This is a genomic window from Stenotrophomonas sp. YJH_SMC_32 (assembly GCF_059369975.1).
The window spans coordinates 1-111,865 of record NZ_JCAFTE010000006.1 but is presented as its reverse complement, the minus strand read 5'-3'; the positions used below and the strand labels follow the sequence as shown (position 1 = coordinate 111,865).

Sequence of the window (111,865 nt, the reverse complement as noted above, 5' to 3'; positions counted from 1 at the left end):
CAGGGTCAGATCGTCCTGTGCCTGGTAGTTCAGGCTCATGTTGTACGTGGTGTACGAGCCCCACTTGCCGGCCTTGGCGCCGGAGGAGTGGACGTAGTCGTAGCTGCGGCCGGTGTAGGCCAGGTAGTTCGGGGTGCTGCCGACGTAGTTCGCGTACACGGTGGTGGTGAACTTGGAGATGGCCCAGCCCACCGACACGTCGCCGCGTACCTTGGCGAAGTTGTCGTAGTACCACATGTTGTACGGATCGCTCAGCAGGTCCAGCTTCTGCGCACCCGGCAGGGCCACCACTTCACGCTTGAGCATGTTGGTGTAGTTGCCGGAGAACATCAGCGAACCGAAGCGGCCCAGGTCCTGCTGGTACTTGGCACCGACGGTCACCGCTTCCAGGTTCTGGCTGGCCACGTTGAGCTTCGGGGTGTACACGCGGGTCAGGTTGCCACCGGCGTCGCGGGTCACCCAGTCGGTCACGTTCTGGCAGCTGGCCGAGGTGTTGTTCGGCAGGCCGTTGTGGCACTGGTACTCGGCCAGCAGCAGCTGGTCGGTGCTCAGGGTCTTGACCTCGTTCTTGATCTTCCAGTTGTAGTAGTCGACCGACAGCGAGAAGTTGCTCACCGGGGCCCACACCACGCCTGCGCTCCACACGTCGGCGGTGATCGGCTTCAGGTCCGGGTTGCCGGACTTTTCGCTGTACACCGAGGTGGTCTTGTAGAACGAGCAGGCTTCGTCACGCAGCGCGTAACCCATCTGGCTGCAGCGGTAGTAGTCGTTCTGGCCGGAGGCGAACGAGCCGCTCATGCCCTGGAAGGCATCGGACAGGGTCGGCGCGCGGAACGCGGTGCCGTACTTGCCGCGCAGCAGCAGGCTTTCCACCGGACGGTATTCCAGGCCGATGCTGTAGGTGGCCTTGTCGACGGTCTTGTCGGCGATCTTGAAGGCGTCATAGCGGCCCGAGGCGCTGATGGTCAGCGACTCGAACACCGGCATGCGCAGTTCGCTGGTCACCGCGTAGTTGCTGCGGTGGCCGGCACCGGCCACGGCGCTGGCGCCCCACGCGTTGCCATCGACGAAGGCCTGGTCGGGCGAGTAATCCCAACCCTCGCTGCCGCCTTCCAGCACGACGGCCAGGCCGGCGTCGCCGCCCGGCAGGGAGAACAGCGAACCGTTGGTCACCTGCACGCGACCGAGGTTCTGCCAGGTCTTGCTGCGGTGGGTGCCATAGCCGGTGAAGCTGGCGAACTGGTCCGGGGTGATCGGCGAGTAGAAGGCGGTGTAGTTCGGGTTGTAGATGCCGAAGCCATCAGCGGTGGTGCCCAGGCGCGGGCCCAGCACGGTGTCGCCGAAGAAGCCTTCGATCTTGTCCTTCCAGCGCGCGAAGCGGTTCTGGTCCAGACGGTATTCGCCGCGGGTGAAGCTGGCGCTGTAGTCCCAGTCGCCGACCATGCCCTTGCCGCCCAGGGTGACCTGGTAGGAACGGCTCTCATCGGAGTTCAGGATGTTGTTGTAGTGGCCCGGGCCGATTTCTTCCGGCGCGAAGGCGCGCTGCAGGTTCACGACCTTGCCCAGGCCCTGGTCGTAGAAGCCGCCCATCACCGACTTGGTGCCCCACCACAGGGCGCTGGAGCCGGAGGTGAATTCGGTCTTTTCCTTGCTGTACAGCACGTCGGCGAACAGCTGGAAGTTGTCGTTCACCTCGAAGGTCATCGACGAGTAGAACTGGCCGCTGTTCTTGCCGTTCTTCAGGGTCTTGTAGCCGGCGCTGTACACCGAGCCGCACGATTCGCCCGATGCACGCTTGCCGACGGTGGTGGTGCCGTCGTACAGGCCTGCCACGTTGGCGCAGCGGGTCGGGTCCATCATGTACAGCTTGTTGTCGGCGTTGCCGATGACAGCAAAGTCGTTCGACGGCAGCTGCGCGGTGTAACCGACAGGGTTGTTCTGCTTGGTGATGTCACGCTGGTAGCCCCAGATCGGGCTGCCGTTTTCGATCTGCACGTTGACCAGGGCGTGGAAGCGGTCGTCGAACGCGTTGAAGCCCTTGGCGGCGCTGAAGCGGATGTTGCTGCCACCACCTTCGGTGTAGGTACCGCCACGGATCGACATCGTGCCGCCGTCCATGCGTTCCTTCAGGATGATGTTGACCACGCCGGCGATCGCGTCCGAGCCATACAGCGACGACTGGCCGCCCGGCAGGACTTCGATGCGCTCGACGATGTCGATCGGAATGCCGCTGATGTTGTTGAACGACTCGCTGCCGTTGTACAGCGCCGGATACGAGAGCATCGGGCGGCCGTTGATCAGGTACTTGGTGTAGCCCGGATTCAGGCCGAACATGCCGGCGGCTTCGGCGCCTTGGGTGAACGCACCCGAGGTCTGGCCACCCTGCAGGCCGCCGGTGGTCAGCGATGACTGCTGCAGCACTTCAGCCACACTGCTGAAGCCGCGGGTCTGGATGTCTTCGGCGGTGATGGACATCACCGGGGTCTGGGTTTCGACCTGGGTCTGCGGGATCAGCGAACCGGTGACGGTGATCTTGTCCAGGTTGGTCGCCTTGTCCTGGGCCATTGCCGGGGCGGCGGCCATCAGAGCGGAAATCAGGGCGACGGCGAGCGTGTTGCGACGTGCGGTATTGCTGACGTGTTTCATGTAGTTCCAATGGAGAGCAAAAAACAAAAACGGCACTGCGCATGCGCCATCGCGCGGGCCGGAACAGCGGGCTCCGCAGCTCAAAACAGTGCTGATCGAACGTAACATGAACTTAACAATCTGTGCACGAATCCGTCGCAATCCTGAATTTCAGTCAGGTTACGTCCAGCTTGTATGATGTTGGGTTATCCCCCTGACTCCGCCGGTGCTCGTTGTGAACAGTTCTCCCCGCCGTCCCCATGCCAGCCAGGTCCAGAAGGGACTTACGCCGCATGCCCGCATCCGCAATGTCATCGCGGTCGGTTCGGGCAAGGGCGGCGTCGGCAAGTCCACCACCTCGGTGAACCTGGCCGTGGCGCTGCAGCAGCTCGGTGCGCGGGTGGGCGTGCTCGACGCCGACATCTACGGCCCCAGCGTGCCGGCCATGCTGGGGCTGTCCGGCCGCCCGGAAAGCCCGGACAACAAGAGCATCGAGCCGCTGCGTGCGTTCGGCGTGGACACCATGTCGATCGGCTACCTGATCGAAGAAGACACCCCGATGATCTGGCGCGGCCCGATGGCCACCTCGGCGATGACCCAGCTGTTCAACGATACCCTGTGGGACGACCTGGATTTCCTGCTGATCGACCTGCCGCCCGGCACGGGTGACATCCAGCTGACCCTGACCCAGAAGATTCCGCTGGCCGGTGCAGTGATCGTCACCACGCCGCAGGACATCGCCACGCTGGATGCGAAGAAGGCGCTGAAGATGTTCGAGAAGGTCGAGGTGCCGGTGCTGGGCATCGTCGAGAACATGGCGGTGCACACGTGCAGCAGCTGCGGGCACATCGAGCACCTGTTCGGCGAGGGTGGCGGCGAGCGCATGGCCGCGCAGTACGGCGTGCCGCTGCTGGGGTCGCTGCCGCTGCAGATCGGCATCCGCGAGCAGGGCGATGCAGGCACGCCGATCACCGTGGCCCAGCCGGATTCGGCACCGGCCCAGGCCTACCGCCATGCCGCGCAGCGCCTGATCGAGGAAGTCGGCAAGCGCCCGCGGGCCTCGATCCCGATCCTGTCCTCGCTGCTGTAAGTGCCGGGGCAGGGGCCGCCGGCGCAGGCCGGCCCCCTGCTAGAATCCTCGCGCCCCCTCGTACCCCCAGGACAAAGCATGAGCATCAAGAGTGACCGTTGGATCCGCCGCATGTCCGAGCAGCACGGCATGATCGAGCCGTTCGAGGCCGGGCAGGTCAAGCAGGCCAACGGCCAGCGCATCGTCAGCTATGGCACGTCCAGCTATGGCTATGACGTGCGCTGCTCGCGCGAGTTCAAGGTGTTCACCAACATCAACTCGACGATCGTCGATCCCAAGCACTTCGATCCGGGCAGCTTCGTGGATATCGTCGGCGATGAGTGCATCATCCCGCCGAACAGCTTCGCGCTGGCGCGTACCGTGGAATACTTCCGCATTCCGCGCGATACCCTGGTGGTGTGCCTGGGCAAGAGCACCTACGCGCGCTGCGGCATCATCGTCAACGTGACGCCGCTGGAGCCGGAATGGGAAGGCCACGTCACCCTGGAATTCAGCAACACCACGCCGCTGCCGGCGCGCATCTACGCCAACGAAGGCGTGGCGCAGATGCTGTTCTTCCAGGCGGCCGCCGATGACATCTGCGAGACGTCGTACCGCGACCGTGGCGGCAAGTACCAGGGCCAGACCGGCGTGACCCTGCCGCGGACCTGAAGATTGCAGGCGATCTGTAGAGCCGAGCCCTGCTCGGCTTCAAGGCAGGGCAGCCGAGCATGGCCCGGCTCTACATGAAGGAGGGCGGCACAATGCGCCGCCTTCCTTATTTGCCGCGACCGAACAGCATCGCGATGCCGACACCCACCAGGGCCACCGGCCACCAGGTCAGCAGCAGCTTGGACAGGTTCAGGTGCGTCCAGCCGAGATTGCTGGCGAGCATGAACAGGCCGATCAGGATCAGCAGGACGGCGGCAACGAGGTTGAATCGCATCGGGTCGGCGAAGGCTCAGGACAGGGCCGGATATCCTAGCCGTTCCTTCCAGTAGGCGACATGCTGGTCCAGCGCCGCCGGCTCGTAGCGGTGCGCCGGGCCGCTGCCCCAGACCGGGCCCGGCCAGGCCGGATCACCGTCATGGCGGCCGATCACATGGAAGTGCAGCTGGCGCACGATATTGCCCAGCGCCCCGATGTTGATCTTTTCCACCCCGTCGGAGCCCTTCAGGGCCTTGCAGGCGCGGTTGAGCTCGGTGCGCAGCTTGTCCTGCTGCTCGCCGTCCAGCTCGATCCACTCGGTGACCCCGGCCAGGCGCGGTACCAGCACCAGCCAGGGGAATCGTTCGTCGTTCATCAGTCGCACTTGCGACAACGGTCCTTCCGCCACCAGCACGCTATCGGCGGCCAGGCGTGAATCGAGTTCGAATTCGCTCATCCAAGATGCTCCGAGAAGAAGTCCAGGGTGCGTTGCAGCGCCAGGGCGGCGCTGTCTGGATCATACGCATGTCCGACCTCCCGGTTGAAGGCGTGATCGGCCGGATAGACGTAGGTCGCCATCTGCGGCAGCTTCTCGCGGTGGGCCTGCACGGCTTCTGGCGGGATGCTGCGGTCCTGGGCGCCGAAGTGGAAGATCACCGGGGCCTTGGGCGCCTCGTCGAGGAACTGCACGTTGCGCGCACCGTAGTAGCTGACCGACGGCAGCCCCAGGCGCAGTGCGGACAGCATCGCCACCGTGCCGCCCCAGCAGTAACCGACGGTGCCGACCTTGCCGTAGGGCGCCAGCCGGGTGGCCGCCGCGCGCACGACCTCCAGCGCCCGTTCCATGCCCAGCGCGCCGACCCGTTCCAAGCCCTGCTTCACGCCTTCGGCGTCGTAGGGCAGCGCGTCCGGATCGGCGTCGGGGCCATCGAGCAGGTCAAAGAACGAGGGCGCCAGCACCGCATAGCCTTCCGCCGCGAAGCGTTCGGCCACGCTGCGAATATGCGGATTGGCGCCGAAGATTTCCTGCACCACCACCAGGCCGCCGCGCGCGGTACCCTCCGGCAGGGCCTGCCAGGCCCGTACCGGGCCGTGATGCGTATCCAGGGTGATCCACTCGGCCATCGTTTCCATCTCGTTGTGGGGAACAGAACGGCATTGTCGGTGCTGCATGGGTTAGCGCGATGTCAGCGGCTGTGCGGGATCGGGCGGCTGGCCATTCAGAGCGCGGCCGCCAACCCCGGTATACTGGCGCCCTTTCAGGCCCCGGCCCCCAGGAACCCCTGCCACGACGGCAGGGGCCCAGGCCCCCAGAGTCCCGCGATTCCATGTCCCAGCTGAACCCCAAAGTCGGCTTCGTCAGCCTTGGCTGCCCGAAGGCCCTCGTCGATTCCGAGCGCATCCTCACCCAGCTCCGTTCGGAAGGCTACGACATCGTCCCGTCCTACGATTCGGCCGACGTGGTGGTGGTCAACACCTGCGGCTTCATCGATTCTGCGGTGACCGAGTCGCTGGACGCGATTGGCGAAGCGATGAACCAGAACGGCAAGGTCATCGTCACCGGCTGCCTGGGCAAGCGCCCGGAGCAGATCCGCGAGGCGTACCCCAACGTGCTGGCGGTGTCCGGCCCGCAGGATTACCAGAGCGTGATGGAAGCGGTGCATGAAGCACTGCCGCCCAAGCACGATCCGTTCGTGGACCTGGTGCCCGACTACGGTATCAAGCTGACCCCGCGCCACTACGCGTACCTGAAGATTTCCGAAGGCTGCAACCACAAATGCAGCTTCTGCATCATTCCGTCGATGCGCGGCAAGCTGGTTTCGCGCCCGGTGGACGAGGTGCTGCGTGAAGCCGAGCGCCTGGTGCGTGGCGGCGTGCGTGAGCTGCTGGTGGTGTCGCAGGACACCTCGGCCTATGGCGTGGACGTGAAGTACGCCGAAAAGATGTGGCGCGACAAGGCCTACCAGACCCGTTTGAAGGCGCTGTGCGAAGGCCTGTCGGAGCTGGATGCATGGGTGCGCATGCACTACGTGTACCCGTATCCGCACGTGGACGAGGTGGTGCCGCTGATGGCCGAAAACCGCATCCTGCCGTACCTGGACATTCCGTTCCAGCACGCCAGCCCGCGCATCCTGCGCCTGATGAAGCGCCCCGGCGCGGTGGAGAAGACCCTGGAGCGCGTGCAGAACTGGCGCCGTATCGCGCCGGACATCACTGTGCGTTCGACCTTCATCGTCGGCTTCCCCGGCGAGACCGAAGCCGAGTTCGAGGAACTGCTGTCGTTCCTTGACGAAGCGCAGCTGGATCGCGTGGGTGCGTTCGCCTATTCGCCGGTTGAAGGGGCGACCGCCAACGATCTGCCCGATGCTGTGCCGGAGGAAGTGAAGCAGGAGCGTCTGGCCCGCTTCATGGAGAAGCAGGCGCAGATTTCCGCTGCACGCCTTGAGGCCAAGATCGGCACCGTGCAGCAGTGCCTGGTCGACGCCATCGAAGGCGACATCGCCGTGGCCCGTTCCAAGGCCGATGCCCCGGAGATCGACGGCCTGGTGCACATCCAGAATGCCGACCAGGTGCCGCTGCGCGTGGGCGAATTCGTCGAGGTGGAGATCACCGAGAGCGACGAGCACGACCTGTATGGTGACGCGCTGACGGCCGCCCCCCGTCCGGCGTTCGACCTCAAGGTGCTGTGACCGCAGCGACGGCCGCCACCGGCAACGGCGGCGGTTCACGACGCTTCGTACCGCCGCCACGTGCGGCGGTAGCTGCACGGCAGTTCGAGCATCCGCTGTTTGCCGGACTTCAGGACTTCCGTGACCTGCTGGACGGCACCGCGTGGCCGTCCATCGCGGCGCTCGATGCACGTCTGGCCGTGCCTGGCAAGCGCCTGGTTGAACAGGACGCCGCGTTGCTGGCCGATGGCCTGCATTATGAGGCGCGTATCGCGCAGGGACGCATCGCCACCCGTGCCGGCAACTGGCACGACCTGTTCAATGCGCTGGTGTGGGCCTCACAGCCGCAGCTGAAGCGCGCGCTCAACGTGCGGCAGTGCCTGCATATCGAGGCGATGCCACCCGGCCAGCGCAACCGCGCGCAGGCCGCCTTGACCCAGTTCGACGAAACCGGCGTGATCGTGCGTGTGCGCGATGACTCACTGCTGGCTGCCTGGGATGCACACGACTGGCCCGCGTTGTTTGAGCCGGTGAACTGGCAGACCGGTGACATCGCCATCACTGTGGTATTCGGGCATGCGCTGATGGAACAGGCACTGCTGCCGGGGCGATTGCTGGTCGGCAAGTGCGTGGTGGTGCAGGGCGATGTCGAAGCCGCCTGTATCGACGTGGTGAGCGCTGCCATTGCCGAGGGCAGGGCGGTGACCGATCCGCTGCAGCTGCGTCCGCTGCCGTTGGCTGGAATCCCAGGCTGGCACGACGTGCAGGATTCTACCTTCTACCGCAATGCCGACTATTTCCGCCCGCTGCGTGCAGGGCGCACGTACCCGCCACCGTTGTAGAGCCGAGCCCATGCTCGGCTGCGTTGCCCATCAGCCGAGCATGGGCTCGGCTCTACAACGGCGGCGAGGTCGGGCATGGCTCGACGCTACACAGGCTCGTACTCCACGCCGATCACTGCAAAGGTGAACTGCCCGCCGGGCAGCTCCACCGAGAACTCATCATCCAGCCGCTTCTTCAGCAGCGCACGCGCCAGGGGGGAATCGATGCTGATCCAGCCCAGGCCCGCATCGGTCTCATCCGGGCCGACAATGCGATAGCGGCTGGTGTCGCCGCTGTCCACGTTCTCCAGTTCCACCCACGCGCCGAAGAACACTGCGAGCGGATCGGTTGGCGTCGTATCGACCACGCGCAGCGATTCCAACCGCTTGGTCAGGTAGCGCACGCGGCGGTCGATCTCGCCCAGTTGCTTCTTGCGGTAGGTGTACTCGGCGTTTTCGGAACGGTCGCCTTCTGCTGCAGCGGCGGCGAGCGCTTTCACCACTTCCGGGCGGCGCACGCGCCATAGCTCATCCAGCTCGGCCTTCAGTCGCGCATGCCCGGAAGCGGTGATCAGGGCGGTGCTTTTTTCTGCGGGGGGACGCCAACGGGACATGCAATACGACTTCTTTTCTGGATGACGAATGAGAGAGCAGGGTCAGATCCCTTTCCAGCGGAAAGGGCTCTGACCCCAGCAGGGGCAGCTAGCGCTTGCCGCCGAAGATGCCACCGAGGATGCCGCGCACGATCTGGTTGCCCAGTTTGGTGCCGACAGTGCGCGTGGTCTGCTTGGCCATGGTTTCGATCATGCCCTGGCGGCGCTTGGTGCCGAAGATCGCGTCCTTGATGGCCTGGCCGAAACCCCCTTCCTGAGCTTCGTCCTGCTCGCGGCTGCGCGCGGCCGGCGCCTGTGCCTGCTCGATGCTCTTCTGCGCGCGCTGGGCCAGCAGTTCGGCGGCCGATTCGCGGTTGATCGCGGTGTCGTAGCGGCTGCCGACCGGGCTGCCGGCGCGTACCTGTGCACGCTCGGCCTCGGTGATCGGTCCCATCCGGCAGCGCGGCGGCGCGATCAACGTCTGCTGCACGGGCGTCGGCACGCCCTTGTCCTGCAGCGTGGATACCAGTGCCTCGCCGGTGCCGAGCTGGCTCAGCACCTTGGCCACGTCCAGCTTCGGATTCGGCACGAACGTCTCGGCCGCGGTTTTCACCGCCTTCTGGTCGCGCGGGGTGAACGCACGCAGTGCGTGCTGAACGCGATTGCCCAGCTGGCCGAGAATGTTGCCCGGCACGTCGTCGGGGAACTGCGAGCAGAAGTACACGCCCACGCCCTTGGAGCGGATCAGGCGCACCACCTGCTCGATGCGCTGCACCAGCGACGGCGGTGCATCATCGAACAGCAGGTGCGCTTCGTCGAAGATGAAGACCAGCTTCGGCTTGTCCAGGTCGCCCACTTCCGGCAGCTGCTCGAACAGTTCCGACAGCAGCCACAGCAGGAAAGTGGAATAGAGCTTGGGCTTGAGCACCAGCTGGTCGGCGGCGAGGATGCCGATCATGCCGCGGCCGTCGTGGTTGACCCGCATGATGTCGGCCAGTTCAAGTGCCGGTTCGCCGAAGAAATTCTCGCCACCGTCCTGCGCCAGGCGCAGCACCGAACGCTGGATCGCCGCGATCGACTGCGCACTGACCAGGCCGTACTCGGTGGAAATGTCCTTGCGCTCCTCGGCAACCAGGCCGAGCAGGGCGCGCAGGTCGTCCATGTCCAGCAGCAGCAGGCCGCGGTCGTCGGCCAGCTTGAATACGATGTCGAGTACCCCGGCCTGGGTGTCGTTCAATTCGAGGATGCGCGACAGCAGGGTCGGGCCCATCTCGCTGACCGTGGTGCGCACCGGGTGGCCCAGTTTGCCGTACAGGTCCCAGAAGATGGTGGGGCTGGCGGCCGGCGCATAGTCGGCCAAGCCGATCTCGGCGGCACGCTGGAGCAGGTTTTCTGCACCGGTGCCGGGCACGGCCAGGCCGGAGACATCGCCCTTCACATCGGCCAGGAACACCGGCACGCCCCGTCGCGAGAAGCCCTCGGCCAGGGTCATCAGGGTCACGGTCTTGCCGGTACCGGTGGCGCCGGCCACCAGGCCGTGGCGGTTGCCGAGTTTCGGCAGCAGGGTGACGGCAACATCGTCGGTAATGCCTTTGCCGAGCAGAATCGGATCCATGGTCCAGCCCTTGTGATGAATAGCCCAATGTTAACCGCCGGCAGTGACGGTCCGAAGGTCGGCTTGCCCGGACCTTGGCGGCGCCGCTACTCTGCCTGCCTGTTTCGCACACAGTGCCATCAATGCCCGTTCCTGTCCTGATTTCCCGCGGTTGGCCGCTGCTGGCCCTGGCCGGCCTGGTTTCCCTGGCGCCCGACGCCCACGCACAGCGGGTTTCGGCCCGGGACAAGGTGAAGGTGGATGCGCTGCAGCAGCGCATGACCGCCGCCGAAAAGCGCTACGGCGATGCCCTGCTGCTGGTCGCCAACGCCGATCCCAAGGGCAGCAACGAAGCCGATGCCGCGCTGGAGGACATGGAAGATGTCCTCAACGACTGCGTCAAGCAGAAGGGCTGCCAGATGGGGACCCTGCTGGCCAGCTACAAGCGCCTGCTCAAGCACGACGCCGATGCCGCCGCCAGCGATGACGTGGCCGATGAGGGCGGTGACCGTCTGGAAGCCGACCCGGACCACATCGGCCCCCTCACCGCCGACGTGCCCGAGGCCGCGCGCGCTGCCGCGCTGTTGAACGACAAGCGGCACGCCTTCGACAGCATGGTCGAGTACAACCCGGCGGTGCAGGCCGGCATCCGTCGCTGGCTGACCGACATGCGCCCGGCGCTGCTGACCAGCTACGAGAATTACCAGAACCTGCGCGCGGTGATGTGGCCGGAGTGGGAAAAGCGCGGCCTGCCCGAGGCGCTGCTGTTCGGGATCATGGCCAAGGAATCCAACGGCCGTGTGCATGCTTCCTCGCGCGCCGGCGCCGCCGGCCTGATGCAGTTCATGCCGGCCACCGGCCGCCGTTTCGGCCTGGGCCCGGACGGCACCGGCTTCGATACCCGCTTCGACGCGCGCAGCGCCGCTGAAGCCAGCGCCAGCTACCTCAACGAGCGCCTGCGCGAACTGAACAACAACGTGGAAATGTCGGTGGCCGCCTACAACGGTGGCGAAGGCCGTGCCGCGCGCGTGTTCAAGCAGAGCGCCGGCCAGAGCTTCTGGACCGACAGTGTCTACAACCAGTTCCCGGGCGAGACCAAGGACTACGTGCCGATGGTGATTGCCGCGGCCTGGATCTTCCTGCACCCGCAGCAGTACGGCGTGGAGTTCCCGAAGATCAGCGCGCAGCCGGCCACGCTGCGGCTGGCAAAGTCCACCACCATCTATGAATTGACCATCTGCCTGGGCAGCCACGGTACCCGCGATGGCTACATGCGTGCGCTGCGCAACCTCAACCCGCGCTATGAGGCCGATGGCTGGATTCCGGCCGGTACGCTGATCAACGCCACCACCCGCATCGCCGGCCTGTACCAGCGCAACTGTGTCAGTGGTCCGCGTGCCGACCTCGCCCGCACGCTGATCACCGCTGATCTCAACGCGGCGATCAAGCGCCCGACCGCGGCGAGCTATACCGGCAGCGTGGCGGTGGGTGGTGTGGTGCCGGTGGCCGACGCGGCTGCATCCACCAGCGTGCCGACCGCACCGGTGGCTGCAGTGGCGGCACCGCGCCCGGCGCCGGCCGCCCGGCCGAAGCCGGCGCGCAGCCACAAGGTGGGTCGGGGGGAGACCCTGGGCGCCATCGCCGCGAAGTTCCAGTGCGACCTGCCGACCCTGGCCCGCGCCAACGGCCTGAAGGCGCCGGCCTACAGCCTGCGCCAGGGCCAGACGCTGAAGCTGCAGGGCTGCGACAAGTAATTCCCAAGACCACTGGAATCCGTATGGACCTCGAAGCCACCCGCAACCTGTTCGCCAACCTCCGCGAGAACACCGACTGGGACATCAACGGCCCGTTGCTGTGGGGGTATTTCTTCGTCCACGCCAGTGCCGAGCCGCTGCAGGCGCTGGCCCAGCACCTGCAGGCACAGGGCTACACCTTCGTGGAACTCTTCGAGCAGGAACCGGAAGAGGGCGACGCGCCGTTCCACGTGCTGCACGTGGAGCGCGTGGAAATCCACGACGAAGCCTCGCTGGACCGCCGCAACCAGGAATTCGCGGCGCTGGCCGCGGAGCACGGCGTGGAAGACTACGACGGCATGGACGTCGGCCCAGCACCGGTCCTGCAGTAATCCGCTTCTGACTGTAGAGCCGAGCCCGTGCTCGGCTCTACAGACCCGGTAGTGCCGGCCGCTGGCCGGCATTCCGTTGAATCCATCCACGCGTCGCGTGGATCTACGGTCAGCGCAGCTTTGCCAGGGCCTGGCCCAGCTGCACAGGGCTTTCGGCGCCCAGCTGCGGGGCGAATTCGGCTACGCCCGGCGGCAGCAGCACCACCACGGTCGAGCCGTAATTGAAGCGTGCCATCTCGGCGAAACGCTCCAGCTTGATGCCCTGGCCGCGGTAGTCCTTGCGGGTGATGCGATCGCCGTAGGCCGGGATCTCCTCGCCGCTCCACACGGTTTCCACGCCGGATACCAGCAGCGCGCCGACCATCACGCTGACCATCGGGCCGAAGCTGGTGTCGAAGTGGCAGACCAGGCGCTCGTTGCGGGCGAACAGGCGCGGCACCCCGTTGACGGCCGCAGGACCGACACTGAACAGGCGTCCTGGCACGTGCACGGTTTCACGCAGGGTGCCGGTCCACGGCATGTGCACGCGGTGGTAGTCGCGCGGTGACAGGTACACGGTGGCGTACAGACCGTCGTTGTACGGCTTGGCATCCTCGTCGCTGCCCAGCAGCTCGGCGGCGGTGAACGACTGGCCCTTGGCCTGGAAGATGCGGCCGGCCTCGATCTTCCCCAGCTGGCTGATGCGGCCGTCGGCCGGCATCACCAGGCTGCGCGGATCGGCATCGGCCACGCGCGCGCCCGGCTTCAGCGCGCGGGTGAAGAACTGGTTGAAGGTCGCATAGCTGCGCGGGTCCGGGTTGGCCGCTTCGTCCAGGTTGACGTTGAACTTGCGGGTGACGGTGTCGATCAGCCAGCGCGACACGCGCGGATCGTCCGAGTACGCCAGCGAGCGTGCCATCGAGGACAGCAGGCGATGGGGCAGGGCGTACGTCAGGGCGGTGGTGAGGCTCATGGGGCGGTTTTCTCGGTCAGCTTCTGCAGGTCGCGGGCGATCGCCGGCGCATTGAACGGGGGGCGCACCAGGCCGGCAAGGCGGCCCTGCGGGTCGAGCACGGCCAGGCTGGCCGAATGCTCGACGGTGTAATCCTCGGGGTTTTCGTCGAAATGCTTGCCCGGCACTTTCTGGAACACGAAACCCAGCGAGGTGGCGAAGCGCTCCAGCGAGGGGATATCGGCGGTGGCGGCCAGGGTGCCCTTATGGAAGCCGTGCACGTACTCGCCCAGGCGGGTGGCGCTGTCGCGGTCCGGGTCGACCGAGATGAACAGCACGCGCGGGCGCAGGCCATCGGGCAGGGCCTCCCACTGGTTCTGCGCGCCGGCCAGCTCGGCCAGGGTGGTCGGGCAGACGTCCGGGCAGAAGGTGAAGCCCAGGAACACCAGGGTCCAGTGGCCCTTCAGTTCGCCCGGGATCAGGCGGGTGCCGTCGGACTGGGCCAGGTTGAAGTCGGGCAGTTCACGCGGCTGCGGGTACAGGGTGATCGCTTCGGTGGCCGGGGCGTTGGCCGGCGGCTTCGGCGCGAACACCTGCTGGGCGGCGAGCAGGCCAAGCCCCGCCGCCAGGGCGATCAGCAGGATGATGCCGGCATTGCGATTGAACATGGGGGCTCCCACGCGAAATGGGCTCCATCATACCGGCTGTGGCCCGATCGTTTCCGCCGCAACGGATGCCGCCGCGGGCGCCAGCCCCTATAATCGGGGGCCACTTTGCCCGCAGTACCGCCATGACCGCTGAAACGGCCGCCGAACTCCATACGATCATCGATCTGATCCGCTACGGCACCAGCCGTTTCAACGAAGCCGGGCTGACCTTCGGGCACAGCTACGACAATGCGCTGGACGAGGCCACCCAACTGGTGCTGCACAGCCTGCACCTGCCGCACGACCTCGGCCCGGCCTACGGCCAGGCACGCCTGCTGCAGGCCGAAAAGCTGCGCGTGCTGGAACTGTTCCAGCGTCGCATCGACGAACGCATCCCCGCTGCCTACCTGACCGGTGAGGCCTGGTTCGCCGGCCTGAGCTTCAAGAGTGACACGCGCGCGCTGGTGCCGCGCTCGCCGATCGCCGAACTGATCGAATGTGGTTTCGAACCGTGGCTGGCCGGCCGCGATGTCAGCCGCGCGCTGGATCTTTGCACCGGTTCGGGCTGCATCGCCATCGCCATGGGCCACTACTACCCGAACTGGGAAGTGGACGGCGTCGACCTGAGTGACGACGCACTGTCGCTGGCCGAGGAGAACAAGGAGCGCCTGCAGGCGCACAACGTCACCCTGATCAAGTCGGACCTGTTCAATGGTCTGACCGGCCGCCACTACGACCTGATCGTCACCAACCCGCCGTACGTCACCAACGACGAGACTGATGCCCTGCCGCAGGAATATTCCTACGAGCCGGAAATGGGCCTGCGTGCCGGTGACGATGGCCTGGACCTGGTGCTGAAGATCCTGCGCGATGCCCCGCTGCACCTGAGCGAAGACGGTCTGCTGATCTGTGAAGTGGGTGAGTCCGAACAGCATCTGGTCAAGCTGCTGCCGGAAGTCGATTTTTCCTGGATCGAGTTCAAGGTCGGCCAGATGGGCATCTTCGCGGTCGAATGCCGCGAGCTGATCGCCCACAGCGCACGCATCACCGAACTGGCGGCGCAGCGCCCGTGAGCTCCAATTCGTTCGGCAAGCTGTTCACCGTCACCACGTTCGGCGAGTCGCACGGGCCGGCCATCGGCTGCGTGATTGATGGCTGCCCTCCGGGGCTGGCGCTGGACGCGACCGAATTCGCCCACGACCTGCAGCGCCGTGCGACTGGCAAGAGCCGGCACACTTCCGCGCGGCGCGAGGCCGACGAGGTCGAGATCCTGTCCGGCGTATACGAGGGCCTGACCACCGGCACCCCGATCGCGCTGCTGATCCGCAACACCGACCAGCGCAGCAAGGATTACGCCAATATCGGCCAGCAGTTCCGCCCGGGCCATGCTGACTACAGTTACTGGCACAAGTACGGCATCCGCGATCCGCGTGGCGGTGGCCGTTCCTCGGCACGCGAGACCACCATGCGCGTGGCCGCCGGCGTGGTCGCCAAGAAGTGGCTGGCCGAGCGTTTCGGCGTTACCGTGCGTGGCTACCTGTCGCAGCTGGGCGACATCACCCCGGCCGGTTTCGACTGGTCGGCGGTGGAAGACAATCCGTTCTTCTGGCCGCACGCCGCACAGGTGCCGGAGCTGGAGGCGTACATGGATGCGCTGCGCAAGTCTGGCGACTCGGTCGGTGCGCGCGTGGACGTGGTCGCCGACAACGTGCCGCCGGGCTGGGGCGAGCCGATCTACGGCAAGCTTGACGGCGAACTGGCCGCTGCGCTGATGAGCATCAATGCGGTGAAGGGCGTGGAGATCGGCGACGGATTCGCCAGCGCCGCGCAGAAGGGCACCGAGCACCGTGACCTGCTGACGCCGCAGGGCTTCGCCAGCAACCATGCCGGCGGCATCCTCGGTGGCATCTCCACCGGTCAGCCGGTCGTCGCGTCGATCGCCCTGAAGCCGACGTCCAGCCTGCGCCTGCCGGGCCCGTCGCTGGATACGGCCGGCAACGTGGTCGAGGTGGTCACCATCGGCCGCCACGATCCCTGCGTCGGCATCCGCGCCACGCCCATCGCCGAGGCGATGGTGGCGCTGGTGCTGATGGACCAGGCGCTGCGTCATCGCGCGCAGTGCGGCGATGTCGGCACGATCACCCCGCGCATTCCCGGGCAGATCGATGGCTGACACGCGGCCGACCGTGTGGGTGAGCCAGCCGCTGATCGAGGCGGCCATCGCGCCGCTGCGCGATCGCGTGCAGCTGCGCAGCACCGACACCGTCACCGCCTGGTCGCCGGACCAGATCGCCGCACAGCTGGCCAGCTCCGACGGCGCGATCATCACCCTCAACGAGCGCATCGGTGCGGCGCAGGTGGCCGATGCCACGCAGCTGCAGGTGATCGCCAATGTCGGCGTCGGCTACAACAACCTGGATGTCGACGCGCTCAGCGCGGCCGGCATCCTGGCCAGCAACACGCCGGACGTGTTGACCGAAACCACCGCCGATCTCGGTTTCGCGCTGCTGATGGCAACCGCGCGCCGGATCACCGAGTCCGAGCGCTGGCTGCGTGAAGGGCAGTGGCAGCAGTGGTCGTTCCAGACCATGCTGGGCGCGGATGTCCATGGCAGCACGCTGGGCATCCTTGGCATGGGCCGCATCGGCCAGGGCATCGCCCGCCGCGGCGCGCACGGTTTCGGCATGAAGGTGCTGTACCACAACCGTTCACGGTTGCCGGCCGACACCGAGGCGTCGCTCCGCGCGACCTACGTGGACCTGGATACACTGCTGGCACAGTCCGACCATCTGGTAACGGTGCTGCCCTACACGCCGGCCTCGCATCACATCATCGACGCAGCTGCGCTGGCGAAGATGAAGCCGACGGCAACCCTGGTGAACATCGCCCGCGGCGGCATCGTCGACGAACTGGCGCTGGCCGACGCACTGGCCAACGGCCACCTGGCGGCCGCTGGCCTGGATGTGTACGAGGGCGAGCCGAAGGTGCGCCCGGAGCTGCTGGCGCTGCGCAACGTGGTGCTCACGCCGCATATCGGCAGCGCCTCGCTGGCCACGCGCACGGCGATGGTACAGCTGGCCGTGGATAATCTGGCTGCCGGGCTCGGCCTGGACGGCGGCCCGTCGCGCATGCCGAGCTCGATCAACGCTGACGCGGCGATGGCCGCGCGCGTGATGCTGGGCAAAAAAACCGGGAAACGATAGGGAACCTCCGCGCGCCCCGCTTGAGGAGGTTCCCCGAACCCAGCTGTCGTGCGTGTTTTCCCCCATTCCCGTTTTCGTGAGAGTTCCCCATGAGCAATGCACAGCGCAGTTTCCACGTCGCCGTCGTCGGTGCCACCGGCGCCGTTGGCGAGACCATGTTGTCGATCCTGGCCGAGCGTGATTTCCCGGTCGGCACCCTGAGCGTCCTCGCCTCCGAGCGTTCGGCTGGTGGCGAGATTGAATTCAACGGCCAGAAGGTCAAGGTCCAGGACCTGGCCACCTTCGATCCGACCGGTGTCGAGATCGCGCTGTTCTCGGCTGGCGGCAGCGTGTCCAAGGAATACGCACCGAGGTTCGCCGCCGCCGGTGCGGTGGTGATCGACAACTCCTCGGCGTTCCGTTACGACGATGACGTGCCGCTGGTGGTGTCCGAGGTCAACCCGGAACAGGTCGCCAACCGTCCGCGCGGCATCATCGCCAACCCGAACTGCTCGACCATGCAGATGCTGGTGGCGCTGGCGCCGCTGCACCGCAAGTACGGCATCGAGCGCATCAATGTGTCCACCTACCAGTCGGTGTCCGGCGGTGGCCGCTCGGCGATGGAGGAACTGGGCAAGCAGACCGGCCAGCTGCTCAGCTTCCAGGAGATCGATCCGCAGCGCTTCCCGGTGCAGATCGCCTTCAACCTGATCCCGCACATCGATGACTTCCAGGACAATGGCTTCACCAAGGAAGAGATGAAGCTGATCTGGGAGACCCGCAAGATCCTCGGTGACGACAGCATCCTGGTGAACCCGACCGCGGTGCGCGTGCCGGTGTTCTACGGCCACTCCGAGTCGGTGGCGATCGAGACCCGCGACAAGGTCACCGTCGCTGAAGCGCGCGCGCTGCTGGAGCAGTCGCCGGGCATCGAAGTGGTGGATCGTCACGAGGCCGGTGGTTACCCAACCCCGGTCACCCACGCCTCGGGCACGGACGCGGTGTACGTCGGCCGCATCCGCGAGGACCTGTCGCACCCGCGTGGCCTGAACCTGTGGATCGTGTCGGACAACGTGCGCAAGGGCGCTGCCCTGAACGCCGTGCAGCTGGCCGAGCTGGTCGCCGCCGAACAGCGTTGATCACCGTGGTTGCCTGACCGGTAGTGCCGGCCGCTGGCCGGCATTGCCGTGATGGGCATGTGGTGCTGCCGGCCAGTGGCCGGCGCTACCGAAGGTCCCCTCGGTGGGTGCGGACCCCGGTGCGCACGCTTTATAGTGTCGCCCATGAATAAACGGGCCAGGGGCGCAAAGCGCCCGCTCCTCTATCTTTCCACCGCGCTGCTGGCCCTGGCCAGCAGTTCGGCGCTTGCCCTGGGCTTGGGTGACATCCGTGTCCTGTCCAAGCCAGGCCAGCCCCTGCTGGCCGAAATCCCGGTAGTCTCGGCCGATCCATCCGAACTGGAGAACCTGCGCGTCGCGCTGGCCTCTGCGGTCACCTTCGAACGCGTTGGCCTGCAGCGGCCGGCCGGGCTGGTCAGCGAGCTGCAGTTCGAACTGACCCGCAATGCGCAGGGCAGGGCGGTGGTGCGGGTGACCTCGCAGACGCCGGTCGAAACCCCGTCGCTGAGCTTCCTGATCGAGGCCGACTGGGGCCAGGGCCGCCTGGTGCGCGAATACTCGGCGCTGGTCGATGCGCCCTCCAGCGCACTGGCGGTGGCCGAACCGGAAATCGTCGCGCCGGCCGGTACCCTCTCCAACACCATCGTGCGAGACGTTGCACCGGCGCCGGCCGCTGCGGAGAGCGCAAGCGCACCTGCGCCGTCCACTGCGGCAGCGCCGGCACCTGCATCGGCTCGCCCGCGTGCAGGGGATGCACCCGCTGCCGCGCAGGCAGCCGATGGCAGCGTCATCGTCCAGCGTGGGCAGACCCTGTCGCAGATCGCCAGCGCGGTGGCCCGCGGCAACCAGGTCAGCCGCGACCGCGCGATGATCGCCCTGCTGCGGGCCAACCCGGAGGCCTTCATCCGCGGCAACGTCAACCTGCTCAAGCAAGGCGCCGTACTGCGCATGCCCGGCAGCGATGCACTGGCGGCGGTCGATGCCGCCGAGGCCGCAGCGCTGGTGCGCGAGCATGCAGCGCAGTGGCGGCAGGCGCGCACCGTGCCGCAACCGGCGGGTACCGTCGCCCCGGTGGCCGCGGCGGCAACCACGAACGCTTCTTCCCCGGCCGCGGCCAATGGGGCACGACTTGAAATCGCCCCGGCGCTGGCTTCCGACGCCGCGCGCGCGGGCACAACCACCGGCACTGGAGCCGGCAGCGAGGGTGACATGCTGGGCAACGAACAACTGCGCCAGGCACGCGAGGACATCGCGACCCGCGATGCCGAGATTGGCGAGCTGAAGCAGCGCGTCGCCGACCTGGAAAAACTCAAGGAACAGCAGCAGTCGCTGATCGCGATGAAGGACAACGACCTGGCCGCCGCGCAGCAGCGCCTGGCACAGGTACCGGATACCCGCGATGCGGCAACGCCGTGGTACTGGCTGGGGCTGCCGGTGCTGCTGCTGGCGGCCGGTGCAGCCTGGCTGCTGCGTCGTCGCAAGCCATCGCCGCTGCCGCCGCTGCGCGACGAAGACGATGCCGCCGGTCTGACCGCTGCGGTACCGGCGGGCGCGGCGCTGGATACCCTGGCCGAGCAGTCCTCGTGGTCGTCGGTGGTGCCCGAAGCGGGCCGCCAGGAGCCGGCGATGCCGGCTTGGGCGAGCGAAACCGGGGGGCAGGATGACGTGGCTGCCGAACCGGTCGCCGACGTCGCCGCCCAGGCTGACTGGCAGGCGCAGACGCTGCGCGATGACGAAGTAGTGGAGCTGCCCGAGGCAGTGACCGACCTGCCGCGCTGGGACGAGCCGGTGCCCACGCAGGAGGATCCCACGCCGGCCGCCGCAGCGCAGGATGAGCCGCTCGCGCAGGCGGCCCCCGGCGAGGTGGCAGTGCCGGACTACGCGCTGCATGCCGAACAGCAGCCGCAGTTCCGCGGCGTGTTCGACCTGCCGGCCGAGCACCCTGACGGCGAGGCTTCAGGCGCAGCGCCGCACGACGCGCTGGCCGCAGCGCCGCATGAAGACGGTACTGCGGCGCCGGCCGGCGATGCCGGCTGGGCGCCGCGCGCCGGGCAGGAGCGCCTTGAGCTGGCCATCGCCTACCTCGACCTGGGCGATGCCCAGACCGCGCGAACGTTGCTGCAGGAAGTGGCCGAGGGCGGCGACCTGCACTGCCAGGCCCAGGCCCGCGAACTGCTGGCCCGCCTGCCGTGATCGACCCTGCCGACAAGGACCCCGTCATGAGCCGCGAGCGCCGCATCGACTACGTTGAATTCGCTTCCACGGATCCTGCGGCCAGCCGCGCCTTCTTCGAGAAGGCGTTCGGCTGGTCGTTCGTAGACTATGGCAGCGACTACACCGCGTTCGACGACGGCCGCCTGCAGGGCGGCTTCTTCCGCGGCCAGCCGCTGCGGGCCAGCGATGCCGGTGCGCCACTGCTGGTGCTGTACGCTGACCAGCTGGCACCGATCGAAACGGCGGTGCTTGACGCTGGCGGTGAGATCGTGCGGCCGGTGTTTTCCTTCCCCGGCGGCAGCCGTTTCCAGTTCGTCGAGCCCGGCGGCAACGAACTGGCGGTGTGGTCCGAACGCGATCCGGCCTGAGCGCCGCCCCTCCCGCAATATCTGAGGTAGCACATGCGTTACGCGCTTGGCGTCGAGTACGACGGCAGCGATTTCAGGGGCTGGCAGAACCTGGGCGAGGGCGGCCCGAGCGTGCAGGCCAGCCTTGAGCAGGCCCTGTCGTCGGTGGCCGATTCGCCGCTGCAGGTGGTCTGTGCCGGCCGCACCGATGCCGGCGTGCACGGCCAGTGCCAGGTCGTGCATTTCGATACCGACGTGGTGCGCGATCCGCGCGCGTGGATGCTGGGCACTACCACCCGCCTGCCGCGCTCGATCGCAGTGCGCTGGTGCGTGCCGGTGGCCGGGGATTTCCACGCGCGTTTCTCCGCGCGCGCACGTCGCTACCGCTACCGCCTGCTCAACCGCGAAGTGCGGCCCGCGCTGGACCGGCAGACCTTGAGCTGGGAGCGCCGCGCGCTGGACGAGACCCTGATGCACGCCGCCGGGCAGGCCCTGCTCGGTGAGAACGACTTCAGTGCGTTCCGTTCGGTGCAGTGCCAGGCGCTGCACGCCCGGCGTGAGCTGCAGTCACTGCAGGTCAGCCGCCAGGGCGAGGTGATCGAGGTTGCCGTGCAGGGCAATGCATTCCTTCATCACATGGTCCGCAATATCGTCGGATCGCTGATCCTGGTGGGCAGTGGCGAGAAGCCGGTGGAATGGATCGCCGAACTGCTGGCCGGGCGCGATCGCACCGTAGCCGGTCCCACCGCACCGCCGCAGGGCCTGGTGTTCCTTGGGCCCCTGTACCCCGACAACTGGCACCTGCCCGCCGAGGTCACGCTATGAGCCGCTCCTACTACCGCACACGCATCAAGTTCTGTGGCATGACCCGGGCCGGCGACGTCCGCCTGGCCGGTGAGCTGGGCGTGGACGCGGTGGGTTTCATCTTTGCCCGTGAAAGCAGCCGCCGGGTCGCTCCGGCCGAAGCGCGCGCGATGCGCCAGGCGATCGCGCCCATGGTCGACGTGGTGGCGCTGTTCCGCAACAACAGCAAGGAAGAGGTGCGCGAGGTGCTGCGCACGGTACGACCGACCCTGCTGCAGTTCCACGGCGAGGAAGACGAGGGCTTCTGCCGCAGCTTCAACATGCCCTACCTGAAGGCGATCGCCATGGGCGGGCGTGAAGAGATCAACGCCCGCACCCTGCAGCTGCGCTATCCCAGCGCCGCCGGTTTCCTGTTCGACAGCCATGCCCCGGGCGGCGGTGGCGGCACCGGCGTGGCCTTCGACTGGGGCCGGATCCCGACCGGCCTGCATCGCCCGTTCCTGCTCGCCGGCGGCCTGAACCCGGAAAACGTCTACGACGCGGTGCTGGCCACCCTGCCGTGGGGCGTGGATGTCTCCAGCGGCATCGAACTGGAGCCGGGCATCAAGGACGGCTACAGGATGCGTACTTTCGTCGAGGAAGTGCGCCGCGCCGATTGCACGGTTCTTGAGTGATTGTCGTCACTATTTGCCGTGATCTGGACCTGGATTTGAGCCTGCACGCATTCTTCACATAGGATGGACCCAAGCGCGCCTGCCATGAGGGCCGGCGCGGGGATCGACGGGACGTGCATGGCGCGCCCCGAACGGGCGGCCGCCGCCCACAGCCCAGGAAGGCAAGCGATGCAGGAGTTCCTCACCGTCGTGTTCGGTTTCCCGACCCTGCCGTACAGCATCGTGCTGGCGGTGGCGGTGCTGTATTGGGCACTGGCGGCCTTCGGCCTGGTCGACGACGGGTTTGGCGATGCCGGCGCCGATGGGGCGCTGCATGGCGACCCACATGAGCTGCAGGGACTGTCCGCGCTGCTGGCGCGCTGGGGCCTGGGTGGGGTTCCCCTCATGCTTGTGGTGACGCTGCTGGGTTTCTTCGCCTGGATCGTCACCTATTTCGTCCATCTGTTCGTGCTGTTGCCGCTGCCGGACCTGCTGCGCTGGGCGATCGGTGCGGTCGTGGCCCTTCTGGCGCCGTTGCCGGCGGTGCCGTTCACCGCGCTGCTGCTGCGCCCCGTCCGCAGGTTCCTGCTGCGCCTGCGCCCGGTGGCGCAGGCCTCGCTGCTGGGGCGTACCGGCGTGGTTGCCTCGCCGAAGGTGGATGCCCGCAGCGGCCACGCCACCTTCGACGATGGCGGCGCCGGACTGGTGCTGCAGGTGCGCAGCGAGATCGAACTGCAGCGTGGCGAGCGCATCGTGCTGGTCGAACACGTGGCTGATCAACACCATTACCGGGTGGTCCGCGCCGACGCGGTCGCCCTCGACTTCCAGGACAACCTGCTTCCGGGCAACAAGGAGAATCACTGATGACGTTGGCAACCATGGCCCCCTTCCTGATCGGCGTAGCCGTGCTGCTGGTCGCACTGCTCGGCCTGGCCGGCCTGTTCAAGGCCTTCTACCGCAAGGTCGACCAGGGCGTGGCCCTGATCGTCAACGACATGAGCTCCACGCCCAAGGTGCACTTCACCGGTGCGCTGATCATCCCGGTGCTGTACCGCGCCGAGCTGATGCGGATCAGCCTGATCACGCTGCAGATCGACCGCCGCGGCAAGGAAGGCCTGATCTGCCGCGACAACATGCGTGCCGATATCGCCGTGGCGTTCTACCTGCGGGTCAACGAGACCCAGGCCGACGTGCTGCGGGTGGCCAAGGCCATCGGTGCCGACCGTGCATCGGACAAGCATGCCGTCGACGAGCTGTTCAACGCCAAGTTCTCCGAAGCGCTGAAGACGGTCGGCAAGAAGTTCGACTTCACCGAACTGTTCGAGAAGCGCCAGGAGTTCCGCGACGAGATCATCGCGGTGATCGGCAATGATCTGAACGGCTACGTCCTTGAGGACGTGGCGATTGACTACCTGGAGCAGACCCCGAAATCGCTGCTGGACCAGTTCAACATTCTCGATGCGCAGGGCATCCGCAAGATCACCGAATTGACCGCCGCGCAGAACGTGGTGACTAACGAGCTGGAGCAGAACGAGAAGCTCGCCATCACCAAGAAGAACGTGGAAGCGCGCGAAGCGCTGCTGGCCCTGGAACGCCAGCAGGCCGAAGCCGAAGCGCGGCAGAAGCGTGAGATCGAGACCATCCGTGCACGCGAGGAGGCCGAGACCGCCAAGGTGCAGGAGGAGCAGCGCCAGCTGTCCGAGAACGCCCGCATCGAAGCGCAGCAGCTGATCGAGATCCGCGACCAGAACCGCCTGCGCGAAGTGGAAGTGGCCGAGCAGAACCGCCAGCGTGCCGTGGCCATCGAGGCCGAGCGCGTGGAGCGCGCACGCCAGCTGGAGCAGGTCACCACCGATCGTGAAGTGCAGCTGCAGGGCGTGGAGCGTGACAAGGTGGTCGAGCAGGGCAAGATGGACGTGGCCAACATCACCCGTGAACGCATCTCCATCGACAAGACCGTGGCGCAGGAAGAGGAGCGCATCAAGGAAGTGCGCGAAGTCTCCGAGGCCGACCGCCAGAAGCAGGTGCTGATCCTGGAAGCCGAGGCCAAGGCGCAGGAAGCGCTGGTGCGCGAAGTCAAGGAAGCGCAGGCGCGCGAGACCGCTTCAAAGCATCGCGCGGTGGAACTGACCACGCTGGCCCAGGCCGAGCATGAAGCGGCCGGCAAGCAGGCCGAAGCCAAGCGCCTGTTGGCCGATGCCCTGCGTGCCGAACAGGCAGCGCCGGGCCTGGCCGAAGCGCAGGTGCGTGAAGCTTCGGCGCTGGCCATCGAGAAGGTCGGCATTGCCGAGGCCCGCGTGATCGAAGCCAAGGCCGAAGCCAGCCTGAAGCAGGGCAGCAACGAAGCCCGCGTGCTGGCCGAGACCCTGCAGGCGCAGGCACAGGGCGAGGAAAAGATGGGCCTGGCCCGTGCCACCGCCACCGAGTCGCTGGGCAATGCCGAAGCCGGCGTGGTGCAGAAGAAGCTGCTGGCCGAGGCCGAGGGCCTGGTGCGCAAGTTCGAAGCCATCGCCTCGCTGAGTGACCAGGCACGTGGCCATGAAGAGTTCCGCATGATGCTGGACAACAGCCTGAAGCAGGCGCTGGCCTCGATCGAAGCCGGCAAGGAAGTCTCGCGCGAGAACGCCAATGTCATCGCCAGCGCGCTGCGCAACGCCGATATCGACCTGGTCGGTGGCGACGGCGGCATGTTCGAGAACCTGGTCAAGGCGGTGTCGCTGGGCAAGTCGATCGAAGGCTTCGCCGGCAAGAGCCCGATCGTGCAGGAGCTGATGCAGCGCTACCTGGGCGTGGCCGTGGCCGAACCGGCGCCGCGCCAGATCGCCGAGGATGCCGAAGCGGTACCGACCGTGTCGGCTACCGTGGTCGATAGCGCCCGTTGATGCATCGGGCGATGGCCGCCGCCATCGCCCGCCCGCGCCGGCCGCAACCGCGGCCGTCCGCCCGTGAGCCGGAAACCTGCTGATGTCTGAAACCCATCCGTCCGCCGAATCCACTGCGCCGGAGGCCGGCGGTAGCACCGTCGACCAGGCTGTCGCCCAGGGCGGCGCCTACGAAGTCCTGCGCCGCCGCCTGGCCGAGCAGGGCCAGCGCCTGCAGGGCCTGGCCGAAACGCTCAACCGCCAGCGCCTGGCCGAGTTCGGCGACAGCCGCCTGGAGGTGGTCGGGCGCTTCCGCATCCGCAGCGACAACAACTGCGTCGGCCGTGACATCGTGCAGGTGGGCCCGGACCGCCTGCTGTTCGGCTACAACGTGTTCATCGGGTTGAAGACCCAGACCCGCATCGAAGATGTGTTCGGCCTGTACCGGCTGGTGCAGGGCAACGACGGCTACGACGTCGCTGCGCTCGAGCTGAAGGGCAGCTTCCTCGACCAGCCCGGCTTCGTGCACGATTTCAACGAGCTGTATGCCTACTACAAGCACGCGCGCCTGCTGCAGCTGATCGTGGTCGGCGACAAGCTGCTGGCCTCGTTCCAGATCGGCGAGCGCAGCAGCGACGTGCGCGTGTTCCGCTGGGCGCTGTCGCGCGAGGGCGAGCTGACTTACCTGGATGCGCGCGGTGAGCGCGATATCGCACTGCCGCCGCCGTTCGACTTCGAATGGACCCGGGCGACCCGCGACCTCGCGGTCAACGGCCGCCACTCGCACCTGAACATCCTCGACACCCTGTTCGTTGAGACCACCGGTGGCGACCTCACCATCAAGGTCGAAAACAACACCGAAACCGGACAGGGCATCTACAGTGAACCCGTGGAGGACAGCACGCAGTCGCTGGACGACGCCCAGTTCGAGTTCGCCCGGGTCGGCTCGCTGGTATTGCTGAAGGTGCTGCCGTACCGCGAGACCGAATGGCGCGGCCTGATCTACAACACGCTGACCGGCGGCATCGTGCGCAATGATGCGATCGTGCAGGCCTGCGTGCAGCTGCCCGAAGACCATGGCGTGATCTTCCCGGGTGGCTATTACCTGCAGGGCGGCGAGCACAAGGCATTTGATGCCTCGATGGCCGGCATGCAGTTCAAGCGCAGCATCCGTTCGCCAAACGGCGAGGACGTGCTGTACATCTTCTACGAGCGCGAAGGCGGGCGCTCGGCGCTGTTCGTCTACAACACCATCCAGCGCGTGCTGCAGAACCCGGTGTTCGGCCATGGCTACGCCTTGATGCAGGACGGGCGCATGGTGCTGTTCCATGCCGAGGGCAGCGAACCGACCCGCATCCATCCGATGCAGGTCTGGCAGACGCCGTTCAGCAGTGACGAGTTCGCCGCCAACCGGCCGCCAGGCAATACGTTCATGGGCCGCATCGGCAACGCCGAGCTGGTGCGCGGCATTTCCAACCTGTTCAACCTGGCGCGCGAGATCGATGGCCAGGACGTGTCGGTACAGCGCTACCAGCGCCTGGTGGCCGATACGCGGCGCCTGTTCGATGCGCACCACTGGCTGGGTGACGCGGCCTGCGATGGCGCCGAGGCGCTGCTGCGGCAGATCAGCGCGACCGGCGAATCGGTGCTGGACGAGTACGAGAAGGTGCAGTCGATCCGTCAGCAATCGGCGCAGGCGATGCTGGAGGCCGAGGCCGCGCACAAGGCGCTACTGGGCCGGCTGCAACCGCAGAACTGGAGCGAGGTGCAGGCCTTCGTCGAGGCCCTCAACGCGATCACCGCATTGCGCGGGCGGCTGCTGACCCTCCGCGAGCTGCGCTACATCGACACCGCGCGCATCGAGACGATGACCGTCGAACTGGTGGAGGCACAGGACCGTGTTGGCGCCGCCACCGGTGACTTCCTCGCCGGCGAGGAGGCGCTGGCGCCGCTGGCCACGCGCCTGCAGGCGCTGGACGATGCCGCGCAGCAGGCACAGACGGCGCGCCAGCTGGACGAGCAGTTGGAAGGCCTGCTTGGCATGGCGTCCGACCTGGACATGCTGTCCGAGCTGATGGCCGGCCTGAAGGTGGACGATGCCACTGCCCGCACCCGCGTGGTCGAGTCGATCTCGGTGCTGTACGGTCGCCTCAACCAGGCGCGCGCGCGTGCTGACCAGCGCCGCAGGTCACTCGGTTCGGCCGAGGCCGTGGCGCAGTTCGCCGCCCAGTTCGCGCTGTTCTCGCAGTCGATCACCAGCGCGCTGGCGCTGGCCACCGACCCCGAACGTGCCGACGAGCAGTTGTCGCGCCTGCTGGTCCAGCTGGAAGAACTGGAGAGCCAGTTCGGCGAACACGAGCAGTTCCTCGGCGACATCCTGAGCAAGCGCGAAGAGCTGGTCGAGGCCTTCGAAACGCACAAGCAGGCCTTGCTGGATGACCGCCAGCGCAAGGCGCGTTCGGTACTGGATGCGGCCAATCGGATCCTCGACGGCCTGGCCAGGCGCACCGAGCGCTTCGCCAACGCCGATGAGCTCAACGCGTTCTTTGCCGGCGATCCGCTGATCCTCAAGCTGCGTGAGCTGGCCGAGCGCCTGCGCACGCTGCACGACAACGTCAAGGCCGACGACATCGAGGCGCGGCTGAAGGGAGTGCGTGACCAGGCGGTGCGCCAGCTGCGCGACCGCAGTGACCTGTACGAAGCCGGCGGCAACGTGGTGCGGCTGGGCCCGCGCCATCGCTTCAGCGTCAATACGCAGGCACTGGACCTGACCCTGTTGCCGCGTGGCGATACGTTGGCCATCCATCTGACCGGCACCGACTTCCTGGAGACCCTGCACGACCCGGAGCTGGACGCACTCAAGCCGTTCTGGCCGGTCACCCTGGACTCGGAATCGCCCACGCTGTATCGCGGCGAGTACCTGGCCGGCAGCCTGCTGCTGGCCGCGCAGGAGGCGCGCGACGGCCTCGATCTGGCTGCGCTGCAGCACGACGTCGCGAACCCGGAAGCGCTGGATCAGCGCGTGCGTGCGTTTGCCGCACCACGCTATCGCGAAGGCTACGAGCGCGGCATCCATGACCACGATGCGGCACTGATCCTGCGTGCGCTACTGCCTTTGCAGCAGGCGGCCGGCAGCCTGCGCCATGCACCGCGGGTGCGTGCGCTGGCGTTGCTGTTCTGGGCCGCCGAGCAGCGGCGCGAAGCGGTGGCGCAATGGCCGGCGCGGCAGGTGGGCGCCGAGGCGCTGGCACGCCTGCTGGGGTCCGACGAAGGGCGTCTGGCGTTGCGCACAGAAATGGCCGAGACGCTGCTGGCGTATGCGCAGTCCCACGCGTTGCCGTTCGATGCCGATGCCGCGGAGGCTGCATCCGCCTATCTGGGCGAAGAACTGGCGGCGGGCGATCCGGTGTTCAGCAGCAGCCGCCACGCGGTGGCGCTGCTGGAGGCATTGGCCCAGCAGCTGGAGCAGGCGGGGCAGCGTGAGGCGGTCGAGCGTGCCCTGCAGCGCGGCCAGGATCCACTGGCTACGCGTTGGTCATTGGCTGGGCAGTGGCTGCGCGCAGTGGCGCGGATGCCGGCGCATGCCCAGCATGCCGGCTATGTCGACGAAGCCGCCGCGTTGCTGCTGGTGCAGCGCCAGTTGCGCACCCGTACCAGCGATGCCGCACTGCAGGCGGAGGTCAATGGCCTGCTGGGTGAACACGCACGCATCAGCAATGGCACGCTGGTGGTATCGCTGGATGATTTCCTGGCGCGCCTGCAGCAGCACCTGCGTCATTTCGTGCCAGCGTTCCATGCCTACCAGGCGCTGCGCCAGGGCATCATCGGTCGCGAGCGCGAGACCCTGCGGCTTTCCGAGTTCAAGGCGCGGCCGCTGTCCTCGTTCGTACGCAACAAGCTGATCAACGATGTCTACCTGGGCGTGATCGGTGACAACCTGGCCAAGCAGATGGGCACGGTCGGCGAGAACAAGCGCAGCGATCTGATGGGCCTGCTGATGATGATTTCGCCCCCGGGCTATGGCAAGACCACGCTGATGGAATACGTGGCGCACCGGCTGGGCCTGGTCTTCATGAAGATCAACGGCCCGGCGCTGGGCCACGAGGTGCGCTCGCTGGACCCGGCCCAGGCACCGGACGCGACCTCGCGGCAGGAGCTGGAGAAGCTCAACCTGGCGCTGGAAATGGGCAACAACACCATGCTGTATGTGGACGACATCCAGCACACCCATCCCGAGTTCCTGCAGAAGTTCATCTCGCTGTGCGATGGCACCCGCCGTATCGAGGGTGTGTGGCGCGGTCGCACACGCACCTACGACATGCGCGGCAAGAAGTTCTGCGTGGTGATGGCCGGCAACCCGTACACCGAGTCCGGCGAGGTGTTCAAGATTCCGGACATGCTGGCCAACCGTGCCGACATCTACAACCTCGGTGACGTGCTCGGTGGCATGGAGGCCGCCTTCACCCTCAGCTACATCGAGAACAGCCTGACCTCCAATCCGGTGCTGGCGCCGCTGGCCACGCGCGACATGGCCGACCTGTATGTGCTGGTCGACCGCGCGATGGGCAAGGAGGTCTCGACCAACAGCCTCAGCCACGCCTACAGCAGCGCGGAGATCAACGAGATCACCGCCACCCTGCAGCGCATGCTGCGTGTGCGCGACGTGGTCTACCGGGTCAACCAGCAGTACATCGCCAGCGCCGCACAGGACGACCGCTACCGCACCGAGCCGCCGTTCCGGCTGCAGGGCAGCTACCGCAACATGAACAAGCTGGCCGAGAAGATCTCCCCGGTGATGAACGAGGACGAACTGCAGCAGTTGATCTCCGACCACTACCTGGGCGAGGCGCAGCTGCTGACCACCGGCGCCGAAGAGAACCTGTTGAAGCTGGCCGAACTGCGCGGCGTACTGGATGACACGCAGGCGCAGCGCTGGGCGCAGATCAAGCGCGACTTCCTGCGCAACAAGGCCATGGGTGCCGACGACAGCGATGTCGGCGGGCGCGTGGTGGCGCAGCTGGCCGATATCGCCACCGCGCTGCAGCTGCCATCGCCCGCGCCGGAAGCGATCCCCGTTGCGGACCCGGCGCCGTGGCCGGCGCTGCTGGAGGCCCTGCATCGCCTTTCAGAGGCGCGTCCCGCCGCCGCGCCGGCGCCGGTCGTGGCAGCCCCCAGCGTGCCGGCCACGGCCCTGGCCGAAGACCTGCAGGCGGGCCTGGCGCCGCTGGTGGAGCTGCTGGCGGCATCGCAGGCGCAGCAGGTGCAGGTGTCGCAGACCCTGGCCGCGTTCGCCGGCTGGGCGCGACAGCAGGTCGAGCGGGGCACGCCGAGCGCTGTGGTGGCGCAGCGCGCGCGCGTGCGCCGCGCCGCGACGCCGGAGGAGCGGGCGCTGGATGAGGCGCTGATGCGCCACTTCTACGGCGAGTCATTGCCACCGGAAGACGGCGATGGCATGCCGGCATCCACGCCGAAGCCGCCGCCGCTGCCGTGACCACGCGCGTGCCACTGCCGCCACCGATGCTGCCGGATACGGTCGATGTCGCTGCGCTGGCCGACTATGGTGCGCCGTTGCTGCAGGCGCTGGCGCGGCGCGAAACGCCGTTGCCACCGGATGCGGGCGAGCGCCTGGTGGCTGCGCTTGCGCGCATCGCGCTGGCCCTGCAGGCCGGCAACCCGGCGCAGATCCGGCAGCAGGAAGGCTGGTGGGGACGGCTGCTGGGGCGCGATGTCGCTCGCGAAGCAGAAGGGCACGCGCTGCAGTCGCAGCTGGGCGTACTGGCCCTGCAGGCGCGTGAGCAGGCCCAGCACCTGCAGCAGCACATGCAGCTGCGGGCCATGGCCATCGTTGAGCATTCCGCGGCGGCCGCGGCGCTGGACGGCTGGGCCGAACTGGCTGCGTCGCGGCTGACGACGCTGGATAGCGCCGGTCAGGCCGCGCTGTCGCATCGGCTGGACCATCTTCGCCGGCTGGCCTCGCTGCGCCGCCTGGAAGCCGGTCAATGGCAGCTGCTGCAGGACCAGGACAACATGCTGCTGCAACGCTTCGCGCGCATCCATGACGTGCTGCTGCCGGCCTGGCGGCAGGCTGTACTGGCGGGCCAGGCCGCTGCGGGCGCTGCGTTGGCTGGCAAGGATGCCACGTTGCACGCACAGATCGATGACGAGGTGGCCGCGGCTCAGGCTAGACTGCCTTGAGCCGGCCGCCGCTGCCGCTTACCCAACTGCAAGGAGACTGCCCGATGACCCAGGACAGCCAGACCCCCGGTGCCCTCGTACCCGGCACGACCACCGCCACTGCGCTCGATGAAGGTGCGCTGCAGGCGCTGGGACTGGTACGCGAGGATCTGCCGCGCATCGCCGAGATCCGTCTGGAACTGGACGATCTGCGCCCGGGCAACCTGCAGGTGTTCGGCCGCGAAGCGGCCACGCGCACCGCAGCGTTCTCCAGCCAGTTGCTGGACCAGGTGCGCAATCGTGACCTGGATGCCAGCGGCGAGAAGCTGGGCGAAGTGGTGCGCATCGCGCGCAGCCTGAAGCTGGATGGCTTCGCGCAGCGATCGAAGGTGCCGGTGATCGGTGGCCTGATTGATCGCATGCGCGCCTCCAAGGGCGAGCTGGTGCAGAAGTTCAGCGACACCAATGCGCAGATCGAACAGCTGCTGGCCGACGTCGGCGTGCAGCAGGCGTTGATGGGAAAGCGCGTGGGGGAGTTCGACCGCATGCACGATATCGTCCGCGAAGAACGTCGTGCGCTCGGACTGTATGCGGCAGCGGGCAAGCAGCGGCTGGCCGAACTGCAGGCCGAACAGCTGGCCGGGCAGGGCAGTGAGGACCCCCAGCAGCGCATCCGCCAGGGCGAGATCGACAATGCGATCCGGTTGATCGAGAAGCGCGTGTCCGACCTGCAGCTGATGCAGCACGCCGCCGACCAGTCGCTGCCGATGATCCGCCTGATCCAGGCCAACGCACTGCAGCTGATCGAGAAGTTCAACACCGTCCGCGACATCACCATTCCGTCGTGGAAGCGCCAGTTCGCCATCCAACTCTCGCTGGGCGAACAGAAGGCTGCGGTCGAACTGTCCACGGCCATCGATGACGCCACCAACGAACTGATGCGTCGCAATGCCGACCTGCTGCGTCAGGCCTCGGTGGATACCGCGCGCAGCAACCAGCGCGGCGTGATCGACGTGGCCACGCTGCGCCATGTGCACGACCAGCTGATCGCCACGGTGGAAGAAGTGCGCAGCATCCATCGCGAAGGGATGCAGCAGCGGCAGCAGGCCGAAGTCGAGCTGTCGCGCCTGCGCGAAGACCTGCAGCAGCGCCTGGCCACACCGACCGCCAGCTGAAAAACGGGGACGGAGGGAATTAAGTCGCAAGTGGCACAAACGACTTAATTCCCTCCGTCCCCTTTTTGTTGTCAGCGGAGTTGCTGGCCCAGCCAGTCGGCGAGCGCATCCACGCGCGCATCAGGTGGTCCGTCCGGTCGCGCCAGCACCCAGAAACCACCGGTGGCGGCAAACCCCCACGGCGCGACCAGTCGCCCGGCGGCCAGGTCCTCGGCCACCAGTGGCTCGGGTGCGATCGCCGGGCCCAGCCCGGCCACCGCTGCCTCCAGCAGGTAGTACAGATGCTCGAAGGCCGTACCCAGCTGCAGCTTCGCGGGGTCCAGAGCGTGCGCCTGCGCCCACGCCGGCCACGCCTGCGGCCGTGAGCTGGTGTGCAGCAGCGTTTCCTGCAGCAGCGCCGAGGGCGGTACATGCCGCAGTCGCTGCGCGGCCGGATGCGAGGGGGCCACCACCACGCCGACCCGTTCCGGGGCCAGCTCACGCACCTGCCAGCCGCGGGGCCACGGCCCCTGCGCCAGCAGCAATACCGCATCCAGTGCCGCCTGTGCCTCGGTGAAGCTGCCATCCAGCGCCGACCATTGCAGGCGCACGCCGGGCAGGGCGGCCTGCAGCGCAGGCAGGCGCGGGATCATCCAGCGCGCCAGCACGCTGCCGCTACAGCCCAGTACCAGCGCCGGGGCCGCCGCCGGCCGCCGCAGTTCGCGCACGCAGTCTTCGATGCCGCCGAAGGCCTCGCTGCACGCTGCCTGCAGCCGCGTGCCCGCAGCGGTCAGGCGTAGGCCGCGACCGGCACGCTGGAACAGCGCCAGGCCGAGATGGTCTTCCAGCAGCTTCAGCTGGCGGCTGACCGCACCGTGGGTGACATGCAGGTCGTGTGCGGCGCGGCCCACGCCGCCGAGACGGGCGGTGGCCTCGAACGCACGCAGCGCATTGAGCGGCGGCAGCAGGGAACGGCTCATGTGAGATTTCCTGACGATATGCGCCAGATAATATCCATTTTCCGGTCAAGAACCGTGCGCTAGAGTATCCACCTGTCTCGAACCAGCGGTCGCTTCCATGTCTGCCTCCCCCATTGCCGACTACCACGCCTTCCCGGATGCCCAGGGCCATTTCGGCCGCTACGGCGGCAGCTTCGTTGCCGAAACCCTGGTGGGTCCGCTGCAGGAACTGGCCCAGGCCTATGACCAGGCCCGTCAGGACCCGGCATTCCAGGCTGCCTACGACCGCGACCTGGCCCATTACGTGGGCCGGCCGAGCCCGATCTACCACGCCCAGCGCCTGAGCGACCATGTCGGCGGCGCGCAGATCCTGCTCAAGCGCGAAGACCTGAACCACACCGGCGCGCACAAGATCAACAACACCATCGGCCAGGCGCTGCTGGCCGCGCGGATGGGCAAGAAGCGCATCATCGCCGAGACCGGTGCCGGCCAGCACGGTGTTGCCAGTGCCACCGTTGCCGCCCGCCTGGGCCTGGAATGCGTGGTGTACATGGGCGCCACCGACATCGAGCGGCAGAAGATCAACGTCTACCGCATGAAGCTGCTGGGCGCGACGGTGGTGCCGGTCACTTCCGGCTCGGCCACCCTGAAGGACGCGCTCAACGAAGCGATGCGCGACTGGGTGACCAACGTGCAGGACACCTTCTACATCATCGGCACCGTGGCCGGCCCGGATCCGTATCCGCGCATGGTCCGTGACTTCAACGCCATCGTTGGCCGCGAGGCGCGCGAGCAGATGCTGGCCGAGTATGGCCGCCTGCCCGATGCGATCACCGCCTGCGTCGGCGGCGGCAGCAACGCCATCGGCCTGTTCCACGCCTTCCTCAACGATCGCCAGGTCGAGATCGTCGGCGCCGAAGCCGCCGGCGACGGCATCGGCACCGGCCGCCACGCCGCATCGATCGCCGCCGGTCGGCCGGGCGTGCTGCATGGCAACCGCACCTATGTGCTGTGCGACGACGACGGCCAGATCATCGAGACCCACTCGGTGTCGGCCGGCCTGGACTATCCGGGCGTCGGCCCGGAGCATGCTTTCCTGGCCGATACCGGCCGTGCGCGCTACCTCGGCATCACCGATGAAGAAGCGCTGCAGGCCTTCCACCTGCTGGCGCATACCGAGGGCATCCTGCCGGCACTGGAGTCCAGCCACGCACTGGCACAGGCGATCAAGCTGGCGCGTGAGCGTCCGCGTGACCAGATCGTGCTGTGCAACCTGTCCGGCCGTGGCGACAAGGACGTGCACACCATCGCCGCGCGCGAAGGGCTTGTGCTGTGAGCGCGCTGCTGCGGAACAGCGGAGTGCTTCTGCTGGTGCTGGGCCTGGCCGCGTGCCAGCCGCCGGAACCGCCAGTGCTTGCGCCGGCTGCCAAAGCCACCGCGCAGCCCGCACAGCAGCCGGCTGCCAACGATGACCTCGACCCGATGGCGCGTACGCCGATCGTCGATCCGCCGTCTGCGGAAGAGAGCAACGGCGACAACGCCCCCGCCGTCGCCTCGGTGGCACTGGACCATGCCGGCGAAGTGCTGGTCGGCCAGCACATGGGGGACCTGAAGTCACTGGGGCCCTGGAAGGCACAGGGCGCGAAAGAGTTCTTCGAAGGCGACTGCGAGTACTACGACGGCAGGGGGTTGCCGCCGGGCGTGTCGATGATGACCGACGACGACCGCGTGGTCCGTTTTGATCTGAAGCCGGGCGACGACCCGGAGCTGCCGGTTGAACAGCCCGGTCCATTCGGCCTGCGCATCGGCATGACCCGTGCCCAGGCCATGGCGCAGTTCCCGAAGCCGCCGGTATCCAGCCCGCATGCCTACGACGGTGACCAGGGCGAGTACCTCACCTGGCAGGACCCGGGTTCGGACCTGGGTATCCGCCTGGAACTGTTTGAAGGGAAGGTCACCCGGATGTACTGGGGAACCAGCGATGCGATTGAACTGATTGAAGGATGTGCCTGAAATGCCCGTATCCCGACTCGATGCCTGTTTCCTGCGTCTGCGCGAACAGCAGCGCAAGGCGCTGATTCCCTTCGTCACCGCCGGTGATCCCTCGCTGGAGGCGACCGTGCCGGTCATGCACGCACTGGTCGAGGCCGGCGCCGACGTGATCGAACTGGGCGTGCCGTTTTCCGACCCGATGGCCGATGGCCCGACCATCCAGCGCAGCTCCGAGCGCGCGCTGGCGCGCGGCGCCGGCAGCCGCTACGTCCTGCAGGCCGTGGCGCAGTTCCGCGAACGCGATGCGCAGACCCCCGTGGTGCTGATGGGCTACCTCAACCCGGTGGAGATCCATGGCTACGCGGCCTTCGCCAAGGCCGCCGTCGACGCCGGCGTGGACGGCGTGCTGCTGGTCGACCTGCCGCCGGAAGAAGCGGGCGACGCCCAGCAGGCGTTCGACGCAGCCGGCCTTGCGCTGGTCCTGCTGGCGTCGCCGACCACCAGCGAGGCGCGAGCCGACAAGCTGCTGGCGCTGGCCCGTGGCTATCTCTACTACGTCAGCTTTGCCGGTGTCACCGGCGCGTCCGAGCGCCTGGACAGCGATGCCGCCAGTACCCGACTGCAGGCGTTGCGCGCGCGCGCATCGGTGCCGGTGGTGGCGGGCTTCGGTATCAAGGATGCCGCCAGTGCCGCGGCCATGGCCCGCCAGGCCGATGGCGTGGTGGTCGGAAGCGCGCTGGTGGCGGCGCTGGCAGAAGCGGGCTCGGCGGAAGACGCGGTGCAGCGCGCCCGGGCCTTCCTCGCCCCGCTGCGGCAGGCGCTGGACGCGTAACAGGACTGCCGGCCGCTGGCCGGCCTCCTCCTGATGGCTCGCGTGCAAGGGCTGCCGGCCAGCGGCGGGTACCGCCCAGCACCTAAACGTACGTCCCAGCATGGTTTTTTCCGGCTGCCCCGCGGCTGGAAAGGGGGTGCACGGGCGGGGAAAGCGGAGCTAGACTGTCCGCCTTTGCGGCCCCTGGGCCGCCCTGAACGGAAGTGTCCTCCCGCATGAGTTGGCTCAGCAAGTTGATGCCGTCCGGCATCCGCACCGACAACACCCCCAGCAAGAAGCGCAGTGTCCCCGAGGGCCTGTGGGAAAAGTGCAGCAACTGCGGCAGCGCGTTGTACCGTCCGGAACTGGAAGAGAACCTGGAAGTCTGCCCGAAGTGCGGCCATCACATGGCGATCCGCGCGCGCGCGCGCCTGGCCGCCCTGTTCGACGCCGACAGCACCACCGAGATCGGTGCGCGCCTGGGGCCGACCGACCTGCTCAAGTTCAAGGACCAGAAGAAGTACAGCGAGCGCATCAAGATCGCGCAGAAGAACACCGGCGAGTACGACGCGCTGATCGCCATGCGCGGCCTGCTCAAGGGCCGTGCGCTGGTGGCATCGTCCTTCGACTTCGCCTTCATGGGCGGCTCGATGGGCTCGGTGGTCGGCGAGCGTTTCGCACTGGCCGCAGAAACCGCGGTCGAGATCGGTGCGCCCTACGTGTGCTTCTCGCAGAGCGGTGGCGCCCGCATGCAGGAAGGCCTGTTCTCGCTGATGCAGATGGCCAAGACCTCGGCCGCGCTGGGCAAGCTGCGTGAAGCCGGGCTGCCGTACATCTCGGTGCTGACCCATCCGACCACCGGTGGTGTCTCGGCCTCCTTTGCGATGCTGGGCGACATCAACATCGCCGAACCGCAGGCGCTGATCGGCTTCGCCGGCCCGCGCGTGATCGAGCAGACCGTGCGCGAGAAGCTGCCGGAAGGCTTCCAGCGCTCGGAGTTCCTGCTGGAGCACGGTGCCATCGACCAGATCTGCGACCGCCGCGAGCTGCGTGACCGCCTGTCCGACCTGCTGGCGATGCTGGGCCGTCAGCCGGCGCCGGAGGTGGCTTGATGGGAGGCCGCAAGTACTTCGGTACTGATGGCATCCGTGGCCGGGTCGGCCAGGGCGTGATCTCGGCCGACTTCGTGCTGCGCCTGGGCAACGCCCTGGGCCGTGTACTGGTCGCCCAGCGCGGCCAGGACGGGCGCCGGCCGATCGTGGTGATCGGCAAGGACACCCGCATTTCCGGCTACATGTTCGAGGCGGCACTGGAAGCCGGCCTGGTCGCCGCCGGTGCCGACGTGCAGCTGCTGGGGCCGATGCCGACTCCGGCGGTGGCGTTCCTGACCCGTACGCTTGGCGTGGACGCTGGCATCGTCATCAGCGCCTCGCACAACCCGCACTACGACAACGGCATCAAGTTCTTCTCCGCCCAGGGCGAGAAGCTCGACGATGCCACCGAGCTGGCCCTGGAAGCGGCGCTGGACGTTCCTTTCACCACCGCCGAATCGGAGAAGCTGGGCAAGGCATCGCGTGGCCGCGAGGCGGTCGGCCGCTACATCGAGTTCTGCAAGGCCAGCGTGCCGCGCGCGTTCGACCTGCGTGGCGCGCGCCTGGTACTGGACTGCGCGCACGGCGCCACCTACCAGATCGCGCCGCTGCTGTTCCGTGAACTGGGCGCCGAGGTGATCGGCATTGGTGCCGAGCCCAACGGCGTCAACATCAACGCCGGCGTGGGTTCCACCCACATCGACAACCTGGCGGCCAAGGTCCGCGAAACCCGCGCTGATCTCGGCATTGCCTTCGATGGGGATGGCGACCGCGTGCTGATGGCCGACGACCAGGGCAACCCGGTCGACGGCGATGACCTGCTTTACATCCTGGCCCGCGCATGGAAAACCGAAGGCCGCCTGCGCGGCCCGGTGGTCGGCACGCTGATGAGCAACTACGGCGTGGAGAAGGCCTTCGCCGACCTGCAGATTCCGTTCGTGCGCAGCAATGTCGGCGATCGCTACGTGCACCAGGCGCTGATCGAAGGCGGTGGGGTGCTCGGCGGCGAAGCCTCCGGCCACCTGCTGTGCCTGGATCGGGCCACCACCGGCGACGGCATCGTCAGCGCCCTGCAGGTGCTGGTGGCATTGCGCAACAGCGGGCAGACCCTGCGCCAGGCGCTGAAAGGACTGGTGCGGGTGCCGCAGAAGACGGTCAACGTGCGGCTGGGCAATGTCTCGGCCAAGGCCACCGTGCAGGCCGGCAGCGTGCAGGCCGCGCTGGCTGTCGCGCAGCAGTCGGTGGCCGGCCGTGGCCGTGCGTTCCTGCGCCCGTCCGGTACCGAGCCGGTGGTGCGTGTCACGGTCGAGGCCGATGATGCAACGCTGATGCAGGACACGCTGGATCGACTGTCCGCGGCGGTACGTGAAGCCGCCGCCTGAGGCCGCTGCACATCCGCCCAACGAAAACGCCCCGGAATGCCGGGGCGTTTTCGTTGAAGGGGCAGGGCGTTGGGCTGCCTACGGCCCCGGCACCATCTTCTTCTGGCGTGCCTTGAAGCCATTGAACAGCGGTGCGATCAGCGGGTTGTAGCTCTGTGCGATGCGTTTTCGCAGCCAGCTGGCCGGGCGGTTGCGGATCGCGAAGCGGTAGATGCGTTCCGGATCGCCGCCGACCACGTTGCGGCCGAACGGGTGGGTGGTGTGCAGGTAGCGGAAGCCGTGCTCGCGCGCCACCTCGATGTGGTCCTGGTCGAAATCGCCGTAAGGCCAGCACAGCGTATCGGACACCTCGCCGAGCTTGTCCCGCAGGACTTCGCGCGAGACTGCCAGATCGTGGCTCAGGCCCGCACGGCGCTGTGCGCGGTCCAGGTCGTCGCGGCGCAGCCAGCGGGTGTGGGTATGGGTGTGGCAATGCACTTCGAAGGTGCCGGCGGCGATGGCCGCGCGCGCTTCGCTCCAGCGCATCATCACGTCGTCGCTGCGGTTCTGCTCGTAGATCGCCGCTTCGCAGCCGCGATGGTCCGGCGTGGCAGGCAGCACTGCCCCGGCAAGCCCCGCATGGGGCCGCTCCGGGCCTTCGCCCATCCAGCCGGTGACCACGAACACCACTGCGTGCATGCCGTACTTCTGCAGGATCGGGTGCGCATACACCCAGTTGTCCAGGTAGCCATCGTCGAAGGTGATCACGATCGACTTGCGCGGCACCGGCCTGCCGGCCAGGAAGCCGGCGTACTGGTCCAGTGTCAGCGAAGTCCAGCCGTTGCCGGCCAACCAGGCGATCTGGCTTTCGAAATTCTCCGGTGACACGGTGATCATGCCCGGCGACGGACTGACGTGGTGGTGCATGAGTACCGGTACGGTTCGGGCATCAGCCATGTCCCAGCTCCTTCAGCCACTGGCGGTAGTAGTGTTCGGTGGTCTCACCGTGGCCATCGGGGGTGAACCGGTGCGCGCCGTGCATCCAGTCCCAGCCGGCGCGGCCCATCTGCCGCCGCCGTTCCGGATCGTCCACCAGCAGGCGCAGGGCGCCTGTCAGGGCTGCATTGTCGCCCAATCGGGTGAGGATGGCATTGCTGCCATCGACCACCATTTCCGGCACGCCACCCACGCGCGTGGCCACGATCGGCACCCCGACATAGGCGGCCTCCAGGAACACGGTACCGGCCGCTTCCTTGTGCGAAGCCAGCGCGAAGATGTCGAAGCCGGCCATCAGCCGGCACGCGCCGTCACGATAGCCGAGCAGGTGGACCTGCTGCTGCAGCCCGTGCTCGTCGCGCAGCGCCTGCAGTCGATCCATGACCGGCTGGCCATCGCCGACCACCACCAGGTGCAGGTTCGGGTGCGTCCTGCACAGCGGCACCATCGCCTGCAGCAGGTCGGCGTGGCCCTTGGGTTCGCGCAGCACCGCCACGCAACCGACCACGATGTCCTGTTCGCCGAAGCCGAGCTCGGCGCGCACTTCCGCGCGTACCTCCTGCAGGCATTGCCAGGGGTCGTCCTTGCGGATCTCGCTCCAGCGCGGCGGGACCGCGATGGGCGGCACGATACCGATGTGTTCGGCCGGAATGCCGCGCTCGGCCAGCAACTGCTTGACGAAGCTGCTGACGGTCAGCACCCGGTGCGGCAGGCCGGTATAGGTCAGCCGCGAGTTGACCGGGCTCATCAGGTGGCGCGAGCGCACCACCAGCGGCGTGCCGCCCAGGCGTGCGCCGGCGGCGGCGATCAGCGCGTCACGGCGGCTGGTGGTGTTGACCACGTCATAGCGTTCGCGGCGCACCAGGCGCGAGACCGACCAGATGCCGCGCAGCAGGCGCAGCAGGCCGCCCATGCGCAGGGTGTGCACGGTGAAACCGTCGTCGCGTGCCAGCTTGGCCAGTCGCGCTTCGGGCTGGCACAGCAGCGCCACCTCATGGCCACGCGCGCGCATCACCTGCATGTGGCGGAAGATGTAGATCTCCTGTCCGCCCATTCCCTTGGCGGCTTCGGTGTGCAGGATGCGCAGCGGACGGTTCATGCAGGATCGATCCTTGAGGGTCAGCGGTTGCGGAAGCGGGTCAGCGCTTCCCATGCAGTGCGTACGGCGGCCGCGTCGGGCGCCTGCTGTGACAGCGGCCGGTAGCGCAGGTCCAGAGCGGTGGCGTTGCCGAACTTGTCGAACACGTAGATGGCATCGCCATGGCGTATCGCGCGCTGCGACCAGCTTTCGACCACCAGCGCACGCGGGCCCTGCGGTTCGGCCAGCAGGTCCTGGCCGGTGCTGTAATCGCTCAGCGCGTTCTCGCAACCCAGCGCGTGGCGCATCAGTGTCGGCACCCAGTCCTCGTGCGAGCTGGTGCGTGCGTCGTGGCCAGCGGCCTTGCCCGGCCAATGCAGCACGAACGGGACCTGCAGCTGGTAGTCGGAGAAGTTGCCGTTGTGGCCCCAATAGTTCAGCTTGAGGTCGTTGAACTCTTCGGCATGGTCGCCGGTGACCAGCACGATGGTGTCCTCGGCCAGGCCCTGTGCGCGAAGGTCGTCCAGCAGCGAGCCGATCAGGCTGTCTGCGTAGTGCACGGCGGTGCGGTAGCGGTTGAGTTCCGGCGTCGGGTCATGCTCCGGGCCGAATTTGAGGAAGTCGATGTCCGCAGCCATCGGCGTCGCCACGGGCGGGTAACCATCGGGCATGTGGTAGGGCGCGTGGGTGGAGTCGAGGAACACGAAGCCGAACCACGGGCGCTGCGCCGCCTGGCTGGCGCGGATGTCCTGCTGCAGTGCACTGATGATCGCGCGGTCGCGGCCGTCGGACTTCAGTGCCGATGGACCCTGGTGCAGCTGGTCGCGCACATCGGCGAAAGCCGTGCGATCGAATTCCGGGCTGTACAACGGCGCACTGCCGTACAGGTGCAGGTCGTAGCCCTGCTGGCCCAGCACCTGGAACAGCTGCGAGCCGCGCTGCTCGTCGAGCATGCTTGGCCAGTAGCCACCGGGCAGGCCGTACAGCAGCCCGAACAGGCCGTAGCGGGTGGCATTGCCGGTGCTGAAGTGCTGGTCGAACACGCGCGCGTCCTGCGCCAGCGCCGACGTGTTGGGCATCAGCTGCGGTGTCAGCACGTCCTGGCGCAGCGATTCCAGCACCACCATCAGCACATTGGGGCGATGCGGGTTCTGGCAGCGCAGCGGGTGCAGTGGGTACTGCAGCTGCGCATGGCGCGGGTCGGGCAGGCCGGCCTGCTGCTGGCTGACCACGCCCAGGCGCCGCATGAAGCTCTTGGCGGTGATCGGTTGCGCCCACGGCAGGTAGTTCCACTGCGCGATCACATCGCGGTCGCCACGGGCGTCGTAGTAGGCGGTGGCGACCTGGCCGCCGGCCATCAGAAGCGCGACCGCTGCCCACGCCTGCAGCACCCGTCGCCGGCGCGGCGCTGCCGGCAACAGCTTCCAGCACGCCCAGGCCAGCAGGCCTTCGGCGGCGAAGACCGCGGCGACCAGCAGCGCGACCTGCAGCCAGGTCTTCCAGGACAGGGCGACCTGGTCCTGCAGGGCGCCGCCGAACACCATGTTCACGACCATGGCGTTGAGGTGGAAGCGGTACAGGGTGAACACCTTGGCGTCGACCAGCAGCAGGCACAGCCACAGGCCCTGCAGGAGAACGGCACTGATGCTCAGCGTACGGGCAGTGCGTGGCCACAGCCCCAGCAGCAACGGCAGCAGGCCGGCCAGCGCACCGAACGCGAGCAGGTGGCCGGGCAGGGCGATGGCGAGGTAGGCCAGGCCCGCGCTGCCGCCTGGATTGTCCCGCAGCGGCACGTTGCCCAGTGCGATCGCCGCAGCCAGGGCCGCATTGCCGGCGACGAACAGCGACCACCAGGCCAGCCGGCGCCAACGCCGGGTGGAACCTTCAAGGGCGGGTGCGGCAGGGGCGGCTGCGGACATGGCGGTGCGGATTCAGGGAGCGGCAAAGGGGCGGGCCCAACGTGACGGAAGCGTTAATCCGCGCGCGGGTCGCGCATTGTATCGGTTTGTTTCTTCGTATCGAGTGGCGTCCCCCGGGCGATCTGTCACAATGTTCAGGCGGGCCATGAATGCGCTGGCCCCCCAGACCCAATGACAAGCCAGGAACCGCTGTGAGCCAGATCCCCACCCTCGACATCACCCGTTTCGACAGCGACCGCGAGGCCTTCGTGGCCGAGCTGGGCGCGGCCTATCGCCAATGGGGATTCGCGGGCATCCGCAACCACGGCATCCCGCAGGCCGACATCGACGCGGCCTACGATGCCTTCAAGGCCTTCTTCGCCCTGCCGGAAGAGGTCAAGCGCAAGTACCACGTGCCTGGCAGCGGCGGCGCCCGTGGCTATACCCCCTTCGGCGTGGAGACCGCCAAGGGCTCCAAGCACTTCGACCTGAAGGAGTTCTGGCACATTGGCCGCGAGATCGCCGACGACTCCAAGTACCGTGACGTGATGGCGCCGAATCTATGGCCGACCGAAGTCGAGGGCTTCCGCGAGCGGGGGTACGGCCTGTACCAGGCGCTGGACAACCTGGGGTCGCGCGTGCTGTCGGCGCTCGCCCTGCACATCGGCCTGCCGGAGAATTTCTTCGCCGACAAGACCAACTTCGGCAATTCGATCCTGCGCCCGATCCACTACCCGCCGATCACCACCGACGACATCCCGAACGTTCGTGCCGGTGCCCATGGCGACATCAACTTCATCACCCTGCTGGTGGGTGCCAGTGCCGCGGGCCTGGAAGTGCAGTCGCACGACGGTGAGTGGGTGCCGTTCACCTCGGACGCGGACACGATCGTGGTCAACATCGGCGACATGCTGCAGCGCCTGACCAACCATGTTTATCCGTCGACCATCCACCGCGTGGTCAATCCTCCGGGCGAGCTGGCGCGCCAGCCGCGCTACTCGGTGCCGTTCTTCCTGCACCCGAACCCGGACTTCCTGATCGACGTGCTGCCCTCGTGCATCACCCCGGAGAACCCGAGCCGGTACCCGGAGCCGATCACCGCCCACGGCTTCCTCGAGGAGCGCCTGCGCGAGATCAAGCTGAAGTAAAGAAAAGTGAGGCCGCCGAAAGGCGGCCTTTTTCTTTGCAGGGCTGCGCCCTGCACCCGCGGTAGTGCCGGCCGCTGGCCGGCAAGCCCAAAGCCAAGGCGGCTCGGGATTCGTGCCGGTTGAGCGGGGCGGTGTGGGTTGGCAGGACACGCCGAGAACCCCCAGACCGGCCCAGCCGCTGGCGGCTGTGCGTTCGGGCGCTTGCGAAGCAGTGCTTCGCAAGCAAAGCGCCCTCACCCCTGGGGGCTCGATGGCGCCTTGCTCGTGTGCGCTGTCCTGCGCACACGGCAAGACCGGGGTTGGGCGTCCTGCCCAACCCGCCCGAGGCATGCCTCGGGCCCATGGCGCCAACGGTCCTGCCAACTCACACCGCCCCACCCCCGACAGCTTCCCGGTGACGGCGGGTAAATCGCGATTCCCGGTGTGTATCGACCTTGGTCGACACGGTAGATCCACGCCATGCGTGGATGAGATCTCTCGGATCGAAGTGGGGCAGGGGGTTGGTCCAGCCAGCATCAACCCGGAATGCAGCTTTTGCCTTTGCTCTTGTTCTTCTTTTTTCTTTCCGTGGCGGGCGGAACCGCCGGACTGTGTCAGAGGCCGGGCGGGTGGGGCTGCGCAGGGGCGTGAGCCGCATGGATGCGGCGATCGAGCTTACATGGACGTACTTGCAGCGCCCCCTGCGCAGTCCTACCCGCCCGGCCAAGCCCCAGATCTAGCCGGGCTCTCCGCGACCACCCAAACCCCGCCCCCCCTCCGCCACGAGGGGCTGCGCCGTTGGCTGAAAATCCATGTAACCGCTTACAAGGAAACGGATTTTTGCCGCAACGGGTATCATGACCGGCTGACTTCACACAGGAGCCACCCGCTCATGCGCCGCAAGATCGTCGCCGGAAACTGGAAGCTGCATGGCAGCCGTCAATTCGCCAATGAACTGCTGGGGCAGGTGGCCGCCGGGCTGCCGCTGGAGGGCGTGGACGTGGTGATCCTGCCCCCGCTGCCGTACCTGGGCGAGCTGGTCGAGGACTTCGGCGCGACCGGCCTGGCCTTTGGCGCACAGGACGTGAGCAGCAACGAGAAGGGCGCCTACACCGGCGAAGTCTGCGCGGCCATGCTGGTCGAGGTCGGGGCCCGCTATGGCCTGGTCGGCCATTCCGAGCGCCGCCAGTACCACCATGAAAGCAGCGAGCTGGTCGCGCGCAAGTTCGCCGCTGCCCAGCATGCCGGCCTGGTCCCGGTGCTGTGTGTGGGCGAGACCCTGGAACAGCGGGAGGCCGGGCAGACCGAAACGGTCATCGCCAGCCAGCTGGCGCCGGTACTGGAACTGGTCGGTGCGGCCGGTTTCGCCAACGCCGTGGTCGCCTACGAGCCGGTCTGGGCCATCGGCACCGGCCGTACCGCCAGCAAGGAGCAGGCGCAGCAGGTGCACGCGTTCATCCGTGGCGAAGTCGCGCGTATCGATGCTAGAATCGCCGATTCACTGCCCATTGTTTACGGCGGTAGCGTGAAGCCCGACAATGCCGGGGAACTGTTCGCGCAGCCGGATGTCGATGGTGGGCTGGTCGGCGGCGCCTCCCTGGTGGCCGCGGACTTCCTGGCCATCGCGCGGGCGGCGGCCGCGAACTAATCCTAGAAGTATTGTCCGAGGGCGGTTTCCAATGCTGATGTTGATCCTCAATGTCGTCTACGTGCTGGTCGCTGTGGCCATGATCGCGCTGATCCTGATGCAGCGTGGCTCGGGTGCGGCGGCAGGTTCGGGCTTTGGTGCTGGTGCCTCGGGTACGGTGTTCGGTGCGCGTGGCGCCTCGAACTTCCTGTCCAAGTCGACCAAGTGGCTGGCTGTCGTGTTCTTTGGCATCAGCCTCTTCATGGCCTGGTATGCCGGTCACGGCACCCGTCCGGCAGCCGACCAGGATCTGGGTCTGATGTCCGCCCCGGCAGCGGCTGCTCCGGCGGCTCCGGCGGGCGAGCTGCCGGCCGTCCCGAAGGCCGATGCGGTCCCGGCAGCCCCGGTTCCGGCCGCGAATGTGCCGGCTCAGGCGGAATCTTCGGTTTCTGGTGAAGAAAAGCCTTCAGAAGGCTCCCAGAAAGACTGAAGCCGGTTACAATACGCGGCGCATCGGAAAGATAGTCTGATGTGATCGTTTGCCCAGGTGGCGGAATTGGTAGACGCACTACCTTGAGGTGGTAGCGACGCAAGTCGTAGGGGTTCGAGTCCCCTCTTGGGCACCATTTGTAAGTAAAGCGGGTTCGTCTGGCGCGCAAGGCGCCAGGCAGGTTCCCGTCCACTCCCCCATGCCAAAGCGCCTGCAGGCGCGGCGGCAGAGGCAAGAGAGAATCGCTGTGCTGGCCGAATATTTGCCGTCTCTGCTGTTTCTGATCGTTGCCACCGGTATCGGCGTTACGCTGATGCTGGTTGGTCGATTCCTCGGTCCCCGCCGCCCCGATCTGGAAAAGCTGTCGCCGTATGAGTGCGGCTTCGAAGCCTTCGAAGACGCGCGCATGAAGTTCGACGTGCGCTACTACCTGATCGCGATCCAGTTCATCGTCTTCGACCTGGAAATCATCTTCATCGTGCCGTGGACCCAGGTCTTCATGGAACTGGGCGCCCGTTCGCTGGTCACCATGGGCCTGTTCGTCGGCATGCTGTTCCTCGGTTTCATTTACGTCTGGAAGAAGGGAGCGCTGGAATGGGAGTGATTCAGACTCTCGATGGCCTCATGAACAACCCGTCGCCGGAAGGCCGGGTTGATGACATCCTGCGGCCGGAAGGCGACAACCCGCTGCTGGAAAAGGGCTTCGTCACCACCAGCGTCGACGCACTGCTGAACTGGGCGCGCACCGGCTCGATGTGGCCGATGACCTTCGGCCTGGCCTGCTGCGCGGTCGAGATGATGCATGCCGGCGCCGCGCGCCTGGACCTGGACCGCTACGGCGTGGTGTTCCGCCCGTCGCCGCGTCAGTCCGACGTGATGATCGTGGCCGGCACCCTGGTCAACAAGATGGCCCCGGCGCTGCGCAAGGTCTACGACCAGATGCCGGACCCGAAGTGGGTCATCTCGATGGGTAGCTGCGCCAACGGTGGCGGCTACTACCACTACTCCTATTCTGTGGTGCGCGGCTGTGATCGCGTGGTGCCGGTGGACGTCTACGTCCCGGGCTGCCCGCCGACCGCCGAGGCGCTGGTGTACGGGATCCTGCAGCTGCAGAAGAAGATCTGGCGTACACAGACCATCGCCCGCTGACCCCTTCACCTGACTAGAGCGCGCCAAGCCCCCATGGCAGAGCAAGCATCCTTCATCGACCGACTCTCCGCACGTTTCGCTGGTGCGAAGGTCATCGTGGTCGAACCCCGCGGCGAAGTGACGCTGGAAGTGCCTGCCGCCGAGTGGCACGCCACCGCCCTGGCGCTGCGTGACGAGTTTGGTTTCGAGCAGGCCGTGGATCTGTGCGGCGTCGACTACCTCGGTTATGGCTCCGACGAATGGGACACCGCCGACGTGTCCTCGCAGGGCTTCAGCCGTGGCGTCGAAGGCAAGGCCCAGGGCCGTTTCGCGTGGGGCGAGTTCCCCACCGAGGAAAACGGTGCCGACGGTGCCCGCCCGCAGCACATGCCGACCCAGCGTTTCGCCGTGGTCGCGCAGCTGCGCTCGTACCAGCACAACCTGATGATGCACCTGCGCTGCTTCGCCCCTGACGAAGCACTGCCGGTGGTGTCCTCGCTGACCGGCATCTGGCCGGGCCTGAACTGGTTCGAGCGCGAAGCGTTCGACCTGTACGGCGTGATCTTCGAAGGCCACCCGGACCTGCGCCGGATCCTGACCGACTACGGTTTCGTCGGCCATCCGTTCCGCAAGGACTTCCCGCTGATCGGCAATGTCGAAGTCCGCTACGACGAAGAAAAGAAGCGCGTGATCTACGAACCGGTCACCTCGGTGGAGCCGCGCGTCGGCGTGCCGCGCGTGATCCGCGACGACGCCCGTCTGCAGACCGCAGAAGGTGAGCGCGCGCAGGAGGCAGTGAAGTGAGCCACGTACACCAGGCCGGCGAAGCATTCGCCAGCAACGCCGCCGAAAGCCGGCAGGAAATCCGCAACTACACCATGAACTTCGGCCCGCAGCATCCGGCCGCTCATGGTGTGCTGCGCCTGATCCTGGAAATGGACGGTGAAACCATCATGCGCGCCGACCCGCACGTGGGTCTGCTGCACCGTGGTACCGAGAAGCTGGCCGAGTCCAAGCCGTTCAACCAGTCGATCGGCTACATGGATCGCCTGGATTACGTGTCGATGATGTGCAACGAGCACGCGTACGTGCGCGCGATCGAGACCCTGATGGGTATCGAGGCGCCGGAGCGTGCCCAGTACATCCGCACCATGTACGATGAAATCACCCGCATCCTCAACCACCTGATGTGGCTGGGCTCCAACGCGCTCGACCTGGGCGCGATGGCGGTGATGCTGTACGCCTTCCGCGAACGCGAAGAGCTGATGGACTGCTACGAAGCGGTTTCCGGCGCGCGCATGCACGCGGCGTACTACCGTCCGGGCGGTGTCTACCGCGACCTGCCGGACCACATGCCGAAGTACAAGGAATCGCGCTGGCACAAGGGCAAGGCGCTGAAGCAGCTCAATGCTTCGCGCGAAGGCTCGCTGCTGGACTTCCTGGAGAACTTCACCGTCGAGTTCCCCAAGCGCATCGACGAATACGAAACCCTGCTGACCGACAACCGTATCTGGAAGCAGCGTACCGTCGGCATTGGCGTGGTCACTCCCGAACTGGCCCACCAGTGGGGCATGACCGGCGTGATGCTGCGCGGCTCGGGCATTGCCTGGGACCTGCGCAAGAAGCGTCCGTACGCCAAGTACGATGCCGTCGATTTCGACATCCCGCTGGGCAAGGAAGGCGACTGCTACGACCGCTATCTGGTCCGCGTTGCCGAAATGCGCGAATCCAACCGCATCATCAAGCAGTGCGTGGCGTGGCTGAAGGCCAACCCGGGCCCGGTGATGGTGAAGAACTTCAAGGTCGCTCCGCCCAGGCGCGAGGACATGAAGGACGACATGGAAGCGTTGATCCACCACTTCAAGCTGTTCAGCGAAGGCTACTGCGTGCCGGCCGGCGAGACCTACTCGGCGGTGGAAGCCCCGAAGGGTGAATTCGGCTGCTACCTGGTCTCCGATGGCGCCAACAAGCCGTTCCGCGTGCACCTGCGTGCGCCGGGCTTCGCTCACCTGTCCTCGATCGATTCGGTCGTGCGCGGCCACATGCTGGCTGACGTGGTGGCGATGATCGGCACCTACGACCTGGTGTTCGGCGAGGTTGACCGGTAATGCCGTCCGCCACGCCAACGCCCGCTGCAGGCAGCCGGCGCAAGCCGGCGCCGCAGTTTCTGGAATTTCACGTTATGCATTTCGCTGAGGTCGGCCGATGAAGGCGACAGGTAATTTCGAGGCGGCGCGCGACGTCGACCCGATGGTGGTGCTGAGCGACAAGACCCGCGCTCACATCGATCACTGGCTGTCCAAGTTCCCGCCGGACCGCAAGCGCTCTGCCGTGCTGCAGGGCCTGCATGCGGCCCAGGAGCAGAACCAGGGCTGGCTGACCGACGAACTGATCGCCGGCGTGGCCAAGTACCTGGACCTGCCGCCGGTGTGGGCCTACGAGGTCGCCAGCTTCTACTCGATGTTCGAGACCGAGAAGGTGGGCCGCAACAACGTGGCCATCTGCACCAACATCAGCTGCTGGCTCAATGGCGCCGAGGACATCGTGCGCCATTGCGAGAAGAAGCTGGGCATCAAGCACGGTGAATCGACCCCTGACGGCCGCGTCTACCTCAAGCGCGAGGAAGAGTGCCTGGCCGGCTGCGGTGGCGCGCCGATGATGGTCATCAACGGTCACTACCATGAGCGTCTGACCCTGGAAAAGGTCGACGAGCTGCTGGACGGGCTGGAGTAAGGGCATGGCACATCACCACGAATCCAAGGGTCCGGTCGGCCCCGCGCCGCTGCCGCACCAGGTGGTCTATACCACCCTGCATTACGACACCCCGTGGTCGTACGAAAGCTACCTGAAGACCGGTGGCTACGCTGCCCTGCGCAAGATCCTTGAAGAGAAGATCCCGCCGGAGCAGGTCATCGAGATGGTCAAGGCCTCGGGCCTGCGCGGCCGCGGTGGCGCCGGCTTCCCGACCGGCCTGAAGTGGTCGTTCATGCCCAAGGGCAACATGCAGAAGTACATCCTCTGCAACTCGGACGAATCCGAGCCGGGCACCTGCAAGGATCGCGACATCCTGCGCTACAACCCGCATTCGGTGGTGGAAGGCATGGCGATCGCCTGCTACGCCACCGGTTCGACCGTGGGCTACAACTACCTGCGCGGTGAATTCCACCACGAGCCGTTCGAGCACTTCGAGCAGGCCCTGGCCGACGCCTATGCGAACGGCTGGCTGGGCAAGAACATCCTCGGCAGCGGCGTGGACATCGACATCTACGGCGCGCTGGGCGCCGGCGCGTACATCTGCGGCGAAGAAACCGCGCTGATGGAATCGCTGGAAGGCAAGAAGGGCCAGCCGCGTTACAAGCCGCCGTTCCCGGCCAACTTCGGCCTGTACGGCAAGCCGTCGACGATCAACAACACCGAAACCTACGGTTCGGTGCCGGCGATCATCCGCAACGGCCCGGAGTGGTTCAAGGGCCTGAGCCTGACCGCCAACGGCGGCCCGAAGTGCTTCTCGGTGTCCGGCTGCGTGCAGAACGGCGGCAACTTCGAAGTACCGCTGGGCACCACCTTCGACGACCTGCTGGAAATGGCCGGTGGCCTGCGTCCGGGCCGCAAGCTCAAGGGCGCGATCCCGGGCGGCGTGTCGATGCCGGTGCTGACCGCGGCCGAACTGAAGGGCCTGCCGATGGACTACGACACCATCCGCGCACTGGGCTCCGGCCTGGGTTCGGGCGCGATCGTCGTGCTCGACGACAGCGTCTGCTGCGTCAAGTTCGCCTGCCGCATCAGCCAGTTCTTCCACAAGGAATCCTGCGGCCAGTGCACCCCCTGCCGCGAAGGCACCGGCTGGATGCACCGCGTGCTGGAGCGCATCGTCGCCGGCAAGGCCACGATGGAAGACCTGCACCAGCTGAAGGCAGTGGCCGGCCAGATCGAAGGCCACACCATCTGTGCGTTCGGCGAAGCGGCTGCATGGCCCATCCAGGGCTTCCTGCGCCAGTTCTGGGACGAGTTCGAGTACTACATCGTCAACGGTCATTCGATGGTTGACGGCAAGAAGGTGGAGGCAGCCGCTGCATGAGCGCGCAACCCGTAAATCCGAGCGTCCCACCCGATCACGTCACCATCGAGATCGATGGCAAGTCGCTGGTCGTGCCCAAGGGCTCGATGATCATCCAGGCCGCTGACAAGGCCGGCATCTCCATTCCGCGCTTCTGCTATCACGAGAAGCTGCCGATCGCCGCCAACTGCCGCATGTGCCTGGTGGACGTGGAGAAGTCGCCGAAGCCGGCGCCGGCCTGTGCCACCCCGGTAATGGACGGCATGAAGGTCGCCACCCGCAGCGAGAAGGCGCTGAAGTTCCAGCGCTCGGTGATGGAGTTCCTGCTCATCAACCACCCGCTGGACTGCCCGATCTGCGATCAGGGCGGCGAGTGCGAGCTGCAGGACGTGTCGCTGGGCTATGGCCGTTCGGTCAGCCGCTTCAACGAGCGCAAGCGCGTGGTGCCTGACGAGGACATGGGTCCGCTGGTCGCCACCGAGATGACCCGCTGCATCCAGTGCACCCGCTGCGTCCGCTTCACCGCCGACGTTGCCGGTACCTACGAACTGGGTGGTATGTACCGCGGTGAGAACCTGCAGATCGGTACCTTCGACGGCAAGCCGCTGACCACCGAGCTGTCCGGCAACGTCGTTGACGTCTGCCCGGTCGGCGCGCTGACCAACAAGGTGTTCCAGTTCCGCGCCCGCCCGTGGGAACTGACCGCGCGCGAGTCGCTGGGCTACCACGATGCGATGGGTTCGAACCTGTTCCTGCACGTGCGTCGCGGCGAAGTGCTGCGCACCGTGCCGCGCGACAACGAAGCCGTGAACGAGTGCTGGCTGTCCGACCGTGACCGCTACTCGCACCAGGGCCTGTACAGCGAAGACCGTGCTGTCAAGCCGCTGCGCAAGGTCAACGGCGAGTGGAAGGAAGTGAGCTGGGCCGAAGGCCTGGCCGCGGCCGCCGAAATCCTCAAGGCCAACCAGGGCGACAACCTGGGCGTGCTGGTGCACCCGTCGACCTCGAACGAGGAAGGCGCACTGCTGGCCCGCCTGGCCAAGGGCCTGGGCTCGGGCAACATCGACCACCGCATCAACAACCGCGATTTCTCCGACGCCGCAACCGCCGAAGTATTCGGCCTGCCGCTGGCCGAGATCGAGGGCGCCGACCGCATCGTGGTCCTGGGCAGCAACATCCGCCACGAACTGCCGCTGCTGCACGCTCGCCTGCGCAAGGCGCAGACCACCAAGGGCGCGAAGATCCACGTCGTCAATCCGGTGGACTTCGACTTCGCCTTCAGTGTCGCCGGCAAGCAGATCGTTGCCCCGTCGAAGTTCGTCGACGCGCTGGCCAACGCCGAGCTGCGTTCGGCAGTGCAGGGCGGCAACAACACCGTGCTGATCGTTGGTGGCATCGCCGAGAACCACCCGCAGGCTGCCGCGATCCGCGCTGCCGCGCGTGACTTCGCTGCCGCTACCGGTGCCAAGCTGTGCCGCATCCCGCAGGGCGCCAACGCCGTTGGCCTGACCCGCGCCGGGGTGCTGCCGGCCGGCAAGGACGTCGCCGCGATGCTGGCGCAGCCGCGCCAGGCCTACGTGGTGTACGGCCTTGAGCCGGGCCTGGACTTCGCCGACGCCCCGGCCGCCCGCAAGGCGCTGGCGGGTGCGCAGGTGGTGGCCTTCAGCCAGTTCGCCTGCGCCTCGACCCGCGACGTTGCCGACGTGATCCTGCCGATCGGTGCGCTGCCGGAAATCGACGCCACCCTGACCAACCTCGATGGTCGCGAGCAGTCGGCCCGTGCCGGCGGCAAGCTGCCGGGCGAGGCCCGCGAAGGCTGGCGCGTGCTGCGCGCACTGGGCGGCGACATGGCCCTGGCCGGTTTCGACTTCACCGACCTGGCCGGCCTGCGTGCCAGCCTGGCCCCGGTGTCGGTCACCGTCGCTGCTTCGGCGCAGCCGGCAGTTGCCGGTGAAGGCCTGGAAGTGGCTTCGACCGCCGCGATCTACCGCACCGATGCGGTGGTCCGTCGCGCGCCGGCACTGCAGTCGCATCCGCTCAACAACGCCCCGCGCATCGTGCTGAACGCAGAAGATGCCGCTCGCCTGCAGCTGCAGGAAGGGCAGATGGCCAAGGTCGGCACCGACGCCGGCAAGGCCACCCTGCCGGTGGTGGTCGACGCCCGCGTCGCTGCGGGTTCGGTCTGGATTGAATCGGGCCACGGCGCGACCGCGCCGCTGGGTGCCGCACGCGTATCGGTGGTGGCTGCATGAACGAATTGCTGTTGAACGCGGTCGACCCGCTGCACCAGTGGCTGCTCGGCCTCGGTGACATCGGCGCGCTGATCTGGATCATCCTGAAGATCCTGGTGATCGCCGTTCCGGTGATCATCTCGGTGGCCTTCTACGTGGTCTGGGAACGCAAGCTGATCGGCTGGATGCACGTCCGCCACGGCCCGATGTACGTGGGCATGGGCATCTTCCAGGCCTTCGCCGACGTCTTCAAGCTGCTGTTCAAGGAAGTGGTCCAGCCGAGCAGCGCCAACAAGGCGATCTATCTGCTGGCCCCGCTGATCACCCTGGCCCCGGCCTTCGCGGCCTGGTCGGTGGTGCCCTTCGATTCGCAGATCGTGCTGTCCAATGCCAACGCCGGCCTGCTGTACCTGCTGGCGATGACCTCGCTGGGCATCTACGGCATCATCCTGGCCGGTTGGGCGTCCAACTCGAAGTACGCGTTCCTGGGTGCCATGCGCGCCTCGGCGCAGATGATCAGCTACGAAATCGCCATGGGCTTCGCCCTGGTCGGCGTGATGATCGCCTCGGGCAGCCTGAACCTGAGCAACATCGTCGCTGCGCAGGCCGGCAGTTCCGGCTTCTTCGACTGGTTCCTGCTGCCGCTGTTCCCGCTGTTCGTCATCTACTGGGTGTCGGGCGTGGCTGAAACCAACCGCGCGCCGTTCGACGTGGTGGAAGGCGAGTCGGAAATCGTTGCCGGCCACATGGTCGAGTACTCCGGCGGCGCCTTCGCCCTGTTCTTCCTGGCCGAATACGCAAACATGATCCTGATCAGCTTCCTGATCTCGATCTTCTTCCTCGGCGGCTGGCTGAGCCCGGTCCAGGGCTGGGTCGACTTCGGCAATGTCTCGCCGCTGGTCGACTGGATCTGGAAGGGCGGTGCACCGTGGTTGTTCGTCAAGGTGTTCTTCTTCGCCAGTGCCTACATCTGGTTCCGTGCCAGCTTCCCGCGCTTCCGCTATGACCAGATCATGCGCCTGGGCTGGAAGGTCTTCATCCCGCTGGCCATTCTGTGGATCGCGGTTACCGCCGTCATGGTGTTCTTCGGCGTGATTCAAAAGGGCGTCTAAGTGATGAACAGGATTACCCATTACTTCAAGAGCCTGCTGCTGCTCGAACTGCTGGCCGGCCTCTGGCTGACGCTGAAGTACAGCTTCAAGCCGAAGTACACGATGATGTACCCGATGGAGAAGTTCCCGCAGTCGCCGCGCTTCCGTGGCCTGCACGCCCTGCGCCGTTATCCCAACGGCGAAGAGCGCTGCATTGCCTGCAAGCTGTGTGAAGCGGTGTGCCCGGCGCTGGCCATCACCATCGACTCGGCCAAGCGCGAGGACGGCACCCGCCGCACCACCCGCTACGACATCGACCTGTTCAAGTGCATCTTCTGCGGCTTCTGCGAAGAAAGCTGCCCGGTGGACTCGATCGTCGAAACCCACATCCTCGAGTACCACTTCGAGAACCGTGGCGAAAACATCGTTACCAAGCCGCAGCTGCTGGCCCTTGGCGACCGTCTCGAGTCCGAGATCGCCGAGCGTCGTGCCGCCGATGCCGCTTACCGCTGAGGTCGAGAGATGGATTGGGTAAATATCGCTTTCTGGGTGTTCGCCATCGCGGCAACGGTTTCGGCCGGTGCGGTGATCAGCGTGCGCAACCCGGTTCACGCCGTGCTCTGCCTGGTGCTGACCTTCTTCTCCATTGCCTGCGTGTGGCTGCTGGTGGGTGCCGAGTTCCTCGGCGTGGCCCTGGTGCTGGTCTATGTCGGCGCGGTGATGGTGCTGTTCCTGTTCGTGGTGATGATGCTGGACATCGACCCCACCAAGCTGCGTGAGGGCTGGGTGCGGTACCTGCCGGTCGGCCTCATTGTGGCGGTGGCGATGCTGGCGCAGATGCTGATCCTGATCGGCGTCAAGGCACGCTCGGTCACGCCGTTCCCGGCCGACAACGCCGCTGCGGTCGCCGCCGACAGTTCCAACATCACCTGGCTGGCACGCACGCTGTTCACCGAGTACCTGCTGCCGTTCGAGTTCGCCGCCGTCATCCTGACCGTGGCCGTGGTTGCCGCCGTCATGCTGACCCTGCGCCGTCGTACCGGCGTCAAGAGCCAGAACCCGGGCGAGCAGACCATGGTCAAGGCCGGCCAGCGCCTGCGCATGGTCAAGATGGGTGCCGAAGCACCGGTCGTGCACAGCAACAGCAAGCCGGCCACCGGCGAGGAGACCCAGCCGTGATTACCCTTGGCCACATCCTTGCGCTTGGCGCGGTGCTGTTCGCCATCAGCCTGGCCGGCATCTTCCTCAACCGGAAGAACGTCATCGTCCTGCTGATGTCGATCGAACTGATGCTGCTGTCGGTGAACATCAACTTCGTCGGCTTCTCGCGCCAGCTGGGCGATCCGTCCGGCCAGCTGTTCGTGTTCTTCATCCTGACCGTCGCCGCCGCGGAAGCCGCCATCGGCCTGGCGATCCTGGTGACCCTGTTCCGTACCCGCCGCACGATCAATGTCGGCGAAGTCGATTCGTTGAAGGGCTGATCCACAGATGGAAATCACTCTCTCCAAGAGTCTGTTGATCGCAGTGGTGCTTGCGCCGCTGTTCGGCAGCATCATCGCCGGCCTGTTCGGTCGCCAGGTCAAGCGCTTCGGCGCGCAGACCATCACCATCCTCGGCGTCGCGGTGGCCTGCGGCCTGTCGATGTACACGCTCTACCAGCTGCTGTGGGGCGGCGCACAGCCGTTCAACCAGAACATCTACACGTTCTTCGAAGTCGGCCAGTACTCGGCCCACGTCGGCTTCATGGTCGACAAGCTGACCGCGATGATGATGGTGGTGGTGACCTTCGTGTCGCTGCTGGTCCACATCTACACGATCGGCTACATGCAGGACGATCCGGGCTACCAGCGGTTCTTCAGCTACATCTCGCTGTTCACCTTCTCGATGCTCACCCTGGTGATGAGCAACAACTTCCTGCAGCTGTTCTTCGGCTGGGAAGCGGTGGGCCTGGTGTCGTACCTGCTGATCGGCTTCTGGTTCAAGCGCCCGACCGCGATCTTCGCCAACATGAAGGCGTTCCTGGTCAACCGCGTCGGCGACTTCGGCTTCCTGCTCGGCATCGCCGGCGTGCTGTGGGTGTTCGGCACCCTGGACTACTCGCAGGTGTTCTCGCAGGCCGGCATGCTGGCTGATCCGCGCGCCCAGCTGCAGATCTGGGACGGCACGATCCTGGGCATGCAGCTGCTCAACGAGCCGGTGATCTGGTCGATCGCTACCGTCATCTGCATCTGCCTGTTCATTGGTGCCATGGGCAAGTCGGCCCAGGTCCCGCTGCACGTGTGGCTGCCCGACTCGATGGAAGGCCCGACCCCGATCTCGGCACTGATCCACGCCGCGACGATGGTGACCGCCGGTATCTTCATGGTCACCCGCATGTCGCCGCTGTTCGAGCTGTCGCAGACCGCGCTGAACTTCGTGCTGTTCATCGGTGCCACCACCGCGTTCTTCACCGGCCTGATCGGTATCGTGCAGAACGACATCAAGCGCGTCGTCGCGTACTCCACGCTGTCGCAGCTGGGCTACATGACGGTTGCACTGGGCGTGTCGGCCTACTCGGCAGCCGTGTTCCACCTGATGACCCACGCCTTCTTCAAGGCGCTGCTGTTCCTGGGTGCCGGCTCGGTCATCATTGCCATGCACCACGAGCAGGACATGCGCAAGATGGGTGGCCTGCGCAAGTACATGCCGATCACCTTCATCACCATGTGGATCGGTACGCTGGCACTGGTGGGTACGCCGTTCTTCTCCGGCTTCTACTCGAAGGACACCATCATCGAGGCCGCCGAGCTGCACGCGCACCTGTCCGACAACTGGGTGGCCACCTACGGCTACTGGGCAGTGCTGGGTGGCGTGATCGTCACCAGCTTCTACAGCTTCCGCCTGCTGTTCCTGACCTTCCACGGCAAGGAGCGTTTCCGCGACGTGCATCATGACGATCATGGTCACGGCCATGACGCTCACCACGCCGCCGACGCCCACCACGGCGATGCGCATCACGATGACCACGGCCATGGCCACGGTCCGCATGAGCCGCACGAAACCCCGTGGGTGGTGACCTTGCCGCTGATCCTGCTGGCCATCCCGTCGATCGCCATCGGTTTCTTCAGCATCGGTCCGATGCTGTACGGCACCGACTGGGCCGGCCATCATGCCCACGATGCCATCAAGGGCCAGGCGCATACGTTCTTCACCGGAATCGTCGACTTCTACGATCCGGCCAAGAACACCATCGGCTTCCTGGGTGAGGAGTTCCACGGCCCGGTCGCCTTCGCGCTGCACGGCATGATGGCTCCGGCGTTCATGCTGACCGTTGCGGGCTTCCTGCTGGCCGCACTGTTCTACCTGTGGAAGCCGGACCTGTCGGGCAAGGCGCGCAAGACCTTCGCTCCGCTGGTGTCGGTGCTGGAAAACAAGTACGGCTTCGACAAGCTGTGGATCGATGGCTTTGCCGGTGGCAGCGTCAAGCTGGGCAAGGTCTCGCGCTGGATCGACAGCAACATCGTCGACGGCGTGGTCAATCTCTCGGCACGTGTTGTGGACGTTGCAGCCGGCGTGCTGCGTCGTACCCAATCCGGTTTCCTCTATCACTACGCCTTCGCGATGATCATCGGCCTGATTGCCCTGCTGGGCGTGCTGATGCATTACCTGCGTTGATGACCTGTACGGAATAAGAAGACGTGTCGAACTGGCCTCTACTCAGTGTCCTCATCTGGCTGCCGATCATCGGTGGCGCCCTGATCCTCGCGATCCGTGATGCGCAGACCGCCCGCTGGGCGTCGCTGGGCGTAGCGGTGCTGACGTTCGTGGCGAGCCTCTCGCTGCTGAGCGGCTACAACGCGGGCATCGACGGTCTGCAGTTCGTCGAGACCCATGTCTGGATCCCGGCGTACAAGATCGGCTACAACCTGGGCGTGGACGGCATTGCCGTGGCGCTGATCCTGCTGACTACCCTGGTCAGCGTGCTTGCCCTGATCGGCGCCTGGAGCGCCATCGACAAGCGCGTGAACCAGTACGTGGCGGCCTTCCTGATCCTGGAAGGCGTCACGGTCGGTATCTTCGCGGCGACGGACGCGATGCTGTTCTACGTGTTCTTCGAGGCGATGCTGATCCCGATGTTCCTGATCATCGGTGTCTGGGGCGGCCCGCGTCGCATCTACGCTGCGCTGAAGTTCTTCCTGTACACCTTCCTCGGCTCGGTGCTGATGCTGGTGGCACTGATCTACCTGTACATGAAGGGCGGCAGCTTCCAGCTGGCCGACCTGTATGCACTGCCACTTTCGGCCAAGGAACAGACCTGGATCTTCTTCGCGTTCCTGATCGCCTTCGCGGTCAAGGTGCCGATGTTCCCGGTCCATACCTGGCTGCCGGACGCGCACGTGGAAGCGCCGACCGCCGGTTCGGTGATCCTGGCCGCCATCGCCCTGAAGATCGGTGGCTATGGCTTCCTGCGCTTCAACCTGCCGATCGTCCCGGACGCGTCGCAGGAATGGGCCTGGCTGGTGATTGCGCTGTCGTTGATCGCAGTGATCTACGTTGGCCTGGTCGCCCTGGTGCAGGACGACATGAAGAAGCTGATCGCCTATTCGTCGATCGCGCACATGGGCTTCGTCACCCTGGGCACCTTCATTGCCCTGTGGCTGGTCCGTGAAGCCGGCAACGCCGATGCCGCCCGCCTGGGCCTGCAGGGCGCCATGGTGCAGATGATCTCGCACGGCTTCGTCTCCGGCGCGATGTTCTCCTGTGTCGGCGTGCTGTACGACCGCATGCACAGCCGCCGCATCGCCGATTACGGCGGCGTGGTCAACGTGATGCCGTGGTTCGCCACCTTCGCCATGCTGTTCTTCATGGCCAACGCGGGCCTGCCCGGTACCAGCGGTTTCGTCGGCGAGTTCATGGTCATCCTGTCGGCCTTCCAGCGCAATCCGTGGATCGCGCTGGGCGCGGCCACCACCCTGATCATCGGCGCCGCCTACACCCTGTGGCTGTACAAGCGCATCTTCTTCGGTGAAGTGGCCAACAGCCATGTTGCCGAACTGAAGGACATCAACGGCCGCGAATGGCTGGTGCTGGGCGTGTTCGCCATCGGCGTGCTGGCCCTGGGCATCTATCCCAAGCCGCTGACCGACCTGATGGAGCCCTCGATCGCGAAGCTGGCGATGCAGATCGCATCCAGCAAGCTGCTGTAATTCCAGGATTTGATGATGACCACCTCGCCGCTGCTGCCATTGACCGCCGCTGACCTGCCACCGCTCGCTCCCGAGCTGGTGCTGATCGGCAGCGCCTTCGCCCTGATGATCCTCGACCTGTTCGTCAGCAACCGGAACAAGATCGTCACCCACCTGTTCTCGCTCGCTGCGCTGGCCGTGGTGCTGTTCATGCTGGCCACCGGCGTGGGCGGGCAGGGCGAGGTCTTCCATGGCATGTTCGTGCGCGATACCGCCGCGGACGTGATGAAGACCGGGATCGTGCTGCTCAGCGGCCTGACCCTGGTCTACGGCTGGCGTTATCTGCGTGAGCGCAACCTGTTCCAGGGCGAGATCCCGGTGCTGATCCTGTTCGGCACCGCCGGCATGATGATCCTGGTGTCGGCCGGCAGCCTGCTGATGGTCTACCTGGGCCTGGAACTGCTGGCGCTGTGCTCCTACGCCCTGGTCGCCAGCAACCGCGAAAACGGCCTGGCCTCGGAAGCGGCGATGAAGTACATCGTGCTCGGCTCGCTGGCCTCTGGCCTGCTGCTGTACGGCATGTCGCTGATCTACGGCGCTACCGGCAGCCTGCACCTGGACGTCATCCGTGACGCCATCCCGCACTCGGAAGAGCGCGTGCTGCTGATCACCGGTGCGGTGTTCATGATCGCCGGCGTCGCCTTCAAGCTGGGTGCCGCACCGTTCCACATGTGGCTGCCGGACGTGTACCAGGGTGCCCCGGCACCGATCGCACTGTTCATCAGCTCGGCGCCGAAGCTGGCCGCCTTCGGCATGGCCTACCGCCTGCTGGAAATGGGCGTGGGTCCGCTGTCGACCGAACTGCAGCTGCTGATCGCCGGCCTGGCCGCAGTCTCGCTGGTCATCGGCAACCTGATGGCCATCGCGCAGAGCAATCTCAAGCGCATGCTGGCGTTCTCCACCGTCTCGCACATCGGCTTCCTGCTGATGGGCATCGCCGGTGGTGGCGCACAGGGCTATGCCGCTGCGCTGTTCTACGCACTGGCCTACGCCATCATGTCGACCGCCGCCTTCGGCGCGATCATCGCGCTGTCGCGTGCCGGCTTTGAAGCCGAGAACATCGAGGACTTCAAGGGCCTCAATGCCCGCAACCCGTGGATGGCCGGCCTGGTGCTGTGCATCATGGCGTCGCTGGCCGGCATCCCGCCGTTCCTGGGCTTCTGGACCAAGCTGGCGGTGCTGGGCGCGGCCGTCAACGGCGGCCTGCTGTGGCTGGCCATCCTGGGCGTGCTGTGCGCCGTGGTCGGCTGCTTCTACTACCTGCGCGTCATCAAGGTCATGTACTTCGATGAGCCGGTGGGCGAGGCCATGCCGCGCAACAACGACCGCGTGCTGGGTGTGGTGCTGGGTGTCAATGCCCTGGCGCTGCTGGCCTTGGGCCTGGCCTGGAACCCGATCATGGTCTGGTGCCAGCAGGCATTTGCGCATCTTGCATAAAAGTTGACACAAAGCTGCGCGATTCGTGTAATATGCGCAGCCTGAGTTGTCACTGCAGCGGTTCAGCCAGAACATCGTTGCGGTAGCCCCCCTCGAAAGAGCAGGGCAGCAGTTCAAACACTTCCGGTGCGGGGTGGAGCAGTCTGGCAGCTCGTCGGGCTCATAACCCGAAGGTCGCAGGTTCAAATCCTGCCCCCGCTACCAACTTCGGATCGGCGCCAACCGATTTGATGAATGAGGGGGGGGCTTGCAGTTTTTGGAGCAACCGCTCATAATTCCGCTTCTGATGCGGGGTGGAGCAGTCTGGCAGCTCGTCGGGCTCATAACCCGAAGGTCGCAGGTTCAAATCCTGCCCCCGCTACCAAGTAAGGAGATCGCCTTCGAAGTGCTGCTTCGAGGGCGTTTTTCTTTGGGGTCTGCGTCGTTTCTGCGTGATCGGGGTCAGATCCCTTTTCCCGTGGAAAAGGGGTCTGACCCCGGGTCTGCACCTTGCACCAGCGCGGTGCAGCCGCTATCATCAGCGGCCTAGCAGTACCCCTGAAGGCGGCCTCCCAGCGGGAGTCCGGACCCGGAAGGAGGGCCGCAACCGGCAGGCAATGCAGGTTGCAACCGGAATCCAGTCACCGGAGTCTTTCCGGAAAAGGGGCCCAACGGGCCCTTTGTCGTTTCCGGGGCGTCATGTTTCCACGCCGGCGAAGGCCGGCACCCAACCATAGAGATCAAGGCAGGCTGTGAGCGACAAGGCAACCGACATCGCGAATCTGCTCGCCCCGACCGTTGTGTCGCTGGGCCTGGAGCTGCTGGGCGTTGAGTATCTGCCGGCCCCCGGCGGTGCGACCCTGCGCCTTTACATCGACGTGCCGCTGGCTGAACAGCCTGAGCGCATCATCAATGTCGACGACTGCGAGCGGGTCAGCCGCGAAGTCTCGGCGCAGCTGGACGTCGAAGACCCGATCAGCGGCAATTACACGCTGGAAGTGTCCTCGCCGGGCGTGGACCGCCCGCTGTTCAACCTGGAGCAGTTCGGCCGCCACCAGGGTGAATCGGCCAAGGTCACGCTGAAGCTGCCGCAGGACAACCGTCGTCGCCTGCAGGGCCGCATCGAAGCGATCGACGAGGCTGCGGGCACCATCACCTTCATCGTCGACAAGGCTGAAGTGGTCGTGTCGGCCGACAACATCGACAAGGCACGGATCATGCCCGACTGGGTGGCGCTGGGGCTGGCCCCGAGCAAGCCGACCGGTCCGGCGCCGAAGCGTCCGAAGCCGAACACGAATTCTTCTTCCAACGAGCCGGCGGCAAAGAAGCCGCGCGCGGAGTGAGCCAATGAGCAAGGAACTGTTGCTGGTAGTCGACGCAGTCGCCAACGAGAAGGGCGTGCCGCGTGAAGTGATCTTCGATGCCATCGAGGCCGCCCTGGCCTCGGCAGCGAAGAAGCGCTATCCCGAGGAGGAAGTGCTGACCCGCGTGGTCATCGACCACAAGGATGGCAGCTACGAAACCTTCCGCCGCTGGGAAGTGGTGGCCGATGACGTGGTGATGGAATCGCCGGATCGCCAGATCCGCCTGATGGACGCCGTCGACGAGGCCGAAGGCGTCGAGGTCGGCGACTACATCGAAGAGCAGATCGAGAACCCGGACTTCGGCCGCATCGCTGCCCAGGCCGCCAAGCAGGTCATCGTCCAGCGCGTGCGCGAAGCCGAGCGCCAGCAGGTCGTGGATGCATGGAAGGATCGCGTGGGTGAGCTGATCACCGGTGTGGTCAAGCGCGCCGAGCGCGGCAACATCTACGTCGATCTCGGTGGCAATGCCGAAGGCTTCATTCCGAAGGACAAGGGCATTCCGCGCGACGTGCTGCGTGCCGGCGACCGCGTGCGCGGCTACCTGGCCGAAGTGCGCTCGGAGCCGCGTGGCCCGCAGCTGTTCATCAGCCGCGCCGCGCCGGAGTTCATGATCGAGCTGTTCAAGCTGGAAGTGCCGGAAGTCGGCCAGGGCCTGGTGGAAATCAAGGCCTGCGCCCGCGATCCGGGCGACCGCGCCAAGATCGCCGTGCTGGCCCACGACCAGCGCACCGATCCGATCGGTGCCTGCATCGGCATGCGCGGTTCGCGCGTCCAGGCCGTGTCCAACGAGCTCAATGGCGAGCGCGTGGACATCGTGCTGTGGAACGACAACCCGGCCAACTTCGTCATCAACGCGATGGCGCCGGCTGAAGTGCAGTCGATCATCGTCGATGAGGACAAGCACTCGATGGACCTGGCCGTTGCCGAAGACCGCCTGGCCCAGGCGATCGGCAAGGGCGGCCAGAACGTGCGCCTGGCCAGCCGCCTGACCGGCTGGCAGCTCAACGTGATGACCCAGGACCAGGTCACTGCCAAGTCGGAGGCCGAGCAGGCTGCCGCCCGCCAGCTGTTCATGGACAAACTGGAAGTGGACGAGGAAATCGCCGGCATCCTGGTCAGCGAAGGCTTCGGCACCGTCGAGGAAATCGCATATGTCCCGGTCGGCGAACTGCTGGCCGTGGAAGGTTTCGACGAGGACATCGTCGAAGAGCTGCGCGCTCGTGCCCGCGATGCGCTGCTCAATGAGGCCCTGGCAGTCGAGGAAGGCCTTGAAGACGGCCAGCCGGCGCAGGACCTGCTGTCCCTGAAGGGCATGGACGAAGCCACTGCATATGCGCTGGCCGGCCACGGCGTGCGTACCAGCGAGGACCTGTCCGACCTGGCCGCCGACGAGGTCATGGACTTCGGCATCGAAGGACTGGATCAGGCGCGCGCCGCTGCGCTGATCCTGGCCGCCCGTGCCGAGGAGATCGCCCGACTGGAACGCGGCGAATGAGCCGGCAATGAACAGGGCCCTGAGCCGCTCAGGGCGTAGAATCCGCGCCACCTCCAGATGCGGGGGGGCGCCCACAAGATCATAGGATCCGAATGTCGCAGCAAACCACCATCCGCAAGCTTGCCGAACTGGTCAACACGCCGGTCGAAAAACTGCTGGAACAGCTGGCCGGTGCCGGCATGAAGTTCAGCGGTCCCGACCAGGTCGTGACCAGCTCCGAGAAGGTAAAGCTCCTGGGCTTCCTTCGTCGTTCGCACGGCAAGCCCGAGCAGGCCCCGGAAGAGACCGATCAGTCTGCAAAGAAGATCACGCTCAACCGCCGGAAGCAGCAGGAAGTGACGGTCAATTCCGGTCGCAGCAAGACGACCGTGAATGTCGAGGTGCGCCAGAAGCGTACCTACGTCAAGGATGGTGCTCGCGCCATGACGCCGGACGAAGAGCGCGCCGACATCCTGCGCAAGCTGGAAGAGTCGCGTGCGCGCAACCTCGCCGAACAGCAGGCCCTGGCCGAGAAGGATCGTCTGCGCGACGAGGCCATCGTCCGTGCCCGTGAGGAAGAGGCTGCCGCCAAGGAACGCGCCGAGGCCGAGAAGAAGGCCGCCGAGGAAGCTGCGGCTGCGGCCAAGGCGGCCGAGGCACTGGCCGCCAGCAAGCCCAAGCGTGCTCCGATCGACGAAACCGCGCCGCGCCCGCCGCGCGCCCCGGCCGCCGCCCCGGCTGCGCCGCGTGGTGCTCCGCCGCCGCCGCCGCGCAACGACGAGCGCAACAACCGCAGCGCGCCGCGCAACGAGCGTGGCCCGGGCGACCGCTTCGCCGGCCAGATGCACCTGTCGGCCGCCGACCGTGCGCGTCGTGGCAACAGCAACAACAGCAATTCGCGTGGACGTCCGGGTGGCCGCAACCAGTCCGGTGGCCGTCGCGACATGTCGCGTGGTGGCAACAATGCCGGTCCGCACGCGTTCGAACGCCCGACCGCACCGGTCGTGCGTGAAGTCGCGATCGGCGAGACCATCACCGTGGCCGACCTGGCGCAGAAGCTCGCGCTGAAGGGCGGCGAGGTGGTGAAGGCGCTGTTCAAGATGGGCGTGATGGCGACCATCACCCAGTCCATCGACCACGACACCGCTGCGCTGGTGACCGAAGAACTCGGCCACAAGGCAATCCGTGCCAACGACAACGATGCCGAAGACGCGCTGCTGGCTTCGACCGGTGAAAACCAGGGCGAAGCCGTACAGCGCCCGCCGGTGGTCACCATCATGGGTCACGTGGACCACGGCAAGACCTCGCTGCTGGACTACATCCGCCGCACCAAGGTTGCCCACGGCGAAGCCGGCGGCATCACCCAGCATATCGGCGCCTACCACGTCGAGACGCCCAAGGGCGTCATCAGCTTCCTGGATACCCCGGGCCACGCCGCGTTCACCTCGATGCGTGCCCGCGGTGCCAAGCTGACCGACATCGTGGTGCTGGTGGTTGCTGCCGACGACGGCGTCATGCCGCAGACCAAGGAAGCGATCCAGCACGCCCGTTCGGCGGGTGTGCCGCTGATCGTGGCGATCAACAAGATCGACAAGTCCGGTGCCGACCCGATGCGGGTCAAGAACGAGCTGCTCTCCGAGCAGGTCGTGGCCGAAGAGTTCGGTGGTGACATCCAGATGGTGGAGATCTCGGCCAAGACCGGCCTGGGCATCGACGACCTGCTGGACGCGGTGTCGGTGCAGGCCGAACTGCTGGAACTGAAGGCCGTCGACGAAGGTCGCGCCTCGGGCGTGGTGATCGAATCGTCGCTGGACAAGGGCCGCGGCCCGGTCGCTACGGTGCTGGTGCAGCAGGGCCGCCTGAAGAAGGGCGACTACCTGGTGTGCGGTATCCAGTACGGCCGCGTGCGTGCGCTGTTCGACGAAACCGGCAAGCAGCCGGAGTTCGCCGGCCCGTCGATCCCGGTGCAGGTCCTGGGCCTGTCCGGTGTGCCGGAAGCCGGAGACGACTTCGTGGTGGTCGAGGACGAGCGCCTGGCCAAGGATGTTGCCCAGCAGCGTGAGACCAAGCGCCGTGAATCGCGCCTGGTCGCCACCGCTGGCAGCCGCATGGAAGACATCATGGCGACCCTGGGCAAGGGCGAGGGCCAGCAGGTCCTCAACCTGGTCATCAAGGCCGACGTGCAGGGTTCGGTGCAGGCCCTGAGCCAGGCACTGGTCGCGCTGTCCAACGAAGACATCCGCATCAACGTGATCCACTCCGGCGTCGGCGGCATCACCGAATCGGATGCCAACTCGGCGGCTGCTTCGAAGGCCACCGTCATCGGCTTCAACGTGCGTGCGGATGCTTCGGCCCGTCGCATCATTGAATCCAACGGCGTCGACCTGCGTTACTTCTCGATCATCTATGACGTGATCGATCAGGTGAAGCAGGTGGCATCCGGTCTGCTGGGCGTGGAGATCCGCGAAGAGATCATCGGTATCGCCGAGGTCCGCGACGTCTTCCGCAGCTCCAAGCTGGGCGCCGTTGCCGGCTCGATGGTCATCGAGGGCGTGGTCAAGCGCAACAAGCCGATCCGCGTGCTGCGCGACAGCGTGGTGATCTTCGAGGGCGAGCTGGAATCGCTGCGTCGCTTCAAGGAGAACGTCGAGGAAGTCCGCAACGGTACCGAATGCGGTATCGCGGTGAAGGCCTACAACGACGTCAAGCCGGGCGACCAGATCGAGTGCTTCGAGCGTATCGAAGTGCCGCGCACCCTGTAATGCTGCAAGGTGGCCCGACCAACGGTCGGGCCCTACCATGTACCTGTAGCGCCCGACCGTTGGTCGGGCGACAATCGAATCAAAGGTAGCGCCCGACCGTTGGTCGGGCGACAACTGAACCAAGAGCTGCTCGTGCCCAAGACTTTCCATCGAACCGACCGTGTCTCCGCCCAGCTGCGCCGTGAACTCGGCACCCTGGTGCACAACGCCGTGCGCGAGCACGGGTTGCCCTCGGTGAGCGTGTCCGACGTGGAAATCACCCGCGACATGGCCCATGCCAAGGTGTTCGTCACCGCCCTGATGCCGGAACGCTCGGCTGAAGCCGTGGCCGGCCTGAAGGAGCTGGGCTACCGCCTGCGCATGGACCTGGCCCGCGCGATGAAGCTGCGCCACGTGCCGGAGCTGCATTTCCACTACGACGACTCGGTCGACCGTGGTGAGCACATCGACAACATCCTGCGCGACCTGCCCGATACGCTGGCCGCGGAAAAGCGTCGCGGGAGCGACGACGAATAACCGCGCGACGCCGGGCATGCCCGGCGTCGTTGCATTCCGGCTGTGCGACGTCTGACGCAGACCGCGCTGCGGCAGCCGAGCATGGCTCGGCTCTACAACATCCTGTCATGACCCGAATTCAGTTCCGCCGCCTGGATGGCATCCTGCTGCTCGACAAGTCGACCGGCATGAGCTCCAACGCCGCCCTGCAAGTGGCGCGCCGCCTGTTCCGTGCCGAGAAGGGTGGCCACACCGGCAGCCTCGACCCGTTGGCCACCGGCCTGCTGCCACTATGCTTCGGCGAGGCCACCAAGATCGCCGGCCTGCTGCTGGGTTCGGCCAAGGCGTACGATGCCGAGATCGTCCTCGGCCAGACCACGGATACCGATGATGCCGAGGGCCAGGTGCTGGTGCAGCGCCCGGTGCCGGCGATCAGCGCCGAGGCCCTGCAGGCTGCGCTGGCGCCATTGACGGGGAACATCCGTCAGCGGGCTCCGATCTATTCGGCGCTGAAGCAGGGCGGGGAACCGCTGTATGTGAAGGCCCGCCGCGGCGAGGCCATCGAGGCTCCGGAGCGCGAGGTCCAGGTGCACGCGATCGAGGTGCTCGAACAGCTGCCCGGGCGCCTGCACCTGCGCGTGACCTGTGGCTCCGGCACCTATATCCGCAGCCTGGCCCGCGATCTCGGCGAACGCCTGGGCTGTGGCGCCCACATCAGCGCGCTGCGCCGGCTGTGGGTCGAACCGTTCCGCGCGCCGGCGATGGTCACCCTGGACCAGTTGCGGGCGATGGCCGAGGCCGGCGACGAGGCGGGCATGGACGCGCTGCTGCTGCCGCTGGCAGCCGGCCTGGCTGGATACCCGCGGGTCGACCTCGATGCCGGGCAGACCCACCGCTTCTGCGTCGGCCAGCGCCAGCGTGACGCGTCCTGGCCGCATGGCCTGGTGGCCGTGTTCGGTCCGGACGATGCTGTCCAGGGCCTGGGCCAGGTCGACGACAGTGGCCTGCTGGCCCCGCAGCGCCGTTTCAACCTCTGACCGGGGCAGGGTGGTTCAGCCCCGGTCCTTGTCCCGGAAGCCCCTGGCCGTTACAATTTCGCGGCCGTTTTCCGGCAACCTGCCTCGCGCAGGTTTCATCCTCGTAGTCCACGGCGAGCCTGGCGGTGCGCGAAGTGCGTTCCTGCCGGCCACGCATCACAGAGAAAAAAGAAATGTCGATCGACACCCAGAAGGTCATTGAAGACAACAAGCGCAGCGCCGCTGACACCGGCTCCCCGGAAGTCCAGGTTGCTCTGCTGACCGCCCGCATCGAACTGCTGACTGGCCACTTCAAGACCCACAAGAAGGATCACCACAGCCGCCGCGGCCTGCTGCAGATGGTCAACCGCCGTCGCAGCCTGCTCGACTACCTGAAGAAGAAGGACGTCGAGCGTTACAAGGCCCTGATCGAAAAGCTTGGCCTGCGTCGCTAAGCAACGAATCCCCCGCGGCGCAGCGATGCGCCGCGGTTTTGTTTTGTAGCACCGCAATCCCCGATTCAGGCCGGAACGATCCGGCCACCCGCTGGCGGCAAGGGTCGCCGACGGTCCAAATTCGCAGACAGCATCCCCAAGGACACCCTCCGTGGCAAAAATCACCAAAACCTTCCAGTACGGCAAGCACACCGTCACGCTTGAGACCGGCGAAGTCGCCCGCCAGGCCAGCGGCGCGGTCATCGTCAAGATGGACGACACCGTACTGCTGGTCACCGCCGTCGCCGCCAAGAGCGCGCGCGAAGGCCAGGACTTCTTCCCGCTGACCGTCGATTATCAGGAAAAGTTCTACGCCGGCGGCCGCATCCCGGGTGGTTTCTTCAAGCGTGAAGGCCGTGCGACCGAGAAGGAAACGCTGATCTCGCGTCTGATCGACCGTCCGATCCGTCCGCTGTTCCCGGAAGACTACAAGAACGAAGTGCAGATCATCGCCACGGTCATGTCGCTGAACCCGGACGTGGACGGCGACATCCCGGCCCTGATCGGCGCCTCGGCTGCCCTGGCCCTGGCCGGCACCCCGTTCATGGGCCCGATCGGCGCTGCCAAGGTCGGCTACAAGAACGGCGAGTACATCCTGAACCCGACCGTCAGCGAACTGGCTGACTCGCAGCTGGAACTGGTTGTCGCCGGTACCTCCAATGCCGTGCTGATGGTCGAATCCGAAGCCGCGCTGCTGTCCGAAGAAGTGATGCTGGGCGCCGTGACTTTCGGTCACCGCGAAATGCAGAAGGTCATCAACGCGATCAACGAGCTGACCGTCGAAGCTGGCACCAAGCCGTCGACCTGGGAAGCCCCGGCCAAGAACGACGCGCTGATCTCCGCCCTGAAGGAAGCCATCGGCCCGCGCCTGGGCGAAGCCTTCCAGGTGCGTGACAAGCTGCAGCGCCGTGACGCCATCTCGGCGATCAAGAAGGACGTGTTCGAAGCCCTGGCGGGCCGTGTGGCCGCCGAAGGCTGGAACCCGGCTGAGCTGTCGAAGGAATTCGGCGAACTGGAATACCGCACCATGCGTGACTCGGTGCTGGACACCAAGGTCCGCATCGACGGCCGTGCGCTGGACACCGTCCGCCCGATCACCGTGAAGACCGGCGTGCTGCCGCGTACCCACGGTTCCTCGCTGTTCACCCGTGGCGAAACCCAGGCCATCGTGACCATCACCCTGGGCACCGCCCGTGACGGCCAGGTCATCGACGCCGTTGCCGGTGAGTACAAGGAAAACTTCCTGTTCCACTACAACTTCCCTCCGTTCTCGGTGGGTGAGTGCGGCCGCATGATGGGCCCGAAGCGCCGCGAAATCGGCCACGGTCGTCTGGCCAAGCGCGGCGTGCTGGCTGTCATGCCGTCGCTGGAAGCCTTCCCGTACACCATCCGCGTCGTCTCGGAAATCACCGAGTCGAACGGTTCTTCGTCGATGGCGTCGGTCTGCGGCTCGTCGCTGGCCCTGATGGACGCCGGCGTGCCGGTGAAGGCTCCGGTGGCAGGCATCGCCATGGGTCTGGTCAAGGAAGGCGACCGTTTCGTGGTCCTGTCCGACATCCTGGGTGACGAAGATCACCTGGGCGACATGGACTTCAAGGTGGCCGGTACCGCTGAGGGCATTTCCGCCCTGCAGATGGACATCAAGATCGAAGGCATCACCGAAGAGATCATGAAGCAGGCCCTGCAGCAGGCCAAGGCTGGCCGTCTGCACATCCTGGGTGAAATGGCCCACGGCCTGACCGCTCCGCGTGAGGAGCTGTCGGACTACGCGCCGCGCCTGCTGACCATCAAGATCCACCCGGACAAGATCCGCGAAGTGATCGGCAAGGGTGGCTCGACCATCCAGGCCATCACCAAGGAAACCGGCACTCAGATCGACATCCAGGACGACGGCACCATCGTCATCGCGTCGGTCAACGCCATCGCTGCCCAGGCCGCCAAGGCCCGCATCGAGCAGATCACCTCGGACGTCGAGCCGGGCCGCATCTACGAAGGCAAGGTCGCCAAGATCATGGACTTCGGTGCGTTCGTTACCATCCTGCCGGGCAAGGACGGCCTGGTCCACGTGTCGCAGATCTCCAGCGAGCGCGTCGAGAAGGTCGGCGACAAGCTGAAGGAAGGCGATGTGGTCAAGGTCAAGGTGCTGGAAGTCGACAAGCAGGGCCGTATCCGCCTGTCGATGAAGGCAGTCGAAGAGGGCGAAGGCGCCAGCGCCGAATAATCGGTACTGCTGATCGTGCGGTGGGTGAGGACCGTTGGTCCTCACGCTTTCGCAAATGAAAAAGCGGGCTTCGGCCCGCTTTTTCTTTGCCTCGATGTTGTGAAGGGAAGCTCATCCAGGTCGCTGCATGTCCTGCTGCAGTGCATGATCGCCGCCACGCGGCCATCGTTCTGTCACGGTTGCACGGATCGCACCTGTCCATGGGACGACATGCCGCGACATCCGCACCACAGCCCCATCGGTTTGCTAACGTGACGGCGCCTTTGAACCGGGAGATCCCATGTTCCGCCAGACCGTGGCCGTCCTTGCCGTGCTGATTGCCGGTGCCCTGCCCATTGCCGCGCACGCAGCGCCCGCACCGCCGCCGATCTTCGGCGCCTACTACCCTGGCGGATCGGCCGAGCGCTATCCGGTGTCGAGCATTCCGGCCGAGCGCCTGACCCACCTGTTCTACGCGTTCTCCACCATCGAGGACGGCCGCTGCACGGTCGGTGCGGAAGCGCCGAAGAATTTCGCCGCACTGGCCGAACTCAAGAAGGCGCATCCGCACCTGCGCACGCTGATTTCGATCGGTGGCTGGGGCGCGGGTGGGTTCTCCGATGCAGCGCTGACCGAGGCCAGCCGCAGGCGCCTGGTCGATTCGTGCATGGCGCTGTTCTTCGAACGCCACGCCGGCAGCTTCGATGGCGTGGACATCGACTGGGAATTCCCGGTCAGTGGCGGACCGAAGGAGCTGGCGCATCGCCCGCAGGATCGCGCCAACCTGACCCGGCTTGCGCAGTCCTTCCGTCAGGCACTCGATGCACGCGGTCGCAAGGTGGGCCAGCCGATGCTGCTGACCGCCGCGTTGGCCGCCGGCCGCCTGCAGACCGACGGTCCCTATGATCCAGCGGCGAGCTACGACCTGCCGGCGCTGGCCAGGGTATTCGATTTCATCAACCTGATGAGCTACGACATGGGCACCGGCTTTTCGTCGGTGTCGACCTTCAATGCGCCCTTGCATGAAGTGCCGGCCGATCCGCTGGCGCCGGAGCTGCGCCGCTGGAACAACGTGGCCGGCGCCGTGCAGTACTACCGTGAACATGGCGTGCCGGCCGACAAGCTGGTGCTGGGCGTGCCGTTCTACGGGCGCGGCTTCAAGGTCACCGGCGATGCACCGGACGGCCTGTATCAGCCCTACAGTGCACCGGCCGATGCCGGCGACTGGCGGGTGATCAAGGCGCGCTATCTCGACCAGCCGGGTTGGACCAGGCACTGGCAGCCGCAGGCGCAGAGCCCGTGGCTGTACAACGCCGGGCAGAAAATCCTCATCAGCTATGAGGACCCGCGTTCGATCGGCCTGCGTGCGCAGTTCGCCCGCGAGCAGGGCCTGGCCGGAGTGTTCATGTGGGAGCTGACCGGTGACGACGATCAGGCCAGCCTGCTCAACGCCATGCTCGGCCCGTGGCAGAAGGCTCGCATCGGCGATTGAGCACCGGGTGGCGCCGGCCGATGCCCGGCGCCATGCTGCAACGCCAGCGACCCGACACCGCACAGTGCGATGACGCCGGCGGCGCTACGCTTTGCGCATGATCCATCTCGAACGCCTGGATCACCTGGTTCTCACCGTCGCCGACATCGAACGCAGCTGTGACTTCTACCAGCGCGTGCTCGGCATGCAGGTCGTACGCTTCGGCGCGGGACGTAGCGCGCTGCAGTTCGGCCAGCAGAAGATCAACCTGCATCCGGCCAATGCGCCACTGCAGCCGCATGCGCTGCGACCCACGCCGGGGAGTGCCGATCTGTGCCTGGTCACGCGCACAGTGATGGTCGATGTGCTGGCACACCTGCAGGCGCAGGCCATTGTGGTGGAGGAGGGGCCGGTCGCGCGTACCGGTGCGCTGGGACCGATCGAATCAGTGTACTTCCGCGACCCGGATGGCAACCTGATCGAAGTGAGTCGTTACCCGGGCGAAGAGCGCCCGCAGCGGTAGCGCCGGCCCGTGTCCGGCGACGCTTCAGTTCGCCCAGACGCTGTTCGGATCGCCGTTGCGGGCGCGGCGCTGGCTGGCGACGGCCAGGCGGGCGAAGCCGAAGGCCATGGCCAGCGCGATGGCATCGATCCAGAACAGCGGCCACTGGCCACGCGCGGCGGCGCGCCACAGCCAGTCACCATTGAGTGCACCGTGCAGGACCGGCACCAGTGCAGTGCTGATCGCTGCGGCCCACAGCAGTTCGCGCGCGGCCTGCGCGGGGCGGCGCAGTGCAGCCCACAGCGCACAGGCTGCCCAGCTGCCGAAGCAGGCCCAGCGGATGCCGTGGTCGACCGCCGACGGTGCCAGCCGCTCCAGCACCAGTGCGGTGACGAACGCGACCGAGATCGCCACGCACAGGCCGATGCACACGCCGACCGTGGCCCGCGCCATGTTCACACCGGCACGTGGCTGTTGTGGCTGGCGACGCTTGCGCCGCGACTCGATCCACAGCAGGTTGCCGGAGTAGAACAGGAACGCACCACCGAGGCCGAGCAGGAAGTACATCCAGACCACCACGCCGTTGCCGAACTCACCGAAGTGCAGCGCGTAGGCGGCGCTGAGCGTGGCGTGGTTGGCGTCGCGCTGGCCCGGCAGCTGCGACGCGAGCAGGTTGCCGGTGGCGACGTCCAATGCCACGGCACCAAGCGGGCCGAGGGTGCCACTGGCCTCGCCGGTGATCTCGATCGTGGCGTTGGCATCGCCGCCATTGGCCAGCTTCAGGTAGGCCGGTTCAAAGTTGGCCACGCCCTGCGCGCGGGCCACTTCAAGTGCGCGCGCATGCAGCACGCGCAGGCTGCCCGGTGGCGCCGGAATCCCGCTGGCATCGCGCACCGGCGCAGTGTCCATCGCGGTCGGTACCGCTTGCAGCGCCTTGCCGTCGTAGATCAGCGGATTGAGCAGGGCCATCTGCACGAACACCAGGCACAGCAGGGCGCCCGTGACTGCGAACATCAGGTGGAAAGGCAGGCTGAGCACGCCGATCACGTTGTGCGCGTCCTGCCACAGCTGCTTCAGGTTGCGGCCCGGGCGCAGCGCGAACAGGTCGCCGAACAGCCTCGGCAGGTGGATCACCAGGCCGCTCAGCAGCGCCATGCCATACAGCAGGCTGACGATGCCCATCACATAGATGCCGGCCACCGGCAGGCCGAGGCTGTAGTGCAGTTCGTTGACCAGTTCTGCCAGTCCGGTCTGCGGCGGCGAGGGGCTGCCGGCGATCTGGCCCGGCCAGGCGTAGCGCCAGCTGCCGTCATCGGCCTGCCAGTACGCCAGGGGCTGCGGGTGTTCGGTGCCGGGGAAGGTCATGCCAACGTGGCGGCGGGCCTCCGGGTGTGTCGCCAGTACGTCTTCCAGCAGGTACTGCGCATCGTCCAGGCCCGCCGGCAAGGCGGTGGCTGCGCCCGGGGTCTGCCACAGCGGCAAGTCGTGATGGAACAGGGTCAGCGCACCCGCATAGAAGGCCACGAAAAGGCCGAAGCCGGCGACCAGGCCGACCCAGGTGTGCAGGGTGGTGAACGTGCGCAGCGTCTGCGAACTGAACTTCATGGGGGAGCTCTCATTGCACCGCGCCGGTCAGGCGCAGCAGCCCGAGCACGGCGAAGCCGGCCGCGGCGCTGCCACCCAGAACCAGCCAGGCGCGCAGTGCGCTGCGGAAGCTGAACGCCCACAGGGCGGCCAGCATCCATAACGGGATGAAGGCGATCAGGGTCGGCACCAGTGCGCGCTGCCACGGGCCGGGCGGCAGCCAGGCCAGCAGGCCGGTGGCGGCGGCCGCAAGCAGGAAGCCAGCGATGATGCCGGCGATGGCGCGCGACCACATCACGGCGACTCCGTGCCCGGGCGATGCCAGGCGGCCAGCGCCGGCAGCAGCATCGCGGCGAGCATCCAGGTGCACAGCATCGCCACCAGACCGGCAGCGAAGCCGAGTTCGGCCATCCACAACCACAGGGCAGCAGCGGCGGCGACCAGGCCGATCTGGCGGCCGAGGCGACCGGCGCGGCGCAGGCGGGGCCAACGGCAGTGCGGCGAGGCGGCGTAGAAGGCCAGTGCCGAAAACATCGCTGCCAGCATGCCCAGGCTGCAGAAGCCCAGGGTGGAAAGGCCGACGGTGATCATTGCGGGCGGGCGCCGCGGCAGTGGGCCGGCGAACGCGGGGCACGGGCGGGGCCGGCGGGAGCCGGTCGGAGCGGGTGGCGCATCACGAGGTCCTGGGGGAAGCGGGCAGGCTGGCACGGGGCGGGCTGCGCGGACATGGTAATCATTGCGTTTTCACGCCGCCAGCGCCGGCCATTCAGCGGACCGCACGGCAGCCCTTGGGCTTTCCGGTGCGCTGGTTTAAGATCGTCGCAGACTCCTGACTGGAACAAGGTGGCCCGCGCCCAGCGCCGGCCGAGCGTGCGACATGAGCACTACCACCGCCCACTGTTGACCTGCCCCCGAAGGCCCTGTGTTCCAGGCGCCCTCGCGGCGCTTTTTTATTGCCCGGGCCGCGGCCCGGGAACGCTTTCCAGCCCGCCCCGCGGGCCCCGCACGAAGCCACTGCGATGATCAACATTACCCTTCCCGACGGCAGCCGCCGCGAGTTCGAAAATCCCGTCAGCGTCATGGACGTCGCCCAGTCGATCGGTGCCGGCCTGGCCAAGGCCACCATCGCCGGTTCCGTCGATGGCGTGCTGGTCGATGCCAGCGACGTCATCGACCACGATGCCAGCCTGCGCATCATCACCGCCAAGGACGAGGAGGGCGTGGAGATCATCCGCCACTCCTGCGCCCACCTGGTCGGTCACGCCGTCAAGCAGCTGTACCCGGACGTGAAGATGGTGATCGGCCCGGTGATCGCCGAGGGCTTCTACTACGACATCTATTCCGAGCGCCCGTTCACGCCGGACGACATGGCCGCGATCGAGAAGCGCATGGGTGAACTGATCGCCCAGGACTACGACGTCATCAAGAAGATGACGCCGCGCGCCGAGGTGATCGAGATCTTCAAGGCCCGTGGCGAGGACTACAAGCTGCGCCTGATCGAAGACATGTCCGACGACATCCAGGCGATGGGCATGTACTACCACCAGGAATACGTGGACATGTGCCGGGGCCCGCACGTGCCGAACACGCGCTTCCTGAAGGCCTTCAAGCTGACCCGCATCTCCGGCGCCTACTGGCGCGGCGACGCGCAGAACGAGCAGCTGCAGCGCATCTACGGCACCGCCTGGGCTGACAAGAAGCAGCTGGAGGCGTACATCAAGCGCATCGAGGAAGCCGAGATGCGCGACCACCGCCGCATCGGCAAGCAGCAGGACCTGTTCCACCTGCAGGAAGAAGCCCCGGGCCTGGTGTTCTGGCACCCGAAGGGCTGGGCACTGTGGCAGGTGGTCGAGCAGTACATGCGCAAGGTCTACCGCAGCAGCGGCTACGGCGAAGTGCGCTGCCCGCAGATCCTGGACGTGAGCCTGTGGAAGAAGTCCGGCCACTGGGACAACTACCAGGACAACATGTTCTTCACCGAATCGGAGAAGCGCACGTACGCGGTCAAGCCGATGAACTGCCCGGGCCACATCCAGGTGTTCAACCAGGGCCTGCACAGCTACCGCGACCTGCCGATCCGCTACGGTGAGTTCGGTTCCTGCCACCGCAACGAGCCGTCCGGCGCGCTGCACGGCATCCTGCGCGTGCGTGGTTTCACCCAGGACGACGGCCACGTGTTCTGCACGGAAAACCAGATCGAGTCGGAAGTGACGGCCTTCCACCAGCAGGCGCTGGCGGTTTACCGGCACTTCGGCTTCGACGAGATCCAGATCAAGATCGCGCTGCGTCCGGAGTCGCGCCTGGGTGACGACGCCACCTGGGACAAGGCCGAAGGCGCGCTGCGCTCGGCGCTGACCGCCTGTGGCGTGGAATGGCAGGAGCTGCCGGGCGAGGGTGCCTTCTACGGCCCGAAGATCGAGTACCACCTGAAGGACGCGATCGGCCGTACCTGGCAGCTGGGCACCATGCAGGTCGACTTCATGATGCCGGGCCGCCTGGGCGCCGAGTACGTGGACGAGAACAGCCAGAAGAAGCACCCGGTCATGCTGCACCGCGCCATCGTCGGCTCGATGGAGCGCTTCCTGGGCATCCTGATCGAGCACCATGCCGGCCAGTTCCCGGCCTGGCTGGCACCGACCCAGGTGGTGGTGGCCAACATCACCGACGCCCAGGCCGACTACGTCTCGGGCGTGACCAAAACCCTTGCGGAGCAAGGCTTCCGCGTCAGCTCGGATTTGCGTAACGAGAAGATCGGCTATAAAATCCGCGAGCATACGTTGCAGCGCGTGCCCTACCTGCTGGTCATCGGTGACCGCGAGAAGGAGAATGGGGCTGTGGCGGTGCGTACGCGTTCTGGCGAAGACCTGGGCAGCATGAGCCTGCAGGCCTTCATCGAGCGGCTCCAGGCCGAGGGCGCGTAAGCAAAGGTCCGGTCCGGGCGCACAGGCACCCGGACCGGTTCGATACCCTTGGGAGAACGTAATATCAGCACCCCTGACAACAAACAGAACCGCAAGAATCAGGAAATCCGTGTGCCGCGCGTCCGCGTGATCGGCAGTGACGGAGAAATGATCGGCGTGTTGTCGCGCGACGAAGCGCTGTCCATGGCCGAAGATGAAGGCCTGGACCTGGTCGAGATCCAGCCGCAGGCCGATCCGCCGGTCTGCAAGATCATGGACTTCGGCAAGTTCAAGTTCGAAGCGCAGAAGAAGGCCAGCGAGGCCAAGAAGAAGACCAAGCAGGTCGAGATCAAGGAAGTGAAGTTCCGTCCGGTCACGGACGAGGGCGACTACCAGATCAAGCTGCGCAAGATGCGCGGGTTCCTTGAAGAAGGCGACAAGATCAAGGTCAACATCCGCTTCCGTGGCCGTGAAATGAGCCACCAGGAACTGGGTCGTGAAATGGCCAACCGGATCGAGGCCGATCTGGGCGAGGATATCGTCATTGAATCCCGTCCGCGCCTGGAAGGGCGTCAGATGGTCATGATGATCGCGCCGAAGAAGAAGACCTGAGGCCGGACGGGCCGCCTTCCGGGGCGCCTGGCTGAATGGTTCAGGATAAAGGGACGCCGCTGGCGTCCCTTTGCTTTTGCAGGATGCCGGTGAAGTGCCGGCGAAAGGGCTGCAGGGGCTGGTGGCAGGGCGGTTTTGCCTGTATCATGCCCGGCTCGACCCACCCAGGACGGGTCGTACGCCGATCATGGCAGGACGGAAAGAGCGGCCCAGGCCGCCGCCAGATCAGTCAGAAACCGGGGTCATATCCCATCAAGGACATTGCAATGCCCAAGATCAAGACCAACCGGGCAGCGGCCAAGCGTTTCCGCAAGACCGCCTCGGGCAAGTACAAGTGCGGCCACGCCAACCGTAGCCACATCCTCACGAAGAAAGCGACCAAGCGTAAGCGTAATCTGCGTCAGACGGGCCATGTCCGTGCAGAAGACGCAGGCCGTCTGGACCGCATGCTCCCTTACCTCTGAGGAACTGAAAAATGGCACGAGTTAAGCGTGGCGTACAGGCGCGTCGCCGCCACAAGAAGATTCTGGATCTCGCCAAGGGCTATTACAACGCCCGTCGCAAGGTCTTCCGCGTCGCCAAGCAGGCGGTCATCAAGGCACAGCAGTACGCCTACATCGGCCGTAAGCAGAAGAAGCGCAACTTCCGTTCGCTGTGGATCACCCGTATCAATGCGGCTGCCCGCATCAACGGCCTGAGCTACAGCCGCTTCATGAACGGCCTGCTGAAGGCTGGCATCACCCTGGATCGCAAGGTCCTGGCTGACATCGCCGTGCACGACGCAGCCGGTTTTGCTGCGCTGGCCGAAAAGGCCAAGGGCGCGCTGGCGGCATAAGTCCTTCCCGATGCCGTAACCGTTCACTCGGAACGGTGTCAGGTCAAGGCAATGCATGGGGAAGGGCGCAAGTCCTTCCCCATTCTTTTTTGGGTTCCGGCGAGGCCATGGCGGCAGCGCGGGGACGGCGGTGGCGACAGGGGTCGGCCCTTCGCGCATCGCGATGGCAGATCGACTGGAGTTCCGGCCCCCCATGAGCGACATCCAATCCCTCACCACCCAGGCGCTGGCCGATGTGGCCGCCGCACAGAGTCCCGACGTGCTGGAACAGCTGCGCGTGGCCCTGCTTGGCAAGAGTGGCAGCATCACCTCGCAGCTCAAGCAGCTCGGCGCCCTGCCGGCGGACGAGCGCAAGGCCGCTGGTGAAGCGATCAACCAGGCCCGCGACGCGCTGACCCGCGCGCTGGGCGAGCGCAAGGCGCTGCTGGAAGACGCAGCGCTGGATGCGCGCCTGGCCGCCGAAGCCATCGACATCACCCTGCCGGGCCGCAACGGCGACCGTGCCGGCCTGCACCCGATCACCCGCACCCTGGAGCGCATCACCGGCATCTTCGGCCGGCTGGGCTACGAGCTGTCGGAAGGGCCGGAGATCGAGGACGACTGGCACAATTTCGAGGCGCTGAACTTCCCGCCGCACCATCCGGCGCGCGCCATGCACGACACCTTCTACTTCGGCGACGGCCGCCTGCTGCGCACGCACACCTCCGGCGTGCAGGTGCGCTACATGGGCGACCACGCGCCGCCACTGCGCATGATCGCCGCCGGCAAGGTGTACCGCAGCGACAGCGACCAGACCCATTCGCCGATGTTCCACCAGGTGGAAGGCCTGCTGGTGGACGAGCATTCGACCTTCGCCGACCTGAAGGGCACGCTGGCCGAGTTCGTGCGCGCGTTCTTCGAGCGCGACTTCGAGATGCGCTTCCGCCCCAGCTATTTCCCGTTCGTGGAGCCGGGCGCGGAAGTGGACATTGCCTGGCAGCAGCCCGACGGCAGCACCCGCTGGCTGGAAGTGCTGGGCTGCGGCATGGTCCATCCGAACGTGCTGCGCAACGTCGGCATCGATCCGGAGCGCTACACCGGCTTCGCGTTCGGCATGGGCGTGGAGCGTTTCGCGATGCTTCGTTACGGCGTCAACGATCTGCGCGCGTTCTTCGAGAACGACGTGCGATTTCTGAAACAGTTCGCGTAAGCCGCAACCATGTAGAGCCGAGCCATGCTCGGCTGCTCCTAAATTCGCAGGCCCAGGCGCATGCGCCGGGCCCACCAGGGTGACACCATGAAATTCTCCGAAAACTGGCTGCGCAGCCATGTCCCGACCGGCGCCTCGCGCGATGAACTGAGTGCAGTGCTGACCGCCATCGGCCTGGAAGTGGAAGAAGTGACCGCGCTGGGCGAAGGCCTCGATCACGTGGTCGTGGCGCGCATCGTCGAGGCCGTGCGCCATCCCGAAGCTGATCGCCTGCAGGTGTGCAGGGTCGATGCCGGTCAGGGCGAACTGCTGCAGATCGTCTGCGGCGCACCGAACGCGCGCCCGGGCCTGGTCGCGCCGCTGGCCATGGTGGGTGCGCAGATCGGCGAGCTGAAGATCAAGCCGGCCAAGCTGCGCGGCGTCGAGTCCAACGGCATGCTGTGCTCGGCCAAGGAGCTGGGCCTGGACAACGATGCCTCCGGCCTGCTGGAGCTGCCCGATGACGCGCCGGTCGGCCAGGCCCTGGTCGACTACCTGGGCCTGCCGGACGCCAGCATCGAGATCAAGCTGACCCCGAACCGCGCCGACTGCTTCAGCCTGCGCGGCATCGCCTATGACGTCGCCGCCGCCACCCGCAGCGAAGTGCTGGACTTCGCTGCCGAGGCCATTCCGGCAGTCGGCAGCCGTGAGCTGAGCATCCAGCTCGACGCCGGCGCCGAAGCGCCGCGTTACCTGGGCCGTGTCATCGAGGGCGTCAACGCCGCCGCCAAGACTCCGTTGTGGATGGCCGAGCGCCTGCGCCGCAGTGGCGTGCGTCCGGTCTCGCTGCTGGTCGACATCACCCAGTATGTGATGCTGGAGCTGGGCCAGCCGATGCATGCCTACGACCTTGGCACCCTGCAGGGCAGCATTGCCGTGCGCCGTTCGCGCGCGGGCGAGACGCTGAAGCTGCTGGACGGCCGCGATGCCGCGCTGGACGACAGCTTCCTGGTGGTCACCGACGCCGATCGTGCGATCGGCCTGGCTGGCCTGATGGGCGGCTTCGACACCCGTGTCACCGACGCAACCACCGCCGTGTTCCTGGAAGCCGCGCACTTCGCGCCGGCTGCGATCATGGGCCGTGGCCGCAAGCTGGGCCTGCACACCGATGCCGGCCACCGCTTCGAGCGCGGCGTCGATCCGGCGCTGCCGCGCATCGCGATCGAGTACGCCACTCGCCTGGTGCTGGACCTGGCGGGCGGCACCCCGGCGCCGGTTACCGAGGCCGTGCGTGAAGCCGATCTGCCGCAGCCGGCAACCATCGTGCTGCGCCGCGCCCGCATCACCCGCGTGCTCGGCATCACCATCGACGATGCGGAAGTCGAGCGCATCCTGCGCGCGCTGGGCATGGACGTGGTTGCTGCTGCCGACGGCTGGCAGGTGGTCGCGCCGAGCCGCCGCTTCGACATCGCCATTGAAGAAGACCTGATCGAAGAGCTGGCCCGCATCCACGGTTACGAGCAGATCCCGACCACGCTGCCGGGCGGTGCCGCCCGCGTGGCGATGCCGAGCGAGACCCAGCTGGACGCGCTGAGCGTGCGCCGCCAGCTGATCGCCCGTGACCAGCAGGAAACCGTCAATTTCGCCTTCGTCGACGATGCGCTGCTGGCCCAGTGGCAGCTGCGCGACGGCCTGGTGCCACTGGCCAATCCACTGTCGGCCGAACTGGCGGTAATGCGTCCGTCGCTGCTGCCGGGCCTGGTCGCCACACTGGGCCGCAACGCCGCCCGCCAGCTCGGCCGCGTGCGCCTGTTCGAGCTCGGCCGCGTGTTCGCCCAGCAGGCCGGAGATGGCCAACCGGCACCGCTGGAAACGCCGCGCGTGGCGGCAGCTGTCTGCGGTGACGCGCAGGCGGTGCAGTGGGGCCTGCCGACTCGCAAGGTCGACTTCCATGATCTGAAGGGCGACCTGGAATCGCTGGCGGCTGCCAGTGGTGCGGTACTGGAGTTCCGCCCGTCGGCCCGTGCCTACGGCCACCCGGCGCGGTCGGCCGAGGTGTTCCGCGATGGCGTGGCGATCGGCTGGATCGGCCAGATCCACCCGCGTCTGGCCAAGGCGATGGATATCGAGGCCGATGTCTACGCCTTCGAGCTGGATCTGGAACCGCTGACCGCCCGTCGCCTGCCACGTGCCGGCGAGCTGTCGCGCTTCCCGGCGGTGCGTCGCGACCTCGCGTTCCTGGTGCCTGAACAGGTGGCCTGGGCCGATCTGGCGGCGACCGTGCGCCAGGCCGCCGGCCCGCTGCTGCGCGACCTGAACCTGTTCGACCGTTACGTCGGCCAGGGCGTCGAGCCGGGATTCAAGAGTCTCGCTATGGGCTTGATTTTGCAGGACAAGTCGCGCACTCTGACGGACCGCGACGTGGATGCGGTGGTGGCCGAGGCGGTCACTGCCATCGAGCGTGAACACCACGCCCGGATCCGCGGCTGAGCGGGCGGCACTCGGGGGTAGCAGGCAATGGCATTGACCAAGGCGGAGATGGCGGAAAAGCTGTTCGACGAAGTCGGTCTGAACAAGCGGGAAGCCAAGGAATTCGTCGACGCGTTTTTCGATGTGCTGCGTGAAGCATTGGAACAGGGACGTCAGGTGAAGCTGTCGGGCTTCGGTAATTTCGATCTGCGGCGCAAGAACCAGCGCCCGGGTCGCAACCCGAAGACCGGCGAGGAAATTCCGATTTCCGCCCGTACGGTGGTCACCTTCCGTCCGGGCCAGAAGCTCAAGGAGAGGGTGGAAGCTTATGCTGGATCCGGGCAGTAATCGCGAACTACCGCCGATCCCGGCCAAGCGCTACTTCACCATCGGTGAGGTCAGCGAGCTGTGCGACGTCAAGCCGCACGTCCTGCGCTACTGGGAAACCGAGTTTCCCAGCCTTGAGCCGGCCAAGCGCCGAGGCAACCGCCGCTACTACCAGCGCCATGACGTGCTGATGGTGCGGCAGATCCGCAGCCTGCTGTACGAACAGGGCTACACCATCGGTGGTGCACGCCTGCGCCTGGATGGTCCCGATGCCCGCGAGGAATCGGCGCTGAGCAACCAGATCATCAAGCAGGTGCGCATGGAGCTGGAAGAAGTGCTGCAGTTGCTGCGCCGCTGATCCAATTTCCATCGTAATCCGCTATACTTCACGGCCCGCCGCACTGGCGGGCACATCGCAGCATCAGTCGGGGCGTAGCGCAGCCTGGTAGCGCATCTGCCTGGGGGGCAGAGGGTCGTCGGTTCGAATCCGGCCGTCCCGACCAAAAGCAGCGATAGAACAAGGGCTTGCGCCATGCGGTGCAGGCCCTTTTTCGTTGTGCACCCTATTACCACCCTATCGCCACCCTATCGAGGTAGCGCGATACCCGTGGTGACCGGCTGCCACGGCGCTTCATGGCCACCCAGGTAATGCTCAGTCATCGACGCGTTGCCGTGTCCCATCAGCGCTTGAATCTGTTCCGTGGTCCAGCCCGCATCGCGCAGCAGCGCACCGCCCAGGCTGCGGATCTCATGGAATGTTGGCGGTGCTTCGCCACCCACGCCGGCAGCATCGCGTGCCTTTGCGAACGCACGCGACAGCTGCTCGGGCAGCACCTGCGTGTGGTGCGCTCGGTCCTTCGCGCGCTTGTCGCTGGGCCTGGCCTTTTCCGGCAGGCGGTGGATCACGAACGGCGAAACCACGTCATCGCGGCACCTGGCCAGCAGGTCGAGCAGCGGCCCGGCCACGGCGATCTGTAGTCGAACGTTCGTCGAGCCCTCGGTTTTCGACGGCACTACCCACAGGTGGCCGTCGCGCACGTCGGCAAACTTCACCGTCACCAGCCGTATCCTTCCGGCCATGCGTTCTTCCCACGGCTTCCGCACCGCCCCAATCCCCTCTGGCTGGGTCCAGACCGGCGAGCGCTGGGCGCTTTGGTACAACGGCCGGGAGACGGCCAGCGTCACGCCCGACGGCGGTCCCGGGGTCCGGCTATGGATGGAAGGCCAGAAGATGTGGCAGGTGAAGGAAGTGCGCGCGGCCAACGTCCGGCAGGCGAAGCGGTACGCCGAGCGCTGGTGCGCGGCCAGGCTGTATCCCGATCTTCCCCTGCGCCAGGCGGTCGCCCGGCTGACCGACAGCACTCCGATCCAGCCCGAGCCGCCGCTGCCAGGCCTGCCGCCGACGCGCGAGCAGCAGCAACAGGCCCGGCGCCTGGCCGAGGCCGGGCGGTTGGAACTGGCGCGGATCAAGGAAGCGCTGGAACCGCGCCGACCGCCGAAGGAGACCAAGCCCAGGGCGAGGGATCCGATGAAGGCGTGGGTCAAGGCAGGTAGAGAGCAGCTGTCCCGCGCTCGAATCTGATCCCCCGTTCAGGGGAGGCGGTCGACTCAAAATGCTTGCCACACTTGCCCTTTCACCAGAGAGAGCAATGATGAACGCTACCAATCGAAAGACCGCCAGCTTCGGAGTGCCGTGGGAATCGGCCTACGGGTACGTACAGGCCGTCCGCGTCAACAACACGATCTTCGTGTCCGGCCAGCTCTCGCACACGCCGCAGGGCGAGCTGGTTGCGCCGGCGGAGCTGGGGGCCGACGGCAAGCCCGCCAACTTCGATACCATGGAAGCCCAGATGAGGCGCACCTACGAGAACGCGCAGGTGCTGCTGGCAGAGCTGGGTGGGTCGATCGCGGACGTGGTCGAGGAAACGCTGTTCGTCATCGACGTTCCGGCCGCTTTCGCGGCCAGTAGCAAAGTCCGGCCGGCCGCGTATGGCCAGCCGGTGCCGCAGGTGGCCAGCAACCTGATCGGGGTCTCGGCGTTGGCCTTCCCCGAGCAGCTGATTGAGATTGCCTTCCGGGCGGAAGTCCAGGGTTAAGGCACTATGTGGGCGGGGCTTGCTCCGCCCGTTCCTTGCGGTGAGTACGCCACCGATGGTTCCTACGAGCGCCTCGGCCCGGACAAAGCCAGGACGATCTCCGGCGTGCCGTACGCTACTTCTCCGCAGCGGGCTTGGCGCGGGGCTTCAATCTGAAGCTCACGCCCATCCGGTTGATCGCGTTCATGGCCGCAATGGTGAGCGTGAGGTCGACCAGGTCTTTCTCGCCGAATACTGCGGCTACTTTTTCGTACGCCTCATCAGATGCATGGGTTTCGCTCACGAGCGTCACTTCCTCTGCCCATGCCAGTGCGGCGCGCTCTTGTTCGGAGAATAGATAGGCGGCCTCGTGCCAAACAGGTAGGAGAGCGATGGTGTCGAACGGCATGCCTTCCTTAAGCAGATCACGGGTATGAATGTCGATGCAGTGGGCGCAGCCGTTTAGCTGCGACACACGCAAAAACACCAGATGCACCAGTTTCGGCGGCAGAGAGGTGCCCGCGGTCACAAAGTGATGCAGTTGCCCCACGGCTTTGGCGCCCTCGGGAGAGACTACGAACCAGTTCGCTCGATTCATTTTAATGGGTCCTTTTCGGGTATCTGTGGGGCCGGAATCGCCCCACCCGAAGCAAGGACGCCGACGGGCAGCAGTTCGTGACACCTGCCTAGGCTCGTCGCGATCCGCTGCATGTACGCTCGCCGAGGAAGGGGATGCTGGCCGTGGGGCGCTAGATACGGGGCGCGGCGGGGAGCACCCGGAGAAGATCCTCGATTGGCGGGACAGGGAAGGGGATTGGCTGAAGGGGGGATCGCATCGCCGCCGTTCGGATGGCGTCGGGTAGAGCCGCCATATGCACCCTATCGGCTCGTAAGTGATTGATCGGATTGGGGCGCAATTTGCACTTTTGGGATGCCCTGCGAAGGCCTGAAACCCTTACAGATCAACGGGATGGGCCTATCTGGAACGATGCCTGGGGGCAGAGGGTCGTCGGTTCGAATCCGGCCGTCCCGACCACTGTGATGAATCAAGAAGCCCGCGCAGCGATGCGTGGGCTTTTTTGTGCGTGCGGTGTATGCTGCGCGCCACTCGTACTACCGCGGCTGCTGAACCCGGTACTCACGAGAACACATCATGGAATCTGCAAGAAACCGTGCCTGGCGTCGCAGCCAGGCCCGCAATCGTGGTGGCGACCGCGCCACGACCGCCTACCGCTACAAGCCCGAGAAGAGCTGGAAGCTGTTGTATACGCGCGATGCCAAGCTCGCGCGTGCACGCCAGCTGGGCTTCACCTATCCGGTCCTCAGCGCCCGGCAACTGCAGGAACAGGAATGATCGACCTGCTGTTCGTCTGCAGCCGCAACCAGCTGCGGAGCCCGACCGCCGAAGCCATGTGGCGACGGCGGCCCGGCTTCAACGCGCTGTCGGCCGGCACCAGCCCGCACGCACGACGCCCCATCGGCCCGGCGGATATCCGCTGGGCCGATGTCATCTTCGTGATGGAGGCCAAGCACCAGCATCGCCTGCGGGCCGCGTACGCGCGCCTGCTGGAACACAAGCGCCTGCATTGCCTGGACATCCCCGACGACTATCGCTGCATGGATCCGGTGTTGATGGACCTGCTGGACGCAAAGGTGACCACGTATCTCGATCAGCTGCCGGAAAAGCGGTAGATCAGCTCCGGATCGCCTTCGTCCAATCCATGCACGATGCCGCTGTCGATGAAACCCGAGGCGGGCATCACCTCGCGGATATGCAGCATCGTCGAGGAAGGATCGGGTGGTGCCATCGCAGGCTCCTGGACTGGATGCGCCCAGTCCATCGATCACGTCGGCCGTGTCTGCGTATCCGCCAAAGCCAGCGTGTGGTCGGCAGTCAATACACGCGGAACTCGGCACGGCAGCCGTCGCTGACCCACACCCCGCGGCGGTCCCAGCCCCAGTTGCGGTCCTCGACGCACGGCGTCACCGACTTCTGCTTGACCAGGCGCACTTCATGGCGCACCCGGATGCGGCATTCCTTGTCCTTCTGCTCGTAGGACTCGCAGACCAGGCGCTCGCCGTCGTCATCCCGATCACGATCCCGGCCGCGCCCCGGCCAGCGGCCGCGTCCCTGTTCGTCTGCCACGAACTCAGCGCGGCAGCCTTCGGTGACCCAGAGCATGCGGCGGCTCTGGCCCCAGTTCTGGTCCTCGACGCAGCGGGTGACCTACAGCTGCCTGGCCATGCGCATGCGGCCTTCGATCGGGCACTGCTGGGTCTTGTTGAACTGCGACTCGCAACGCAGCGGCGGAATGTGATCGCTGTCGTAGTCTTGGGCGGCCACCGTGGTGGCCACCAGCAGCAGGGCCAGGGCGGAGGTGGCAATGGGCGGCAACAGGCGATGGGTCATGGAGAGCCTCGGCAGGGGGAATGGGCCGCAAGAATGGACCAGCCCGAGGCCGTCGGAACGGATCGTTCCGGCGCTGGCTCAGTGGGGATTTAGTAGTGCGCACCGGCCCATGCAGGGCCTTACATCCCTTATCATCGCGGCACATCCGATCGCATCGGCTTACACCTTCTTACATGTCTCCCACGCATGCCGGCGCAGCCTGTGGCTGCCGTCACTGGCGTGCAGCCGGCTTGCGGAGGAGGATGCGCGGACCACGACGACCACAGGGGGTTGCGTTGATCAGCAGTACCGTCATTCATCGCTCGGCTGGCGCAGAGGCCGGGCAGGTGCGTGTCCTGGACACCACGTTCAAGGGCAAGCATGTGTTCATTGCGTGGGGCCTGCGCGGGCCGGAACTGACCCGCAGCGCAGACCCGCCCGCCACCGTGGCTGCGCGCAAGGCGTTGCACGCCGTGGCCGGCCACAGCGAAGGGCCGCGCAGCCCGGAGGTGTTCATCGCCAACCAGTCGGCGGTGGCGATTACCGTCTATCGGCTGCTGACCGAAGCGCGTTCGGGCGATGCCATCTTCTTCCTGTGTGATTCGCAGGCTGTGGTCGACTGGCTGATCACCGCACTGGAAGTCCAGGGCGAAGGCTGACGCTGCGCGCGGTCAGGCCAGCGCAGCGTCCACCGCCGCAAGCGCGTGCAGGGTGGTCGTGTCGAACAACGGCACCGCACTGTCCTCGGGGCGCACCAGCAGCATGATCTCGGTACAGCCGAGGATGATCGCTTCGGCGCCGCGCGCGACCAGCCGCGCAATCACGCCGGCGTACACCTGCCGCGAGTGCTCGCTGGCCACGCCGGCGATCAGCTCCTGGTAGATGATGTCGTGCACGCAGCGGCGATCATCAGCCTCTGGAACCAGTACCTGCAGCCCGAAGCGGTCCTGCAGCCGGTCGCGGTAGAACGCCTGCTCCATGGTGAAGGCGGTGCCGAGCAGTCCCACCTTGCGGATACCTGCCTGCAGGATCGCCGTGGCGGTCGGGTCGGCGATATGCAGCAGGGGCAGCGGGCATTCGGCTTCGATCCGGCCGGCCAGCATATGCATGGTGTTGGTGCAGATCACCAGTAGCTCGGCGCCACCGGCCTGCAGTCGCCGCGCGGCATCGAGCATGTGGTTGCCCAGCACATCCCACTGACCGTCGTGCTGCAACTGCTTGATGTCGGCGAAATCCACCGACCACAGCAGCAGTTGCGCCGAATGCGCGCCACCGAGGCGGTGCCGCACCGTCTCGTTGATGAGACGGTAGTACTGCGCCGAGCTTTCCCAGCTCATGCCGCCGATCAGGCCAAGGGTCTTCATGCTCAGCTCCATGCCAGGGAGTCGTCATTGCAGCACAGCAGGTGTGGCAGTTGCACCATACATTAGTGACTGCTAATGTGTTGATCATGATCGAGAACGCCCTGTTCAAGGCGCTGGCTGACCCCACCCGCCGCCACATCTTCGAAAAGCTGGCCGATGGCGGGCGGCATGCCAGCGCGCTGCGCGAGGGCATTGCGATCAGCCAGTCTGCGATGTCCCAGCACCTGGCAGTGCTGCGCGATGCAGGGCTGGTGCGTGAGCAGCGCCAGGGGCGCTTCGTCCACTATGAAGTCGATCCGCGCGGGCTGGCCCACATCGGACGCTGGCTGCAGCGTTACCGGGCCTACTGGCCGGCGCGGATGTCCGCACTGCAGAACCTGCTGGAGGAGATGGACTGATGGACGATGTTCTGAAGGAAGCGGCTCCCGCGCTGGTGATGGAGCAGCGGTTGCCTGCGCCACCGGAACGGGTCTGGCGCGCACTGTTCGATCCGGCACTGCGTGAGCGCTGGTTGCCTGCCGCCGATCTTGCCGATCCAAAGCCCTGCCTGTTCGAGGAGGGGCGGGAGCTCGGATTCCGCTTGCGCGATGCACAGCCCCCACATCTGCACAGCCTGGTGTGTTTCCGGCTGCGCGCTGATGAGGATGGGGGAACGGTGCTGACCATCGTGCATCGGCTCACCGACCGGCGCGCGCTAATACCGCCGGCGTCCAACGATGACCATCGCACGGTGATGCGCGCGGCGTGAGCCGGCGCCTGGATCGAACGCTACAGGGAGCAGGCACATGCGGGACAGAATGCAGCTGGTACCGATGGTGGTGGAACGCAGCGAGCGCGGTGAGCGCTCCTATGACATCTACTCGCGGCTCCTGCGCGAGCGCATCATCTTTCTCAACGGCGAAGTCGATGACACCGTATCGGCGCTGGTCTGCGCGCAACTGCTGTTCCTTGAATCTGAAAATCCGGAGAAGCCGATCCATCTGTACATCAACTCGCCGGGCGGGGTGATCTCCAGCGGCCTGGCGATGTATGACACGATGCAATACATCTCGGCCCCGGTGCATACGCTGTGCATGGGCACCGCGCGGTCGATGGGTTCGTTCCTGCTGATGGCCGGCGAGCCGGGTCACCGCGCGGCGCTGGCCAATGCCAGCCTGCATGTGCACCAGCCGCTGGGCGGGGTGCAGGGCCAGGCTTCGGACATCTTCATCCACGCCGAGGAGATGCAGCGCACCAAGCATCGCATCACCCAGCTGTATGCGCGGCATTGCGGACGCAGTTTCGAGGAGGTCGAACAGACCCTGGACCGCGATCGGTTCATGAGCGCCGAGCAGGCATGCGAATGGGGCCTGATCGACCAGGTACTGGTACGGCGCGACGCGCTCGCGGCCTGAGCCTGTTTCTGTAACCACCGCATCCATGCTGCACTGTGTGTGCCGCGCCAGGCCGGCGCACTCTATGCTGGTTGGATGTTCTGAAGTGGACGCCTGATATGGCCCTGCATACCTGGTGGTGGTTCCTGGCCACGGTCTTCGTGCTGTGCGGGACGCCTGGGCCCAACATGCTGCACATCCTTGGCCGCAGCGTCGGGCTGGGATTGCGCGGCAGTGTGCCGGCCATGGCCGGCTGCCTGCTGGCGATGCTGCTGGTGCTGGCGGCTTCCGCAGCGGGCCTGAGTGCGCTGCTGCATTCCTCGCCCATGCTGTTCGAGGTGCTGCGCTATCTCGGTGTGGCCTACCTGGCCTGGCTCGGCATCAAGGCCTGGCGCGACAGTTGCCGGCCCGCACCCGCGGTGGCCGATGCTGACGAGGTCACACTGGCGCCGGTACATGGCGCAGGAACGGTGTTCCGCGGCGGCCTGTGGGTCGGCCTGAGCAATCCCAAACTACTGCTGTTCGCCGCAGCGTTCCTGCCACAGTTCGTCGACCCGTCGCGCAGCCAGGCCGTGCAGTACAGCGTGCTGGTGGCGACCTTCGCGACCTGCGAACTGTTCTGGTACGTGATGTATGCGGCCGGTGGTCACGGCCTGCGCCGTTGGCTCGCCAAGCCATTCGCACGGCGCTGGTTCGAGCGGCTGGTGGGAAGCGTGTTCCTGGCTTTCGCAGTGGCGTTGTTGCGCTTCCGGCCGCGTTGATTCACGCCGCACACGCGGCCCGTTCACGAGCGCCGCATCGGTGGCGGCCTAGCCTGATCGCACCGTTTGCATTCCCTGCTGGGAAAGGATCGACATGATCAAGTGGGCCATCATCTTCGCCATCATCGGCATCATCGCGGGCGTGCTGGGCTTCGGCGGCATCGCTGGCGCCGCCGTGGGCATCGCCAAGTTCCTGTTCTGGGCAGGCATCATCATCGCCGTGGTGCTGTTCCTGATCGGCATGAGCGTGGCGAAGAAGGTCAGCTGAAGAAGGTCAGCTAGCGCCGTTCGCGCAGCAGCGTCTTCAGTGCGCGCTGCTGCGCGAGAACAGATTGATCACCAGTACGCCGGCGCAGATCAGGCCGATCCCGATCAATGCCGGTGCATCCAGCCGCTGCTTGAACACCACCAGGCCGATCAGCGAGATCAGCACGATGCCGACGCCGGACCAGATTGCATAGGCGATGCCGGTCGGCACCGACTTCATGGTGACCGACAGCAGGTAGAAGCACAGCCCATAGCCAACCAGCGCGCCCACTGTCGGCCACAGCCGGCTCATGCCGTCCGAGGCCTTCAGCAGCGACGTGGCGATCACTTCCAGCACGATGGCGGCGGCCAGGTAGACATAGGGGTTCATCGTGGGCTCCGGTTCACTGCGGGTCGCACCGGATCAGTCGTCGATGCGAGCGAAGCGCGCCTGCGGGCCGTGTTCGCCCGGAACCTGCTCGATGAACATCGGGTAGGGGCGTACCCACAGGCCGCCTTCGCCATAGAGTGCGCGATAGAGCACCATCGGCTCCAACGTCTCGCTGCTGCGGACGATGTCGATCACCTCGTAGTCGCCGCCCTTGAAGTGGCGATACCGGCCACGGGCGAGATCGGGCAGGGGAGTCAGCTCAGCCATGGCAGGGCGTGCTCACTTGCGCGCCGGGCTGGCGGGCTTGGCGCAGTACGCGTCGATGGCCTCGGCCGTGTTGGCCAGGCCCTGCGCCTGCGCCAGCTCCCAGGGGCGCTCGCAGCGCTGGCTGTGTTCGCACCACTGATACCCGGCAGAGCCGATACAGCCGTGCGCATCTCGGTCGCCCCCCACCACCGGCGTCGCTGGCGATGCCTCAGCGCGCGCGGTCGCCGTGTCCTGGCTGGCACAGGCGGCCAGAGCCAGCAGGGCCGGGATCAGAAGAAGCACCTTCATGTGCGAGCTCCGTGCCTAAAGCGACATTTTCTGTCGCAAATAGCTCGCCAGCAAGCGCTCAATGCACGGCGGCGCGGATCAACTCTTCGATCAGGATCAGATAGCTGGCCACGAAATAGAACTTCAGCAACGTCCAGCGTTGCTGTGAGAAGAAGGTGCGCATGTGGAAGGGGCCCCTGTTGATGACGGTAGTGTGAAGCCAGCCTGACTCCGTGACAAGGATCACGGAATGAACGGGCTAAACGGACTCAGGGATGTGAGGAAAGCCAAGATCCGACGCGAAGGCGCGGCATTTTCGTACAAATCTGATGGGCCATCCCGGAGGCGGTCGCTAGCCTGATGGTGTAACGGCAAGCGGCCCGCTGCCTGCCACTGCACCCTTTCATCCGCAGGAGCCTCCCGATGGTCATCACCGTCCAATGCAATGCCCAGCGCTGGTCCGTACTGCATCCGCAGGTGAGCGACACCACCGGTTACGCCCGGGGCGCCGACGCCTTTGATGCCGCCGCCGCGCTGGCCCTGGAGCATCACCGCCGCACCGGCCAGCGCAGCACGGTGCGGGTCGAGGCGCTTGGCAACACGGTAGACGCGCTTTACGTTGGAGAGTGACGCCAGCCCCCGTAGTGCAGTCAGCCACGGTTGAGTTGTTTGAATGGGGGAACAACTGCCATCGCGCCTCCCTCTGTGCGCCGGGCCGTGAATCCCGGATGCTTGCGCCATCGTATTCATCTGGAGATCTCGATGGGCAAGGCACTCACCTGGCGCACCCTGGCCTGCACCCTGTTGCCGATGCTGGCGGCCGCCGGCGGCGCCCAGGCGCAGAGCTATGGCTACGGCTACGACGACGATCGCTATGGCGGCCGCGATGGCAGTGGCATCGTGCGCTGCGAGTCGGTCAAGAACCGCAGCAACGAGTGCCGCCTGGATGGCCGCGCGCGGCTGATCCGCCAGTTGTCCGGTTCGCCCTGTGTGGAAGGTGATACCTGGGGCCAGTCGCGCAACGGCGTCTGGGTCACACAGGGGTGCCGTGCCGAATTCGTCGGTGAATACCGCCGCGGCGGCGGCTGGGGCGGCAATGGCGGCGGCTGGGGCAACGGCAATGGATGGGGTGGCGGCGATGTGGTTACCTGCCATTCCAATGGCCACCGGCAGGAGTACTGCGATGCCCGCATCCGCCGGGGCGTGCGCCTGATCCGCCAGGACTCGCGCAGTGCCTGCATCGAAGGCCAGAGCTGGGGCTGGGATCGCCGCGGCATCTGGGTGAGCGATGGCTGCAGGGCGCAGTTTCAGGTGAACTGAGCTTTACGGATTCAACCCATGAAAATCAGAATAATCTGATACAGCTCACATTTTGAACGCCGTATCGTCTGTGATCAGGGTGCCTTGCGTGCCCTGATTACCGATGTCGATTGCCGTAGCCGGCATCAGCATCGCGCCGCCGTCGATACGCTGCCTCAAGGAGTGAGCTGCATGTTGATCCGCCTGCAATGCGAACAGCGCCAGTGGCGCGTGCTGCACCCGGATAGGCCGGAGCCAATCGAGTTCCGTGATGGCGCACGAGCCTATGACTTTGCCGAGACCCTGGCCCGCCTGCACTTCGTCGACACCGGGCAGCGCGCCGCCGTGCGCGTGGAGGCCAGCGGGGCGTTCGTGGAAGCGGTCAGTTACGGTTGAGCGTGGGGCGCCTGCCGGGGCAGGCCTGCGGGGTCCGGCCATCCACGCATGGCGTGGAACCACCTGCTTCCACCGTGGAAGGTGCGAGCCTTCGGCTGCACCTTCCCGTGATGCGTGGATTCCTGATCGGCCTCAGCCCGCTGCGCTCAGCGGTGGGCTGCCTGCGGCCAGCTGTGGCCAACGCTTGAGCACGGCGGCGCGGATGCCGGCCGCATCGATACCGGCTTCGGCCAGCAGGTCCTCGCGGCTGGCGTGGTGCTGGTAGCTGTCGGGCAGGCCCAGGTGCAGGATCGGACGCAGCACGCCTTCGGCATTGAGCAGTTCACCGACACCGGAACCGGCACCGCCGGCCACGACGTTGTCTTCGATCGTGACCAGGCCCTCGTGCTGCGCGGCCATGGTCAGCACCAGCTCGCGATCCAGTGGCTTGATGAAGCGCATGTTGACCACGCTCAGGCCCAGTTCGCGGCCGACCTGCTCGGCGGCGGGCACGGTGCTGCCGAAGGCAAGCAGGGCGATGCGGTTGCCCTGCAGGCGCAACTCGCCCTTGCCGATCGGCAGGGTCGACAGGTCGGTGCCGGCCGCAACGCCGGTACCCGTACCGCGCGGGTAGCGCACGGCCGCCGGACCCGGGTGCTGCAGGCCGGTGCTGAGCATCTGCCGGCACTCGGCTTCATTGGAGGGTGCCATCACCACCATGTTCGGCACGCAGCGCAGGAAGCTGAGGTCGAGGTTGCCGGCGTGGGTCGCGCCGTCCGGACCGACCACGCCAGCGCGGTCGATCGCAAACAGCACGTCCAGATCCTGGATCGCCACGTCGTGCACCAGCTGGTCGTACGCTCGCTGCAGGAAGGTGGAGTAGATCGCCACCACCGGCTTGCCACCCTGGGTGGCCATGCCGGCGGCGAGGGTGACCGCGTGCTGCTCGGCGATCGCCACGTCGAAATAGCGCTGCGGGTATTCCTTGCTGAAGCGCACCAGACCAGAGCCTTCGCGCATCGCCGGAGTGATGCCGTAGAGGCGCGGCTCGGCGGCGGCGGCATCGCACAGCCAGTCGCTGAATACATCGGTATAGGTCGGCTTCTTGGCCCCGGCCTTGGCCACCAGGCCCTTGTCCGGATCGAACGGGCCCACGGCGTGGTAACCGATCTGATCGCCTTCTGCCGGCTCGTAGCCCTTGCCCTTGGTGGTCATCACATGCAGCAGCTTCGGGCCCTTGGAGGCGCGCAGCGTCTTCAGGGTGGACAACAGGGCCGGCATGTCGTGGCCGTCGATCGGGCCGGTGTAGTGGAAGCCCATTTCCTCGAACATCGTGGAGGGCACGAACATGCCCTTCCAGTGTTCTTCCCAGCGCTTCACGAAACGCGCCGGGTTGTTCTTCTTGTCACCGAGGATCTTCTTGCCACCTTCGCGCAGCGCGTTGAGCGTACGGCTGCCGGTCGCTCGGCCCAGCATCTTGGTCAGGCCGCCCACTGCCTCGGAGATCGACATGTTGTTGTCGTTGAGGATCACCAGCAGGTTCGGCTCCGGCTCCATGCCACCGGCGTGCATCAGCGCCTCAAATGCCATGCCGGCAGTCATCGCGCCGTCACCGATCACTGCCACGACCTTGCGGTCGTCGCCTTCGGACTGGCGGGCGATGGCCATGCCGAGCGCGGCCGAGATCGAGGTGGAGGAGTGGCCGACGCCGAAGGTGTCGTACTCGCTTTCCTCGCGCTTCGGAAACGGCGCGACACCGTCCTTCTGCTTGACAGTATGGATCTCGTCGCGGCGGCCGGTCAGGATCTTGTGCGGGTAGGTCTGATGGCCGACGTCCCACACCAGCTGGTCGACCGGGGTCTGGTACAGATAGTGCAGGGCCACGGTGAGCTCGATAACGCCCAGGCCGGCGGCGAAGTGACCTCCGCTCTTGCCCACCGATTCGATGAGGTAGGTGCGCAGTTCGTCGGCGACCGCCCTCAATTCGGATTCGTCGAACGTGCGCAGGTCATCCGGTGTCTGGATGCGCGCGAGGCGGGGATAGCGGGCAGAGTCGATCATCATGTTCGCACTTTTTCTGAACGCCCATTTTCGCCCTCAAACGGGGGTGGGGCAAGCAAACGCCGCCGTCCGTGACAGGACGGTGAGGGTTGCATTTTCGGGCATTCAGGTGCTGAGTTTCGAGCGCTTGGGTAACTGCGCCTTCAGGAAGGCCATCTGGTCGGCCAGGATGTTGCGGTTGGACAGGATCAGGTGCTCGATCCAGCTGGGCCGGTAGGGCACTGCCAGCAGGGGCATGCCGGCCTGCTGCGGGGTGCGGTCGCTCTTGCGCGAATTGCAGTGGAAGCACGCGGTGACCACGTTTTCCCAGCAGTCCAGGCCACCTTTGGACAGCGGCATGACATGGTCGCGGGTAAGCGTCGGGCGGGTGAACTGCTGGCCGCAGTACATGCACAGATGGGCGTCGCGGGCGAACAGGGCCTGATTGGTCAGGTTCGGCGTCGGGTCGATCGCGCGGGAGCGGGCGTGGCCGCGGGCGGCGATGATCGGGTGCAGGTCCATGCCGCTCTGCAGGCCGCTGAAGCGGTTGGTGCCACCGTGGATATGCAGGCAGGGATCGCCGAGCGTCCAGGCCACTGCCTCGCGGGCGTAGAGGCAGGCCGCATCCTGCCAGGTGATCCAGTCCAGTACGCGTCCGTGGGCATCAAGCGAGAGCAGCCGGACCGAACCGGGGCGATGCAGCGTCGTGGCGTTGGGCGATGCTTCGGCGCCCGGAGCAGAAAACGGAGCTCCGGCTTCGATCAGACCCAAGCGTGTAGTGTCTGTCTCCATCGGGAGAACAGCTTATACCTGAATGTTGACGATTTGTGTATCGCCGACAGGCGATACACAAATCGTCAACATTCAGGTCCGCGCATTCCACCTATTCCCCGCGCCTGTCGGCGCGCCCCCTTTAACAAAAGGGGGCTCTTCTCCAGATGGATTTCGGGGGGGACCATCCACGCATGGCGTGGATCTACGCAGTTCGCGGGGAACTGTCAGAGGCGGGGTGGTGTGGGGTGGCAGGACCGTTGGCGCCATGGATGGCGCCATCGAGCCCCCATGGATGGGTTTACGGCGTGTCCTGCCAGCCCACACCGCCCCGCCATCCACCGGGATGCAGCTGTTGCTGTTGCGGTTGCCGGCCAGCGGCCGGCACTACCGGTGCCGGGCGTAGCCCGGCTCAGGCGCCGAAGCGCTCGTCGTCCATCGCCATCAGCGGGGCGGCGCCGGACTGGATCGCAGCGGCGTGGCTGAGCGTGCGCGGCAGCACACGGGCGAAGTAGAACCGCGCGGTCTCGCGCTTGCCCTGGGCGAAGGCGGCGCCGTGTGCGCTGGCGTCGGCGGCGGCGACGCTGCGGGCCCACCAGTAGGCCAGCACCACGTAACCCGAATAGAACAGGTAGTCGTAGCTGGCCGCGCCCAGTTCGTCCGGATTGCCGGCCGCGCGCTGGAGCACATCCATCGTCAGCTTGCCCCATTCGGCGGCCTTGGCGCGCAGCGGGCCAATGAACTCGGCCAGCGCTTCGTTGCCCTCGTGTTCCTTGGCGAAGGCTTCGATCTCGGCCAGCATCAGCTTCAGGCCGGCGCCCTGGCTGGACGCGGTCTTGCGGCCGATCAGGTCCAGCGCCTGGATGCCGGTGGTGCCTTCATACAGCGTGGTGATGCGGGCGTCGCGGGCCAGCTGCTCCATGCCGTGCTCGCGGATGTAGCCATGGCCACCGAAGCACTGCAGGGCGTTGTAGGTGTTCTCGATGCCCCATTCGGTCTGGCAGGCCTTCGAGATCGGGGTCAGGAAGCTCACCAGGGTGTCGGCGCGCTCGCGCTCAGCGGCATCCTCGGCATGGTGGGCAACGTCGATGAGGGTGGCGGCGTGCAGCGCCAGCAGGCGGCTGCCTTCGACCAGCGACTTCACCGTCAGCAGCATGCGGCGCACATCCGGGTGGACCAGGATCGGGTCGGCCGGCTTGTCCGGGAACCTGGCACCACTCAGGGCGCGCGACTGCAGGCGCTCACGGCTGTACTTCAGCGCGTTCTGGTAGGCGCGCTCGGACAGGCCGATGCCCTGCAGGCCGACCCCCAGGCGCGCGGTGTTCATCATGGTGAACATCGCCTGCAGGCCCTTGTGCGGCTGGCCGACCAGGTAGCCCTGCGCGCCATCGAAGTTCATCACGCAGGTGACCGACCCCTTGATGCCCATCTTGTGCTCGATCGAGCCGCAGCGCAGTGCGTTGCGCTCGCCGACGTTGCCGTCGCGGTCGACCTTGAACTTCGGGGTGACGAACAGCGAGATGCCCTTGGCACCTGGGGGAGCGTCGGGCAGCTTGGCCAGCACCAGGTGCACGATGTTCCCGGTCAGGTCGTGCTCGCCGGCGGTGATGAAGATCTTGGTGCCGGTGATCGAATAGCTCCCATCGGCGTTCGGCTCGGCCTTGGTCTTGAGCAGGCCGAGGTCGGTACCGCAGTGCGGTTCGGTCAGGCACATGGTGCCGGTCCAGCGGCCCTCGATCAGCGGCTTGAGGAAAGCCTCGTGCTGCCAGGCCTCGCCGTGCTGCTTCAGCGCTTCGATGGCGCCGTGGGAGAGCAGCGGGAAGTTGCCCCACGCCAGGTTGGCGGCATTGATCATTTCGTTCAGCGGCACGCCCAGGGTGTGCGGCAGGCCCTGGCCGCCCAGCTCCGGCGAGGCGGTCAGGCCGGTCCAGCCGCCATCGACGAACTGGTCGTAGGCCTGCTTGAAGCCGGGCGGGGTGGTCACTTCACCGGTGGCCTGGTCGAGCACGCAGCCGATCTCGTCGCCGACGCTGTTGAGCGGGGCCAGTACGGTGGCGCTGAAGCGGCCGGCTTCCTCCAGCACGGCATCGACCACGTCGGCGGTGGCGTCGGTGAAGCCCAGGCGGGCGAACAGGGGTTCGACCTTGAGCACGTCGTGCAGGGCGAAACGGAGGTCGGAAAGCGGGGCGGTGTAGCTGCTCATCGGTACGTCTCGATTTGATCAGGGCAGGGGAGAGCGGCGCCGGGCGCCGCCACGAAAGGCGCGTTCAGCGCAGCACGCCGGGCAGGCCGGGGGCCTGGTTGAGGGTGCTGCGGCTGCTGATGTCGAAGCTGCGCTGCTTCTTTTCCTGCGGCGTGGCCGCCACCGTTCCCTTCAGGCCATAGGCCAGGGTGCGGTTGCTGGCCAGCGCATCGGCCACCACCAGGCGCGCGGCCGAGCTGGGCACCAGGTCGACATTGATCACGTCGGCGGAGGTGCCGCCGATGGAGATGCCAGGCTTCGCGTGCAGGGTGCCGGCTTCGTTGTCGCCGACGGTCAGCGCCAGCGAGACGTCATCGAAGGTCATCGGCATCGAGCTGAAGTTCTGCAGGCGCAGGGCCACGGTCCAGTTGCCGTCGGCACGCACGGTCAGCTGCTGCAGGCTGGCCGCCGGTTCCGAAACACGCTTGACGATGCCGTTGTTGCAGGCAACAAGGGCGAGGGTGCACAGGACAATCAAGGCGATACGGAAACGGTGGAGCATGGGCGCAAGTCCTCTGGAGGGGTGCGTTTGGATAAGCATACTACGGCGTATGGTTGTTTGGATCGCCTGTGGCGACCCGTCGCAGAGGGTAGCGCGTGAAGATGGCGGCCGGGCGTGCGCGGTGCCGGACGGCGCGCGCGCGGCGCCGCGGTTGCGACGCGGTTCAATCGGTGGGCGTATCGCGAAGCGGGGCCATCAGGCGCAGCGGGCGCAGGTCGTAGCCCATGGCCTCGGCTTTTTCTTTCAGCGCTTCGAAGCGTGCGCGATCCATTTCCGGCAGGCGCGAGAGGATCCACAGGTACTTCCGGTCCGGTTCACCGACCAGTGCCCACTGATAGTCCGGGTCCAGCGCCAGCACCCAGTAGTCGGCCCAGACCAGCGGGACCCAGCTCAGCCAGTCCGGCGCGAAGCGCACCTGCAACTGGCCGGGATGGCCGGCCACCGCGCGTGCCACGCCTTCGGCGACCACGCGCTCACCGTCGCCGTTGCGGCAGGCGTTGGTGACACTGATGCGGCCATCGCTGCGCAGTCCGTAGTTGGCGGTGATCTCGCCCACGCACTGCTTCTGGAACGAGACCGGAAGATGCGCAATCTCGTGCCACTGGCCGGCGTAGCGATCGATGTCCAGGCGCTCGACCGCGCGCACAGGTTCAGTGGCGATCACCGGGAAAGCGGCCAGCAGCAGGCAGGCGAACAGGGCGGGGCGCAGAGGCATCGGTAGGCTCCAGGCAGGAGTCTGGAGCGTAGGTGCCGCCGCGCATGCCGGTGTAAATGTTTCGTCAACCGGGCGTGTGCGCGGGCGCCGCATCCGCCACTCGTGCAGTGCGCGAAGCACGGACAAAAAAAGACCTGCATCTCTGCAGGTCTCGAAAGATGGTGGCCGAAGACGGAATCGAACCGCCGACACGGGGATTTTCAATCCCCTGCTCTACCAACTGAGCTACTCGGCCAAACTGTGTGGCAATCACGATCAACTGCGATTCCCGAAAAAAAGACCCGCATTTCTGCAGGCTGTCGAACGTGGTGGCCGAGGACGGAATCGAACCGCCGACACGGGGATTTTCAATCCCCTGCTCTACCAACTGAGCTACTCGGCCACGTAGTTCATTGCAGCGAGGTCGCTGCCAAGGACGCGCATATTACGGAGGTCAGCCGGCTACGGCAAGCATTTTGGCAAAAAACCTTCACATTGCCGTCTGCGCAGACGCAAGTACTTGATCCGCCGTCGCGGGGCAGGGGGGGCGCTGGATGCCGATTCATCCGTGCGCGGTGGCGCGGTGATCATCGCGTGCGGCGGAATTCAGCGGGCCACGGTGATCGACAAACGCGGCGTGGCGCGGCCTGCGCGTGGACGGCACCGATACCGGACATGGAACGCTGTTTTCGTGACCCCCATGGGGGAACGCTGCGGCGTAGTGTCGGCGTTCCTTCCTGATGCTGGCAACAGCAGAGACCGTCGTCATGTCCGACTCATCGACCACCACCCGCATCGTGCTGGCGTCGCGTCCGCAGGGGGCGCCCACTGCAGCCAATTTCCGCCTGGAGCAGGCCGCGCTGCCGCCCTTGGGCGACGGTGAGGTGCTGCTGCGCAATCGCTACCTCTCACTGGACCCGTACATGCGTGGACGCATGGATGAGGGACCGTCGTATGCCGCGCCGGTGGCAGTGGAAGCTGTGATGGAAGGCCAGACCGTGGCCGAGGTATTGCAGTCCAGGGCTGCGGGTGTCGCAGTGGGCGAACGGGTGCTGGCGCCGGGCGGGTGGCAGACCCACGCGGTGCTGCCGGCCAAGGCGCTGGGCCGCCGCCTGGACCCGGCCGGGCTGCCGTTGAGTACGGCGCTGGGGGTGTATGGCATGCCGGGCTTCACCGCCTATTCCAGCCTTCATGAAATCTCCCGCCTGCAGCCGGGAGAGACGCTGGTGGTGGCCGCCGCAACGGGGCCGGTCGGCGCGACCGTGGCGCAGTTGGCCAAGCTGCAGGGCGCGCGCGTAGTGGCTATCGCCGGTGGCGAGGCCAAGCGTGCCTATCTGCAGACGCTGGGCGTGGACGTGGCGCTGGATCATCGCGCGGCTGATTTTGCCGAGCAGCTGCGCGCGCGGTACCTGCGGGTATCGACGTGTACCTCGAGAACGTCGGGGGCCATGTGCTGGATGCGGTGCTGCCGTTGCTCAACGACTTCGCCCGCATTCCGGTGTGCGGCACCATCGCCACCTACAACAATCGTGGTGTTGCGCAGCCTGGCCCGGACCGCCTGCCGGTGCTGTTCAGCCAGATCCTGCGCCAGCGCCTGACCGTGCGCGGTTTCATCGTGCACGACTTCAAGCACCTGTGGCCGGACTTCGAGCGCGAGATGGCGCAGTGGCTGCGTGAGGGCCGCATCCAGTACCGCGAGGATGTGGTGGAAGGGCTGGAAAATGCACCGGAGGCGTTCTTCGGGCTGCTGCAGGGGCACAACTTCGGCAAGCTGGTGGTGAAGCTGGACTGAGGGCTTGGCCGATGCCGGCCAAGGTTGGCGCTTGCGGGTCGTGTCAGCCGTTGGCGATCTTTTCCCGGCGCAGCAGTTCGCGCTTGCGTGCCACGCCCCAGGCATAGCCGGACAGGTCGCCGTCACGGCGCACCACCCGGTGGCAGGGCACCGCCACGGCCAGCGGATTGCTTGCGCAGGCGCGTGCCACCGCGCGGCTCGATCGCGGCGCGCCGATACGCGCGGCGATTTCGGCATATGAGGCCGTCTGTCCGCGCGGAATCTGCTGCAGCGCCTGCCATACACGTTGCTGGAAGGCCGTGCCGCGGATGTCCAGCGGCAGCGTGGCGCCTCGCGAGGGATCCTCGACCAGGCCCACCACCTGTGCCACCAGTTGTTCATAGCCGCTGTCGGCCCCGACCAGTTCGGCCTGGCGGAAGCGCTGCTGCAGTGACTGCAGCAGCGCTTCCGGATCGTCGCCGAGCAGGATCGCGACCACGCCGGTGGCACTGCTGGCCACCAGCACGCTGCCCAACGAACTTTCGGCAAGCGCGAAGTGGATGACTTCGCCGCGACCACCGGCACGCCATTGCTTCGGCGTCATGCCCAGCAGCTTCGGCGCGTTCTCGTAGAAGCGACCGCTGGAGCCGAAGCCGGCATCGTGGAAGGCGTCGGTGATGCGTTCCTGTTGTTCCAGCCCGGTGCGCAGGCGGTCGGCGCGCAGCGCGGCAGCGTACTGCTTCGGGGTCAACCCGGTTGCTTCCTTGAAAAGGCGATGCAGACGGGTTGGGCTGCAACCCGCGATCCCGGCCAGTTCCTGCAGCGAGGGTTCGTCGTGGCTGGCTTGAAGGTGGCGGCAAACCCGTTCGACGCGGGCATCGAGGGCGGTGGTGGCGGTGCTGTCCATGGCCGGATTCTGGCACGTGCTGGTTCTGCGGAAACTCCGTTTCCTGCACCGATGGGCCGGGCCCGGAAACGGAGTGTTGGCAGGCGAGAGGCGCGGCATCGTGGCGGCCACTTCACAACCGGTACCACGACCATGCGGCTGAACAACAAGATCGCTCTCATCACCGGTGCCAGCGCCGGCATCGGCCGCGCCAGCGCGCTGCGCTTCGCTGCAGAAGGGGCAAAGCTGGTGCTCAACGCACGGCGGCCGGAGCCGCTGCAGGCGCTGGCCGAGCAGATCCGCGCCGCCGGTGGCGAGGTGGTGGTGCATGCCGCGGACGTGGCTGATCCGGCCACGGCACCGGCGCTGGTGGAACTGGCCCAGCAGTCATTCGGTGGGTTGGACATCGCGCTCAACAATGCCGGCATGCTCGGCCCCGGTGCACCGGCAGCAGAGTTCCCGGTGGATGCGTGGCGCGAGGTGATGGCCACCAATCTCGATGCCGCCTTCCATGCCGCACGCGCCCAGTTGCCGGCGTTGCTGGCACGCGGCGGTGGCTCACTGGTGTTTGTCGGCACCTTCGTCGGCCACACCGTCGGCTTCCCGGGAATGGCGGCCTATGCGTCGAGCAAGGCCGGCTTGATCGGCCTGAGCCAGGTGATCGCCGCCGAATACGGCGCGCGTGGCGTGCGCAGCAACGTGCTGCTGCCCGGGGGCACCGATACCGAGATGGGCCGGCAGGCGGCACCGACCGGTGATGCGCGTGATTTCGTGCGCTCGCTGCATGCACTCAAGCGCATGGCCAAGCCGGAGGAGATCGCCAATGCGGCGTTGTTCCTGGCCAGCGATGAAAGCAGCTTCGTTACCGGTACCGCAATGCGCGTTGAAGGCGGCGTGTCGATCACCCGAACCTGAGCGCCGTCACGTGCGACGCGAGTAGCGGAGGCCGCTGCTCGCCATGAATCCCTTCGGGTCAAACCGGGCCCAAGCCTCGCCCCAGCTGAAGCGGGCGTGGCCGCCGCTCAACGTGCGACCCAGCGCTGCACCCAGCGTGCGGCGCATGAAGGCAACTTCGGCATTGATCGCAGCCTGGCTCGGCCAGCCGTCGTCCAGCGTCGCACCAGGCAGGTCGACACTCATGGTCACAATGTCGAGGTATTGGCCGTGGAAGCACAGGCTGATGCCAGCGGGTGCACCGCCCAGGCTGAGCCGGTGCAGGCTCAGCCAGACATAGCCGGTGCCGACATCGCGCTCGCCATGCGTCAGCGTGGCGAAGGCGATGCGCGCCTCCTGCAGTGAGAGGCTGGGACAGATCAGGTTCGGCAGCGTGCCGAGCTGGATGCTGCCGTCGGTTGGATTGAAGTTCATCGGCACGGTGTGTGCCGCGTGCTGGGCGGGCGGGGGCATGGGTGTACGCGGAATTCGTGCTGCATCGGATTCTGGGCGTGTGTTCACCGTCGCAGCAAGTGGGTTCGTGCACACGCTGTTGGCGCGGGACTGACCTGTGGATTACCCGCCGGCCTCTAGCGTGGGGCAGAACGTCGGCCTGATGCCGATGAGGGAGTAATCAGATGAACGAGCCAGACAAGGATCAGGACCCGAAGCAGGGCATCCAGGAAAGCCGCCAGGACCGGAAGCAGGACAACGTGGCGAAGCAGCGGCCGGGCCAGTGCGACCAACAGGTGCGTGATGCGCATTCGCGCAGCCCGCGCCGCAAGGATGGCGGCCAGGAACCCGGCTAGGCGGATTCCAGACAAGAAAAAACCCGTAGATCGCCAGGATCTACGGGTTCTTCTGAATAGTGGTGGAGCCAAGGAGGATCGAACTCCTGACCTCGTCATTGCGAACGACGCGCTCTCCCAGCTGAGCTATGGCCCCACGGCAGGGCTGCAGTGTAGCGCTGCCTGCCGGGCTTGCCAAGCGCCGGGCAGGGACGACGCAAGGCCTGGATCCACCGCCGTACCGGCCGGATTCGGGCCAGTGCTTGGCGCAGCAGGGCGAATTCGACAGAGATCAGGCGTTGCGCAAGGCAATGCCAGGGGCGTCAGCAATGAGCAGTCTTTCCGCGAAGCCGTGGCGCCGTAGAAGTAAGGCGAGAGTTGGTTTCGCAGCGCGCATGCGGGCGACTTGCGAGGGTCGATGTCGCGCTGACCCGGCTGCCAGGAGCTTCGGGGTCAGCTCCGTTTTCCTTGGGAGAACGGAGCTGACCCCAGGCGTTGCCGGCGGACTGTGCCGAAACCGCTTGTTTCGCCGGGTTCGGGTGCCGCGCAACGAAATCGTAACAATTTGGGGGATAATGGCCGCTTGCGCAGTTTTCCCCCTTTTTGCCGCCCGGCTCGCGCAGGCCGCACGGACGCCTCCTCAGAGCATTCCATGCCCTCCCATTCCGATTCCCGCCGCCTGTCGGGTCTGTCGTCTTCCTTCGTTTCCTTCCGTCGCCATCCGCTGGCCTTGGCCTGCGCCGGCCTGGCCCTGGTCGGCAGCTTCGGTGCCGCCGCGCAGGACAGCGCGCCGACCCCGACCGGCCTGGACACGATCACCGTGACCGCCGAGCACCGCGAGCAGAACCTGCAGGAAGTGCCGGTCTCGGTGGGCGTGGTGCAGGGCGAGCGCATGCGCGACTTCACCGCCGGCGGCGACGACACCCTGCTGGCACTGTCCGGCCGCGTGCCTAGCCTGTATGCGGAAACCACCACCGGCCGCATCTTCCCGCGCTTCTATATCCGTGGCCTCGGCAATATCGACTTCTACCTGGGGGCCTCGCAGCCGGTGTCGATCATCCAGGACGATGTGGTGCTGGAGCACGTGGTGCTGAAGTCCAACCCGGTCTATGACGTGGACCAGGTGGAAGTGCTGCGTGGCCCGCAGGGCTCGCTGTTCGGCCGCAACACCACCGCCGGCATCGTCAAGTTCGACACCCTGAAGCCGACCCAGGACTACACCGGCCGGGTCAGCGCCAGCTACGCGACCTACAACAGCGTGTCGATCGACGGCGGCTTCGGCGGTCCGATCAATGACATCGCCTCGTTCCGCGTGTCGGCGCTGTACCAGCACCGCGATGACTACGTCGACAACACCTACAAGGGCCCGAGTGCCGACGGCACGGTCAGCCCGAAGAAGAACGCGATGGGCGGCTTCGATGACCGCAACGTACGCGCGCAGCTGCTGCTGACCCCGAGCGACCAGTTCTCGATCCTGGCCTCGGCCCACGCCCGTGACTACGAAGGCACCTCGACCCTGTTCCTGCGCGGTGCGCTGACCAAGGGCTCGAACAAGACCGACGTGCCGCGCGACAAGGTTGCCTACGACGAAGCCGACAACAACCCGCAGGCCTACAAGACCTACGGCGGCTCGGTGAAGGCACGCTACGACTTCGGCGCGATCGACTTCACCTCAATCACCGCCTACGAAACCACCTCGGGCTACAGCCGTGGCGACACCGACGGCGGCGCTGCGGTGAATTTCCCGGTGAACGGCGTGCCGAACGGCTACGGCCAGTCGATGGGCCGCATCCGCGACCTGGACCAGTGGACCCAGGAATTCCGCCTGGCCAGCCATGACGACAGCGCGCTGCAGTGGCAGGCCGGTGCGTTCTACTTCAACGGCAGCGACACCACCGACTTCTACCAGCGCGCCTGGTTCCTGCAGGGCGCGGCACGCAACCCGAACAACTGGGTGCGCCTGCGCAACAAGAACACCTCGTGGGCCGGTTTCGGCCAGCTGAGCTACGCCTTCACCGACAAGTTCACCGTCACCGCCGGCCTGCGCCAGACCCGGGACGAGAAGCACACCCGCCTGCTGAAGACGGCTGACACTGCCGCTGGCGTGGCCACCTACAAGGGCCGCACCGACGTCAAGATGTCCGACACCACCCCGAGCTGGGATCTGAGCGCGATGTATCAGATCACGCCGGACGTGAGCGTCTATGCCAAGGTCGCCCGCGGCTTCCGCGGCCCGACCATCCAGGGCCGCTCGGCCGTGTTCAATGCCGACTTCACCACCGCCGATTCCGAGACCATCCTGTCCTGGGAAGCGGGCGTGAAGAGCAGCCTGTGGGACAACCGCCTGCGCTTGAACGCCACCGCGTTCACCTACACCGTCAACGACATCCAGCTCAACGGCAACGATTCGGACGGCAACGGCGTGCTGTTCAACGCCGACAAGGCCAAGGCCTATGGTTTCGAAGCGGACATGGAGCTGCGCCCGATCCCGAACCTGACCCTGAGCGCCGGCCTGAGCCTGCTGCACAGCGAGATCAAGGACAAGCGCGTCTACGCGCAGGTCTGCGGCCTCAACGGCCAGGTGGTGTGCACGGTGAATGACCCGACCATCAAGGTCGGTGCCAACACCTTCGCGCAGATCGACGGCAACCCGCTGCCGAACGCGCCGAAGTACAACGTCAACCTGGCCGCCCGTTACGACTTCCCGGTCAGCGACGCGGGCACCATGTTCGTGTCCACCGACTGGAACAAGCAGGGCTACACCAGCTTCGTGCTGTACGACAGCAAGGAGTTCAACTCCAAAGGTGATTTCGAAGGCGGCCTGAAGATCGGCTACTCGGGCAACTATGGTGCCTACGAAGTGGCGCTGTTCGCGCGCAACATCACCAACGAGAAGAACCTCAAGGGTGTGATCGAGAACTATATGGCTGCGGTATACAACGAACCGCGCACCGTCGGTGTCTCGCTGAACATGAACTGGTAATGCGTTGCCACGGTGGCGGGTCTTCCCGCCATCGTACTGCTGGAATGCAAAGGGCGGCCCAGTGATCCGGGTCGCCCTTTTTCATGGCCTTCGACGGTGACCGGAACGCAATCCCGCGCCGCGCTCGGCGCTTCAGCGTGCAGGCAGCAGCGCCTGCAGCCGCGACTCCAGTTCCTGCTGGCGCCAGCCGGCCAGTGCGGCCGGCCATTGGCGGCGCTCCAGGTAGCTTTCCAGATGTTTGCGCGAGGCCAGCACGCCATCCGGCAGACCCAGCTCGCGGCTGCGCTCGGCAACGGCGTCCTGCAGCCTCTTCAGTGCCTGCTTGTTGGTGTCGTTGGCGGGCAATGCCAGCGGTGCCTCGGCCTCATCGGCCAGCGGTGTGTCCAGCGCCTGCCACACCGCGCCGGCGAGCTTGCGCGGTGCCTTCGGGAACTGTTCAAACAGCGTGGCCAGCGCGGCGGCATCGGCCGGTGGCGTGCGTGCCAGCGTGGCGGCCAGTTCGTTGTCCAGGATCCAGCTGCGCGGGCGGTCGCTGCTGCGTGCCTGCACATCACGCCAGCGCAGCAGGCGCAGCAGGCGGCGCTGCGCGGGAGCATCGAGAAACTGCGCTGAGCGCATCGCCAGATGCGGCCAGCGGTCCTCGTCATTGGCGACGCTGGCCAGCAGGCGCTCGCCGTCGTCGTGCAGCCACTGCTGGCGGCCCAGCGCCTGCAACTTGGCATCAATGGCGTCATGCAGCGCGAACAGGTGCTCGACGTCGTCGGCGGCGTATTGCAGTTGCGACTCCGAGAGCGGACGGCGCATCCAGTCCGAGCGGGTTTCGCCCTTGGCCAGCGCCACGCCGGTGATTTCCGCGACCAGCTTCTGGTAGCCCATGCCGCCACCAATGCCGGCCAGCGAGGCGCCGATCTGTGTGTCGAACAGCGGTCGCGGCAACACGCCGCAGGTCCACTTGAAGGCAACCAGGTCTTCGCTGGCGCTGTGCATCACCTTGGTGATCGACTCATCGGCCAGCCACGGCGCCAGTGCCTCGGCCATGCCGGGAATCAGCGGATCGATCAGCAGGATGTCCTGCCCGACCGCCATCTGCACCAGAGCCAACTGCGGCCAGAACGTGCGTTCACGGATGAATTCGGTGTCCAGGCCGATGCGGGCCGGACGCTGCTGGAAGTACGCATCCAGCTCGGCGGGGGTGGTGATCCAGGTTGCCACGGGTCAGGGCCTACTACTCGGGTTTGCTCAGGCAGGGGAGAATAGCCTAACGTCGGTCCGCGTCCGTGCCGAAGGAGATCCTGCTTGCGTTTTCCGCTGTCGTCCGTGCTGTGCACCGCTCTGGCCGTGGCCTTGGCCGGTTGCACGCCGTCGCCCTCGGCAACACCGGAGCCGGGGCCGGCTGCTGGCGAAGACGCGCGGCCGCAGGAAGGTTCACTGGCGGAGCCGACGCCGGGGGTGGGGCAGGGTAGCGTCACCATTGCCGGTGAGGATGCCACCGAGGACGTGCAGCGGTGGACACCGCCACGCGTCGACCGGCAGGGCCGCAGCGTCGCCCAGCTGCGCCGCGCAGCCGAAAAGGCGTTCAGCGAAGGGCACCTGTACGAGGACGCCGACGCGGCGGTTCCGCTGTGGCTGGCGGTGCAGGAGGAAGATCCGGATGATCGCCTGGCCCGCAGCGGCCTGCAGCGTGCTCGCCAGCGCCTGCAGCAGCAGGCCGATGCTCTGCTGGTTCGGCCACTACGGCAGCGCGAGGCGCTGGCCGAGGCGAGTCGCCAGGCACTGGTGCTGCTGACCCTGGCGCCGAAGGATGAGAAGGTGCGCGCGCTGCAGGGCCGGGTGGAGCTCGCCCAGCGCGTGGTGGCCTATAACCGTGCCGGCGAGGAAGACCTGCGATCGGGGCGGATCGGCGAGGACGGTGACGGTGCGATTGGCAACTTCCGTGAAGCGCTGGCTCTGGACGAAGACAACAGCCGGGCGCGGCAGGGCCTGGCGGCGGCCGAAAGTGGCCTGATCCGCCGGGCCGAGGACGCCGCGCGCGTACGCGACTTTGCCAGTGCGGGCACCTGGCTGGCCGAAGCCAGCAAGGTCCGTGACTCGTCACCGACCATTGCCGATGCCTTCGAGCGCATCGAGCAGATCCGCGCCGCCGCGCTGCTGCAGCTGCGTGATGAGGGCCTGCGCGAGCTGGCCACGCCGCAGGGGCTGAAGCCGGCGCGCGAAAAGCTGGCCGAGGCCCTGCGCATCGCCTTGCCGGGGGATGCGGTGGTGGCCCAGCTGCGCGAACGCATCGATCTGGCCACCCATTACGGCAGCTTCCGCCCGGGCCAGGTGTTCAGCGACGCGATGCGTGATGGTGGGCGCGGTCCGCAGATGGTGGTTGTGCCGCATGGCGGCTTCCAGATGGGCGCGGGTGATGCCGAGCCCGGCTCCACCGACGCCGAGCGCCCCTCCCATTACGTTCGCTTTGACCGCGGCTTCGCGATGGCGATCACTGAGGTTACCGTCGGCGATTTCGAGCGCTATGTGAAGTCGACCAATGCACGACCACGTGCGACCCGGCGCGGCCACTCGGTGGTCTATGACGAGCGCAGCGGCAATTTCATCCGCCGCAGCGGCGTCGACTGGCGTTCGGATTACGATGGCGCGCGCGCACTGGGTAACTCGCCGGTGATGCATGTCAGCGTGCGGGATGCCGAGAACTACGCGGCATGGCTGTCCGAGCAGACCGGACGCAGCTACCGGCTGCCGAGCGAGGCCGAATTCGAATATGCGCTGCGCGCCGGGAGCAGTGGCCGCTACCCCTGGGGAGACGCCGGTACGCCGCCGCCGGGCAGCGGCAACTTCACCGGCAGCAAGGACGTCTCGCCTTCGGGTCGGCACTGGCACAACGCTTTCATCGGCTATGGCGATGGCTGGTGGGGACCAGCGCCGGTGGCCAGTTTCCAGGCCAATGCTTTCGGCCTGCACGACATGGCCGGGAATCTGAGCGAATGGGTGGCCGACTGCTGGCACGCCAGCTACCGGCGTGCGCCGTCCGATGGTGTCGCCTGGTTCAACCCGGGCTGCCGGTCACGGGTGATCCGGGGCGGCAACTGGGCCAATGCGCCCGAGCAGACCCGTGCGGCCTGGCGGCAATCGCAGGATTCGGACACCACCAATGCGCGCATCGGCTTCCGCCTGGTGCGCGGCATCTGAGCGGCATCGGGCTTCACCCGCTGCTGGCGTCCGCGCACTAAGATTGCGCCGTGCCCGCCAGCCGGCGGGGTCTGCTGGAAGACCACCGATGCGCAACGATCCCTTTTCCCGCTCGCCCCAAGGTCCGCAGCGACGCGGCCTGTTCGGCAACATCCGCTGGTGGGTGCTGCTGCTGGCGGCGGGCTATGCGGTGTTCTACTGGTTCTCCAATCGCACCGTCGATCCCTACACTGGCGAGAAGGTGATGATCGACAGCAGCCTGGATGCGCGCCAGGAGACCGCGCTCGGTCTGCAGGCCTACCAGCAGATCCTCTCGCAGGAACGGCCGATGGATCCGAATGCGCCGATCGCGCGCGATGTGCGCGACATCGCGCAGCGCCTGATCGCCAAGGTGGACGTGGTGGAGACCGCGCTGGCACAGGAGCACGGCGTGCAGCCGGCGCATTTCGCGCGGGATTTCCAGTGGGAAGTGAACGTGATCCCGTCCGGGCAGGCCAATGCGTTCTGCCTGCCGGGCGGCAAGATGGCGGTCTACACCGGCCTGGTGCCGGTGGCGCGTACGCGTGATGCGATGGCGGTGGTGATGGGCCATGAGATCGCCCACGCGCTGTTGCGCCATGGTGCGCAGCGGATGGCGCAGCAGAAGCTGACCCAGATCGGGCAGATGGCCGGTGCCGCCAGCGGCATGGATGCGCAGCAGCAACAGATGATGATGTCGGCGATGGGCTACGGCTATCTGCTGCCCTATGCGCGCAGCCACGAGACGCAGGCCGATGAAGTGGGGCTGATGCTGGCTGCGGCGGCGTGCTTCGATCCCCGCGAGGCGGTGCCGCTGTGGCAGCGCATGGGCCAGGCCAGTGGCGGCCAGGCGCCGCCGGAGTTCGCTTCCACCCACCCGAATCCGGGCACCCGCATCCAGAACCTGCAGGCACTGATGCCGAAGGCGCTCGAGTACCGGCAGAAGTTCTGCGAGCAGGCAAAGTAGAGGGTGTTCGGCAGGGCTTGCAGCCCTGCACCTGCCGAAGCCAGAGCAACAGCAACAGCAACAGCCGAAGCAAAAGCTGGCTATCCGTGGGATGGCGGGGTGGGTCCGGTTGCGGGAGACGCCGTAAACCCGTCCATGGGGGCTTGGCCGCGGCATCCATGCCGCGGACACTCCCGCAACCGGACCCACCCCGCCTTCGACAGATTTCTGCGACCTGCCGGAATGGCGCTTGGGGTCAGATCCGTTTTCCGCAGGAAAACGGATCTGACCCCGAATTGATTCGATATCTGAAAGAGATTCATCCACGCATGGCGTGGATCTACCCCATCGCGGAAAACTGTCAGAGGTGGGGCGGTGTCGGAGTGCGGGGTGTCTGATCTGGCCCCCCGTCAGCGGACGCCAAGAAGCGATACTTTGATCGCACTTGGAGGTCCCTTATGTCCCGTATCACCCGTCGTAGGTATACCGATGAGTTCAAGCACCAAGCCGTGGAGTTGGCCGAGTCGCTCGGGCCT

At 66.4% G+C, this 111,865-nt stretch carries 105 protein-coding genes, 7 tRNA genes and 3 pseudogenes (1 of these 115 cut by a window edge); 81 read left to right on the top strand and 34 right to left on the bottom strand.

Annotation, left to right across the window (positions count from 1 at the left end; translation table 11 throughout):
* Positions 1-2,646 carry the 5' portion of a TonB-dependent receptor plug domain-containing protein gene (locus AC5P7S_RS10695; protein WP_095377637.1) on the bottom strand. The gene continues 144 nt to the left of window position 1, outside the view, so the window shows 2,646 of its 2,790 coding nt (coding positions 1-2,646); the start codon lies at positions 2,644-2,646; the stop codon falls past the left edge of the window.
* 214 nt (positions 2,647-2,860) lie between these two features.
* Between AC5P7S_RS10695 and apbC the strand changes: the two genes are divergently transcribed.
* Complete coding sequence (gene apbC, locus AC5P7S_RS10690; RefSeq protein ID WP_005418013.1) at positions 2,861-3,715, top strand: iron-sulfur cluster carrier protein ApbC; 855 nt, start codon at positions 2,861-2,863, stop codon at positions 3,713-3,715.
* A 78-nt stretch (positions 3,716-3,793) separates the two neighbouring features.
* Positions 3,794-4,366 (top strand): dCTP deaminase, encoded by a 573-nt coding sequence (gene dcd / locus AC5P7S_RS10685; protein ID WP_005418012.1) that lies wholly within the window; start codon positions 3,794-3,796, stop codon positions 4,364-4,366.
* Positions 4,367-4,472: 106 nt separating this feature from the next.
* Here dcd and AC5P7S_RS10680 read toward each other — a convergent pair whose 3' ends face one another.
* From AC5P7S_RS10680 to AC5P7S_RS10670, 3 genes are read right to left on the bottom strand one after another with little or no spacing between them, the layout of a single operon-like run.
* Positions 4,473-4,640 carry a LiaI-LiaF-like domain-containing protein gene (locus AC5P7S_RS10680; protein WP_005418011.1) on the bottom strand — a complete coding sequence of 56 codons (168 nt, stop codon included), beginning with the start codon at positions 4,638-4,640 and terminating at the stop codon, positions 4,473-4,475.
* 15 nt (positions 4,641-4,655) lie between these two features.
* Positions 4,656-5,078 (bottom strand): HIT domain-containing protein, encoded by a 423-nt coding sequence (locus tag AC5P7S_RS10675; protein WP_005418010.1) that lies wholly within the window; start codon positions 5,076-5,078, stop codon positions 4,656-4,658.
* Positions 5,075-5,746, bottom strand: coding sequence for a dienelactone hydrolase family protein (locus tag AC5P7S_RS10670; RefSeq protein ID WP_005418009.1), 672 nt, complete (start codon positions 5,744-5,746; stop codon positions 5,075-5,077). The genes AC5P7S_RS10675 and AC5P7S_RS10670 overlap by 4 nt, the downstream gene beginning before the upstream one ends.
* Before the next feature lie 203 nt (positions 5,747-5,949).
* Here AC5P7S_RS10670 and rimO point away from each other — a divergent pair, with 203 nt between their 5' ends.
* Positions 5,950-7,311, top strand: a complete 1,362-nt coding sequence (rimO, locus tag AC5P7S_RS10665; RefSeq protein ID WP_005418008.1) for a 30S ribosomal protein S12 methylthiotransferase RimO — start codon at positions 5,950-5,952, stop codon at positions 7,309-7,311.
* Positions 7,308-8,132: a DUF3025 domain-containing protein gene (locus tag AC5P7S_RS10660; RefSeq protein WP_095377636.1), complete on the top strand. Its 825-nt coding sequence runs from the start codon at positions 7,308-7,310 to the stop codon at positions 8,130-8,132. The genes rimO and AC5P7S_RS10660 overlap by 4 nt, the downstream gene beginning before the upstream one ends.
* An 86-nt stretch (positions 8,133-8,218) precedes the next feature.
* Here the strand turns inward: AC5P7S_RS10660 and greB are convergent, their stop codons facing one another.
* Together greB and AC5P7S_RS10650 are read right to left on the bottom strand one after the other, a co-directional pair.
* Positions 8,219-8,725 (bottom strand): transcription elongation factor GreB, encoded by a 507-nt coding sequence (greB, locus tag AC5P7S_RS10655; protein WP_005418006.1) that lies wholly within the window; start codon positions 8,723-8,725, stop codon positions 8,219-8,221.
* 88 nt (positions 8,726-8,813) lie between these two features.
* A complete protein-coding gene (locus AC5P7S_RS10650) occupies positions 8,814-10,319 on the bottom strand; it encodes a helicase HerA-like domain-containing protein (protein WP_095377635.1) in 1,506 nt (501 codons plus the stop codon).
* 122 nt (positions 10,320-10,441) lie between these two features.
* On the opposite strand from AC5P7S_RS10650, the gene AC5P7S_RS10645 reads away from it, so the two are divergent.
* Both AC5P7S_RS10645 and AC5P7S_RS10640 read left to right on the top strand, forming a co-directional pair.
* Complete coding sequence (locus AC5P7S_RS10645; RefSeq protein WP_053501135.1) at positions 10,442-12,052, top strand: transglycosylase SLT domain-containing protein; 1,611 nt, start codon at positions 10,442-10,444, stop codon at positions 12,050-12,052.
* 23 nt (positions 12,053-12,075) lie between these two features.
* Positions 12,076-12,423, top strand: coding sequence for a ribonuclease E inhibitor RraB (locus AC5P7S_RS10640; protein WP_049414732.1), 348 nt, complete (start codon positions 12,076-12,078; stop codon positions 12,421-12,423).
* A gap of 109 nt (positions 12,424-12,532) precedes the next feature.
* Here AC5P7S_RS10640 and asd read toward each other — a convergent pair whose 3' ends face one another.
* Both asd and AC5P7S_RS10630 read right to left on the bottom strand, forming a co-directional pair.
* Positions 12,533-13,375 carry an archaetidylserine decarboxylase gene (gene asd, locus AC5P7S_RS10635; protein WP_053501139.1) on the bottom strand — a complete coding sequence of 281 codons (843 nt, stop codon included), beginning with the start codon at positions 13,373-13,375 and terminating at the stop codon, positions 12,533-12,535.
* Entirely contained in the window at positions 13,372-14,022 is a 651-nt protein-coding gene (locus AC5P7S_RS10630; RefSeq protein WP_095377633.1) for an SCO family protein, read from the bottom strand. Before AC5P7S_RS10630 ends, asd begins: the two co-directional genes overlap by 4 nt.
* 122 nt (positions 14,023-14,144) lie before the next feature.
* Here AC5P7S_RS10630 and prmB point away from each other — a divergent pair, with 122 nt between their 5' ends.
* The 13 genes from prmB to AC5P7S_RS10565 all read left to right on the top strand — a co-directional run bounded on the left by prmB (position 14,145) and on the right by AC5P7S_RS10565 (position 32,529).
* The gene (prmB, locus tag AC5P7S_RS10625; RefSeq protein ID WP_069139585.1) at positions 14,145-15,074 is read left to right on the top strand and encodes a 50S ribosomal protein L3 N(5)-glutamine methyltransferase; all 930 of its coding nucleotides are present in this window, start codon (positions 14,145-14,147) and stop codon (positions 15,072-15,074) included.
* Positions 15,071-16,174, top strand: coding sequence for a chorismate synthase (aroC, locus tag AC5P7S_RS10620; RefSeq protein ID WP_095377632.1), 1,104 nt, complete (start codon positions 15,071-15,073; stop codon positions 16,172-16,174). Before prmB ends, aroC begins: the two co-directional genes overlap by 4 nt.
* The gene (locus tag AC5P7S_RS10615) at positions 16,167-17,204 is read left to right on the top strand and encodes a 2-hydroxyacid dehydrogenase (RefSeq protein ID WP_095377631.1); all 1,038 of its coding nucleotides are present in this window, start codon (positions 16,167-16,169) and stop codon (positions 17,202-17,204) included. The genes aroC and AC5P7S_RS10615 overlap by 8 nt, the downstream gene beginning before the upstream one ends.
* An 89-nt stretch (positions 17,205-17,293) precedes the next feature.
* Positions 17,294-18,322, top strand: coding sequence for an aspartate-semialdehyde dehydrogenase (locus tag AC5P7S_RS10610; RefSeq protein ID WP_005417977.1), 1,029 nt, complete (start codon positions 17,294-17,296; stop codon positions 18,320-18,322).
* Positions 18,323-18,466: 144 nt separating this feature from the next.
* Entirely contained in the window at positions 18,467-20,494 is a 2,028-nt protein-coding gene (locus AC5P7S_RS10605; protein WP_095377630.1) for a FimV/HubP family polar landmark protein, read from the top strand.
* Positions 20,495-20,520: 26 nt separating this feature from the next.
* A complete protein-coding gene (locus tag AC5P7S_RS10600) occupies positions 20,521-20,883 on the top strand; it encodes a VOC family protein (RefSeq protein ID WP_005417973.1) in 363 nt (120 codons plus the stop codon).
* Positions 20,884-20,916: 33 nt separating this feature from the next.
* Complete coding sequence (gene truA / locus AC5P7S_RS10595) at positions 20,917-21,687, top strand: tRNA pseudouridine(38-40) synthase TruA (RefSeq protein WP_053500246.1); 771 nt, start codon at positions 20,917-20,919, stop codon at positions 21,685-21,687.
* The gene (locus tag AC5P7S_RS10590; protein ID WP_053500245.1) at positions 21,684-22,340 is read left to right on the top strand and encodes a phosphoribosylanthranilate isomerase; all 657 of its coding nucleotides are present in this window, start codon (positions 21,684-21,686) and stop codon (positions 22,338-22,340) included. The genes truA and AC5P7S_RS10590 overlap by 4 nt, the downstream gene beginning before the upstream one ends.
* Before the next feature lie 168 nt (positions 22,341-22,508).
* Entirely contained in the window at positions 22,509-23,183 is a 675-nt protein-coding gene (locus AC5P7S_RS10585; RefSeq protein WP_065179159.1) for an OB-fold-containig protein, read from the top strand.
* The gene (locus tag AC5P7S_RS10580) at positions 23,183-25,201 is read left to right on the top strand and encodes a hypothetical protein (protein ID WP_005417967.1); all 2,019 of its coding nucleotides are present in this window, start codon (positions 23,183-23,185) and stop codon (positions 25,199-25,201) included. Before AC5P7S_RS10585 ends, AC5P7S_RS10580 begins: the two co-directional genes overlap by 1 nt.
* A gap of 82 nt (positions 25,202-25,283) precedes the next feature.
* Positions 25,284-30,671: a DNA repair ATPase gene (locus AC5P7S_RS10575; protein WP_095377629.1), complete on the top strand. Its 5,388-nt coding sequence runs from the start codon at positions 25,284-25,286 to the stop codon at positions 30,669-30,671.
* The gene (locus AC5P7S_RS10570) at positions 30,668-31,375 is read left to right on the top strand and encodes a hypothetical protein (RefSeq protein ID WP_495213630.1); all 708 of its coding nucleotides are present in this window, start codon (positions 30,668-30,670) and stop codon (positions 31,373-31,375) included. The genes AC5P7S_RS10575 and AC5P7S_RS10570 overlap by 4 nt, the downstream gene beginning before the upstream one ends.
* A gap of 44 nt (positions 31,376-31,419) precedes the next feature.
* Complete coding sequence (locus tag AC5P7S_RS10565) at positions 31,420-32,529, top strand: toxic anion resistance protein (RefSeq protein WP_005417957.1); 1,110 nt, start codon at positions 31,420-31,422, stop codon at positions 32,527-32,529.
* Between the two features lie 71 nt (positions 32,530-32,600).
* On the opposite strand, the gene AC5P7S_RS10560 is transcribed toward AC5P7S_RS10565, so the two are convergent.
* Entirely contained in the window at positions 32,601-33,488 is an 888-nt protein-coding gene (locus tag AC5P7S_RS10560; RefSeq protein ID WP_005417955.1) for a LysR family transcriptional regulator, read from the bottom strand.
* A gap of 97 nt (positions 33,489-33,585) precedes the next feature.
* Here AC5P7S_RS10560 and trpB point away from each other — a divergent pair, with 97 nt between their 5' ends.
* The 5 genes from trpB (at position 33,586) to glmM (ending at position 38,743) form a co-directional block, all read left to right on the top strand.
* The gene (trpB, locus tag AC5P7S_RS10555; protein WP_005417953.1) at positions 33,586-34,803 is read left to right on the top strand and encodes a tryptophan synthase subunit beta; all 1,218 of its coding nucleotides are present in this window, start codon (positions 33,586-33,588) and stop codon (positions 34,801-34,803) included.
* A complete protein-coding gene (locus AC5P7S_RS10550; protein ID WP_005417951.1) occupies positions 34,800-35,480 on the top strand; it encodes a hypothetical protein in 681 nt (226 codons plus the stop codon). Before trpB ends, AC5P7S_RS10550 begins: the two co-directional genes overlap by 4 nt.
* Position 35,481: 1 nt before the next feature.
* Entirely contained in the window at positions 35,482-36,291 is an 810-nt protein-coding gene (trpA, locus tag AC5P7S_RS10545) for a tryptophan synthase subunit alpha (RefSeq protein WP_005417949.1), read from the top strand.
* Between the two features lie 215 nt (positions 36,292-36,506).
* Positions 36,507-37,382, top strand: coding sequence for an acetyl-CoA carboxylase, carboxyltransferase subunit beta (accD, locus tag AC5P7S_RS10540; RefSeq protein WP_005417947.1), 876 nt, complete (start codon positions 36,507-36,509; stop codon positions 37,380-37,382).
* Positions 37,382-38,743, top strand: coding sequence for a phosphoglucosamine mutase (glmM, locus tag AC5P7S_RS10535; RefSeq protein WP_095377628.1), 1,362 nt, complete (start codon positions 37,382-37,384; stop codon positions 38,741-38,743). Before accD ends, glmM begins: the two co-directional genes overlap by 1 nt.
* Before the next feature lie 78 nt (positions 38,744-38,821).
* On the opposite strand, the gene AC5P7S_RS10530 is transcribed toward glmM, so the two are convergent.
* From AC5P7S_RS10530 to AC5P7S_RS10520, 3 genes are read right to left on the bottom strand one after another with little or no spacing between them, the layout of a single operon-like run.
* The gene (locus AC5P7S_RS10530) at positions 38,822-39,679 is read right to left on the bottom strand and encodes a polysaccharide deacetylase family protein (RefSeq protein WP_049414699.1); all 858 of its coding nucleotides are present in this window, start codon (positions 39,677-39,679) and stop codon (positions 38,822-38,824) included.
* The gene (locus tag AC5P7S_RS10525) at positions 39,672-40,817 is read right to left on the bottom strand and encodes a glycosyltransferase family 4 protein (RefSeq protein ID WP_095377627.1); all 1,146 of its coding nucleotides are present in this window, start codon (positions 40,815-40,817) and stop codon (positions 39,672-39,674) included. The genes AC5P7S_RS10530 and AC5P7S_RS10525 overlap by 8 nt, the downstream gene beginning before the upstream one ends.
* Before the next feature lie 20 nt (positions 40,818-40,837).
* The gene (locus tag AC5P7S_RS10520) at positions 40,838-42,715 is read right to left on the bottom strand and encodes a DUF3413 domain-containing protein (RefSeq protein ID WP_095377626.1); all 1,878 of its coding nucleotides are present in this window, start codon (positions 42,713-42,715) and stop codon (positions 40,838-40,840) included.
* Between the two features lie 149 nt (positions 42,716-42,864).
* Here AC5P7S_RS10520 and AC5P7S_RS10515 point away from each other — a divergent pair, with 149 nt between their 5' ends.
* The 29 genes from AC5P7S_RS10515 to AC5P7S_RS10375 all read left to right on the top strand — a co-directional run bounded on the left by AC5P7S_RS10515 (position 42,865) and on the right by AC5P7S_RS10375 (position 72,885).
* Positions 42,865-43,842 (top strand): isopenicillin N synthase family dioxygenase, encoded by a 978-nt coding sequence (locus AC5P7S_RS10515; protein ID WP_049414703.1) that lies wholly within the window; start codon positions 42,865-42,867, stop codon positions 43,840-43,842.
* 871 nt (positions 43,843-44,713) lie between these two features.
* Complete coding sequence (tpiA, locus tag AC5P7S_RS10510; protein WP_005417939.1) at positions 44,714-45,469, top strand: triose-phosphate isomerase; 756 nt, start codon at positions 44,714-44,716, stop codon at positions 45,467-45,469.
* Positions 45,470-45,500: 31 nt separating this feature from the next.
* Positions 45,501-45,938 carry a preprotein translocase subunit SecG gene (secG, locus tag AC5P7S_RS10505; protein ID WP_005417938.1) on the top strand — a complete coding sequence of 146 codons (438 nt, stop codon included), beginning with the start codon at positions 45,501-45,503 and terminating at the stop codon, positions 45,936-45,938.
* A 51-nt stretch (positions 45,939-45,989) separates the two neighbouring features.
* Positions 45,990-46,074 (top strand) — tRNA-Leu (locus tag AC5P7S_RS10500).
* 111 nt (positions 46,075-46,185) lie between these two features.
* Positions 46,186-46,542, top strand: coding sequence for an NADH-quinone oxidoreductase subunit A (locus tag AC5P7S_RS10495; protein ID WP_005417937.1), 357 nt, complete (start codon positions 46,186-46,188; stop codon positions 46,540-46,542).
* Complete coding sequence (locus AC5P7S_RS10490) at positions 46,533-47,087, top strand: NuoB/complex I 20 kDa subunit family protein (RefSeq protein ID WP_005417936.1); 555 nt, start codon at positions 46,533-46,535, stop codon at positions 47,085-47,087. Before AC5P7S_RS10495 ends, AC5P7S_RS10490 begins: the two co-directional genes overlap by 10 nt.
* A gap of 33 nt (positions 47,088-47,120) precedes the next feature.
* On the top strand, positions 47,121-47,870 hold the full coding sequence (locus AC5P7S_RS10485) for an NADH-quinone oxidoreductase subunit C (protein WP_005410462.1): 750 nt from the start codon (positions 47,121-47,123) through the stop codon (positions 47,868-47,870).
* Positions 47,867-49,174 carry an NADH-quinone oxidoreductase subunit D gene (locus AC5P7S_RS10480; protein WP_005417935.1) on the top strand — a complete coding sequence of 436 codons (1,308 nt, stop codon included), beginning with the start codon at positions 47,867-47,869 and terminating at the stop codon, positions 49,172-49,174. The genes AC5P7S_RS10485 and AC5P7S_RS10480 overlap by 4 nt, the downstream gene beginning before the upstream one ends.
* A gap of 97 nt (positions 49,175-49,271) precedes the next feature.
* Positions 49,272-49,799, top strand: coding sequence for an NADH-quinone oxidoreductase subunit NuoE (gene nuoE / locus AC5P7S_RS10475; RefSeq protein ID WP_005410460.1), 528 nt, complete (start codon positions 49,272-49,274; stop codon positions 49,797-49,799).
* 4 nt (positions 49,800-49,803) lie between these two features.
* Positions 49,804-51,144, top strand: a complete 1,341-nt coding sequence (nuoF, locus tag AC5P7S_RS10470) for an NADH-quinone oxidoreductase subunit NuoF (protein WP_005417934.1) — start codon at positions 49,804-49,806, stop codon at positions 51,142-51,144.
* Positions 51,141-53,375: an NADH-quinone oxidoreductase subunit NuoG gene (nuoG, locus tag AC5P7S_RS10465; RefSeq protein ID WP_053500857.1), complete on the top strand. Its 2,235-nt coding sequence runs from the start codon at positions 51,141-51,143 to the stop codon at positions 53,373-53,375. Before nuoF ends, nuoG begins: the two co-directional genes overlap by 4 nt.
* Positions 53,372-54,466 (top strand): NADH-quinone oxidoreductase subunit NuoH, encoded by a 1,095-nt coding sequence (nuoH, locus tag AC5P7S_RS10460; RefSeq protein WP_065186670.1) that lies wholly within the window; start codon positions 53,372-53,374, stop codon positions 54,464-54,466. Before nuoG ends, nuoH begins: the two co-directional genes overlap by 4 nt.
* 3 nt (positions 54,467-54,469) lie before the next feature.
* Entirely contained in the window at positions 54,470-54,958 is a 489-nt protein-coding gene (gene nuoI / locus AC5P7S_RS10455) for an NADH-quinone oxidoreductase subunit NuoI (RefSeq protein ID WP_005417924.1), read from the top strand.
* 9 nt (positions 54,959-54,967) lie between these two features.
* Entirely contained in the window at positions 54,968-55,624 is a 657-nt protein-coding gene (locus AC5P7S_RS10450; protein WP_005417923.1) for an NADH-quinone oxidoreductase subunit J, read from the top strand.
* Positions 55,621-55,926, top strand: coding sequence for an NADH-quinone oxidoreductase subunit NuoK (gene nuoK / locus AC5P7S_RS10445; RefSeq protein WP_005417921.1), 306 nt, complete (start codon positions 55,621-55,623; stop codon positions 55,924-55,926). Before AC5P7S_RS10450 ends, nuoK begins: the two co-directional genes overlap by 4 nt.
* A 7-nt stretch (positions 55,927-55,933) precedes the next feature.
* Entirely contained in the window at positions 55,934-58,099 is a 2,166-nt protein-coding gene (gene nuoL, locus AC5P7S_RS10440) for an NADH-quinone oxidoreductase subunit L (RefSeq protein WP_053500855.1), read from the top strand.
* 23 nt (positions 58,100-58,122) lie between these two features.
* Positions 58,123-59,631: an NADH-quinone oxidoreductase subunit M gene (locus AC5P7S_RS10435; RefSeq protein ID WP_095377625.1), complete on the top strand. Its 1,509-nt coding sequence runs from the start codon at positions 58,123-58,125 to the stop codon at positions 59,629-59,631.
* 15 nt (positions 59,632-59,646) lie between these two features.
* Positions 59,647-61,107: an NADH-quinone oxidoreductase subunit NuoN gene (gene nuoN, locus AC5P7S_RS10430; protein ID WP_005417915.1), complete on the top strand. Its 1,461-nt coding sequence runs from the start codon at positions 59,647-59,649 to the stop codon at positions 61,105-61,107.
* A gap of 127 nt (positions 61,108-61,234) precedes the next feature.
* Positions 61,235-61,311, top strand: a tRNA-Met gene (locus tag AC5P7S_RS10425).
* An 83-nt stretch (positions 61,312-61,394) separates the two neighbouring features.
* Positions 61,395-61,471, top strand: a tRNA-Met gene (locus AC5P7S_RS10420).
* A gap of 367 nt (positions 61,472-61,838) precedes the next feature.
* Positions 61,839-62,429: a ribosome maturation factor RimP gene (rimP, locus tag AC5P7S_RS10415; RefSeq protein ID WP_005417913.1), complete on the top strand. Its 591-nt coding sequence runs from the start codon at positions 61,839-61,841 to the stop codon at positions 62,427-62,429.
* A gap of 4 nt (positions 62,430-62,433) precedes the next feature.
* Positions 62,434-63,945: a transcription termination factor NusA gene (gene nusA / locus AC5P7S_RS10410; protein ID WP_005417911.1), complete on the top strand. Its 1,512-nt coding sequence runs from the start codon at positions 62,434-62,436 to the stop codon at positions 63,943-63,945.
* Between the two features lie 92 nt (positions 63,946-64,037).
* The gene (gene infB / locus AC5P7S_RS10405) at positions 64,038-66,686 is read left to right on the top strand and encodes a translation initiation factor IF-2 (RefSeq protein WP_053499259.1); all 2,649 of its coding nucleotides are present in this window, start codon (positions 64,038-64,040) and stop codon (positions 66,684-66,686) included.
* Positions 66,687-66,818: 132 nt separating this feature from the next.
* Entirely contained in the window at positions 66,819-67,202 is a 384-nt protein-coding gene (gene rbfA, locus AC5P7S_RS10400) for a 30S ribosome-binding factor RbfA (RefSeq protein ID WP_065179361.1), read from the top strand.
* Positions 67,203-67,309: 107 nt separating this feature from the next.
* Positions 67,310-68,218 carry a tRNA pseudouridine(55) synthase TruB gene (truB, locus tag AC5P7S_RS10395; protein ID WP_005417888.1) on the top strand — a complete coding sequence of 303 codons (909 nt, stop codon included), beginning with the start codon at positions 67,310-67,312 and terminating at the stop codon, positions 68,216-68,218.
* A gap of 173 nt (positions 68,219-68,391) precedes the next feature.
* Positions 68,392-68,652 carry a 30S ribosomal protein S15 gene (gene rpsO / locus AC5P7S_RS10390; RefSeq protein WP_005417886.1) on the top strand — a complete coding sequence of 87 codons (261 nt, stop codon included), beginning with the start codon at positions 68,392-68,394 and terminating at the stop codon, positions 68,650-68,652.
* Positions 68,653-68,803: 151 nt separating this feature from the next.
* Positions 68,804-70,912 (top strand): polyribonucleotide nucleotidyltransferase, encoded by a 2,109-nt coding sequence (gene pnp, locus AC5P7S_RS10385; protein WP_005417884.1) that lies wholly within the window; start codon positions 68,804-68,806, stop codon positions 70,910-70,912.
* Positions 70,913-71,192: 280 nt separating this feature from the next.
* Positions 71,193-72,383: a glycoside hydrolase family 18 protein gene (locus AC5P7S_RS10380; RefSeq protein ID WP_095377624.1), complete on the top strand. Its 1,191-nt coding sequence runs from the start codon at positions 71,193-71,195 to the stop codon at positions 72,381-72,383.
* Positions 72,384-72,480: 97 nt separating this feature from the next.
* Positions 72,481-72,885: a VOC family protein gene (locus AC5P7S_RS10375; RefSeq protein WP_005417880.1), complete on the top strand. Its 405-nt coding sequence runs from the start codon at positions 72,481-72,483 to the stop codon at positions 72,883-72,885.
* Positions 72,886-72,909: 24 nt separating this feature from the next.
* Here AC5P7S_RS10375 and AC5P7S_RS10370 read toward each other — a convergent pair whose 3' ends face one another.
* Genes AC5P7S_RS10370 through AC5P7S_RS10360 form a run of 3 tightly spaced genes read right to left on the bottom strand, consistent with a single transcriptional unit; the run spans position 72,910 to position 75,039 of the window.
* Positions 72,910-74,469 carry a PepSY-associated TM helix domain-containing protein gene (locus AC5P7S_RS10370; protein WP_005417878.1) on the bottom strand — a complete coding sequence of 520 codons (1,560 nt, stop codon included), beginning with the start codon at positions 74,467-74,469 and terminating at the stop codon, positions 72,910-72,912.
* A gap of 10 nt (positions 74,470-74,479) precedes the next feature.
* Complete coding sequence (locus tag AC5P7S_RS10365; RefSeq protein WP_049452537.1) at positions 74,480-74,743, bottom strand: hypothetical protein; 264 nt, start codon at positions 74,741-74,743, stop codon at positions 74,480-74,482.
* Positions 74,743-75,039 (bottom strand): hypothetical protein, encoded by a 297-nt coding sequence (locus AC5P7S_RS10360; protein ID WP_005410439.1) that lies wholly within the window; start codon positions 75,037-75,039, stop codon positions 74,743-74,745. Before AC5P7S_RS10360 ends, AC5P7S_RS10365 begins: the two co-directional genes overlap by 1 nt.
* A gap of 428 nt (positions 75,040-75,467) precedes the next feature.
* Between AC5P7S_RS10360 and thrS the strand changes: the two genes are divergently transcribed.
* From thrS to AC5P7S_RS10315, 9 genes are all read left to right on the top strand, one after another.
* Positions 75,468-77,369 carry a threonine--tRNA ligase gene (gene thrS / locus AC5P7S_RS10355; RefSeq protein WP_005417872.1) on the top strand — a complete coding sequence of 634 codons (1,902 nt, stop codon included), beginning with the start codon at positions 75,468-75,470 and terminating at the stop codon, positions 77,367-77,369.
* 48 nt (positions 77,370-77,417) lie between these two features.
* Positions 77,418-77,960, top strand: a complete 543-nt coding sequence (gene infC, locus AC5P7S_RS10350; protein ID WP_080104334.1) for a translation initiation factor IF-3 — start codon at positions 77,418-77,420, stop codon at positions 77,958-77,960.
* Positions 77,961-78,226: 266 nt separating this feature from the next.
* Complete coding sequence (gene rpmI / locus AC5P7S_RS10345) at positions 78,227-78,424, top strand: 50S ribosomal protein L35 (protein WP_005410436.1); 198 nt, start codon at positions 78,227-78,229, stop codon at positions 78,422-78,424.
* 11 nt (positions 78,425-78,435) lie between these two features.
* Positions 78,436-78,795 (top strand): 50S ribosomal protein L20, encoded by a 360-nt coding sequence (rplT, locus tag AC5P7S_RS10340; protein WP_005410435.1) that lies wholly within the window; start codon positions 78,436-78,438, stop codon positions 78,793-78,795.
* 193 nt (positions 78,796-78,988) lie between these two features.
* Positions 78,989-79,984: a phenylalanine--tRNA ligase subunit alpha gene (locus AC5P7S_RS10335; RefSeq protein ID WP_005417865.1), complete on the top strand. Its 996-nt coding sequence runs from the start codon at positions 78,989-78,991 to the stop codon at positions 79,982-79,984.
* A gap of 87 nt (positions 79,985-80,071) precedes the next feature.
* Positions 80,072-82,453, top strand: coding sequence for a phenylalanine--tRNA ligase subunit beta (gene pheT / locus AC5P7S_RS10330; RefSeq protein ID WP_053499262.1), 2,382 nt, complete (start codon positions 80,072-80,074; stop codon positions 82,451-82,453).
* 27 nt (positions 82,454-82,480) lie between these two features.
* Positions 82,481-82,780, top strand: a complete 300-nt coding sequence (locus AC5P7S_RS10325) for an integration host factor subunit alpha (protein ID WP_005410432.1) — start codon at positions 82,481-82,483, stop codon at positions 82,778-82,780.
* The gene (locus AC5P7S_RS10320) at positions 82,761-83,117 is read left to right on the top strand and encodes a MerR family transcriptional regulator (RefSeq protein WP_005410431.1); all 357 of its coding nucleotides are present in this window, start codon (positions 82,761-82,763) and stop codon (positions 83,115-83,117) included. The genes AC5P7S_RS10325 and AC5P7S_RS10320 overlap by 20 nt, the downstream gene beginning before the upstream one ends.
* A 68-nt stretch (positions 83,118-83,185) precedes the next feature.
* Positions 83,186-83,262: transfer RNA gene (locus tag AC5P7S_RS10315), tRNA-Pro, on the top strand.
* Between the two features lie 82 nt (positions 83,263-83,344).
* Here AC5P7S_RS10315 and AC5P7S_RS10310 read toward each other — a convergent pair.
* Positions 83,345-83,818: a tyrosine-type recombinase/integrase gene (locus AC5P7S_RS10310; protein ID WP_005417861.1), complete on the bottom strand. Its 474-nt coding sequence runs from the start codon at positions 83,816-83,818 to the stop codon at positions 83,345-83,347.
* A 19-nt stretch (positions 83,819-83,837) separates the two neighbouring features.
* On the opposite strand from AC5P7S_RS10310, the gene AC5P7S_RS10305 reads away from it, so the two are divergent.
* Positions 83,838-84,341 (top strand): hypothetical protein, encoded by a 504-nt coding sequence (locus AC5P7S_RS10305; RefSeq protein ID WP_170944905.1) that lies wholly within the window; start codon positions 83,838-83,840, stop codon positions 84,339-84,341.
* A 70-nt stretch (positions 84,342-84,411) separates the two neighbouring features.
* Positions 84,412-84,855, top strand: coding sequence for a RidA family protein (locus tag AC5P7S_RS10300; RefSeq protein WP_495213629.1), 444 nt, complete (start codon positions 84,412-84,414; stop codon positions 84,853-84,855).
* Between the two features lie 115 nt (positions 84,856-84,970).
* Here the strand turns inward: AC5P7S_RS10300 and AC5P7S_RS10295 are convergent, their stop codons facing one another.
* Positions 84,971-85,432: a carboxymuconolactone decarboxylase family protein gene (locus AC5P7S_RS10295; RefSeq protein ID WP_019660562.1), complete on the bottom strand. Its 462-nt coding sequence runs from the start codon at positions 85,430-85,432 to the stop codon at positions 84,971-84,973.
* Between the two features lie 555 nt (positions 85,433-85,987).
* Here AC5P7S_RS10295 and AC5P7S_RS10290 point away from each other — a divergent pair.
* Both AC5P7S_RS10290 and AC5P7S_RS10285 read left to right on the top strand, forming a co-directional pair.
* Entirely contained in the window at positions 85,988-86,188 is a 201-nt protein-coding gene (locus AC5P7S_RS10290) for a hypothetical protein (RefSeq protein WP_005417854.1), read from the top strand.
* The gene (locus AC5P7S_RS10285) at positions 86,185-86,526 is read left to right on the top strand and encodes a low molecular weight protein tyrosine phosphatase family protein (protein WP_095377623.1); all 342 of its coding nucleotides are present in this window, start codon (positions 86,185-86,187) and stop codon (positions 86,524-86,526) included. The genes AC5P7S_RS10290 and AC5P7S_RS10285 overlap by 4 nt, the downstream gene beginning before the upstream one ends.
* Here AC5P7S_RS10285 and AC5P7S_RS10280 read toward each other — a convergent pair.
* Positions 86,505-86,591 (bottom strand): annotated as a pseudogene (locus AC5P7S_RS10280) (GNAT family N-acetyltransferase); the annotation flags it as partial. The gene AC5P7S_RS10285 and the pseudogene AC5P7S_RS10280 overlap by 22 nt on opposite strands.
* Positions 86,592-86,728: 137 nt before the next feature.
* A pseudogene (locus tag AC5P7S_RS10275) lies at positions 86,729-87,244 on the bottom strand (DUF3011 domain-containing protein).
* 242 nt (positions 87,245-87,486) lie between these two features.
* Here AC5P7S_RS10275 and AC5P7S_RS10270 point away from each other — a divergent pair.
* On the top strand, positions 87,487-87,882 hold the full coding sequence (locus AC5P7S_RS10270; protein ID WP_061478088.1) for a hypothetical protein: 396 nt from the start codon (positions 87,487-87,489) through the stop codon (positions 87,880-87,882).
* A 12-nt stretch (positions 87,883-87,894) separates the two neighbouring features.
* Here AC5P7S_RS10270 and AC5P7S_RS10265 read toward each other — a convergent pair whose 3' ends face one another.
* Positions 87,895-88,599, bottom strand: a complete 705-nt coding sequence (locus AC5P7S_RS10265) for an aspartate/glutamate racemase family protein (protein WP_321573326.1) — start codon at positions 88,597-88,599, stop codon at positions 87,895-87,897.
* A 74-nt stretch (positions 88,600-88,673) separates the two neighbouring features.
* Here AC5P7S_RS10265 and AC5P7S_RS10260 point away from each other — a divergent pair, with 74 nt between their 5' ends.
* From AC5P7S_RS10260 to AC5P7S_RS10240, 5 genes are all read left to right on the top strand, one after another.
* On the top strand, positions 88,674-88,985 hold the full coding sequence (locus tag AC5P7S_RS10260) for an ArsR/SmtB family transcription factor (protein ID WP_005417843.1): 312 nt from the start codon (positions 88,674-88,676) through the stop codon (positions 88,983-88,985).
* Complete coding sequence (locus AC5P7S_RS10255) at positions 88,985-89,335, top strand: SRPBCC family protein (RefSeq protein WP_065179579.1); 351 nt, start codon at positions 88,985-88,987, stop codon at positions 89,333-89,335. The genes AC5P7S_RS10260 and AC5P7S_RS10255 overlap by 1 nt, the downstream gene beginning before the upstream one ends.
* Positions 89,336-89,372: 37 nt before the next feature.
* Complete coding sequence (locus AC5P7S_RS10250; RefSeq protein ID WP_053499231.1) at positions 89,373-89,981, top strand: ATP-dependent Clp protease proteolytic subunit; 609 nt, start codon at positions 89,373-89,375, stop codon at positions 89,979-89,981.
* A 98-nt stretch (positions 89,982-90,079) separates the two neighbouring features.
* A complete protein-coding gene (locus AC5P7S_RS10245; RefSeq protein WP_095377622.1) occupies positions 90,080-90,721 on the top strand; it encodes a LysE family translocator in 642 nt (213 codons plus the stop codon).
* 94 nt (positions 90,722-90,815) lie between these two features.
* Positions 90,816-90,989 carry a DUF1328 domain-containing protein gene (locus AC5P7S_RS10240; protein WP_005417836.1) on the top strand — a complete coding sequence of 58 codons (174 nt, stop codon included), beginning with the start codon at positions 90,816-90,818 and terminating at the stop codon, positions 90,987-90,989.
* Positions 90,990-91,025: 36 nt separating this feature from the next.
* Here AC5P7S_RS10240 and AC5P7S_RS10235 read toward each other — a convergent pair whose 3' ends face one another.
* From AC5P7S_RS10235 to AC5P7S_RS10225, 3 genes are read right to left on the bottom strand one after another with little or no spacing between them, the layout of a single operon-like run.
* The gene (locus AC5P7S_RS10235; RefSeq protein ID WP_065179577.1) at positions 91,026-91,358 is read right to left on the bottom strand and encodes an SMR family transporter; all 333 of its coding nucleotides are present in this window, start codon (positions 91,356-91,358) and stop codon (positions 91,026-91,028) included.
* A gap of 33 nt (positions 91,359-91,391) precedes the next feature.
* Entirely contained in the window at positions 91,392-91,625 is a 234-nt protein-coding gene (locus AC5P7S_RS10230) for a DUF1653 domain-containing protein (RefSeq protein ID WP_005417832.1), read from the bottom strand.
* Positions 91,626-91,637: 12 nt separating this feature from the next.
* Positions 91,638-91,913 carry a hypothetical protein gene (locus tag AC5P7S_RS10225; protein ID WP_005417831.1) on the bottom strand — a complete coding sequence of 92 codons (276 nt, stop codon included), beginning with the start codon at positions 91,911-91,913 and terminating at the stop codon, positions 91,638-91,640.
* A gap of 402 nt (positions 91,914-92,315) precedes the next feature.
* Between AC5P7S_RS10225 and AC5P7S_RS10220 the strand changes: the two genes are divergently transcribed.
* The 3 genes from AC5P7S_RS10220 (at position 92,316) to AC5P7S_RS10210 (ending at position 93,587) form a co-directional block, all read left to right on the top strand.
* Entirely contained in the window at positions 92,316-92,522 is a 207-nt protein-coding gene (locus AC5P7S_RS10220) for a hypothetical protein (protein ID WP_005417826.1), read from the top strand.
* Positions 92,523-92,654: 132 nt separating this feature from the next.
* Complete coding sequence (locus AC5P7S_RS10215) at positions 92,655-93,212, top strand: DUF3011 domain-containing protein (RefSeq protein ID WP_095377621.1); 558 nt, start codon at positions 92,655-92,657, stop codon at positions 93,210-93,212.
* Positions 93,213-93,383: 171 nt separating this feature from the next.
* Positions 93,384-93,587 (top strand): hypothetical protein, encoded by a 204-nt coding sequence (locus AC5P7S_RS10210; RefSeq protein WP_005417823.1) that lies wholly within the window; start codon positions 93,384-93,386, stop codon positions 93,585-93,587.
* A gap of 132 nt (positions 93,588-93,719) precedes the next feature.
* Here AC5P7S_RS10210 and dxs read toward each other — a convergent pair whose 3' ends face one another.
* The 7 genes from dxs to AC5P7S_RS10175 all read right to left on the bottom strand — a co-directional run bounded on the left by dxs (position 93,720) and on the right by AC5P7S_RS10175 (position 100,218).
* Positions 93,720-95,627 (bottom strand): 1-deoxy-D-xylulose-5-phosphate synthase, encoded by a 1,908-nt coding sequence (dxs, locus tag AC5P7S_RS10205; RefSeq protein ID WP_095377664.1) that lies wholly within the window; start codon positions 95,625-95,627, stop codon positions 93,720-93,722.
* Between the two features lie 105 nt (positions 95,628-95,732).
* Entirely contained in the window at positions 95,733-96,398 is a 666-nt protein-coding gene (locus tag AC5P7S_RS10200; protein WP_032954353.1) for an HNH endonuclease, read from the bottom strand.
* Positions 96,399-96,789: 391 nt separating this feature from the next.
* Positions 96,790-98,580, bottom strand: a complete 1,791-nt coding sequence (locus AC5P7S_RS10195) for an acyl-CoA dehydrogenase C-terminal domain-containing protein (protein ID WP_065196611.1) — start codon at positions 98,578-98,580, stop codon at positions 96,790-96,792.
* A gap of 64 nt (positions 98,581-98,644) precedes the next feature.
* The gene (locus AC5P7S_RS10190; RefSeq protein WP_053501243.1) at positions 98,645-99,121 is read right to left on the bottom strand and encodes an LEA/WHy family protein; all 477 of its coding nucleotides are present in this window, start codon (positions 99,119-99,121) and stop codon (positions 98,645-98,647) included.
* A gap of 163 nt (positions 99,122-99,284) precedes the next feature.
* Positions 99,285-99,836 (bottom strand): lipocalin family protein, encoded by a 552-nt coding sequence (locus AC5P7S_RS10185; RefSeq protein WP_069139810.1) that lies wholly within the window; start codon positions 99,834-99,836, stop codon positions 99,285-99,287.
* Positions 99,837-99,995: 159 nt separating this feature from the next.
* Positions 99,996-100,071 (bottom strand) — tRNA-Phe (locus AC5P7S_RS10180).
* A 71-nt stretch (positions 100,072-100,142) separates the two neighbouring features.
* Positions 100,143-100,218, bottom strand: a tRNA-Phe gene (locus AC5P7S_RS10175).
* Between the two features lie 364 nt (positions 100,219-100,582).
* Between AC5P7S_RS10175 and curA the strand changes: the two are divergent.
* Positions 100,583-101,607: pseudogene (gene curA, locus AC5P7S_RS10170) on the top strand (NADPH-dependent curcumin/dihydrocurcumin reductase).
* 43 nt (positions 101,608-101,650) lie between these two features.
* Here the strand turns inward: curA and AC5P7S_RS10165 are convergent.
* Positions 101,651-102,493: a bifunctional transcriptional activator/DNA repair enzyme AdaA gene (locus AC5P7S_RS10165; protein ID WP_069139808.1), complete on the bottom strand. Its 843-nt coding sequence runs from the start codon at positions 102,491-102,493 to the stop codon at positions 101,651-101,653.
* A 132-nt stretch (positions 102,494-102,625) separates the two neighbouring features.
* Here AC5P7S_RS10165 and AC5P7S_RS10160 point away from each other — a divergent pair, with 132 nt between their 5' ends.
* Entirely contained in the window at positions 102,626-103,387 is a 762-nt protein-coding gene (locus AC5P7S_RS10160) for an SDR family oxidoreductase (protein WP_032954356.1), read from the top strand.
* A gap of 6 nt (positions 103,388-103,393) precedes the next feature.
* Here the strand turns inward: AC5P7S_RS10160 and AC5P7S_RS10155 are convergent, their stop codons facing one another.
* Positions 103,394-103,879, bottom strand: a complete 486-nt coding sequence (locus AC5P7S_RS10155) for a hypothetical protein (RefSeq protein ID WP_095377620.1) — start codon at positions 103,877-103,879, stop codon at positions 103,394-103,396.
* A 164-nt stretch (positions 103,880-104,043) separates the two neighbouring features.
* Here AC5P7S_RS10155 and AC5P7S_RS10150 point away from each other — a divergent pair, with 164 nt between their 5' ends.
* On the top strand, positions 104,044-104,214 hold the full coding sequence (locus AC5P7S_RS10150) for a hypothetical protein (protein ID WP_005417792.1): 171 nt from the start codon (positions 104,044-104,046) through the stop codon (positions 104,212-104,214).
* Positions 104,215-104,274: 60 nt separating this feature from the next.
* Here the strand turns inward: AC5P7S_RS10150 and AC5P7S_RS10145 are convergent.
* Positions 104,275-104,350 (bottom strand) — tRNA-Ala (locus tag AC5P7S_RS10145).
* A 495-nt stretch (positions 104,351-104,845) separates the two neighbouring features.
* On the opposite strand from AC5P7S_RS10145, the gene AC5P7S_RS10140 reads away from it, so the two are divergent.
* The gene (locus tag AC5P7S_RS10140; protein WP_095377619.1) at positions 104,846-107,176 is read left to right on the top strand and encodes a TonB-dependent receptor; all 2,331 of its coding nucleotides are present in this window, start codon (positions 104,846-104,848) and stop codon (positions 107,174-107,176) included.
* Between the two features lie 132 nt (positions 107,177-107,308).
* Here AC5P7S_RS10140 and rnd read toward each other — a convergent pair whose 3' ends face one another.
* A complete protein-coding gene (gene rnd, locus AC5P7S_RS10135; protein ID WP_005417789.1) occupies positions 107,309-108,388 on the bottom strand; it encodes a ribonuclease D in 1,080 nt (359 codons plus the stop codon).
* An 84-nt stretch (positions 108,389-108,472) separates the two neighbouring features.
* Between rnd and AC5P7S_RS10130 the strand changes: the two genes are divergently transcribed.
* Together AC5P7S_RS10130 and AC5P7S_RS10125 are read left to right on the top strand one after the other, a co-directional pair.
* Entirely contained in the window at positions 108,473-110,365 is a 1,893-nt protein-coding gene (locus AC5P7S_RS10130) for a formylglycine-generating enzyme family protein (protein ID WP_065179569.1), read from the top strand.
* Positions 110,366-110,453: 88 nt separating this feature from the next.
* On the top strand, positions 110,454-111,350 hold the full coding sequence (locus AC5P7S_RS10125; RefSeq protein WP_053500725.1) for a M48 family metallopeptidase: 897 nt from the start codon (positions 110,454-110,456) through the stop codon (positions 111,348-111,350).
* Positions 111,351-111,865 lie beyond the last annotated feature (515 nt).

Bases quoted from the DNA above. Each gene is read 5' to 3' on its own strand.
- rpmI (WP_005410436.1), top strand. From the start codon at position 78,227: ATGCCCAAGATCAAGACCAACCGGGCAGCGGCCAAGCGTTTCCGCAAG.
- AC5P7S_RS10325 (WP_005410432.1), top strand. From the start codon at position 82,481: ATGGCATTGACCAAGGCGGAGATGGCGGAAAAGCTGTTCGACGAAGTC.
- AC5P7S_RS10630 (WP_095377633.1), bottom strand. From the start codon at position 14,022: ATGTTCAATCGCAATGCCGGCATCATCCTGCTGATCGCCCTGGCGGCG.
- nuoF (WP_005417934.1), top strand. From the start codon at position 49,804: ATGGCACATCACCACGAATCCAAGGGTCCGGTCGGCCCCGCGCCGCTG.
- AC5P7S_RS10610 (WP_005417977.1), top strand. From the start codon at position 17,294: ATGAGCAATGCACAGCGCAGTTTCCACGTCGCCGTCGTCGGTGCCACC.
- AC5P7S_RS10230 (WP_005417832.1), bottom strand. From the start codon at position 91,625: ATGGCTGAGCTGACTCCCCTGCCCGATCTCGCCCGTGGCCGGTATCGC.
- AC5P7S_RS10155 (WP_095377620.1), bottom strand. From the start codon at position 103,879: ATGCCCCCGCCCGCCCAGCACGCGGCACACACCGTGCCGATGAACTTC.
- AC5P7S_RS10335 (WP_005417865.1), top strand. From the start codon at position 78,989: ATGAGCGACATCCAATCCCTCACCACCCAGGCGCTGGCCGATGTGGCC.
- AC5P7S_RS10565 (WP_005417957.1), top strand. From the start codon at position 31,420: ATGACCCAGGACAGCCAGACCCCCGGTGCCCTCGTACCCGGCACGACC.
- AC5P7S_RS10515 (WP_049414703.1), top strand. From the start codon at position 42,865: ATGCGCTGGCCCCCCAGACCCAATGACAAGCCAGGAACCGCTGTGAGC.
- trpA (WP_005417949.1), top strand. From the start codon at position 35,482: ATGCCCGTATCCCGACTCGATGCCTGTTTCCTGCGTCTGCGCGAACAG.
- AC5P7S_RS10600 (WP_005417973.1), top strand. From the start codon at position 20,521: ATGAGCCGCGAGCGCCGCATCGACTACGTTGAATTCGCTTCCACGGAT.
- AC5P7S_RS10530 (WP_049414699.1), bottom strand. From the start codon at position 39,679: ATGGCTGATGCCCGAACCGTACCGGTACTCATGCACCACCACGTCAGT.
- AC5P7S_RS10140 (WP_095377619.1), top strand. From the start codon at position 104,846: ATGCCCTCCCATTCCGATTCCCGCCGCCTGTCGGGTCTGTCGTCTTCC.
- nuoL (WP_053500855.1), top strand. From the start codon at position 55,934: ATGGAAATCACTCTCTCCAAGAGTCTGTTGATCGCAGTGGTGCTTGCG.
- AC5P7S_RS10370 (WP_005417878.1), bottom strand. From the start codon at position 74,469: ATGAAGTTCAGTTCGCAGACGCTGCGCACGTTCACCACCCTGCACACC.
- AC5P7S_RS10615 (WP_095377631.1), top strand. From the start codon at position 16,167: ATGGCTGACACGCGGCCGACCGTGTGGGTGAGCCAGCCGCTGATCGAG.
- AC5P7S_RS10210 (WP_005417823.1), top strand. From the start codon at position 93,384: ATGTTGATCCGCCTGCAATGCGAACAGCGCCAGTGGCGCGTGCTGCAC.
- AC5P7S_RS10585 (WP_065179159.1), top strand. From the start codon at position 22,509: ATGCAGGAGTTCCTCACCGTCGTGTTCGGTTTCCCGACCCTGCCGTAC.
- nuoG (WP_053500857.1), top strand. From the start codon at position 51,141: ATGAGCGCGCAACCCGTAAATCCGAGCGTCCCACCCGATCACGTCACC.
- prmB (WP_069139585.1), top strand. From the start codon at position 14,145: ATGACCGCTGAAACGGCCGCCGAACTCCATACGATCATCGATCTGATC.
- AC5P7S_RS10225 (WP_005417831.1), bottom strand. From the start codon at position 91,913: ATGAAGGTGCTTCTTCTGATCCCGGCCCTGCTGGCTCTGGCCGCCTGT.
- AC5P7S_RS10295 (WP_019660562.1), bottom strand. From the start codon at position 85,432: ATGAATCGAGCGAACTGGTTCGTAGTCTCTCCCGAGGGCGCCAAAGCC.
- tpiA (WP_005417939.1), top strand. From the start codon at position 44,714: ATGCGCCGCAAGATCGTCGCCGGAAACTGGAAGCTGCATGGCAGCCGT.
- AC5P7S_RS10590 (WP_053500245.1), top strand. From the start codon at position 21,684: ATGAGCCGCTCCTACTACCGCACACGCATCAAGTTCTGTGGCATGACC.
- rpsO (WP_005417886.1), top strand. From the start codon at position 68,392: ATGTCGATCGACACCCAGAAGGTCATTGAAGACAACAAGCGCAGCGCC.
- AC5P7S_RS10675 (WP_005418010.1), bottom strand. From the start codon at position 5,078: ATGAGCGAATTCGAACTCGATTCACGCCTGGCCGCCGATAGCGTGCTG.
- pheT (WP_053499262.1), top strand. From the start codon at position 80,072: ATGAAATTCTCCGAAAACTGGCTGCGCAGCCATGTCCCGACCGGCGCC.
- AC5P7S_RS10190 (WP_053501243.1), bottom strand. From the start codon at position 99,121: ATGCTCCACCGTTTCCGTATCGCCTTGATTGTCCTGTGCACCCTCGCC.
- AC5P7S_RS10240 (WP_005417836.1), top strand. From the start codon at position 90,816: ATGATCAAGTGGGCCATCATCTTCGCCATCATCGGCATCATCGCGGGC.
- AC5P7S_RS10365 (WP_049452537.1), bottom strand. From the start codon at position 74,743: ATGTGGTCGCGCGCCATCGCCGGCATCATCGCTGGCTTCCTGCTTGCG.
- AC5P7S_RS10250 (WP_053499231.1), top strand. From the start codon at position 89,373: ATGCGGGACAGAATGCAGCTGGTACCGATGGTGGTGGAACGCAGCGAG.
- AC5P7S_RS10255 (WP_065179579.1), top strand. From the start codon at position 88,985: ATGGACGATGTTCTGAAGGAAGCGGCTCCCGCGCTGGTGATGGAGCAG.
- glmM (WP_095377628.1), top strand. From the start codon at position 37,382: ATGGGAGGCCGCAAGTACTTCGGTACTGATGGCATCCGTGGCCGGGTC.
- AC5P7S_RS10195 (WP_065196611.1), bottom strand. From the start codon at position 98,580: ATGAGCAGCTACACCGCCCCGCTTTCCGACCTCCGTTTCGCCCTGCAC.
- rplT (WP_005410435.1), top strand. From the start codon at position 78,436: ATGGCACGAGTTAAGCGTGGCGTACAGGCGCGTCGCCGCCACAAGAAG.
- AC5P7S_RS10265 (WP_321573326.1), bottom strand. From the start codon at position 88,599: ATGGAGCTGAGCATGAAGACCCTTGGCCTGATCGGCGGCATGAGCTGG.
- AC5P7S_RS10560 (WP_005417955.1), bottom strand. From the start codon at position 33,488: ATGAGCCGTTCCCTGCTGCCGCCGCTCAATGCGCTGCGTGCGTTCGAG.
- secG (WP_005417938.1), top strand. From the start codon at position 45,501: ATGCTGATGTTGATCCTCAATGTCGTCTACGTGCTGGTCGCTGTGGCC.
- AC5P7S_RS10520 (WP_095377626.1), bottom strand. From the start codon at position 42,715: ATGTCCGCAGCCGCCCCTGCCGCACCCGCCCTTGAAGGTTCCACCCGG.
- AC5P7S_RS10305 (WP_170944905.1), top strand. From the start codon at position 83,838: ATGCGTTCTTCCCACGGCTTCCGCACCGCCCCAATCCCCTCTGGCTGG.
- AC5P7S_RS10575 (WP_095377629.1), top strand. From the start codon at position 25,284: ATGTCTGAAACCCATCCGTCCGCCGAATCCACTGCGCCGGAGGCCGGC.
- rimO (WP_005418008.1), top strand. From the start codon at position 5,950: ATGTCCCAGCTGAACCCCAAAGTCGGCTTCGTCAGCCTTGGCTGCCCG.
- nusA (WP_005417911.1), top strand. From the start codon at position 62,434: ATGAGCAAGGAACTGTTGCTGGTAGTCGACGCAGTCGCCAACGAGAAG.
- AC5P7S_RS10485 (WP_005410462.1), top strand. From the start codon at position 47,121: ATGGCAGAGCAAGCATCCTTCATCGACCGACTCTCCGCACGTTTCGCT.
- accD (WP_005417947.1), top strand. From the start codon at position 36,507: ATGAGTTGGCTCAGCAAGTTGATGCCGTCCGGCATCCGCACCGACAAC.
- AC5P7S_RS10680 (WP_005418011.1), bottom strand. From the start codon at position 4,640: ATGCGATTCAACCTCGTTGCCGCCGTCCTGCTGATCCTGATCGGCCTG.
- thrS (WP_005417872.1), top strand. From the start codon at position 75,468: ATGATCAACATTACCCTTCCCGACGGCAGCCGCCGCGAGTTCGAAAAT.
- dcd (WP_005418012.1), top strand. From the start codon at position 3,794: ATGAGCATCAAGAGTGACCGTTGGATCCGCCGCATGTCCGAGCAGCAC.
- AC5P7S_RS10650 (WP_095377635.1), bottom strand. From the start codon at position 10,319: ATGGATCCGATTCTGCTCGGCAAAGGCATTACCGACGATGTTGCCGTC.
- AC5P7S_RS10580 (WP_005417967.1), top strand. From the start codon at position 23,183: ATGACGTTGGCAACCATGGCCCCCTTCCTGATCGGCGTAGCCGTGCTG.
- AC5P7S_RS10490 (WP_005417936.1), top strand. From the start codon at position 46,533: ATGGGAGTGATTCAGACTCTCGATGGCCTCATGAACAACCCGTCGCCG.
- AC5P7S_RS10270 (WP_061478088.1), top strand. From the start codon at position 87,487: ATGCGCGGACCACGACGACCACAGGGGGTTGCGTTGATCAGCAGTACC.
- truB (WP_005417888.1), top strand. From the start codon at position 67,310: ATGACCCGAATTCAGTTCCGCCGCCTGGATGGCATCCTGCTGCTCGAC.
- nuoE (WP_005410460.1), top strand. From the start codon at position 49,272: ATGAAGGCGACAGGTAATTTCGAGGCGGCGCGCGACGTCGACCCGATG.
- truA (WP_053500246.1), top strand. From the start codon at position 20,917: ATGCGTTACGCGCTTGGCGTCGAGTACGACGGCAGCGATTTCAGGGGC.
- AC5P7S_RS10165 (WP_069139808.1), bottom strand. From the start codon at position 102,493: ATGGACAGCACCGCCACCACCGCCCTCGATGCCCGCGTCGAACGGGTT.
- AC5P7S_RS10320 (WP_005410431.1), top strand. From the start codon at position 82,761: ATGCTGGATCCGGGCAGTAATCGCGAACTACCGCCGATCCCGGCCAAG.
- AC5P7S_RS10185 (WP_069139810.1), bottom strand. From the start codon at position 99,836: ATGCCTCTGCGCCCCGCCCTGTTCGCCTGCCTGCTGCTGGCCGCTTTC.
- AC5P7S_RS10215 (WP_095377621.1), top strand. From the start codon at position 92,655: ATGGGCAAGGCACTCACCTGGCGCACCCTGGCCTGCACCCTGTTGCCG.
- asd (WP_053501139.1), bottom strand. From the start codon at position 13,375: ATGAGCCTCACCACCGCCCTGACGTACGCCCTGCCCCATCGCCTGCTG.
- AC5P7S_RS10235 (WP_065179577.1), bottom strand. From the start codon at position 91,358: ATGAACCCCTATGTCTACCTGGCCGCCGCCATCGTGCTGGAAGTGATC.
- infB (WP_053499259.1), top strand. From the start codon at position 64,038: ATGTCGCAGCAAACCACCATCCGCAAGCTTGCCGAACTGGTCAACACG.
- AC5P7S_RS10380 (WP_095377624.1), top strand. From the start codon at position 71,193: ATGTTCCGCCAGACCGTGGCCGTCCTTGCCGTGCTGATTGCCGGTGCC.
- dxs (WP_095377664.1), bottom strand. From the start codon at position 95,627: ATGATCGACTCTGCCCGCTATCCCCGCCTCGCGCGCATCCAGACACCG.
- nuoH (WP_065186670.1), top strand. From the start codon at position 53,372: ATGAACGAATTGCTGTTGAACGCGGTCGACCCGCTGCACCAGTGGCTG.
- AC5P7S_RS10640 (WP_049414732.1), top strand. From the start codon at position 12,076: ATGGACCTCGAAGCCACCCGCAACCTGTTCGCCAACCTCCGCGAGAAC.
- AC5P7S_RS10160 (WP_032954356.1), top strand. From the start codon at position 102,626: ATGCGGCTGAACAACAAGATCGCTCTCATCACCGGTGCCAGCGCCGGC.
- AC5P7S_RS10260 (WP_005417843.1), top strand. From the start codon at position 88,674: ATGATCGAGAACGCCCTGTTCAAGGCGCTGGCTGACCCCACCCGCCGC.
- AC5P7S_RS10220 (WP_005417826.1), top strand. From the start codon at position 92,316: ATGGTCATCACCGTCCAATGCAATGCCCAGCGCTGGTCCGTACTGCAT.
- AC5P7S_RS10290 (WP_005417854.1), top strand. From the start codon at position 85,988: ATGGAATCTGCAAGAAACCGTGCCTGGCGTCGCAGCCAGGCCCGCAAT.
- AC5P7S_RS10200 (WP_032954353.1), bottom strand. From the start codon at position 96,398: ATGGAGACAGACACTACACGCTTGGGTCTGATCGAAGCCGGAGCTCCG.
- AC5P7S_RS10245 (WP_095377622.1), top strand. From the start codon at position 90,080: ATGGCCCTGCATACCTGGTGGTGGTTCCTGGCCACGGTCTTCGTGCTG.
- AC5P7S_RS10360 (WP_005410439.1), bottom strand. From the start codon at position 75,039: ATGATCACCGTCGGCCTTTCCACCCTGGGCTTCTGCAGCCTGGGCATG.
- AC5P7S_RS10670 (WP_005418009.1), bottom strand. From the start codon at position 5,746: ATGGCCGAGTGGATCACCCTGGATACGCATCACGGCCCGGTACGGGCC.
- AC5P7S_RS10605 (WP_095377630.1), top strand. From the start codon at position 18,467: ATGAATAAACGGGCCAGGGGCGCAAAGCGCCCGCTCCTCTATCTTTCC.
- AC5P7S_RS10450 (WP_005417923.1), top strand. From the start codon at position 54,968: ATGGATTGGGTAAATATCGCTTTCTGGGTGTTCGCCATCGCGGCAACG.
- greB (WP_005418006.1), bottom strand. From the start codon at position 8,725: ATGTCCCGTTGGCGTCCCCCCGCAGAAAAAAGCACCGCCCTGATCACC.
- AC5P7S_RS10645 (WP_053501135.1), top strand. From the start codon at position 10,442: ATGCCCGTTCCTGTCCTGATTTCCCGCGGTTGGCCGCTGCTGGCCCTG.
- AC5P7S_RS10125 (WP_053500725.1), top strand. From the start codon at position 110,454: ATGCGCAACGATCCCTTTTCCCGCTCGCCCCAAGGTCCGCAGCGACGC.
- nuoI (WP_005417924.1), top strand. From the start codon at position 54,470: ATGAACAGGATTACCCATTACTTCAAGAGCCTGCTGCTGCTCGAACTG.
- AC5P7S_RS10150 (WP_005417792.1), top strand. From the start codon at position 104,044: ATGAACGAGCCAGACAAGGATCAGGACCCGAAGCAGGGCATCCAGGAA.
- AC5P7S_RS10285 (WP_095377623.1), top strand. From the start codon at position 86,185: ATGATCGACCTGCTGTTCGTCTGCAGCCGCAACCAGCTGCGGAGCCCG.
- AC5P7S_RS10300 (WP_495213629.1), top strand. From the start codon at position 84,412: ATGAACGCTACCAATCGAAAGACCGCCAGCTTCGGAGTGCCGTGGGAA.
- AC5P7S_RS10525 (WP_095377627.1), bottom strand. From the start codon at position 40,817: ATGAACCGTCCGCTGCGCATCCTGCACACCGAAGCCGCCAAGGGAATG.
- AC5P7S_RS10375 (WP_005417880.1), top strand. From the start codon at position 72,481: ATGATCCATCTCGAACGCCTGGATCACCTGGTTCTCACCGTCGCCGAC.
- trpB (WP_005417953.1), top strand. From the start codon at position 33,586: ATGTCTGCCTCCCCCATTGCCGACTACCACGCCTTCCCGGATGCCCAG.
- nuoN (WP_005417915.1), top strand. From the start codon at position 59,647: ATGACCACCTCGCCGCTGCTGCCATTGACCGCCGCTGACCTGCCACCG.